At 66.4% G+C, this 112,945-nt stretch carries 118 protein-coding genes and 2 tRNA genes (1 of these 120 cut by a window edge); 63 read left to right on the forward strand and 57 right to left on the reverse strand.

Translation table 11 applies throughout. From position 1 onward, the window contains the following. The 7 genes from ON04_RS16890 to ON04_RS00285 form a co-directional block, all read right to left on the reverse strand. Window positions 1-233 (reverse strand): hypothetical protein (locus tag ON04_RS16890; RefSeq protein WP_238529178.1); only part of this gene is annotated, 233 nt, incomplete at its 3' end. After that, the gene (locus ON04_RS00260) at window positions 214-438 is read right to left on the reverse strand and encodes a hypothetical protein (RefSeq protein ID WP_010539557.1); all 225 of its coding nucleotides are present in this window, start codon (window positions 436-438) and stop codon (window positions 214-216) included. The genes ON04_RS16890 and ON04_RS00260, both read right to left, overlap by 20 nt. Before the next feature lie 5 nt (window positions 439-443). Beyond that, window positions 444-1,295 (reverse strand): carbohydrate ABC transporter permease, encoded by an 852-nt coding sequence (locus tag ON04_RS00265; RefSeq protein ID WP_029457376.1) that lies wholly within the window; start codon window positions 1,293-1,295, stop codon window positions 444-446. An 89-nt stretch (window positions 1,296-1,384) separates the two neighbouring features. Further along, window positions 1,385-2,374: a carbohydrate ABC transporter permease gene (locus ON04_RS00270; RefSeq protein ID WP_010539559.1), complete on the reverse strand. Its 990-nt coding sequence runs from the start codon at window positions 2,372-2,374 to the stop codon at window positions 1,385-1,387. Window positions 2,375-2,507: 133 nt separating this feature from the next. Next, window positions 2,508-3,779 carry an ABC transporter substrate-binding protein gene (locus ON04_RS00275; RefSeq protein ID WP_010539560.1) on the reverse strand — a complete coding sequence of 424 codons (1,272 nt, stop codon included), beginning with the start codon at window positions 3,777-3,779 and terminating at the stop codon, window positions 2,508-2,510. Between the two features lie 265 nt (window positions 3,780-4,044). Beyond that, a complete protein-coding gene (locus ON04_RS00280; RefSeq protein WP_010539561.1) occupies window positions 4,045-5,100 on the reverse strand; it encodes an ABC transporter ATP-binding protein in 1,056 nt (351 codons plus the stop codon). 321 nt (window positions 5,101-5,421) lie between these two features. After that, window positions 5,422-6,258, reverse strand: coding sequence for an alpha/beta fold hydrolase (locus tag ON04_RS00285; protein ID WP_010539562.1), 837 nt, complete (start codon window positions 6,256-6,258; stop codon window positions 5,422-5,424). Between the two features lie 159 nt (window positions 6,259-6,417). Here ON04_RS00285 and ON04_RS00290 point away from each other — a divergent pair, with 159 nt between their 5' ends. From ON04_RS00290 to ON04_RS16900, 4 genes are all read left to right on the forward strand, one after another. Next, window positions 6,418-7,017 carry a MarR family winged helix-turn-helix transcriptional regulator gene (locus ON04_RS00290; RefSeq protein ID WP_010539563.1) on the forward strand — a complete coding sequence of 200 codons (600 nt, stop codon included), beginning with the start codon at window positions 6,418-6,420 and terminating at the stop codon, window positions 7,015-7,017. A 28-nt stretch (window positions 7,018-7,045) separates the two neighbouring features. Next, window positions 7,046-7,720, forward strand: a complete 675-nt coding sequence (locus tag ON04_RS00295; protein WP_010539564.1) for an SDR family oxidoreductase — start codon at window positions 7,046-7,048, stop codon at window positions 7,718-7,720. A gap of 92 nt (window positions 7,721-7,812) precedes the next feature. Continuing rightward, complete coding sequence (locus ON04_RS16895; protein WP_010539565.1) at window positions 7,813-8,199, forward strand: ketopantoate reductase family protein; 387 nt, start codon at window positions 7,813-7,815, stop codon at window positions 8,197-8,199. Continuing rightward, entirely contained in the window at window positions 8,196-8,876 is a 681-nt protein-coding gene (locus ON04_RS16900; protein ID WP_010539566.1) for a ketopantoate reductase C-terminal domain-containing protein, read from the forward strand. The genes ON04_RS16895 and ON04_RS16900 overlap by 4 nt, the downstream gene beginning before the upstream one ends. Window positions 8,877-8,895: 19 nt before the next feature. On the opposite strand, the gene ON04_RS00305 is transcribed toward ON04_RS16900, so the two are convergent. Both ON04_RS00305 and ON04_RS00310 read right to left on the reverse strand, forming a co-directional pair. Further along, the gene (locus tag ON04_RS00305) at window positions 8,896-9,177 is read right to left on the reverse strand and encodes an Lrp/AsnC family transcriptional regulator (RefSeq protein ID WP_010539567.1); all 282 of its coding nucleotides are present in this window, start codon (window positions 9,175-9,177) and stop codon (window positions 8,896-8,898) included. A 50-nt stretch (window positions 9,178-9,227) separates the two neighbouring features. Beyond that, window positions 9,228-9,602, reverse strand: coding sequence for a nuclear transport factor 2 family protein (locus ON04_RS00310; RefSeq protein WP_010539568.1), 375 nt, complete (start codon window positions 9,600-9,602; stop codon window positions 9,228-9,230). Between the two features lie 207 nt (window positions 9,603-9,809). On the opposite strand from ON04_RS00310, the gene ON04_RS00315 reads away from it, so the two are divergent. Continuing rightward, a complete protein-coding gene (locus ON04_RS00315; protein WP_010539569.1) occupies window positions 9,810-11,240 on the forward strand; it encodes a sugar porter family MFS transporter in 1,431 nt (476 codons plus the stop codon). 8 nt (window positions 11,241-11,248) lie between these two features. Here ON04_RS00315 and ON04_RS00320 read toward each other — a convergent pair whose 3' ends face one another. Continuing rightward, the gene (locus ON04_RS00320) at window positions 11,249-11,857 is read right to left on the reverse strand and encodes a GyrI-like domain-containing protein (protein ID WP_010539570.1); all 609 of its coding nucleotides are present in this window, start codon (window positions 11,855-11,857) and stop codon (window positions 11,249-11,251) included. A 182-nt stretch (window positions 11,858-12,039) separates the two neighbouring features. Between ON04_RS00320 and ON04_RS00325 the strand changes: the two genes are divergently transcribed. Continuing rightward, on the forward strand, window positions 12,040-12,900 hold the full coding sequence (locus ON04_RS00325) for an MBL fold metallo-hydrolase (protein WP_010539571.1): 861 nt from the start codon (window positions 12,040-12,042) through the stop codon (window positions 12,898-12,900). Between the two features lie 212 nt (window positions 12,901-13,112). Beyond that, the gene (locus tag ON04_RS00330) at window positions 13,113-13,460 is read left to right on the forward strand and encodes a glutaredoxin family protein (protein ID WP_010539572.1); all 348 of its coding nucleotides are present in this window, start codon (window positions 13,113-13,115) and stop codon (window positions 13,458-13,460) included. Window positions 13,461-13,495: 35 nt separating this feature from the next. Here the strand turns inward: ON04_RS00330 and ON04_RS00335 are convergent, their stop codons facing one another. The 9 genes from ON04_RS00335 to ON04_RS00375 all read right to left on the reverse strand — a co-directional run bounded on the left by ON04_RS00335 (window position 13,496) and on the right by ON04_RS00375 (window position 19,288). Continuing rightward, window positions 13,496-15,466, reverse strand: coding sequence for a heavy metal translocating P-type ATPase (locus ON04_RS00335; RefSeq protein ID WP_010539573.1), 1,971 nt, complete (start codon window positions 15,464-15,466; stop codon window positions 13,496-13,498). Window positions 15,467-15,511: 45 nt separating this feature from the next. After that, on the reverse strand, window positions 15,512-15,832 hold the full coding sequence (locus ON04_RS00340) for a hypothetical protein (protein WP_010539574.1): 321 nt from the start codon (window positions 15,830-15,832) through the stop codon (window positions 15,512-15,514). Next, a complete protein-coding gene (locus ON04_RS00345) occupies window positions 15,822-16,346 on the reverse strand; it encodes a hypothetical protein (RefSeq protein ID WP_010539575.1) in 525 nt (174 codons plus the stop codon). The genes ON04_RS00340 and ON04_RS00345 overlap by 11 nt, the downstream gene beginning before the upstream one ends. After that, window positions 16,337-16,915 carry an RNA polymerase sigma factor gene (locus ON04_RS00350; RefSeq protein ID WP_050815220.1) on the reverse strand — a complete coding sequence of 193 codons (579 nt, stop codon included), beginning with the start codon at window positions 16,913-16,915 and terminating at the stop codon, window positions 16,337-16,339. Before ON04_RS00350 ends, ON04_RS00345 begins: the two co-directional genes overlap by 10 nt. Further along, the gene (locus tag ON04_RS00355) at window positions 16,912-17,586 is read right to left on the reverse strand and encodes a hypothetical protein (RefSeq protein ID WP_010539577.1); all 675 of its coding nucleotides are present in this window, start codon (window positions 17,584-17,586) and stop codon (window positions 16,912-16,914) included. Before ON04_RS00355 ends, ON04_RS00350 begins: the two co-directional genes overlap by 4 nt. Before the next feature lie 12 nt (window positions 17,587-17,598). Then, window positions 17,599-18,153, reverse strand: coding sequence for an alkaline shock response membrane anchor protein AmaP (locus ON04_RS00360; RefSeq protein ID WP_010539578.1), 555 nt, complete (start codon window positions 18,151-18,153; stop codon window positions 17,599-17,601). Continuing rightward, window positions 18,150-18,518 (reverse strand): Asp23/Gls24 family envelope stress response protein, encoded by a 369-nt coding sequence (locus tag ON04_RS00365; RefSeq protein WP_010539579.1) that lies wholly within the window; start codon window positions 18,516-18,518, stop codon window positions 18,150-18,152. Before ON04_RS00365 ends, ON04_RS00360 begins: the two co-directional genes overlap by 4 nt. A 3-nt stretch (window positions 18,519-18,521) precedes the next feature. Continuing rightward, complete coding sequence (locus ON04_RS16805) at window positions 18,522-18,698, reverse strand: hypothetical protein (protein WP_010539580.1); 177 nt, start codon at window positions 18,696-18,698, stop codon at window positions 18,522-18,524. 62 nt (window positions 18,699-18,760) lie between these two features. Continuing rightward, window positions 18,761-19,288 (reverse strand): Asp23/Gls24 family envelope stress response protein, encoded by a 528-nt coding sequence (locus ON04_RS00375; protein WP_010539581.1) that lies wholly within the window; start codon window positions 19,286-19,288, stop codon window positions 18,761-18,763. Between the two features lie 168 nt (window positions 19,289-19,456). Between ON04_RS00375 and ON04_RS00380 the strand changes: the two genes are divergently transcribed. The 5 genes from ON04_RS00380 (at window position 19,457) to ON04_RS00400 (ending at window position 23,489) form a co-directional block, all read left to right on the forward strand. Further along, window positions 19,457-19,903, forward strand: a complete 447-nt coding sequence (locus ON04_RS00380; RefSeq protein WP_010539582.1) for a hypothetical protein — start codon at window positions 19,457-19,459, stop codon at window positions 19,901-19,903. Window positions 19,904-19,971: 68 nt separating this feature from the next. Beyond that, entirely contained in the window at window positions 19,972-20,775 is an 804-nt protein-coding gene (locus ON04_RS00385; protein ID WP_010539583.1) for an acyl-[acyl-carrier-protein] thioesterase, read from the forward strand. 184 nt (window positions 20,776-20,959) lie between these two features. After that, the gene (locus ON04_RS00390) at window positions 20,960-21,661 is read left to right on the forward strand and encodes a TetR/AcrR family transcriptional regulator (protein ID WP_010539584.1); all 702 of its coding nucleotides are present in this window, start codon (window positions 20,960-20,962) and stop codon (window positions 21,659-21,661) included. Beyond that, window positions 21,648-22,505, forward strand: a complete 858-nt coding sequence (locus ON04_RS00395) for a 3-hydroxyacyl-CoA dehydrogenase (protein ID WP_010539585.1) — start codon at window positions 21,648-21,650, stop codon at window positions 22,503-22,505. The genes ON04_RS00390 and ON04_RS00395 overlap by 14 nt, the downstream gene beginning before the upstream one ends. A gap of 39 nt (window positions 22,506-22,544) precedes the next feature. Continuing rightward, window positions 22,545-23,489 carry a zinc-binding dehydrogenase gene (locus ON04_RS00400; protein ID WP_010539586.1) on the forward strand — a complete coding sequence of 315 codons (945 nt, stop codon included), beginning with the start codon at window positions 22,545-22,547 and terminating at the stop codon, window positions 23,487-23,489. Window positions 23,490-23,563: 74 nt separating this feature from the next. On the opposite strand, the gene ON04_RS00405 is transcribed toward ON04_RS00400, so the two are convergent. Beyond that, window positions 23,564-24,016 carry a MarR family winged helix-turn-helix transcriptional regulator gene (locus ON04_RS00405; protein ID WP_010539587.1) on the reverse strand — a complete coding sequence of 151 codons (453 nt, stop codon included), beginning with the start codon at window positions 24,014-24,016 and terminating at the stop codon, window positions 23,564-23,566. A gap of 262 nt (window positions 24,017-24,278) precedes the next feature. On the opposite strand from ON04_RS00405, the gene ON04_RS00410 reads away from it, so the two are divergent. The 4 genes from ON04_RS00410 (at window position 24,279) to ON04_RS00425 (ending at window position 28,598) form a co-directional block, all read left to right on the forward strand. After that, window positions 24,279-25,661: an NAD-dependent succinate-semialdehyde dehydrogenase gene (locus ON04_RS00410; protein ID WP_010539588.1), complete on the forward strand. Its 1,383-nt coding sequence runs from the start codon at window positions 24,279-24,281 to the stop codon at window positions 25,659-25,661. 81 nt (window positions 25,662-25,742) lie between these two features. Beyond that, window positions 25,743-26,390: an SDR family oxidoreductase gene (locus ON04_RS00415; RefSeq protein WP_010539589.1), complete on the forward strand. Its 648-nt coding sequence runs from the start codon at window positions 25,743-25,745 to the stop codon at window positions 26,388-26,390. 78 nt (window positions 26,391-26,468) lie between these two features. After that, entirely contained in the window at window positions 26,469-27,614 is a 1,146-nt protein-coding gene (locus ON04_RS00420; protein ID WP_010539590.1) for a glycerol dehydrogenase, read from the forward strand. A gap of 117 nt (window positions 27,615-27,731) precedes the next feature. Beyond that, window positions 27,732-28,598, forward strand: a complete 867-nt coding sequence (locus tag ON04_RS00425; protein WP_010539591.1) for a patatin-like phospholipase family protein — start codon at window positions 27,732-27,734, stop codon at window positions 28,596-28,598. 493 nt (window positions 28,599-29,091) lie between these two features. Here the strand turns inward: ON04_RS00425 and ON04_RS00430 are convergent, their stop codons facing one another. From ON04_RS00430 to ON04_RS16905, 5 genes are all read right to left on the reverse strand, one after another. Continuing rightward, on the reverse strand, window positions 29,092-31,278 hold the full coding sequence (locus ON04_RS00430) for a YhgE/Pip domain-containing protein (protein WP_010539592.1): 2,187 nt from the start codon (window positions 31,276-31,278) through the stop codon (window positions 29,092-29,094). Continuing rightward, window positions 31,275-33,833: a YhgE/Pip domain-containing protein gene (locus ON04_RS00435; RefSeq protein ID WP_010539593.1), complete on the reverse strand. Its 2,559-nt coding sequence runs from the start codon at window positions 33,831-33,833 to the stop codon at window positions 31,275-31,277. The genes ON04_RS00430 and ON04_RS00435 overlap by 4 nt, the downstream gene beginning before the upstream one ends. Before the next feature lie 522 nt (window positions 33,834-34,355). Continuing rightward, entirely contained in the window at window positions 34,356-34,874 is a 519-nt protein-coding gene (locus ON04_RS00440; RefSeq protein WP_010539594.1) for a DUF421 domain-containing protein, read from the reverse strand. A 33-nt stretch (window positions 34,875-34,907) separates the two neighbouring features. After that, entirely contained in the window at window positions 34,908-35,312 is a 405-nt protein-coding gene (locus ON04_RS17260; RefSeq protein ID WP_337998980.1) for a L,D-transpeptidase, read from the reverse strand. 120 nt (window positions 35,313-35,432) lie between these two features. Then, on the reverse strand, window positions 35,433-35,633 hold the full coding sequence (locus ON04_RS16905; protein WP_238529179.1) for a hypothetical protein: 201 nt from the start codon (window positions 35,631-35,633) through the stop codon (window positions 35,433-35,435). A gap of 224 nt (window positions 35,634-35,857) precedes the next feature. Between ON04_RS16905 and ON04_RS00450 the strand changes: the two genes are divergently transcribed. Continuing rightward, a complete protein-coding gene (locus ON04_RS00450; protein ID WP_010539596.1) occupies window positions 35,858-36,340 on the forward strand; it encodes a hypothetical protein in 483 nt (160 codons plus the stop codon). Between the two features lie 226 nt (window positions 36,341-36,566). Then, window positions 36,567-38,174 (forward strand): phospholipase D-like domain-containing protein, encoded by a 1,608-nt coding sequence (locus ON04_RS00455; protein ID WP_081477090.1) that lies wholly within the window; start codon window positions 36,567-36,569, stop codon window positions 38,172-38,174. A gap of 80 nt (window positions 38,175-38,254) precedes the next feature. Here the strand turns inward: ON04_RS00455 and ON04_RS00460 are convergent, their stop codons facing one another. Beyond that, complete coding sequence (locus ON04_RS00460; protein WP_010539598.1) at window positions 38,255-38,791, reverse strand: hypothetical protein; 537 nt, start codon at window positions 38,789-38,791, stop codon at window positions 38,255-38,257. Window positions 38,792-39,012: 221 nt separating this feature from the next. Between ON04_RS00460 and ON04_RS00465 the strand changes: the two genes are divergently transcribed. The 4 genes from ON04_RS00465 (at window position 39,013) to ON04_RS00480 (ending at window position 40,928) form a co-directional block, all read left to right on the forward strand. Beyond that, window positions 39,013-39,522: an SRPBCC family protein gene (locus tag ON04_RS00465; protein WP_010539599.1), complete on the forward strand. Its 510-nt coding sequence runs from the start codon at window positions 39,013-39,015 to the stop codon at window positions 39,520-39,522. A gap of 78 nt (window positions 39,523-39,600) precedes the next feature. Continuing rightward, a complete protein-coding gene (locus ON04_RS00470) occupies window positions 39,601-40,071 on the forward strand; it encodes an SRPBCC domain-containing protein (protein WP_010539600.1) in 471 nt (156 codons plus the stop codon). Window positions 40,072-40,095: 24 nt separating this feature from the next. Continuing rightward, window positions 40,096-40,587, forward strand: a complete 492-nt coding sequence (locus tag ON04_RS00475) for an SRPBCC family protein (protein ID WP_010539601.1) — start codon at window positions 40,096-40,098, stop codon at window positions 40,585-40,587. Window positions 40,588-40,643: 56 nt separating this feature from the next. Next, a complete protein-coding gene (locus ON04_RS00480; RefSeq protein WP_010539602.1) occupies window positions 40,644-40,928 on the forward strand; it encodes a VOC family protein in 285 nt (94 codons plus the stop codon). 30 nt (window positions 40,929-40,958) lie between these two features. Here ON04_RS00480 and ON04_RS00485 read toward each other — a convergent pair whose 3' ends face one another. The 3 genes from ON04_RS00485 to ON04_RS00495 all read right to left on the reverse strand — a co-directional run bounded on the left by ON04_RS00485 (window position 40,959) and on the right by ON04_RS00495 (window position 43,274). Continuing rightward, a complete protein-coding gene (locus ON04_RS00485; RefSeq protein ID WP_010539603.1) occupies window positions 40,959-41,621 on the reverse strand; it encodes a DUF899 family protein in 663 nt (220 codons plus the stop codon). Further along, window positions 41,621-42,394: a VOC family protein gene (locus ON04_RS00490; protein WP_010539604.1), complete on the reverse strand. Its 774-nt coding sequence runs from the start codon at window positions 42,392-42,394 to the stop codon at window positions 41,621-41,623. Before ON04_RS00490 ends, ON04_RS00485 begins: the two co-directional genes overlap by 1 nt. Window positions 42,395-42,500: 106 nt before the next feature. Next, on the reverse strand, window positions 42,501-43,274 hold the full coding sequence (locus ON04_RS00495; RefSeq protein WP_010539605.1) for a helix-turn-helix transcriptional regulator: 774 nt from the start codon (window positions 43,272-43,274) through the stop codon (window positions 42,501-42,503). Window positions 43,275-43,640: 366 nt separating this feature from the next. Here ON04_RS00495 and ON04_RS00500 point away from each other — a divergent pair, with 366 nt between their 5' ends. Then, a complete protein-coding gene (locus tag ON04_RS00500) occupies window positions 43,641-44,423 on the forward strand; it encodes an alpha/beta fold hydrolase (protein ID WP_010539606.1) in 783 nt (260 codons plus the stop codon). A 26-nt stretch (window positions 44,424-44,449) separates the two neighbouring features. Here ON04_RS00500 and ON04_RS00505 read toward each other — a convergent pair whose 3' ends face one another. Further along, on the reverse strand, window positions 44,450-45,376 hold the full coding sequence (locus ON04_RS00505; RefSeq protein ID WP_010539607.1) for an SDR family NAD(P)-dependent oxidoreductase: 927 nt from the start codon (window positions 45,374-45,376) through the stop codon (window positions 44,450-44,452). A 43-nt stretch (window positions 45,377-45,419) separates the two neighbouring features. Here ON04_RS00505 and ON04_RS00510 point away from each other — a divergent pair, with 43 nt between their 5' ends. From ON04_RS00510 to ON04_RS00545, 8 genes are all read left to right on the forward strand, one after another. Next, complete coding sequence (locus ON04_RS00510; protein WP_010539608.1) at window positions 45,420-46,763, forward strand: sensor histidine kinase; 1,344 nt, start codon at window positions 45,420-45,422, stop codon at window positions 46,761-46,763. Beyond that, complete coding sequence (locus tag ON04_RS00515; RefSeq protein WP_010539609.1) at window positions 46,760-47,506, forward strand: response regulator; 747 nt, start codon at window positions 46,760-46,762, stop codon at window positions 47,504-47,506. Before ON04_RS00510 ends, ON04_RS00515 begins: the two co-directional genes overlap by 4 nt. Window positions 47,507-47,680: 174 nt before the next feature. Beyond that, window positions 47,681-48,562, forward strand: coding sequence for an ABC transporter ATP-binding protein (locus tag ON04_RS00520; RefSeq protein ID WP_010539610.1), 882 nt, complete (start codon window positions 47,681-47,683; stop codon window positions 48,560-48,562). Then, window positions 48,559-49,779, forward strand: a complete 1,221-nt coding sequence (locus ON04_RS00525; RefSeq protein ID WP_010539611.1) for an ABC transporter permease — start codon at window positions 48,559-48,561, stop codon at window positions 49,777-49,779. Before ON04_RS00520 ends, ON04_RS00525 begins: the two co-directional genes overlap by 4 nt. Before the next feature lie 82 nt (window positions 49,780-49,861). Then, on the forward strand, window positions 49,862-50,290 hold the full coding sequence (locus ON04_RS00530) for a universal stress protein (protein WP_010539612.1): 429 nt from the start codon (window positions 49,862-49,864) through the stop codon (window positions 50,288-50,290). A gap of 22 nt (window positions 50,291-50,312) precedes the next feature. Then, the gene (locus tag ON04_RS00535; RefSeq protein ID WP_010539613.1) at window positions 50,313-51,527 is read left to right on the forward strand and encodes a lipase family protein; all 1,215 of its coding nucleotides are present in this window, start codon (window positions 50,313-50,315) and stop codon (window positions 51,525-51,527) included. Window positions 51,528-51,812: 285 nt separating this feature from the next. Next, window positions 51,813-52,682, forward strand: coding sequence for an alpha/beta fold hydrolase (locus tag ON04_RS00540; RefSeq protein WP_010539614.1), 870 nt, complete (start codon window positions 51,813-51,815; stop codon window positions 52,680-52,682). A gap of 45 nt (window positions 52,683-52,727) precedes the next feature. Next, the gene (locus ON04_RS00545) at window positions 52,728-53,606 is read left to right on the forward strand and encodes a hypothetical protein (RefSeq protein WP_010539615.1); all 879 of its coding nucleotides are present in this window, start codon (window positions 52,728-52,730) and stop codon (window positions 53,604-53,606) included. Between the two features lie 19 nt (window positions 53,607-53,625). On the opposite strand, the gene ON04_RS00550 is transcribed toward ON04_RS00545, so the two are convergent. Next, window positions 53,626-54,351 carry a malonyl-ACP O-methyltransferase BioC gene (locus ON04_RS00550; RefSeq protein WP_010539616.1) on the reverse strand — a complete coding sequence of 242 codons (726 nt, stop codon included), beginning with the start codon at window positions 54,349-54,351 and terminating at the stop codon, window positions 53,626-53,628. Window positions 54,352-54,761: 410 nt separating this feature from the next. On the opposite strand from ON04_RS00550, the gene ON04_RS00555 reads away from it, so the two are divergent. Continuing rightward, window positions 54,762-56,120, forward strand: a complete 1,359-nt coding sequence (locus ON04_RS00555; protein ID WP_029457381.1) for a lipase — start codon at window positions 54,762-54,764, stop codon at window positions 56,118-56,120. Window position 56,121: 1 nt separating this feature from the next. On the opposite strand, the gene ON04_RS00560 is transcribed toward ON04_RS00555, so the two are convergent. After that, entirely contained in the window at window positions 56,122-56,556 is a 435-nt protein-coding gene (locus ON04_RS00560) for a nuclear transport factor 2 family protein (RefSeq protein ID WP_010539618.1), read from the reverse strand. 24 nt (window positions 56,557-56,580) lie between these two features. Here ON04_RS00560 and ON04_RS00565 point away from each other — a divergent pair, with 24 nt between their 5' ends. From ON04_RS00565 to ON04_RS00575, 3 genes are read left to right on the forward strand one after another with little or no spacing between them, the layout of a single operon-like run. Then, entirely contained in the window at window positions 56,581-57,111 is a 531-nt protein-coding gene (locus ON04_RS00565) for a nuclear transport factor 2 family protein (protein WP_010539619.1), read from the forward strand. Next, complete coding sequence (locus tag ON04_RS00570; protein WP_010539620.1) at window positions 57,108-58,004, forward strand: SDR family NAD(P)-dependent oxidoreductase; 897 nt, start codon at window positions 57,108-57,110, stop codon at window positions 58,002-58,004. The genes ON04_RS00565 and ON04_RS00570 overlap by 4 nt, the downstream gene beginning before the upstream one ends. A gap of 2 nt (window positions 58,005-58,006) precedes the next feature. Continuing rightward, complete coding sequence (locus ON04_RS00575; RefSeq protein ID WP_010539621.1) at window positions 58,007-58,396, forward strand: hypothetical protein; 390 nt, start codon at window positions 58,007-58,009, stop codon at window positions 58,394-58,396. A gap of 367 nt (window positions 58,397-58,763) precedes the next feature. On the opposite strand, the gene ON04_RS00580 is transcribed toward ON04_RS00575, so the two are convergent. The 3 genes from ON04_RS00580 to ON04_RS00590 all read right to left on the reverse strand — a co-directional run bounded on the left by ON04_RS00580 (window position 58,764) and on the right by ON04_RS00590 (window position 62,814). Then, window positions 58,764-61,742, reverse strand: coding sequence for a leucine--tRNA ligase (locus tag ON04_RS00580; protein WP_010539622.1), 2,979 nt, complete (start codon window positions 61,740-61,742; stop codon window positions 58,764-58,766). Window positions 61,743-61,857: 115 nt separating this feature from the next. Next, entirely contained in the window at window positions 61,858-62,559 is a 702-nt protein-coding gene (locus ON04_RS00585; RefSeq protein WP_033443907.1) for a DUF981 family protein, read from the reverse strand. Between the two features lie 6 nt (window positions 62,560-62,565). Further along, window positions 62,566-62,814: a hypothetical protein gene (locus tag ON04_RS00590; RefSeq protein WP_010539624.1), complete on the reverse strand. Its 249-nt coding sequence runs from the start codon at window positions 62,812-62,814 to the stop codon at window positions 62,566-62,568. A 149-nt stretch (window positions 62,815-62,963) separates the two neighbouring features. On the opposite strand from ON04_RS00590, the gene ON04_RS00595 reads away from it, so the two are divergent. From ON04_RS00595 to ON04_RS00605, 3 genes are all read left to right on the forward strand, one after another. Beyond that, complete coding sequence (locus ON04_RS00595) at window positions 62,964-63,479, forward strand: MarR family winged helix-turn-helix transcriptional regulator (protein ID WP_010539625.1); 516 nt, start codon at window positions 62,964-62,966, stop codon at window positions 63,477-63,479. Next, a complete protein-coding gene (locus ON04_RS00600) occupies window positions 63,476-64,042 on the forward strand; it encodes an SdpI family protein (RefSeq protein ID WP_010539626.1) in 567 nt (188 codons plus the stop codon). The genes ON04_RS00595 and ON04_RS00600 overlap by 4 nt, the downstream gene beginning before the upstream one ends. A 123-nt stretch (window positions 64,043-64,165) precedes the next feature. Continuing rightward, window positions 64,166-64,735, forward strand: coding sequence for a hemerythrin domain-containing protein (locus ON04_RS00605; RefSeq protein ID WP_010539627.1), 570 nt, complete (start codon window positions 64,166-64,168; stop codon window positions 64,733-64,735). Between the two features lie 54 nt (window positions 64,736-64,789). On the opposite strand, the gene ON04_RS00610 is transcribed toward ON04_RS00605, so the two are convergent. Beyond that, window positions 64,790-65,173: a DUF202 domain-containing protein gene (locus ON04_RS00610; RefSeq protein WP_238529180.1), complete on the reverse strand. Its 384-nt coding sequence runs from the start codon at window positions 65,171-65,173 to the stop codon at window positions 64,790-64,792. Window positions 65,174-65,177: 4 nt separating this feature from the next. Then, window positions 65,178-65,558 carry a YidH family protein gene (locus tag ON04_RS00615; RefSeq protein WP_010539629.1) on the reverse strand — a complete coding sequence of 127 codons (381 nt, stop codon included), beginning with the start codon at window positions 65,556-65,558 and terminating at the stop codon, window positions 65,178-65,180. Window positions 65,559-65,659: 101 nt separating this feature from the next. Between ON04_RS00615 and ON04_RS00620 the strand changes: the two genes are divergently transcribed. Next, the gene (locus ON04_RS00620) at window positions 65,660-66,640 is read left to right on the forward strand and encodes a bile acid:sodium symporter family protein (protein WP_010539630.1); all 981 of its coding nucleotides are present in this window, start codon (window positions 65,660-65,662) and stop codon (window positions 66,638-66,640) included. Here ON04_RS00620 and ON04_RS00625 read toward each other — a convergent pair. Beyond that, window positions 66,604-67,197: a VanZ family protein gene (locus ON04_RS00625; protein WP_420795308.1), complete on the reverse strand. Its 594-nt coding sequence runs from the start codon at window positions 67,195-67,197 to the stop codon at window positions 66,604-66,606. The genes ON04_RS00620 and ON04_RS00625 overlap by 37 nt on opposite strands. 936 nt (window positions 67,198-68,133) lie before the next feature. Here ON04_RS00625 and ON04_RS00635 point away from each other — a divergent pair. Beyond that, window positions 68,134-68,463 carry a hypothetical protein gene (locus ON04_RS00635; protein ID WP_010539632.1) on the forward strand — a complete coding sequence of 110 codons (330 nt, stop codon included), beginning with the start codon at window positions 68,134-68,136 and terminating at the stop codon, window positions 68,461-68,463. Between the two features lie 116 nt (window positions 68,464-68,579). Beyond that, window positions 68,580-69,125: a GNAT family N-acetyltransferase gene (locus ON04_RS00640; RefSeq protein WP_010539633.1), complete on the forward strand. Its 546-nt coding sequence runs from the start codon at window positions 68,580-68,582 to the stop codon at window positions 69,123-69,125. A 22-nt stretch (window positions 69,126-69,147) separates the two neighbouring features. Here ON04_RS00640 and ON04_RS00645 read toward each other — a convergent pair whose 3' ends face one another. Beyond that, a complete protein-coding gene (locus ON04_RS00645; protein WP_010539634.1) occupies window positions 69,148-69,600 on the reverse strand; it encodes a MarR family winged helix-turn-helix transcriptional regulator in 453 nt (150 codons plus the stop codon). 72 nt (window positions 69,601-69,672) lie between these two features. Here ON04_RS00645 and ON04_RS00650 point away from each other — a divergent pair, with 72 nt between their 5' ends. After that, entirely contained in the window at window positions 69,673-70,917 is a 1,245-nt protein-coding gene (locus ON04_RS00650) for a cytochrome P450 (RefSeq protein ID WP_010539635.1), read from the forward strand. Between the two features lie 13 nt (window positions 70,918-70,930). On the opposite strand, the gene ON04_RS00655 is transcribed toward ON04_RS00650, so the two are convergent. Together ON04_RS00655 and ON04_RS00660 are read right to left on the reverse strand one after the other, a co-directional pair. Further along, window positions 70,931-71,266 (reverse strand): branched-chain amino acid transporter permease, encoded by a 336-nt coding sequence (locus tag ON04_RS00655; protein WP_010539636.1) that lies wholly within the window; start codon window positions 71,264-71,266, stop codon window positions 70,931-70,933. Continuing rightward, entirely contained in the window at window positions 71,263-71,967 is a 705-nt protein-coding gene (locus ON04_RS00660) for an AzlC family ABC transporter permease (RefSeq protein ID WP_029457384.1), read from the reverse strand. The genes ON04_RS00655 and ON04_RS00660 overlap by 4 nt, the downstream gene beginning before the upstream one ends. Window positions 71,968-72,052: 85 nt before the next feature. Between ON04_RS00660 and ON04_RS00665 the strand changes: the two genes are divergently transcribed. Further along, window positions 72,053-72,472, forward strand: a complete 420-nt coding sequence (locus ON04_RS00665; RefSeq protein ID WP_029457385.1) for a VOC family protein — start codon at window positions 72,053-72,055, stop codon at window positions 72,470-72,472. A gap of 12 nt (window positions 72,473-72,484) precedes the next feature. Here the strand turns inward: ON04_RS00665 and ON04_RS00670 are convergent, their stop codons facing one another. Both ON04_RS00670 and ON04_RS00675 read right to left on the reverse strand, forming a co-directional pair. After that, window positions 72,485-73,756, reverse strand: a complete 1,272-nt coding sequence (locus ON04_RS00670; protein ID WP_010539639.1) for an MFS transporter — start codon at window positions 73,754-73,756, stop codon at window positions 72,485-72,487. A 78-nt stretch (window positions 73,757-73,834) separates the two neighbouring features. Then, window positions 73,835-74,467, reverse strand: coding sequence for a YqgE/AlgH family protein (locus ON04_RS00675; protein WP_010539640.1), 633 nt, complete (start codon window positions 74,465-74,467; stop codon window positions 73,835-73,837). 72 nt (window positions 74,468-74,539) lie between these two features. Between ON04_RS00675 and ON04_RS00680 the strand changes: the two genes are divergently transcribed. Then, window positions 74,540-75,940, forward strand: coding sequence for an MFS transporter (locus ON04_RS00680; RefSeq protein WP_010539641.1), 1,401 nt, complete (start codon window positions 74,540-74,542; stop codon window positions 75,938-75,940). Here ON04_RS00680 and ON04_RS15825 read toward each other — a convergent pair. The 4 genes from ON04_RS15825 to ON04_RS00705 all read right to left on the reverse strand — a co-directional run bounded on the left by ON04_RS15825 (window position 75,875) and on the right by ON04_RS00705 (window position 80,764). After that, window positions 75,875-77,047: a hypothetical protein gene (locus ON04_RS15825; protein WP_010539642.1), complete on the reverse strand. Its 1,173-nt coding sequence runs from the start codon at window positions 77,045-77,047 to the stop codon at window positions 75,875-75,877. The genes ON04_RS00680 and ON04_RS15825 overlap by 66 nt on opposite strands. 110 nt (window positions 77,048-77,157) lie before the next feature. Beyond that, window positions 77,158-78,435, reverse strand: coding sequence for a glycosyltransferase 87 family protein (locus tag ON04_RS00695; RefSeq protein WP_010539643.1), 1,278 nt, complete (start codon window positions 78,433-78,435; stop codon window positions 77,158-77,160). Continuing rightward, window positions 78,432-79,991 (reverse strand): CCA tRNA nucleotidyltransferase, encoded by a 1,560-nt coding sequence (locus tag ON04_RS00700; protein WP_238529190.1) that lies wholly within the window; start codon window positions 79,989-79,991, stop codon window positions 78,432-78,434. The genes ON04_RS00695 and ON04_RS00700 overlap by 4 nt, the downstream gene beginning before the upstream one ends. A 434-nt stretch (window positions 79,992-80,425) precedes the next feature. Continuing rightward, window positions 80,426-80,764: a putative quinol monooxygenase gene (locus ON04_RS00705; RefSeq protein ID WP_010539645.1), complete on the reverse strand. Its 339-nt coding sequence runs from the start codon at window positions 80,762-80,764 to the stop codon at window positions 80,426-80,428. 100 nt (window positions 80,765-80,864) lie between these two features. Between ON04_RS00705 and ON04_RS00710 the strand changes: the two genes are divergently transcribed. From ON04_RS00710 to ON04_RS00750, 9 genes are all read left to right on the forward strand, one after another. Next, window positions 80,865-81,950 carry an alpha/beta hydrolase gene (locus ON04_RS00710; RefSeq protein WP_158217802.1) on the forward strand — a complete coding sequence of 362 codons (1,086 nt, stop codon included), beginning with the start codon at window positions 80,865-80,867 and terminating at the stop codon, window positions 81,948-81,950. Window positions 81,951-82,451: 501 nt separating this feature from the next. Continuing rightward, window positions 82,452-83,372, forward strand: a complete 921-nt coding sequence (locus tag ON04_RS00715) for an NUDIX hydrolase (protein ID WP_010539647.1) — start codon at window positions 82,452-82,454, stop codon at window positions 83,370-83,372. Then, window positions 83,369-85,963 (forward strand): DUF6049 family protein, encoded by a 2,595-nt coding sequence (locus ON04_RS00720; protein WP_238529181.1) that lies wholly within the window; start codon window positions 83,369-83,371, stop codon window positions 85,961-85,963. The genes ON04_RS00715 and ON04_RS00720 overlap by 4 nt, the downstream gene beginning before the upstream one ends. Further along, window positions 85,960-87,831 (forward strand): murein biosynthesis integral membrane protein MurJ, encoded by a 1,872-nt coding sequence (gene murJ, locus ON04_RS00725; protein WP_010539649.1) that lies wholly within the window; start codon window positions 85,960-85,962, stop codon window positions 87,829-87,831. Before ON04_RS00720 ends, murJ begins: the two co-directional genes overlap by 4 nt. A gap of 89 nt (window positions 87,832-87,920) precedes the next feature. Further along, entirely contained in the window at window positions 87,921-89,567 is a 1,647-nt protein-coding gene (locus ON04_RS00730) for a protein kinase family protein (protein ID WP_010539650.1), read from the forward strand. A 75-nt stretch (window positions 89,568-89,642) separates the two neighbouring features. Beyond that, window positions 89,643-90,257 (forward strand): RNA polymerase sigma factor SigM, encoded by a 615-nt coding sequence (sigM, locus tag ON04_RS00735; RefSeq protein WP_010539651.1) that lies wholly within the window; start codon window positions 89,643-89,645, stop codon window positions 90,255-90,257. 117 nt (window positions 90,258-90,374) lie between these two features. Next, window positions 90,375-91,307: a thioredoxin-disulfide reductase gene (gene trxB / locus ON04_RS00740; RefSeq protein ID WP_010539652.1), complete on the forward strand. Its 933-nt coding sequence runs from the start codon at window positions 90,375-90,377 to the stop codon at window positions 91,305-91,307. 41 nt (window positions 91,308-91,348) lie between these two features. Then, window positions 91,349-91,687, forward strand: coding sequence for a thioredoxin (trxA, locus tag ON04_RS00745; protein ID WP_010539653.1), 339 nt, complete (start codon window positions 91,349-91,351; stop codon window positions 91,685-91,687). A gap of 126 nt (window positions 91,688-91,813) precedes the next feature. Then, window positions 91,814-93,004 (forward strand): N-acetylmuramoyl-L-alanine amidase, encoded by a 1,191-nt coding sequence (locus tag ON04_RS00750; RefSeq protein WP_029457393.1) that lies wholly within the window; start codon window positions 91,814-91,816, stop codon window positions 93,002-93,004. Here the strand turns inward: ON04_RS00750 and ON04_RS16910 are convergent. The 9 genes from ON04_RS16910 to rpmH form a co-directional block, all read right to left on the reverse strand. After that, window positions 93,001-93,414 (reverse strand): hypothetical protein, encoded by a 414-nt coding sequence (locus tag ON04_RS16910; protein ID WP_238529183.1) that lies wholly within the window; start codon window positions 93,412-93,414, stop codon window positions 93,001-93,003. The genes ON04_RS00750 and ON04_RS16910 overlap by 4 nt on opposite strands. A gap of 263 nt (window positions 93,415-93,677) precedes the next feature. After that, on the reverse strand, window positions 93,678-94,784 hold the full coding sequence (locus ON04_RS00760) for a ParB/RepB/Spo0J family partition protein (RefSeq protein WP_029457396.1): 1,107 nt from the start codon (window positions 94,782-94,784) through the stop codon (window positions 93,678-93,680). Continuing rightward, a complete protein-coding gene (locus ON04_RS00765) occupies window positions 94,781-95,728 on the reverse strand; it encodes a ParA family protein (RefSeq protein WP_010539657.1) in 948 nt (315 codons plus the stop codon). The genes ON04_RS00760 and ON04_RS00765 overlap by 4 nt, the downstream gene beginning before the upstream one ends. Window positions 95,729-95,832: 104 nt before the next feature. After that, entirely contained in the window at window positions 95,833-96,546 is a 714-nt protein-coding gene (gene rsmG, locus ON04_RS00770) for a 16S rRNA (guanine(527)-N(7))-methyltransferase RsmG (protein WP_238529184.1), read from the reverse strand. Window positions 96,547-96,727: 181 nt separating this feature from the next. Further along, entirely contained in the window at window positions 96,728-97,216 is a 489-nt protein-coding gene (locus ON04_RS00775) for a Jag family protein (protein ID WP_010539659.1), read from the reverse strand. Window positions 97,217-97,345: 129 nt separating this feature from the next. Beyond that, window positions 97,346-98,539 (reverse strand): membrane protein insertase YidC, encoded by a 1,194-nt coding sequence (gene yidC / locus ON04_RS00780; protein ID WP_010539660.1) that lies wholly within the window; start codon window positions 98,537-98,539, stop codon window positions 97,346-97,348. A gap of 17 nt (window positions 98,540-98,556) precedes the next feature. Beyond that, on the reverse strand, window positions 98,557-98,880 hold the full coding sequence (gene yidD / locus ON04_RS16070) for a membrane protein insertion efficiency factor YidD (protein WP_010539661.1): 324 nt from the start codon (window positions 98,878-98,880) through the stop codon (window positions 98,557-98,559). Further along, window positions 98,877-99,242: a ribonuclease P protein component gene (gene rnpA / locus ON04_RS00785; protein WP_029457398.1), complete on the reverse strand. Its 366-nt coding sequence runs from the start codon at window positions 99,240-99,242 to the stop codon at window positions 98,877-98,879. The genes yidD and rnpA overlap by 4 nt, the downstream gene beginning before the upstream one ends. Before the next feature lie 18 nt (window positions 99,243-99,260). Beyond that, complete coding sequence (rpmH, locus tag ON04_RS00790; RefSeq protein ID WP_010539663.1) at window positions 99,261-99,404, reverse strand: 50S ribosomal protein L34; 144 nt, start codon at window positions 99,402-99,404, stop codon at window positions 99,261-99,263. A gap of 521 nt (window positions 99,405-99,925) precedes the next feature. On the opposite strand from rpmH, the gene dnaA reads away from it, so the two are divergent. The 5 genes from dnaA to gyrB all read left to right on the forward strand — a co-directional run bounded on the left by dnaA (window position 99,926) and on the right by gyrB (window position 107,314). Further along, complete coding sequence (gene dnaA, locus ON04_RS00795; RefSeq protein ID WP_010539664.1) at window positions 99,926-101,431, forward strand: chromosomal replication initiator protein DnaA; 1,506 nt, start codon at window positions 99,926-99,928, stop codon at window positions 101,429-101,431. Between the two features lie 633 nt (window positions 101,432-102,064). Further along, window positions 102,065-103,240 (forward strand): DNA polymerase III subunit beta, encoded by a 1,176-nt coding sequence (gene dnaN, locus ON04_RS00800; RefSeq protein WP_010539665.1) that lies wholly within the window; start codon window positions 102,065-102,067, stop codon window positions 103,238-103,240. A gap of 25 nt (window positions 103,241-103,265) precedes the next feature. Next, window positions 103,266-104,534 (forward strand): DNA replication/repair protein RecF, encoded by a 1,269-nt coding sequence (gene recF, locus ON04_RS00805; protein ID WP_010539666.1) that lies wholly within the window; start codon window positions 103,266-103,268, stop codon window positions 104,532-104,534. Beyond that, window positions 104,531-105,082: a DciA family protein gene (locus ON04_RS00810; RefSeq protein WP_050815222.1), complete on the forward strand. Its 552-nt coding sequence runs from the start codon at window positions 104,531-104,533 to the stop codon at window positions 105,080-105,082. The genes recF and ON04_RS00810 overlap by 4 nt, the downstream gene beginning before the upstream one ends. Before the next feature lie 108 nt (window positions 105,083-105,190). Then, window positions 105,191-107,314: a DNA topoisomerase (ATP-hydrolyzing) subunit B gene (gene gyrB, locus ON04_RS00815; RefSeq protein WP_010539668.1), complete on the forward strand. Its 2,124-nt coding sequence runs from the start codon at window positions 105,191-105,193 to the stop codon at window positions 107,312-107,314. Window positions 107,315-107,375: 61 nt separating this feature from the next. Here gyrB and ON04_RS00820 read toward each other — a convergent pair whose 3' ends face one another. Beyond that, window positions 107,376-108,695, reverse strand: coding sequence for an alpha/beta fold hydrolase (locus tag ON04_RS00820; protein ID WP_010539669.1), 1,320 nt, complete (start codon window positions 108,693-108,695; stop codon window positions 107,376-107,378). A gap of 158 nt (window positions 108,696-108,853) precedes the next feature. Between ON04_RS00820 and gyrA the strand changes: the two genes are divergently transcribed. The 5 genes from gyrA to ON04_RS00845 all read left to right on the forward strand — a co-directional run. Then, window positions 108,854-111,382 (forward strand): DNA gyrase subunit A, encoded by a 2,529-nt coding sequence (gene gyrA, locus ON04_RS00825; protein ID WP_010539670.1) that lies wholly within the window; start codon window positions 108,854-108,856, stop codon window positions 111,380-111,382. Window positions 111,383-111,385: 3 nt separating this feature from the next. Next, entirely contained in the window at window positions 111,386-112,033 is a 648-nt protein-coding gene (locus ON04_RS00830; RefSeq protein ID WP_010539671.1) for a DUF3566 domain-containing protein, read from the forward strand. A gap of 77 nt (window positions 112,034-112,110) precedes the next feature. Further along, window positions 112,111-112,184, forward strand: a tRNA-Ile gene (locus ON04_RS00835). An 83-nt stretch (window positions 112,185-112,267) separates the two neighbouring features. Next, a tRNA-Ala gene (locus ON04_RS00840) sits at window positions 112,268-112,340 on the forward strand. A gap of 236 nt (window positions 112,341-112,576) precedes the next feature. After that, window positions 112,577-112,945 carry the 5' end (the start) of an EAL domain-containing protein gene (locus ON04_RS00845; RefSeq protein ID WP_010539672.1) on the forward strand. It continues 852 nt past the right edge of the window, so only the first 369 of its 1,221 coding nucleotides appear in the window; the start codon lies at window positions 112,577-112,579; its stop codon lies off the right edge, out of view.

Raw genomic sequence — 112,945 nt, forward strand, 5'->3', positions numbered from 1 at the left:
CCGCCCGCCGCAGCCCCGGCCGCCGCTCGCCGCAGCCCCCGCCACGCACAGCTGCGACCGTCAATGCACTCGCGCGGCCGCCCCGGCGGTGGCGCGAGTGCATCGATGGCGGCGCCTACGTCCTGGGCGTGCAGGCGCGGGTGCAGATGCCCGGGCTTGGCGGGCTTGGCGGGCTGGGCGGGCTGGGCGGGCTGGGCGAGATCCGAAATTCCGTCAGCCGCGTTTGACTGCACGGTCGGCCCGGCGCCACACGCGGTAGGTGTACCACGACACGGCCAGCATCAGCAGAAGCACCAGCGACGCCCAGATCGAGGGCCGCCCGGTGACGATGAGTCCGACGGCATTGACCAGGGCCAGCACGGTGAAGAATCCGACAAACCCGCCGAGCATCTCGAGTCGCTGCCGGGTCCCGAGCGCGTTCCCGCCGGCCCGTGCCATACCGGTCAGCTCTTGAGTCCGCCGGCGGTGAGGCCGGAGATGATGCGTCGCTGGAAGATCAGCACCATGATCACCAGCGGCACGGTCACCAGCGCACCGGCCGCCATGATCGCGGCGTGCGGCGGCAGGTACGGGTTGACTCCGGAGAACCGGGCGATCGCCACGGTGACGGGTTCGGTGGCCGTGGTGGACAGCTGCTGCGAGAGCAGGAATTCGTTCCACGTGATGATGAACGCGAGGATTGCTGTGGTGAACAGGGCCGGCGCAGCGAGCGGCAGGATGATCTTGATGAACGCTTGACCGCGCGTGGCGCCGTCGACCCGGGCCGCCTCTTCGAGCTCCCACGGCAGGTCGTTGAAGAACGATGTGAGCGTGTAGATGGTCAGCGGCAGCGCGAACGAGATGTTGGGGATGATGAGCGCCTGGTAGGTGCCGATCCAGCCGATGTCGGTGAACAGCTGAAACAGCGGAGTAACTAGGGCGACGCCCGGGAACATCGAGGCCGCCAGGATGATGCCGGTGACCAGGAACTTACCGCGGAAGTCGACCCGGGCGAGCGCGTAGGCGGTAAAGATGCCGAAGGTCAGCGCCAGGGCGGTGGTGATGGAGCTGATGAGGATCGAGTTGATGATCGCGCCGAAGAAGTTGTTGCCGCTACTCGTGGACAGCGCCTCCCGGAAGTTGTCCAGGGTGAGGTGCGAGGGCACCGGGCTGGCGGAGAACACGAACCGGTTGTCGCGGAACGCTGTGACCAGCATCCAGTAGAACGGAGCGAGTCCCCAGACGAGGATCAGGACCGCGCCGAGGTAGGTCCCGACGGTCCGGCCGAGGGGCTTGCGCGGCGGCCTGAGATCCAGGTCGTCGTTGCGACCGGCAATGCCGGAGGTCGACGACGACGAGTTCACCGCCACGGTCGGCGAGGTGCCGGGCTCGGATGCTCGGTTGTTCACCGGATCTCCTCCTTGTTACCGGTGCGGTCCTCGACGACATTCGCTCCGAGGAACTTCACCATGACAAAGGCGACGGCGAAGATCAGGAGGAATACGAGTGTCGACACCGCCGAGGCGCTGTTGAAGTTGCCGGCCCGCATCTCGTTGACCACGAGCATCGACACGGTCGCGGTGGGCGAGGCGGAATTGGCGGACACCAGGATGACGGGGAGGTCGTACATCCGCAGCGCATCCAGGGTGCGGAAGAGGATGGCGACCATCAGCGCGGGCCGGACCAGCGGCAGGGTGATCCTGGTGAACTGCTGCCAGCGGGAGGCACCGTCGACGCGAGCCGCCTCGTAGACGTCACCCGGGATCATCTGCAGACCGGCCAGGATGAGCAACGCCATGAACGGGGCTGTCTTCCACACGTCGGCCACGATGATGGCGAGGCGGGCGTAGGTGGGGTCGGTGGTCCAGGCGATGTCGCGACCCAGAATGGTATTGGCGATGCCGTTGGGGGCGAAGATGAACGCCCAGAGCTTGGCGGTGACCGCGGTCGGGATGGCCCAGGGAACCAATACCGCCGCCCGGAGCAGCGAGCGGCCCCAGATGCTCTTGCCCATGATCACAGCCATGGCGAAGCCGAGCAGGGTCTCGAGGGAGACGGTGGTGACGGTGAAGAACAGCGTGTTGCCCATGGCGGGCCAGAAGTCGACCGCCGACGTCCCGGGCGGGCAGGTGACGGTGCCGTCGCCGCCCCGGGTTGGGCACGCCTGGGTGAGCCAGTAGAGATAGTGCTGGAATCCGGCGAATCCTCCGTCGGAGAACATGCCGGTGGCGGGGTCCAGGCCGCGATCGGCCATGAACGACAGGTAGACCGCGCGAACGATCGGATAGCCGATCACCACCGCGAGGATCGCGAGCGCCGGGCCTACCATCCATATCGGGCGCCAGTCGAACTTCTTTGCGACCAGCGGCGCCCGGGTTTTCTCGGTCGACGTCATCTCGTGCTCCTCGCCGGGTTTCGCCCGCTCCACCAATGAGACCGGTGGGCCCCGGGAACGTTACCCGGGGCCCACCTGCCGCGAATCAGTAACCGGGGGTCACCGACTCGCCTCGATCATCCGACCGGTGCGATCACCCAGCGGCCTGGTTGATCGCGTCGCTCATGTCGGTGAGTGCCTGCTCGACACTCTTCTGGTCCTTCAGTGCGGCGAAGGTGTTGTCCTGGATCGCCTTGGTGACATCCGGGTAGAACGGGGTGACCGGACGCGGCTCCGCGTTCTCAAGTGCAGCCTTCAGCGCGCCCATGTAGGGGAACTCCTGCTGGAGAGCCTCGTCGTCGTAGATCGAGGACAGCACCGGCGGGAAGGACTCCTTGGCGAAGCCCATCTGGACGTCCTCGGAGATGACGAACTCGAGGAACGCCGCGGCCGTGGCCTTGTTCTCCGAGTAGACGTTGATCGCGTTGTTGTAGCCGCCGAGGGTGGACTTGCCCGCCCCCTCCGGACCGACGATCGGTGCGACGTCGAACTTGCCCTGGACCTCGGACGTCGGGTCGCTCTGGCCCGACTCGTACATGTACGGCCAGTTGTAGGCGTACATCGTCCGTCCGCCGAGGAACGCCTGGGCGGTCTCCTCCTCGGTGAAAGCGTCTGACTTCATCGACACGACGTCGTTCTTGTAGGCGTCGACCAGCGCGGCCAGGCCGGCGCGGGCCTCTTCGCTGTCCAGCTCAGGCGTGTCGCCGTCGTCGCCCACGACCTTGCCGCCCCAGCTGTGGATGAACTGGGTCGCGGCGACCGTCAGGCCCTCGTACTGCTTGAGCTGCAGGTTGAGGCAGTCGACGGCGGCTTCCGCGGCGGCGCCACAGGACTCGACGAGCGCGCCCCAGTTGGCGGGAGCCTCCGGCTGCAGGTCGGTGCGGTAGTACAGCAGCTGGGCGTTGGTATTCTGCGGCACGCCGTAGAGGGTGCCGTTGTAGGTGGCCGAATCGACCGCGGCCTCGATCAGGCCGGAGGTGTCGACCTCGGTGTCGCCGTCTATCGGCTGAAGCCAACCGTTGGCCGCGAAGTACGCGGTGTCGGTGACGTCGAGAGCAAACACGTCGTACTCGCCGCTCTCGGTCTGAAGGGACTGGGTGAGCGTGTCGCGCTGACCGTCCTGCTCGGCGGGGAGCTCGTGGAGGGTGACCTCCTGGTCGGGGTTCTCCGCGTTCCACTTCTCGATGACCGGCTGGAGCTTGTCGGTGTCGTTGCTGCCCATCGCAAAGGTGATGGGGCCGACGCCCGAGGTGCCCGCGTCCGCCTCCTCGCTGCTCTCTTCCCCACCCGAGGAACAGGCCGATGCGACCATGGCGACGATGGATGCGGCCGCCGCCGCCTTGAGGAACCTGCCGTGAACGGCCATGCGCTCTCTCCTACTGTTGTGTCTCGACTCCCACCGGCGATTGCCGACGGTCAGTGAACCGGCGCCCGTGTGACACGGGTCTCACTGAGGACACGCTGAGCGTATCGCACGCCGCGCCGCAGGTGGGTGAACCCCGCCGGTCCGGCCCCGCCATCGCCCGAGGGTGTGTCGGAACCAGAAACCACTCCAGACACTTTAGCAACAACAGATGTTGTGGCATGTGCCTTCCCACAACATGTGACTTCGCGTCGGCGCCCGAGGGCACTCAGCGCAGTCGAGCACCGGTCTCGGCATCGAAGAAGCGCACCTCGCCGTCGTCGGCCTCAAGATGGATGGTCTCTCCCTTTCGCGGGTGGTCACCTGACTCCGCGCGGTAGACCACCGGGTCCCCCTCGTCGGTGGAACAGTGCAGGTAGCTGTCCGCTCCCAGCTCCTCCACCAGATCGACGGTCACCCGCAACCCGTGGCCGTCGGCGGCCATCCGCAGGTGCTCTGGTCGAACTCCCACCGTCACCAGGGTGCCGGCCCCGGCCGGGACGGGCTCACCGAATCCCTTGAGGTCCACCCGTCCGTCAGCGACGGGCGCCTCGAACAAATTCATGGACGGCGAGCCGATAAAACCGGCGACAAACGCGTTGACCGGGTTGTGGTACAGCTCGCGCGGGGTGTCGACCTGCTGCAGGATGCCGTCCTTGAGCACCGCCACACGGTCGCCCATCGTCATCGCCTCGACCTGGTCGTGGGTCACGTAGAGCATGGTGGTGTTGAGGTCCCGCTGCAGCTTGGCGATCTGCGCACGCGTGGCGACCCGGAGCTTGGCATCTAGATTGGACAGCGGTTCGTCCATGAGGAATACCTGCGGGTTACGGACGATCGCCCGGCCCATCGCCACGCGCTGACGCTGCCCGCCCGAGAGCTCCTTGGGCTTGCGATCCAGGTAATCGCTCAGGTCCAGCATCTCCGCCGCGCGGTCCACCCGCTCGGCGATCTCCTTCTTGGAGGCCTTGGCCAGCTTGAGCGCGAAGCCCATGTTCTCCCGCACCGTGTAGTGCGGATACAGGGCGTAGTTCTGGAACACCATCGCGATGTCCCTGTCCTTGGGCTCCTTGCCGGTGACGTCTTCGCCGCCGATGAGAATCCGGCCGGCAGCCACGTCCTCGAGCCCGGCGAGCGCGCGGAGAGTGGTGGACTTACCGCAACCCGACGGTCCCACCAGGACGAGGAACTCACCGTCGGCGATCTCCAGGTCGAGGCGGTCCACGCTGCGACGCGCGGCCCCCGGATAGATGATGGACACGTTCTCGAAGGTCACCGAAGCCATGCGAGATCTTTCCCTTCACCGGCAGGAACGTGCCGGACGATCCGAGTTAGAGGGCGAACATGGTGACTGTAGCGGCATGCGCGGTGGTTCATTCGCACTCCGCGCTCGGTGCCGTCAGCCCCGCGGCCGGGAGGACGCCCAGGCACGAGCACCCGCCGCCCTTCCCCGATAGTCGCCGTTTTGACGTGGCTACTGCGAATCTCAAGCCGGATTTTCGCAGTAGCGACGACAAAACTGGATGGTGGTCGAGGTTGGAGGTGGCCGAGGTGGGAGGTGGGCGAGGCGGGAGGTGGGCGAGGCGGGAGGTGGCCGAGCCGGTGCCTAGTGCGCGGACCCAGCCGGGGCGGACGCGGCCGGTCTGTCGCGGTCGTATGCGATGCCGCGTTGTGCGCACGCGGCGATGGAGGCGGCCACGCTCTCCGGGTCGTCGGACATCGGCACGTGCCCGTCAGCGGAGATCTCCACCCGGGCCTGCGGGAAGAGCCTGGAGGCGAGCTTGGACTGCCACACTGGCAGGACCAGGTCGAACCTGCCCCAGCGGATCGTGACGGGGAGGTCCTCATCAACCGGTGCGGAGAAGACGAATGAATGACGGTCCGCGTGCTCCAGCACCGTGTTGGTGACGATCGCACTGCCGTCGATGGCCGCCGCCTCCGCCGGATAGCGCCACGGCCGGACGCAGAACGCGCCCATCATCACGGTGCGACCGGCCGCCCGGGTGGTCAACGCCGGGATGTGGCGTTCCAGCTTACGGGCGAGCGTTCGGAGTCCCGAGAACACGGCGAGCGTGTATCGCCACTCGGTGTCGGAGCCGAAGAAGCCGGCGGGCGAGAGCGCGTTGACACTGCTGGCCAGTCCGCGGGCGCCCATCTCGAGCGCGAGAAAACCTCCCAGTGAGTTTCCGGCGATGTGGGGGCGCTCTCCGGCAGGCACAGTCGCTGCGAGGACCTCCGTGAGTTCGTCGACCATGAAATCCAGCGCCCTACCCTCCTCGGGGATGGGTTTCGATCCGCCGTGGCCGGGCAGGTCCACCACCACGACACGGAACCTGTCAGCGAGCAACGGGACGACCGGATCCCACGCGTGGCCACGGTGACAGACCCCATGGAGCAGCACGATCGTGGGACCTGAACCGGTGACCTGATGATGCAGAACCATGCGCACAGTGTCCTCCAGACCACCGACGTGCTGCCCCACGACTGCAAAAGAACATGTTTATATGTTGAACAGTCCTGCTTCGCGGAGGCGGATCAACTCCGCTCAGCGCTAGCGGGGAATGCCGCTTCGGGGGAAGCGGCTGTCAACGGGCTGGGGGATATGGACACCACGACGAGAAGCGCTGACGAGATCTCCACCGACATCCTCGAATCGCCGGACTCGATATCGGCCGACCCGGAGTGGTCCGACCCGGCCCTCGGGCTGACCACACCGGATCGCGACACCGCAATCGACACGCCGGATCTGGACCTGGCAATCGAAGTCCGACCGATCCTGTTGCGACTGGACCTGCTGGTCCGGCGGCAGAACACGCAGTACGCACTGAGCCGCGCGCAAACGTCGATCCTGCACACCCTGGCCTGCCACGGCCGACTGCGGATGAGCGACCTCGCCCGGCTCGAGAACGTCCGCGTTCCCACCACCAGCAACTCCGTCAGCGTGATCGAAGCCATGGGGTATGTAGTACGCGAGCCCGACGAGACGGACAGGCGTGGTGTGTGCGTCCGCCTGACCGATCTCGGACGCAGCCGGATCGAGCAGGTGCTCCAGAATCGCGACCTGGACTTCGCCCACCGGATGATCCAGCTCTCCTCCGAACACCGCGAACTCCTCGCAGAGGCGGTACCAGCCCTCAACGCCCTACTCGACGCCTTTGACGAGGACCAGGAGTCGACCGGACGGCGAGGGACGAGCGACTGAGCCGGGCCCGCGACTAACCTCGTCAGGCATGAGCACAATTCTGGTCACCGGCGCCTCTCGCGGGATCGGTGCCGCCACCGTCCGGGACCTCTCCGATCGTCACGACCTGATCCTGGTGGGCCGCGACACCGCGGCGCTGGAGGCGGTCGCCCGCGACTGCCGCTCGGCGCGCGTGGTGACGGCGGACCTCACCACCACCGACGGGGTCACGGATGCGGCCGTGGGGATCGACGCACTCGACGGCCTCATCCACTGCGCCGGGATTGCCGAACTCGACACCATCGACGCGTCGAACGCCGAGCAGTGGCGGCGGGCATACGAGGTGAACGTGGTGGCCGTAGTCGAGTTGACCCGCGTCCTGCTCCCAGCGCTGCGCGCGGCAGGCGGCCACGTCGTCGTCGTCAATTCCGGCGCGGGGAAACTCGCCAAGCCCGGGTGGGGCGCCTACAGCGCCTCCAAGTTCGCGCTGCGTGCCGTCACCGACACCCTCCGCGGCGAGGAACCCGACCTGCGCGTCACCTCCGTGTACCCCGGGCGCGTGGACACCGACATGCAGCGGGGCATCGTGGCCGCCGAGGGCAAGGACTACAACCCGTCCACTTTCCTGCGACCCGGGTCGGTGGCCGCGGTGATCCGCCAGGCCCTTGAGTCGACGCCCGACGCACACCCCACCGAGATCGACCTGCGGCCGCGCACCCACTGACCCGGGCCGCGGCGCGCCCCAACCCTTCCGGGTGATTTGCTCGGCCGATCCCGGTGCCACGCCGCCGCGCCTGTCGTACTCTCGTTAACACCATGACCAGCCTGGACGCGCCGCTGCGCATCACCGTGATCGGCGCGGGCGTGGTCGGCAGCTATCTCGGCGGCCGGCTCGCCCGCCACGCCGACGTGACCCTCGTCGGCCGACCCCACGTGCTGGATCCGATCCAGGCCGTGGGCCTGACCGTGGAATCCGTTGATGGCGACCGTCTCCACGTCCCCGCCGACGCCCTTGCGCTCGCCGGAACACCCGACTCGGTGCGCCATGCCGACGTGGTTCTGGTGTGCACCAAGGCCGGCCAGACCAGCGCGGCCACCGCCCAGTTCCTCCCCTTCCTGCGCCCTGAGACGCTGGTCGTGGGCCTGCAGAACGGTCTGCACTCGGCTGACCTTATTCGTGAGGCCGTGGACGACTCCCCGTGATCGCCGGCGTGGTGCCGTTCAACGTGGCACGCACCGGGCCCGCCACATACCGGCGTACCTCCCCTGGCGTGATCATCGTGGCCGAGCATCGGCAGGCGGAGCCCCTCATCGACGTGATGCGGGAGTCCGGGTTACCTACCCGGTCGACCGACGACATCCAGGCCGTCCTCCACGGCAAGGTCCTGCTCAACCTCAACAACGCGGTCCAGGCCCTGTCCGGACTGCCGCTGCGCGCACAACTCCTCGACCGTGATCTACGACGGAGCGTGGCGCTGTGTCAGGCCGAGGCGACTCGCGTGTTCACCGCGGTCGGGGTGGTCCCGCGCGTGCCCATCGCGGTACCTGCAGCTGCGTTGCCGCTGGCCATGCGCCTGCCCACGCCGGCGTTCCGGAGGCTCGCCCATGCGGTGATCCGGGTGGACGCCGACGGGACCTCGTCCATGAACGACGATCTGGTGCACGGCCGGCCCACCGAGGTGGACATCCTGCAGGGCGAGGTGGTGCGGATGGCGCAGTCCGTCGGCATGGAGGCGCCGGCCTGCGAGCGTATGTGCGAGTTGGTGCACGACGCGGAGCGCGCGGGCGACACGCGTCGCCAGTGGACCGGCACGGCGTTGTTGGCCGAACTCCAGCGTGCGCGCCGTCGGGCGCGGCGACTGGCGGCTCAGCGGGACTGAGCGACCGGCCGGTCACACGTCAGTCGTCGTAGCCGATCGAGAACGCGGCCTCGAGGTCGTGCTTGGACTGGGTCCGGAACGCGATGTGGGTTTCCGTATCCATCACGCCGGGAACCTTATTGAGGCGGTCCGAGACGATGTCGGCGATCTGTTCGTTACGGCGACCCCGTACGAGGACGATCAGGTCGATGGTCCCGGTGACCGAGTACACCTCCGACACGCCATCGATCTCGGCGATCGCGGACGCCACCTCGGGGATGCGTGCGGTCTCGGCGTGGACAAAGACGATGGCGGTGATCATGGGCCCAGATTACGTCGTTGCGGGCCCTGACCTCCGCCGACCGGGCAGCGTCAGCTCATGTTCTCGGGTGTCCAGTAGGCGCGCATCGAGGTGACCTTGCCCTGCTCGTCGTGGGTCATGAGGTCCCACACGTTGATCGTGGCCTTGCTGTCGGCGCCGAAGTGAGTGGTGATCTCGAAGTTGAACAGCAGGTCATTGCCGCAGACGCGGGCCTCGAGGACCTTGGCGTCGATCTTCAGCGCGGTGACGGTGGCGTAGAAGCCGCGGATCGCATCCAGGCCCTCGTGGACGGTACCGCCGCCGACCGGGTCCTCGACGGTGGCGTTCTCCGCGTAGAGCGCCATGACGGCGTCCAGGTCGCCGGCGACCAGTGCGGCGGTGTACGAATCGGCGGTGGAGCGGATCTGCTCAGGTGAGGCACTCATGGGTGTAGCCCTTTCGATGACGACGACGAGGTGGACCAAAGCCTAGAACGTGTTCTTATTCCGTGGGTGCGGACCCGGCTAATCGCCCTGACAGCGGGTGTCGTCAATCTTCTTGCGCGCGGTTTTCCGCAGGCCTACGCTGCATGCACCATCTGTCACAGAGGCGGTCGGCTGTCACCGGCACCCGGCCCGGGAGCGGGGTCCGACATGTCCACACTCAAACCGTCACCTCAGACTCCCGAGGAGGAGTCGTTCCACACCGGACGGGTGGTGCTCATCTCGATGGTCGCCGCGCTGGGCGGGTTCCTCTTCGGCTTCGACACCGCGGTGATCAACGGCGCCGTCGACTCCGTCCAGGAGACGTTCGGGATGAACGCCGCACTGACCGGATTCGCCGTCTCGTCGGCCCTCCTTGGGTGCATAGCCGGGGCCTATCTTGCCGGGCGCCTCGCCGACCGGTGGGGGCGCACCCGGGTGATGATTCTGGCCTCGGTGCTGTTCACCGCGAGCGCACTCGGATCCGGGCTCGCCTTCGGACCCGCGGACCTCATCGTCTGGCGGATCATCGGCGGGCTCGGCGTGGGTGCCGCGTCCGTCATCGCTCCGGCCTACATCGCCGAGGTCGCTCCGCCGGCGATCCGCGGGCGACTCGGCTCGTTGCAGCAGTTGGCGATCGTCTCCGGCATCTTTGTGGCCCTCCTCACCGACGCCTGGCTGGCGGGGGTCGCAGGTGGCGCGATCGAGGAGCTGTGGCTGGGGGCCGAGGCCTGGCGGTGGATGTTCTGGGCAGAGGTGATTCCCGCCGTGACCTATGGGGTGCTCGCGCTGACGATCCCCGAATCGCCGCGCTATCTGGTGGGCAAGGGCATGGTCGACCGGGCCCGCGAGGTCCTGCGTTCCATCCAGAAGGGCGGGATCGACAACCGGATCCGCGAGATCCGCGCGACTGTCAGCGAAGACGGTAAGCGGTCGTGGCGCGACCTTGTGAAGCCCGGCGGGATCAACCTGCTGCCCATCGTGTGGATCGGCATCGTCCTGTCGGTCTTCCAACAGGCCGTGGGCATCAACGTGATCTTCTACTACTCCACCTCGCTCTGGCAGTCGGTCGGCTTCACCGAGGAGGACGCGCTCACGCAGACCGTCATCACCTCCGTCACGAACATCGTGGTCACCATCGTGGCGATCGCTCTCATCGACAAGATCGGCCGCCGCAAACTGCTCATCACCGGTTCGGTGGGCATGACGCTCTCCCTGGCCGTGATGTCGCTGATGTTCAGCACCGCCACCATGGGGCCGGGCCCGGACGGCGAACTCGCTCCTCAGCTCGCCGACACCCAGGGACTGATCGCGCTCATCGCCGCCAACGGGTTCGTCGTGTTCTTCGGGATGTCGTGGGGGCCGGCGGTGTGGGTGCTGCTCGGCGAGATGTTCAACAATCGCATCCGCTCCGCGGCCCTGGGGCTCGCGGCGGCCGCGCAGTGGCTCGCAAACTTCGCCGTGTCCACGGCGTTCCCGCCGATGGCCGAGCTCAGCCTGACGTTCACCTACGGTTTCTACGCGGTGTCGGCGCTACTTTCACTGTTGTTCGTCGCCAAGTTCATCCCGGAGACGAACGGCCGGTCTCTCGAAGACATGTAGCAGGCAGGTCAGGCGGCCTCCTCGGGCGTGCGGACCAGGCAGTAGAGGTCCGTGCGAAGGGTCGCCGGATCCATGTCGGGCGACGGTTCGGTCACGTAGCTCTCCCAAAACGGGATGCCGGGTGTCATCCCCTTCGCTCCGATTTCGCCCAGGAACCGGCCCCACGCCTCGCCGAGTCCATCGAACCCACCGACGTGGCTGGTCACGGCCACAACGCCTGCCGGAAGTGCGGAGGCGACCACGCGCAGACCCTCCACCTCGACGGGATCGTCGTCGAGCTGTTCGAGCAGCGGGCCGTCGAGCGGGAACCCGATCTCCACGTCTGCCATCGCGTCGGGGCCGTCGGTAAGTCGGGTGTACAGCGCGAATGCCGGCCCGGCGGGCTGCAGTCCCTGCGCGAACGCGGCGGGGAAGGCTCTACCGAACACCGCGTCGAACAACCCGCTGATGGTGGCCATCGGGACATCGTCGGCACGCACCACCACGGTCGGCACGGTGCGGCCTCGCAGCAGCACGATCTCGCCGAGTGGCTCAGGGCCGAGGTCGGGGTACCCGGGTGGCGGGTCGTTCGGGATCGCCGGGCTCTGGTCGTGAGATGGGAAGGGAGACGACGACATGGGCTGCCCTCTCGGGGTCGTGATGGCTCCTCACAGTGTGCGCTGTGGGCCCGCGCAGCGGAAGGGCCCGCCAATCGGCGAGCGGGGCGGATGCGGCCTGAGTGCGCTGCGAGGACAATCGCAAACATGCACCGCCGTCTCCGCACACCCAACCAGAGAGTCCACCTCGAAGGCGATCTACCGTGAGCGTCGTTGGCGGTCAGGGCGCTGGTTCGGGCGCGGGCTCGGTAACGCAGTGCGCGACCTGCGGCGTCGAGCGGGCCGAACCACTGCCCGAGCTGTGCCCGATCTGCGCTGATGAGCGGCAGTTCGTGCCGTCCACGGGCCAACGATGGACTACACCGGAGGAATCCAGGGCGGGTGGCGCGTCCATCGAGTTCACCGAGCGCGAGACGGATGTCATCTCGCTCGCACAGCGGAACTGCCCCGGAATCGGGCAGAAGCCCGCTCTCATCCGCACCAACCACGGGAACGTGCTGGTCGAGGTGCCTAACTTCATCAGTGATGAGGCGATCGCTGCCATCCGTGTGTGGGGTGGCCTTTCTGCAATCATCGCGTCGCACCCGCACATGTACGGGGTGCAGTCATTGTGGTCGGCGGCCTTCGACGACTGCCCGGTCTACGTCTCGGCACCCGATGAGCGCTGGCTCGGCCTCCGACCGCGCAACACCGTGGTGTGGCGCCGCGAGTCCCAGATCGAGATCGTTCCGGGGGTACACGCCTCGCAGCCCGGCGGCCATTTCCCGGGGAGCGCAGTAGTGCACTGGACCGCGCCCGACGGCCGCGGGGTGCTGTTCACCGGCGACACCATCGGGACGGTCGCCGACCCGGAGTGGGTGACGTTCATGCGCTCGTTCCCCAACTGGATGCCACTGTCCGGGGCGGTCGTGCGCCGGATTGCCGAGCACGTCTCGCGATATGACTTCGATCGTCTCTACGCCAACTTCGGCGGCTGCGTCCCACGGGATGCCCGCGCCGTTGTCCACCGCTCGGCCGAGCGGTATGCAGCCTGGGCCGACGGTGAGTACGACCATCTCACCTGATGTTCCGCCCGGCAGCAGTCGGAGCCGTTGGAGCAGCAACAAACGAGCCAAAGGCGGGTCTCGCGTAACCAACGTCGTGTCTGGTGATCCTCGGACACGTCGGGTCCATTGCATACACTGGCATGACCCACGTCGGTGAGGTCCGCGCGGACGATGTTGACGCGATCTCCGGCGCCGCAGGCAGTATGGGGACACCGACGTCAGGAGCATCAATGAGTTCATCGACATACGTCGACGGGATCCAGGTCATGTGGCGACCCGGTTGCCCGTTCTGCATGACACTTCGCAGTTCGTTGCGGCGCCGCGGAATTGCCACGACGGACGTCGACATCTGGTCGGATCCTGATGCCGCGGCGAGAGTCCGCGCGGCGACAGGCGGCGACGAGACTGTTCCGACCGTCTTCGTGGGCGAGCGCGCAATGGTCAATCCAAGCGTCAACCAGATTGTCGCCGCCGTCAAGAGCGAGCTACCGCATCGAGTAGACGAGTTGGTCCCGCCCACAGCGGAAACCGGGAAGTGGCGCACGATATTTGGCTTAGGTAAGCGGGCAACGTCGTGACCCCGGTGTCAGCGTGACGATCGCGGCCGGGCCGGTCACCTTGTGACCTGAGCAGACCTTTCAGCCCGTCCAGGCCGGACCGCGCGCAGCGCGTTGAGAATCACCACCAGATCCACCACCTCTTGGCTGAGCGCACCGATCACCGCGGGGATCGAGCCCGTCGCCGCCACCAGCATCAACCCGACGGACAGGGCGATCCCGATCCAGATGCTCTGCAGCGCCACGTGCATCGTGCGCTGTCCTACGCGCACCGCGCTGGCCACCCTCCCCAGGTGCTCGGTAAGGATCACGATGTCCGCCGACTCGCTGGCCGCGGTCGACCCTCGGCCTCCCATCGCGATTCCGACATCTGCCACAGCAAGGGCCGGCGCGTCGTTGACGCCGTCGCCCACCATGATCACCGTTCGGTTGGGGAGTTCGCGGACGAGGCGCACCTTGTCCTGCGGCAGCAGCTCGCCCCACGCCTTGTCCAGGCCCGCGGCCGCCGCCACGTGGTCCACCGTGGTCTGCGCGTCACCGCTGAGCACCAGCTGGTCGGTCACTCCCAGCTCGGTGAGCGCCGCGACCGTGTCCCGTGCGTCCTCTCGCAGCTGATCGGCCATGACGACGACGCCGGCGAACCGTCGATCAATCGCGACGTAGACAGCCAGTTCACCGGGTTCGAGATCCGCCTCGGCCACCTGCCCGGCGTGCTCGGCGACGAATCGACGCTTGCCGACCACCACCGCATGTCCGTCCACCGTCGCGGTGACCCCGTTGGTGGCCTCCTCATGTGCGTCTTCGGCGGGAGACAGCTCCAACCCCCGCTCTCGGGCGGCGGTCTGTACCGAGGTGGCCACCACGTGCGAGGAATATTGCTCTGCCGACGCCGTCAGCTGCAGCAACGCCAGCTCCCCCGCGGTGTCGTCCCACTCGGACCCTGGAGCAGGTCGGACGGCCACCAGCTCCGGGCGACCGTAGGTCATCGTCCCGGTCTTGTCGTAGGCAACGGTCCGGACGTTCGCCAGTCGTTCAAGGGTGCCCGCGTCCTTGACGACGACGCCGGTGCGTGCCGCCCGGCCCATGCCACCGAGGAACGCGACGGGCGCGGCGATGAGCAGCGGGCAGGGGGTGGCCACCACCAGTACTTCGGCAAAGACCACCGGGTCGGACCAGTACCACCAGGCAGCGCTCGCGATCGTCAGGGACAGCACGGTGAACGGGACTGCGTAGCGGTCTGCGAGCCGCACCACCGGTGCCCTCGACTCCGCAGCGGTGCGCACCATCTCGACGATCCGCGCGTACTGGCTGTCGGCGGCGGTGCTCGTCGCCCGCACCAGGATGGCTCGGGTGCCGTTGATCGAGCCGGACAGCAGATCCTCCCCCCGCTGCCGGGTGACGGGAAGGCTTTCCCCGGTGATCGAGGACTCGTCCAGCTCGGCCTCGTCGTCTTCAAGGTGGCCGTCGACCGGTAGGACCTCGCTCGGTCGGAGCAACAGCAGCTCCCCCGGCTGCACGTCCTCGGCCGGGACCTCCTGAACCGAGCCGTCGTCGAGCACCCTGCGGGCGGTACGTGGGGTCCGATCCAGGAGCGCGTTCAACTCTCGGCGCGCCCGCCCCGCGGCGTAGTCCTCCAGGGCCTCGCCTCCGGTGAGCATGAGCACCACCACGAGTGCAGCGACGTATTCGCCCACTGCGACGGTCGCGGTCACGGCGGTGACGGCGAGGATGTCGATCCCCCAATGCCCGGCCATCAGATCGCGGACCATCCCCCGGGCGACCCACAACGCCACGGCCCCGGCCCACAGCGAGCCGATCCACTGCGCCAGACCGGCCTGGCCGCCCAGCAGCAACGCTGCCACCACAGCGAGGACAAGCAACGAGGCGACCACCAGCGGATACGCGCGCATGACACTGGCAGCTGTTCTCCCGCCGGCGGGGCCCGAGGCGCCGGCGCGGTCGTCAAGGCCGTCGCCCGGGTTCGGCTCATCCCCGACTACGTGCGCGTCTTCCCGAAAACCAGCCATGCGGTCATCCTCCCCCACGACCGCAGCGGCGCGCCTCGTGTCGCGCTACCCCACGCTGAGGGACTGCACGCGGACGAGGATCGTCGGCTCGGTCGAGTGCGCGCCCTGGAGCGCGGTGCGGACAACTTCCTGGATCTCCCGCACTATCTCACGCGTCTCCCGAGAGTGATCTACGCACACCTCCACCACGACTTCGCCCTTGTCGCTGTCGATGTGGAGACCGAAATGGTTCGCGGCCCCTGGGGCGCGCCGGATACGTGCGTCCAGGGTGCGCAGAGTGGTCCCGATCCCGGGCTCGATGCCCAGAACGCCCGGCACCGAGGTGACCAGGCCGATGATGTCCGCTCCGGCGGGCTCAGCTGTCATGGAGGTCCTCGATGTGGATGTCGACGACGACGTCGGTCAGGTCGAGGTCCTGTGCGCAGGCGGTCTGGACGGAGGTCCGAACCCGATTGGCCAATGCAGGTAGGTCGGGCGCAGCAGCACTGGCTGAGATGCGACAGAAGATCCGCTGTGGGGTTCCTCGCGTGAGCCAGTCCGGAACGGTCGCGTGATCGAACGAGGTTTTCAGCGCAATCGCGCCGGGGACGCGGTCCACGGTCGTGCGGACGAGAGTGCGCAGTGAGAGCTCGGACAGTGTGAACGGGCCGAGACTGGTGGGCGGCATCTGCACCTGAGCGCCATGACGGACGTCCGCTCGGACTGACTCGGAGAGAGAAGCCCGAGCGCGGTGCGACAACTGCACCCCGGTCTCGCCCCGCTCCTCTAACTCGTCCCATTCACTGTGCAGGGCGCGGACCAACTCGAGGTACCGCCGGGTCGCGGCGTTCTCATCCTGCTCTCGGGGGCCGGAAGGGTTGTCCACGGGGCTCACCGCCATTCCTCCATCTGTTGCATGACTCGTACCCGGGCGCGGGCGAGTCGTCCTCGTGCGGCCGCCTCCGTGATCCCTAGGGTCATGGCGACCTCCAGGTAGGTCATTCCCTCGACCTCACGCAGTGCCCAGCATGACCGTAACCCCGGCTCCAGCGACGCCAGTACCCGGGCGAGCGCCTGCAACTGCACGTTGACCTGGGTGGCGTGCGCGGGATCGGAAGCGGGCCGCTCGTCCCCCCGGCGCTCCAGGACCTCGGTCGGTTGCGCCTCCGTGGCCCGCCGCAGACGTCGACGCGCGACATCGGTCGCGCGGCGGGAACTGATGCGGGAGACCCAGCTGCGAAACGCATCGGGGTCGTCCAGCAGATGCAGTTTCCGCCACGCCGTCAATAAGCTCTCCTGGACGATGTCCTCGCTGTCCTGTCGATCTCCCACCATGAGATAGACGATGCGGAACAGCCGCCCCTGGTGCCGGTCGACCAGGCGCTCGAACGCACCGGCGTCTCCGTCCTGAGCACGCAGCACTAGAACCCGGTCATCGACATCCTCGTCGGCGCTGCCCCTTTCCCTCATACGGTCTCGCGCGTACGTGACTCGCTCGGCGACTTATCGCCTCGGTTCCCCCTGGGCACGTAATCGTGCGCGTCGTCCACGCTTACTCGGGACGGCGCGGCGGTCGAGCGTAGCCGGACGAGCAGGTCGACACGTCTCGGCGCCGAACCCAGGGCGGTGCTCACGTCGGCGGCGATGAGGCTGCGGGCCTGCTCGATCGTCCATTCCACCTCAGCGCCCTCGGACACCGCGATCTCCGCCTGGATGCAGAGGTCGACGGTCGAACCCGAGACGTGGACGGATCCGTCCAGGACACCGGGTGAGTCCGCGACGCGTTCGGCGAGCGCTCGCTCGAGGACCGCTGGCTCCACGGAAGCCAGCACCGTGCGGTCCCCGTCGTGAAAGCGGAGGACCGTGTTTCCCGGCTGTGACGGAATCTGCCCGAGGAGCAGCGCGAGGCCTGCCAGCGTGGCGAGCACCGCGACCACCGAAGCTACTGTCACGAGCCACACGCGGTGGGTCTGGACCAGCGCATCGACGGTCTGCTCGCCGGGCACGAGGACACCGCGGAGCGCCCCGACCGAGGAGAAGAGCCCGAAGGCGACCGCGCCGAGCCAGGCCGCGGCCACGAGGGCGAGCACGCCCACCACAAGGAGCACTAGGCGGTTGCGGGTTCCGGAGAGCGAACGCATGATGTGTCCCCTTCAGCTTCGGCGAGTGATTCGGACCCGGGGCGGTGCCGACCGGGCGAGGTGCAGTTCCTCGACTGCCTGATCGACGGCGGCCCTGGCCGAGTGGAGTACCGGTTCGGTGTCGTCGACGACCGTGCGGACGACGACGTCGGTACGACGACGCTTGACCTCCACGCGGGCGCTGTGCACCCCGTCCACTTGCTCGGCGCGACGGCGGATCCGTCTGGCCAGGTCGCGACGGGAGATCGCGGTGTCACCGGGAATGTCGCCGGCCAGGATCCTGGTTCGGGACGGTCGACCCGGGACGAGCGCCGACAAGATCATCAGCAACCCAAGCACGGCCAGAGCAACCGCCACCACTTGTGCGGCGATCGAATCGAGCCGGGTGTCGGCTATCGCGGTAACGGCGCCAGCGGCCTCGGTCGGGACGGTGCCGTGGAGGAAGTACGCGCCCAGTAGCCATAACCCCAGCGCCCCGCCCACCAGTAGGACAATCGAGAGGAGCACTGCGGGGATCGCCCGAGCGGGGTGTCTGACCAGTCTCCGCGGAGTAGCCGGGGCACTCATCGCAACTCTCCTCTCCCCCGGTGGTCGGGATTGAGCCAGGAGATCTCGATATCCATTCGGCCGACCTGCAGCCCGGTCAGGAATTCCACCCGTTCGATTACATGCTGCCGCAGTCGGAGACTCGTCGAGGTGAGATCGACGGGGAAGGCCATACCGACATCGATTCTGAGCACGGCGACCTTTCCGTAGAGATCGCACTCCGCCGAGGGGCGCGAGTCGAAGTTGCGGCGAGCCCCTACGCCCAGGACCCCGCCGGCTGCTCCGCCGACCCGGGGGACCTCGGACGCCGCCTGTTCCGCTATGCGAGCGACTACGGCCGAGGGGATCGTCGTCGAGCCCCGTTGTTCAGGTGGCGCGATCGTCATCGCTCATCGCCCCCGACGATCGGTGACGCCCCTGATGTCGATGCGACCCTCGATGGCCAGTCCGACCACCACTCCGATGACGCCGAACACGGCGACGACTAAGAACTGGGTCACAGACCCGAACGCGGCGACCGCGCCGAGAAACAGCCCCACCAGCAGGGCGAGATGGGTTGTCTTCATGAGTACTCCTCGTTCAGGGGTGCGAGGGCGGGCCGCTGATCCCGCCCCGGCGGTGGGATGAGCTACCTGAGTTCGCCGGTTCGAGGGGGCTGGGACCCACCCCGGGACTCGGCGCCGTCATCTTCTTGGGGCAGGTGGACGTCCGATACATGAATGTTGACCTCGACTACCTCGAGGCCTGTAGTGCCCTCCACCTGCTCGATGATGTTGCGACGGATCGCGTCACCGACTTCCACGAGTGAAGCGCCGTACTCGACCACGACCGTCACATCGACGGCGGCCTGCGTATCGCCCTTCTCCACGCTGATGCCGCCAGAGACGTTCGTCTGCGCGTTGGGGATGCGGTCCGTGACCGCCGAGAACGCCCGGCGGGTCGCGCTACCCATGTCGTAGACCCCAGGAACCTCCCGGGCCGCCATCCCCGCGATCTTGGCGACGACGGTCTCGTCCATGGTTGTCACACCTCGCGAGGTCTGTAGCGGTCCTCTGGGGGTGAACTCCTCGACTTGGTTGTCCTGGGCCTCACGGGCAGCGGCCTGTTCGGCCCGTTCCTTCTGCTGGCCGGTCTGGGGAACCGATGGGTCCGACATAATTCCTCCTCATTTGACGACCGACCTCCGGCCGATCGCGTAGAACACCTACACCCCTAAGACGTCACGAGTATCGGAATCCTCACGCGGAGACGCGCTCCCCGGCTTCCGGGCCGGAAGAGAGTCGGTACGGTCAGAGCAACCCCCATACGAGTCGAAGGTGACGCGGTGCCCCAGAGATACGGCGACTTCGCCACATGGACAGGCTCGATCGGCACGGTGGCCGCATTCGCGGTGGCCTACTACCAGATCCACCAAGAGCGGCGGCACCGCGTGAAGCGGGAGCTCGCTGACCGGATAGCGGCGAGGCGAGAACACGCCGATCGGGTTTCCGCGTGGGTCTCGGGGACAGATCTCGTAATCGCCAACCGCTCGCCCCACCCGATCCACGATGTCGACGTCACGCTCCGCGGTGAGCAACCGGATGACAACGCCGCAGAGGATCGGACGTCGGCCCTCCACGTGTCAGTTGTACCGCCGGGCGAGCACCGCACCGCACTCGCCGAGTCTGGGGAGATCATGCACGTGGCACACATGACGTTCACCGATTCCCGTGCAGACCGGTGGTCAAGGGAAACCGGTGCGCATCCCTTTCGAGTGGACGCCCGCGAATAACAGGGCCCGCGGACTGCGAAGTTCACCTCTCAGGCGTACAGTGACGTAGATCACACCAAGGGGGGTCGATGACGACACCCGACCGAGGACTGCAGCCACTGCCACCGCCACCGGGGCCGGCAACCGGCTTCTCCACTTCCTACCGCGTGCGGACAGCAGACGTCGACCCGCAGAGTCGGCTCCGCCTAGACAGCGTCGCCCGCTATCTCCAGGACATCGCCAACGACGATCTCGAGGCGACCAACCACGCAGACACGGACCCCTATTGGATCGTGCGCCGAACCGTGACCGACGTCATCGAACCGATCACCTGGCCCGCGACAGTGCACCTGCAGCGCTGGTGCTCGGCCGTATCGACCCGATGGGCGAGCATGCGGGTGCGGCTCACCTCCGAGCCCAACCCGAGCGCGCTCAGCCCCCACAGACGACAGGGCGGACTGGTGGAGACCGAGGCATTCTGGATCGCCGTCAACGAGCACGGCATGCCCACGCGGATCAGCCCCTCCGGCTTCGCCATGCTCGCAGCGATGACCGAGACACATCGCCTGCGCTGGCATGGCATGACACCCGCCCTGCCCACACAGGCAGCCGACCCTGACGCACTGCCGGACCGGCCTCATGTCCTCCGCACTACCGACTTCGACCCGCTCCAGCACCTCAACAATGCGGCCTACCTCAGCGCGGTCGAAGACGAACTCTCGGACCATCCGGACCTGCGGCGCCCTCCATACCGCGTGGTGATCGAGTACTTGCGCCCGGTCCCGCCGGGCACCACTGTCACCGTGCGCCGGCGTCGGCACGGGGGCGAGTTGCAGATGTGGATGAACGCAGATGATCGGGTCGCGGCCGCCGTTACAGTCACGAGCTCGTAGTACGTCCACCGGAATCGGCCCTGATCGCTACTTTTGCGATTTCGTTCGCGCGAAGACCGAAAGGCCTCTGTCCGCCTCTGCATCCCGCCAGCGAGGTCGCAGCCCTTGATCGTCAGCCAATTCGGAGTATGGTCATTATTCAGCGTGCTCCGGTACGGTTTTACAGCGAGAGAGGGTGACCACCATGCCAACGGCTCCTCTGGGGCGTCGCGAGCGCAGCAAAGACGCAAAAAGGGCGCGAATTTTCTCCGCAGCGTCCGAACTGTTCGGTGAACGCGGCTTTGAGGCGGTCACTACCCGCGAAATCGCCGACCGCGCAGATGTTGCTGCTGGCACGCTATTTCGCTACGCGGCGACCAAGAGTGAGTTGCTGCTGATGGTGTATAACGACGCTGCGGTGGCCGCTTTGGAACTCGGGGCGGAGAACGCTGCCCGGCCCATTGGCCCCGCAGATAGGGTCCTCGCACTGGTCGAGCCGTTCATCGCCGAGGGGTGGCGCCAGCACGAGAATTCGATCGTCTACCAGCGTGAGTTGTTGTTCGGGTCGCCCACCGACGTCTACCGGGCACAGGGACTCGACATCATTGCGAGAATGGAACGGGCGATTGCCGAATTGCTGCTGGACACTCTTCGGCCGCTCTCAGAATTTACATCCGCGGCCGACCACGAAATAGAGTGCGCCGCCCGCTCGATATTCGCGCTAGTGCATATGACCATTGTGCATCCCATGATTCGCCAGCGCGGTGAAGAGCACCCCATGGATCCGCTGGGCGTGCTTCGGACTCAGGTAAAGATCATCGTGGCCGGACTCAGCGAAATCGGACACTCTCGAGGCGATTTGCATGCTTCAAGACACAACCAAAGGAGAAAGAATGACCAAGATTAATAAGGTTACCGTCCTGGGAACAGGGGTACTCGGTTCACAAATCGCTTTTCAGACAGCGTTCAAGGGGTTCGAGGTAGTTGCCTTCGATATCGACGACTCCGCGTTGACCGCGGCGAATGAGCGACTCGACGCACTGGTGAGCACCTACACGGACGAGGTCTCAGAGGCTTCCGGCGGCAGAGCCGCCGAAGCAATTGAGCGCATCACAATGACATCCGACCTGGAGACAGCCGTGTCCGACGCCGATCTAGTAATCGAGGCGGTCCCTGAAGATCTCTCCATCAAGAACGAGCTCTACGGAAAGCTTGATGCGTTCGCTCCTGATCACACGATCTTCGCGACCAACTCCTCGACACTACTGCCGAGCGACATGGTGCAATCCACCGGCAGGCCGGAGAAGTTCTTGGCGCTGCACTTCGCCAACAGGATCTGGGTGCACAACAGTGCTGAGGTCATGAAGACTGATCGAACTGCCCAGGAGACCTACGAGACAGTCGTGGCTTTCGCCGAGAATATCGGAATGGTACCGATCGAGTTGAAAAAGGAGAAGGCCGGCTATGTCACGGATTCTCTGCTGAAGCCGTTTCTGATCGCGGGCCTCAGCCTCTTTGTCGACGGTTATGCCGAGCCGGAGATGATCGACCGCGCATGGCGCCTCGCCACGGGCGCGCCACTCGGCCCTCTTGAGATCATTGATGAGGTCGGGTTGATGACCCCATACAACGTGGCAAAGCAAAGCGGTCCCGAAGGGGAGCGACTAGCCGACTTCCTTAAGACGAACTACATCGACAAAGGAAAACTCGGACAAGCAAGTGGCGAAGGGATATATAAGTACCCCAAGTAGAAATACGCCATCTTTTCAGGAAAGGACTGTGATTCAGCAATGCTCGCAGCATCAATAAACGCGTTCGGGGGCCCCGACGTCCTGACGGTCGGCGAGGTGGACACGCCGCGCCCCGGACCCGGGGAGGTACTGGTGCGGGTGCACGCCTCGTCCACCAACCCGATCGACGCATTGATCCGTCTGGGAATGGCACGGCCGGACCTGCCGATGCCAGCGGTGTTGGGGAGCGATATCGCGGGTGTCGTGGAGGAGCTCGGGCCAGGTGTCACCGATTTCACTATCGGCGACGAGGTCTACTACACCACGCAGTTGACCCAAGGAGGAGACGGATATGCGCAGTACAACGTCGCCTCGGCCGCGATCGTCGCGCGCAAGCCCTCGGGACTGTCGTTCACCGAGGCGGCGGCGATACCGTTGGCGGGCGGGACGGCGTGGGAGGCCGTCGTCCGTAGGCTAGCGGTCCGTCCCGGGCAGACGGTTCTGGTCCATGGCGGCTCGGGCGGAGTCGGCTCCTTCGCGATCCAGTTCGCTGTTGCAGCCGGCGCGACCGTGCTCTCCACCGCCGGACCTGACAATCAGGAGGTCGTCCGCTCCCTGGGCGCGACACCGATCGACTACAGCAGCGAAGACTTCGTGAAGGTCGTTCTCGACCACACCGCGGGCGCTGGCGCCGACGCCGTGCTCGACACCGTCGGTGGCGACAACGTGCGCCGCAGCCTCACCGCGGCACGCGGAGGCGGCCACATCGCAACCATCGTCCCACCGGACGGGCAGCTCGATGCGCTCTACCAGCGCAACCAAACGCTGCACGGCATCTTCCTGAGCCGCGAACGCGCACGGCTGACCGAGATGACGCCCGTCTTCGAGCAGGGCCTCGCTCGTCCGAGCATCGGCTCGGTCATGCCGCTGGCCGACATCGTCGAAGCACACCGTGTCCTCGATTCCGGGCACTCCCGAGGGAAGACCGTCATAGAAATGCCCTGATCCCGGTGCCTCCCCGGCGCTTTCGCCGGGGAGGTGTGGCCACAGAGAGGATCACCACGGTGCATCCTCTGGAATCACTGCGAAGATCGGTCAGCATCCAGCGCGTGCGTCATGTGACGAAGAGCGCCCCGGAGCTGCTCCTGCTCGGCGGGGTCGAGCCCCAGGCGTGGTGCGATCTGATGAGGTACCGCGACGGCGCTGTCACGCAGTGCCCGCCCCTGCTCGGTCAGGGCGACAAGGACACGCCGCTCGTCGGCCGGATCTCGGGTGCGACTCACGAGACCGACAGTCTGCAGGCGCTTGAGGAGCGGGGTCAGTGTGCTGCTGTCGAGGCGTAGCCGGTTTCCGATGACGCCGACCGGGACCGCGTCCGGCGACTCCCAGAGAACCAACATCGTGACGTATTGCGGGTAGGTGAGGCCGAGTTCGCTCAGTAACGGACCATACGCCCTGGTCATGGCCCGGCTGGCGTCGTAAAGCGCAAAGCAGAGCTGGTTGTCGAGTTCGAGTTCAGGGGCGGAGTGCATGGCCCCAGGGTACGTCAGCCCCCTTGCACGATTCAATCGTGCGCGATATGGTCGGAGACCCGCATGAGGGCAGCGCACTTGTCGGGGCCGCACCTCGACTTGACGGCCTGATGAGTACGCGAGCGACGTTTCCAGTGGCTGAAAACCGCTGGCCCGCGTACCGATTACAGCCCCTCTGCGACATACAGAGCAGGGGCGTCACCCCTCCGACTTAACGATCCCGAGACGCGACGCCCACCCCATCGATCACGAGGAGAACACGATGTCGAAGTACTCCACCGCTAACCCCGCCACCGGAAAGGTCGAGCGCGAGTTCGATGAACTCCCAGACGCCGAGGTTCCCCGCGTCCTCGCCCGGTCGGCCGAGGCCTTCACTTCATGGCGGGAGACGTCGGCTGCCGACCGCGCAGAGATGCTCAGCCGGATCGCTGACGGCTACGAAGCCCGCAGCGACGAGCTCGCCACGGTGATTTCCACCGAGATGGGCAAACCCCTGGCCGAATCCCAGGGCGAGGTCGCACTCGCCGGGGCGATCTACCGCTGGTACGCCGACCACGGACCTCAGTTGCTCGAGTCCGAGGTCCTCGATCCGCAGGGGTCCGACGAATCGCTCATCGAGACCAAGCCGATCGGTCCGCTCGTCGGCGTGATGCCGTGGAACTTCCCGTACTACCAGGTGGCCCGTTTCGCGGCACCCAACCTGATGGCCGGCAACACCATCATTCTCAAGCACGCACGGATCTGTGCGGCATCGTCCGAGCTCATGGCAGAGATCATCCACGATGCCGGTGTGCCTGCGGACGCGTACATCAACGTCTTCGCGACCAATGAGCAGATCGCGGATATGATCGCCGATCCCCGCGTTCAGGGCGTCTCCCTCACCGGCAGCGAGCGCGCAGGCGCGTCCGTCGCCGAAACCGCCGCCAAGAACCTGACCAAATCGGTACTCGAGCTCGGTGGTTCGGACGCCCTCATCGCACTTGACGACGGCGACCTGCAGACGACCGCCGAGACGGCCGCGAAGGCCCGACTCTCGAACGCGGGTCAGGCCTGCAACTCGCCCAAGCGGATGATCGTTCCCAACGATCAGGTCGACGACTTCGTCGCGACCGTGGTCAAGGTATTCGAGTCCGCGAAGGTCGGCGACCCCACCGACCTCTCCACGACCATGGGCCCGCTGTCCTCGATCTCGGCCCGCGACACCGCGGTGGACCAGGTCAAGCGCGCGGTGGAGCAGGGCGCGACCCTGCACACCGGGGGCGAGGCACTGCCCGGCGACGGCGCCTTCATGAGCCCGGCCGTACTGACCGGTGTCACCAAGGACATGGATGCGTACGAGGAGGAGATCTTCGGCCCGGTCGCCGTCGTCTACGGCGTCGACTCGACCGACGACGCGGTCGCGCTCGCCAACGACGTCAGCTTCGGCCTCTCCGGCTCCGTATGGGGCAAGGATATCGACCGTGCCCAGGAGATCGCCGACCGACTCGAGGTCGGGATGGCGTACGTCAACGAGCACGGCACCACGCTTCCCGGGCTGCCCTTCGGCGGCGTCAAGCGGTCCGGATACGGCCGCGAGCTGGGCCGCTGGGGAATGGGCGAGTTCGTCAACACCCGCCTGCGCCGTACCTCGTCGGCCAAGAAGTAGCAGCTGACCGACGCGGGCCCCGGGAATGTACGGGGTCTGCGTCGTCGACACCGCACCACATCATCAACGCAGGGAGTCACTATGTCGCGCATCGCCATCGTCGGAGGACACGGCAAGATCGCACTGCAAGCCGCAAAGATACTCAGTACCGAGGGGCACGAGGTCACCTCGCTCATCCGCAAGCCCGAGCAACGCGCTGAGATCGAGGGCGCCGGCGCTTCTGCGAGCATCATCGACCTGGAGTCGGCCTCGCAGGACGAGCTCGCCGCGGTCTTCCGGGGCCACGACGCAGTGGTGTTCTCCGCGGGCGCGGGCGGCGGCAGCCCCGAGCGGACCTACGCGGTCGACCGCGATGCCGCCATCAAGACCATGGATGCCGCATCGGCGGCCGGCGTCGAGCGTTACGTCATGGTGTCCTACATGGGCGCCGGGCCCGACCACGGCGTTCCGGAGGACGATTCCTTCTACCCGTACGCCGAGTCGAAGGCCGAGGCGGACACCCACCTGAAGGGCACAGACCTGGCCTGGACGATCCTCGGGCCGAGCATGCTGAGCGACGATCCCGCCACAGGCGCGATCGAGGTCGGCCAATCGGGTTCCGGGTCCGCCGCACGCGGCAACGTCGCCCAGGTGATCGCGGCGGTTCTGACGGATGAGTCCACGATCCGACGGACCATCGAGTTCGTCGACGGCCCCACCCCGATCCGGGATGCCGTCAGCGCTGAGTGAGTACTCGCGCCGACGGTCTTCGGTTCTCGCTAACCACGATTCCGGACGAACGCGATTGACAGAGAAAGAGGTTTCACGATGAACAGCAAGACTCTCCAGGTATTTGCCAGTCCCAGCAGGTATGTGCAAGGCAAGGGCGCTATTAAGCAGTTGGGCGCCTACCTTGCTCAGCTCGGCTCCTCTCCGCTGCTCGTCGCCGACGACGTCGTCTGGGGAATAGTTCAGGAATCCGTCGAATCCAGCCTTACGTCCGCGGAACTCACCGTCACGAGGAAGTCTTTCGGAACGTTCGCCACCCCTGACTCGGTTGACGAACTGGTGGCTGGCATCAACGAAAACGGACATGACGTCATCGTCGGCATCGGCGGCGGATCGGCCATCGACGCGGCCAAGGCCGCTGGACATCTCGCAGGTATCCGATGGGCCAGTGTGCCGACCGCCGCCTCCTCGGATGCACCGACCTCATCACTGGCGGTCATCTACAGCGAGGAGGGCGAGTTCCTAGAGTACCGCTTTTTCGAGCGCAATCCCGACCTCATCCTCATCGACACCCAGGTCGTGGCCAACGCGCCGGATCACCTACTCGTCAGCGGGATCGGCGACGCTCTCGCCACGTGGGTAGAGGCGCGCGCTACCGCTCGGGGTTCAGGCTCCACCATGGCCGGGGGGCGTACCACTCAGGCGGGCACAGCACTGGCCGAGCGGTCCTGGACGTTGCTCTGGGACAACGCGTTCTTGGCCCTGGAATCGGTCCGTTCGCACGTGGTCACGCCCGCCTTGGACAAGGTGGTCGAAGCCAATACGCTGCTCTCCGGACTCGGCTTCGAGTCCGGAGGGTTAGCTGCAGCGCACGCTATCCACAACGCCCTTACAGCGGCACCGCAAACCCATGGGCTGAGCCACGGCCAGAAGGTCAACTTCGGCACCATGACCCAGCTCGTCCTCGAAGGTGCGCCAACCGAGGAGATAGAAGCATTCGTGAAATTCACCACCAAGCTAGGCCTTCCCAACTCCCTCGCCGAGATCGGCCTCACCCCGGAGAATGAAAACGAACTGCGCGCCGTCGCGGAGGGAGCGACCGTGGAGGATGAAACCATTCACAATATGCCGTTCCGGGTCACAGCAGGCCAGGTCATCGACGCCATGAAAGCAGTGGAAGGAATCTCCCGAGCCGTCCGATCGGCCAATGACCTGCCCGCGCCCGCTCTCCACGTCGCGGAATGACGTCCGGCTGCACCGACATCTCCCTGCCGGTGGATCCAGTCGAGCGTCACTCCGCACGTCCCCCGCGGAGACCGCCGCTCACGCACATCTGACGGCCCACGTAGGTACCTTCGGCCCATGAAGGAATCACAGAGCCTCGCGGATTGGCTGCCCCACCCGATCGGGTTCGTGCTCGGCGGTGGGGGCAGCCTGGGTGCGGCCCAGGTCGGGATGCTCGAAGCCCTCGCGGAGGTTCCGATACGCGCCGACGTCGTGGCCGGCACCTCCATCGGAGCACTGAACGGGGCCGTGGTCGCGTCGGATCCAGCCGGAGCCGCTCATCGCCTGTCGCATATCTGGCACGGCCTCCAGACCGACACGATCATGCCGGGGGGCCTATGGGCGCGTCTGAAGACAGTACTGCGGAGTCGCACCAATCTCTACGACAGCCCGAGCATCGGTCGTCTGGTCGCCGAGGAGATCACCGAGGGCCAGATCGACGAGCTCGCACTGCCCTATCTCGCGATGGCGGTCGACGCGGACACCGCCGAGCCGGTCCAACTCACGGGCGGGCCTTTGCTCAGCGCGATGCTCGCGAGCTCGGCCATCCCGGGAGTCTTCCCGGTGGTCCGTCGTGACGGCCGTGACCTGTACGACGGAGGACTCGTAGCTAACACCCCGGTACTTGAGGCATTGGCGATGGGCGCCGGCTCCTTGGTGGTGCTCGACTGCAACTATCCCGATCGGCGGATCACGCGCCCGACCACTGTTCCCGAGGCGGTCCTGTACGCGGCCACGATCGCGGCCCGTCAGCAGCTGGAGCGTGACCTCCCCGTGGCTGCGGGGGAGGTCCCGGTACTCGTGCTCCCCGGGCCCAAGTACCTCCCGGGCCTGTCGCCCCTGGACTTCACCGGGTCCACTCCGTTGATAGCCTCTGCGTATCAGGCCGGTCGCGACTTCCTGTCCACGGTGAAGGTGAATGGCCCGGGTCTGTACCGTCGGTGATCATGTGGAGGCACGCTCACATAGCTCGCCGAGGACCCGCACGCGTGCCGGTCAGGAGTTGGTGACGACACCTACCTTCAGTGTGCAAGGCCCGTGCACTCCCACGGTGTAGGACGGACCATCGCCAAGTCCTGCGGCACGTCGGTAGCGATGTCCTCCTCACGGACCACGCACACGTGGACGTCTGGAACGAGCCTCACCACGCGCCGCCCGGACGCCCCCTGTCCAGAACGAGCGTGCCGTTCTCCGCAATCGCAGCCGCACACCCGGTCACCGCCGCGCGGAGGACGGGTTGAAGAGTTCCCCATGCGGTGGCCCCCGCGTTCTACTGGCCCCTGCGCACGATGATCGACACCGTCCAACACGCTGGATTCACCGTTACCTGTTCACGCCGACGCCACGATCCTGGCCGGCAACCCCACGCCGCGCTCTTCGCTCGGCGAGAACAACGCTACCGGCGTCAGTCGCAGGATGAGCGGACCTGATCGGCCCGTTACATCAGCTTGGTCGACTCGAGTTCGCGGAGCAGGTTCGCATTGAAGTCCATCAACGGCCGACGCAGCACGTATCCCAGCAGCAGCATCGGCACGACAAACAGGGCGAGCCATCCCAGCGAAAACCAGTAGTCGCCGTCGTAGACCCCGGCGATCGCCGACCGGACCGCGTCGACGGCGTGAGTCCCCGGCAGGAACGAGCTGATGTTCTGCAACCATTGCGGGAGCACCTGCAATGGGTACGCGCCGCCGGAGCCTGCTATCTGAATAACCAACAGAAGGACTGAGAGTGCCTTGCCCGCGTTCCCGAAGGACACCACGAACGTGTAGGTGATCAGCGTAAAGACGAGGGACATGACCCAGCCGGCGAGCAGCAGTAGCCACGGGTGCGCAGCCTCCACCTGAACGAACAAGATCAAGCCGGCGCTGACGAGCGTGCTCTGCGCGAGACCGACCAGGGCGAACATCCCGTACCGCCCGAGGTATATCTGGTTGGGAGTCAGCGGCTCGGCTCCCGGCGCTACGCTCGTAGGAACGTCGACGCGGATCGCCACCGACGCCAGCACCGCGCCCACCCACAGCCCCAACATCATGTACAGCGGGGCTATCGCACTGCCGAAGCTGGCGACGGAGAACACCGGCATGCGCTCGAGTTCGACAGGCCGGGACAATGAGGCGGCCAACATCCCGGGGTCGCTACCGACCACTTTGGTTAGGGTATTGAGATCTCCCGTGTCAGCGGCCTCGGCCAGCCCCGCGGACAGCTCGTCGAAGCGGCCTGCCGCCTCCAGCAGCGAATCCGACACAGACGCCGTCGTCGCCTCCGCCTGTGCGAGACGATCGAGCAGCGAACCGGTGCCGCCGGAGAGCGTGGCAGTCGCGGCGGACACGTCATCGCCGACTGTCGATACACCGGAATTAATCGAGGACAGCGTGGTACCGAGGGCGTCCAGCTGCGGTCTCAGGCTGGTCTCATAGGCATTCCTGGCGCCCTGGATCGCCTCCCGCGCACCGGCCACCAGGTCGAGCGCCTCCTCGCGGGCCGCTCCCGTATTGGCGCTGGTAGTGCGCACTCGCAGCGCCGCGCTCTCGAGGCCGTCCTGCAGCGCCTGCTGCCGCGCGATCGCGTTATCGAGTCGGGAGACGACCAGGTCGAAACCGCCCCTCGCGACGTCGGGGAGCAGCGGGGAGACTGTGGCCACGGCACTGTCGCGAAGCTCGCGGTATTGATCAACCTGAGTTTGCACCCGCACGGCCAACGCCTCGAGGGCATCGGCGGTACCGGCCGACTGGTCGTCGAGTGCGGCATATGCCTCGTCGATGCGGTCCGATACCGCCTGATAACTGTCGTCGCTCGCCGACAGGGCACCACCGAGCGCACCCGCTGCCGAGGTGAGGGTCGAGGCCAGCGATTCCGCGGCGTCCGCTCCGCCGTCGATCGCGTCAGAGGCACGGCCGAGAGCACGGTCGGACGAGGAGGCCAGATCCGATGCGCTCGCCACCAACGGGACGCTCGAAGATATCAACGTGGTGAAAATGCTTGCGGTATCCGCTCCCGAGCGCAGCTGCGCAGCGACCTCACCGACGCGCGCCTCGAGGCGGGACAGGGCCACCTGGGTGTCGGGGTCGTCCAACTCGTCGGAGAGCGACGAGAGGATGTTCAGACCGACCTCGCCGAGCGTGGCGGAGAACTGCTCGTTGATCCTCGTCGACACCTGGGTCGCACCCTGCCCGGTAATGTTGGGAGCTATCGGGTTCTTCTTCTCGTTGGTGTAATACTCGATCGCTGTCCGCTCGCCACCGTCGGCGTAGAACGTCATCATGTCGGCGCTGAACTCGGGGGGCAGCACGATGGCCGCGTAGTACTCCCCCGACTTCGTCCCTTCGATCGCGTCATCCCGCGAGGTGATCTCCCAGTCGAGGTCATCGTTGGCCCGCAGCGCGGAGAGCGCCTGCTCGCCGATGTTGATCCGCAGCGGGATGAGGTCACTCTGGTACCCCTCGTCGGTGTTCGCCACGGCAATGGTGAGGTTCTCGGTCTCACCGAACGGGTCCCAGGTGGCGATGACGTTGAACCATGTGAATATCGAGGGGATCAGGATCAGCCCCGACAGGACGATGATCGCCATCACGTTGGTGGTGCTGCGGCGAAGGTCGCGGCGAAGGAGCCTCCATGCTGTCCTCACTCGCGGCCACCCCCTTCGCGTCCGGTGCCTGTGTCCACGAGCTCGCGGCGTAGTTCGTCCTCGGACATTCCCCCTAGTTCTCTCGCGAATCCAATGCTTTGCCTGATGTATTCGAGTGTCACGAGGAACCCGACGACCAAGAGAGAGAAAAGCACCCACAGCCCGAGGATGACGGCCTTGCCGGATGGGCTCAGCGACCCGAGAAATCCGAGGGACAGCGTGGCCACGACGGCGACGGCAAAGATGGCGCGCAGCAGCTTCGGATAGTGACGAGTGAATCGTTGTGCCCTGGCGGTGACGTCGCGCCGGAATTCTCCCCCGTTCGTCAGCGCGTGGATGATCTGCGGGAGGCGGTAGCGGCGGCCGGTGACGTGCACGTCCTCGGTCACGAGTAACTGGGTAGCCGCGAGCCTGCGGTTGAACAGCAGAACGAAGTTGCCGAGCCGGTCGCGGAGGACGAGGCCGAGAAGGAACGAGAGGACGACGAACACCGCCAGGGCGCCCATGTTCTTCCAGTAATGGTCTCCGTAAAAGCCACTTATCGTCTCACGCAGTGCGTCGATCCCGTAGGTGAACGGCAGGAACGGATACAGCGCGCGGAAGAACCCCGGCATCAGTTCGATCGGGTACAGGCCGGCCGCGCCGGGGATCTGCACGATGATGAGCAGAACGCACAGGCCCTTACCCACGTATCCGAGGGCGACCGAGAGTGCGTAGACGATGCTCAGATACGCCTGCCCGATCAGCACACTGGTCGCCACAAAAGCGGGCGCACTGGCGGTCTCCACACCGATCAGAAGGATGCCGATGGCCAGGACCAGCGCCTGAACAACACTCATAGCTGCGAGCAGCATCCATCGCCCGAGGTAGGCCTGCGCCGTCGTCAGCCCGGTGATGCCCTCCCTGTCCACTTCGAGCTTGAAGATCACCACGAGGACGAACGCAGCGATCCACAGGGACAGGTTCGAGAAGAGCGGCGCCATCGCGGAGCCGTACGCGTTGACTGGGAACACCGCGCGTTCCTCAACCTCGACGGGAGAGGCCATGAACTGCGCGATCTCCTCGGCGTCGAGTCCAGTCAGCGTGCCGAGGGCGTCCCAGACGTCCGCCGTGCCGAGTGCGACCACGTCGGTACGCACCCGTTCGAGTCCGGTTTGCGCTCCGGCAAGGTTGTCGTCGAGAGCGGTGAGCGCCGTCGATGTCTCAGAGAGTTGCTCATCCAGGCCCCCGAGGAGGTTCTGCGCCTGCCTGAGCTGCGCTCGTTGCGAGTCGATAGTCGACGACAGCAGCCCCGCGCTCGCCGACAGGCGCGACATCGCCCCGTTGAGGTCGGGCCCCGTCCGGACCAGGACGTCGCGGACGGACCGCGCTGAGGCCGACGCGGCGTCTGCGGCCGTGTCGATCGCGTCCGCCGAACTCCGGATGGCAGCCGTGGACTCTGCCACGTCGGCGCCGAGCTGCCGCACTCGGTCGAGGACGTTCTGGTCCTCAGGGACACGGCTCTGCAGCAAGGCTGCAGCCTGATCCAACTGAGCGAACAGCTCGGAGTCAGGGGGTGCCACGGCCAGTAGTGCCCGGACCTCGCTGAGTGCTTCGCCGGTTCTGGCGGCAACGACGTCGGCGTCGTCGAGGCCTGAGCCGAGGGCGACGTTGGCGCGATCCAAATCCGACGTGGCCCTCGCGACAGAACTGTTCAGTGTCGACGCGGCGTCGGCCAGAAGCGTCGCGCCCGAGACGTAGTTGTTTGTCAATGAGCCGGTGAGAGCGGCCAGTTCCTGTTGCGCCTCGTCCGCGATCTGTCGCGCCTGACCGACGGCGGTCTGAACGTCGCCCAGCGTGGTGTCGACCGTATCGAGCGTGTCTCCCGCCGAGTCGAGGCCGTCGCGAGCGCCGGACAGCCCCTCCTGCAGTTCACCGATCCGCCCACGCGCGGATCCGACAGTGCCGACAGCGCCGTCGAGAGCGTCGACGGTGCTGTTCTGCGCGTCGAGCAATCGGCGTTCGACATCGTCGCCGGCGTCGGTTAACTCCGCGGTCACTGCCTCGGCGACGGCCGAGACGAACGTACTGTTGATCTGCGTGTCAAGTGTGGACGCACCGACATCGGTGATCTTCGGCGAGACCGCGTTCGTCTTCTCGTTGACGTAGTAGGCCAGGGACGGGGGCGTGAAGTCGCCGGTGCTGAAGCTCAGCAGGTCTCGACTGAAGTCCGGTGGGACGATGATCGTCGCGTAGCTAGAACCGCTCCGGACCGCCTCCATCGCGGCATCCTCGTCGAGGAACTGCCAGCCGAGCTGATCATTCTCCTTGAGCTGGTCGACCAGCTGACTGCCGACGTCGACATCGCCCGTCAACGTCGAGGTGCCACCCTCGTCCTGGTTCACGATCGCGACGCTGATGTTCTCGGTTTGCGAGTACGGGTCCCAGAAAGCCACGATGTTGACCCAGGCGTACAGCGACGGGGTGATCATGACGCCCAAGATGACAATCCATGCTTTGCGCACGAGCGCGAGCCGCCTGGCATCTCGCGAAAAGACGCGAAAGACGTTGCTCATTCACATCTCCCTGCCGGTTGATCCTTTCGAACGGTACACGTCTGACGTCCGCGGAGACCTCACCGCGAGTCCACAGACCAGCTGACCACCAGACCGATGTCCACCCACAGACGTCAGCCGGCGAGTGGCTACTGGTAGTAGACGAACTAGGTCCGCGGTTGGATGGCCATCGACTGCTCGGGCGTGTACGGGAGGTGTCTTCGTCGTAGTAGTTCTTCCCCGCTATCCATATGTCCGGGGACAAGCCGGTCCACAGGGACTCCACCGTATCCATCTTCATCCCCGAGGTGCCGTGGCCGTCCTGAGAGACCCGGTGGATTTCCTCGGCGCCGCGCTTCCGATCTGCGCACCCGGGCTCTGCCCCGGCGAGAACGCGTGATATTCGTCGACCAGTCGCTGCAGACGGTCCGCGGTGTCCCGCACGGCGGACCTCCTTCTCGGTCACCCGGTCGGTGCCGGGCACCGATCCCGCCAGAGCCTGCCAGGGCCGGTCGCATTCCGTTCCCGCGGCGTGATGCGGTTTCAGCTACCTGTCCATCCGGGCAACGGCACCAGCGCCTTCCCGTCCCCGGCGGTCGAGGTGCCGATCACAGAGAGGGTGCCGTCCGATTCGAGGCAGACCGCGGCCACCTGGTCCAGGCCTCCGAAACCACTCGAGCGCATGGCCTGGAATACCTCGTCGTGGGTCAGTCTGCTCGAGGCGATCGCCTCCTCCAGCAGGGCTCCCCGGTGCGCCAATAGGACGGGCCGGGCGCGCACGACGGTGCGGCCCTTGACCAGTCTCGAGGTGAACAGGCTCACGAGTACCTGGAGGCCGAGCAGGAGAATGATCCCGACCAGGCCGGTCACCAGCGCCAGATCCGACGAGGTGAGAATCGTGGCCAGAAGCGACCCCAGCGCCACTGTGACCACCATGTCGAAGGCGTTGAGCTTGGATAGCACCCGCTTGCCGCTCAAGCGGATCGCGGCGACCATCGCCACATACGCGACCGGGCCGATGAGCAGTACGCGGACGATGGGGTCGAGCGACGAAAACCACATGGGGACCTCCGGTATCGGTGACGCGAGGTCCGGTTACGCTACTCGGCCCTCTGGAGACAAAGGGCAGAGGGTTGTCAGTAGATCCAGTCGCCCTGGCCGTCGAAGGCGCCGAACGGGCGGCCCGGGCCAGTTTTGACGATGACCGGGTCGCCGTTGCGTGAGTTGTCGTAGTACTAGCGTGCATCCTCCGGCACTGATGTTGATGCAGCCGTGCGAGACGTTGCGTACCCCTTGATCGGCCACTGACCAGGGTGCGAAGTGGATGTAGATGCCGTCGTAACTCAACCGGACGGCGTCGTGCACGATCGAGTCGTAGCCGCCCTCCTCGATCCGCAGGCCGGAAGTCTCCGAGTTCATCCGCACGTTCCGCCCGCGCTCACCGGTGCAATAGACACCGTTGTATGCGTCCCACCCGGGCCGTCCGGCGGGGGCACGCATGATGCGCAGGTGCGGCCGCCAACGGACCTCACGGTCGTTGATTCAGTAGTACTTGCCGGCCACGTCGGGCGCGGTGCGCACCCCGAAAGTGGCCTCAGCGCGGGCCCGATCGCGGATAGGTCAGTCGAAGAAGACCATGATCGGCTGCGCGACTCCGACGACCTCGTTGGCGGTGGGAAACACGTCGACATCGTCATACTCGGGGGTCGGGCGTTCCGGACCCACCACCGGGACAGTCAGCACAGGCATCGCCGGCACGCCCGGGATCAGCGGGGTCGGCACCGGCGAGTTCTCCAGTTGGGGCATTCCGGGGGGACTCATCGGCATCTCCGCCACTTTTTGAAGCCGACCGGTGGTGAACCAACCGCCTCACTGTTGCCGTCCCTAACTAGCGGCACTTTGATTTGTGCCCCTAAGTACCGCGTCACTTCAGTTGGCGTAGTGCAGGTTTCGTCGGGGCATCCCCCGCGTAACGCAAGAAGACGTGCTGAAAGATCAAGTCTCGCGTCTTGCCAGATGTTCCCCACAATTAAGGAGACGCACCTATGTCCTCCAAGATCACCCGCATCGCCGCGATCGCGGCGACCTCAGCTCTCGCGCTGTCCGGCGCCACCGGCGTGGCTTCTGCCACCGAGCCCGACACGACGACCGAGATGGGATCGCTGTCCTCCAGCAGCCTCGGCGACATGACCGGCAGCAGCAAAAGCAGCAGCAGCACCGGCAGCAACAGCAGCAACGGCGACGATGACGATGACGACGGCTCGATGTCGCTCGACACCGGCAGCCTCTCCGGCAGCAACGGCGATGACGACGATGACGGTTCGGGTTCGCTCGGCTCCGGCAGCTCGTCAATGGGCATGTTGCTGCCCGTCATCGCCATCGGTGGCTCCATCGCCGCAGGCGTCGCCGCAGCAACGCTACTGCCGCCGCTCCCGCCGATGCCAGCCGGCTCCTCGATGCCGGGCATGGCACCGGCACCACAGGGACCCGCCGCCCCCGGACCGGGAGTCGACAAGGGTAGGGGCTAATTCTCCACGACGAACTCGATGAGAACTACGCGCAGATCCCTACCACGCGAGTCCGTCGCGAGGCTTGCCGCATAGGACCTGCACAATCGTCGGCCGGCGCGTTCTCCACTATGGCTGTACGAGAATCGTCTGGGCCGGCTCCTTCGCGATGCCGTCATCGCTACTCACCTGACCCGACCGGCCACGCCATAGCCCGTTCTGTCGATCCAGGCGACACAATGAATCCATGGCGTCTACCGCGTTGAATACGGCTACCCGTCCCGCGGTGCAGCGGGCCCACAAGCACTCCCGGCTGCGCCGGTGGGTGTCGACGTGGGGGCGTGCGGGCATCATTTTTGTCGCGTTCGCGTTCCAGTTGCTGCTCCTGGTGGCCGTCGTGACGTTCCTCGATGACCAGTCGTCCCTCATCTTTGCGCTTCAAGGAGTACTCGCCGTCATCGTCGCGCTCGTCATCCTCAACGGCCACCGCGCGACCACGTACAAGCTGGCGTGGATCGTGCCGGTCCTGACCCTTCCGCTCCTGGGATCGGCGTTCTATCTGCTGTACGGATCGTCGGCGATGACGAAAGTCCAGCGGGAGCGCCTGAGCGCCTCCACCGATCGCGCGCGGGACGCGCTGACCCTGTTGCCCCGCGCCGAACTCCACCCAGGGGCGGTCACCGCATCCGTGCGTCGGCAGTACACGTTCCTCAAGAACACCAGCCGCTACCGCCTCTTCGACGACACCGACACCACCTACTACCCCCTGGGCGAGTTGGGCTTCGACGCCATGATTGAGGCCATCGGCCGGGCCGACCGCTACGTCTTCGCGGAATATTTCATCGTGGACGAGGGCAAGATGCTCGACCGACTCATGGACGCTCTGGCGGCCAAAGCCGCAGAAGGGGTGGACGTCCGCTTTCTCTACGACGACCTCGGGAGCTTCTTCACGCTCCCGACCGGTTTCCGGGCCCGGTGTGAGGAGGCCGGCATCGCCGTCATCCCCGTCAACCCCGTGGGCCTGGGCTTCACCATCACCTTCCAGAACCGCGACCACCGCAAGATCCTCAGCGTCGACGGCATCGTCGGGTTCACCGGTGGTATCAACATCGCCGACGAGTACATCAACGAGATCGACCGGTTCGGCCACTGGAAGGACACCGTTCTTCGACTGGAGGGTCCCGGTGCCTGGGGCTTGACCGTCATGTTCTTACAGATGTGGGAATTGGCCAGCCGCTCACCCGTCGACTACGCCAGCTTTCTCCCCCCTGCCGAGGATCGCACCGTTGGTCTGGACCGGGACGACGCTGGTCTGGTGGCCCCGTTCGACGACTCCCCGTTCGACACCTCGTCGCTGGGTTGGGACTGTTACCAACACCTGATGCAGTCGGCCACCCACAGCGTCGACATCTTCACCCCGTACTTGGTCCTCAGCGACGTCATGGTCGGCCAGCTCTGTGACACCGCGCAATCGGGCATACGGGTACGCATCGTGGTGCCCGGCATCCCGGACAAGTGGTACGTCAGCCTGGCGACACACTCTTATTACCGCCCGCTCATGGACGCCGGAGTCGAGATCTACGAGTACACCCCCGGCTTCATCCACGCAAAATCAATGCTGGTGGACGACCACCTCGGCATGGTTGGGACTATCAACTTCGACTTCCGCAGTTTCTACCTCCACCAGGAATGCGCGGTCTGGATGCACCAGACCTCGGCCCTGGCCGCCCTACGACAGGACGTCGAGGAGACCATCGCCGTGTCGAGCAGGGTCGAGATGGCCGACCTCACGGACACCACCATGATCAGACGACTCGCCCAGGCCGTCCTTCGGGTGTTCGCCCCGCTCATGTAAATCGGTATCGCACTTCCCACAGCGTCTCGTCCGTCCAGAACGCAGTGGCCGGGCGGGAATCGCGCGGAACGTCGCGCTGATCAGGACCCGAAAATTCCGTCTGGGAGACTACCGCCGAGCAGTGACCCAGTGGACCCTGTGGACGGCGGTTCCGGCTCCGGTTCGGGTTCGGGGAAGCCCGTGGGACTCCGCCATTCCACAGCCGGGCAACCGTTGGCGTCCGCGCTGACCCGGTAGTGCCAGACCGTGCCGTCTGCGAAGTCCAGACGAACAGTGGCGTTGTTCTCAATTGACCGCGGCGTCACGTACCAGTTCTGCCAGTTGGGATGGTCGACCGGATCCATGTACGCGGGCACCGGACCACCGTTGTACTGGGTGACCCCGCCGTAGGAGGAAGCCTTGAAGATCGCGGTTCCCGACGTGTCGTCGTACTGACGCCCCCAGGTGATCTCCCACATCGGGCCACCCTTACCTGGCTGGAAGTAGTTCACATTGCAGGGGTGGTCGGGCGGCAGTGTGCCCGGAAGCGGCTCGTCGGCAGCGGCCGGGCCAGCAATTATGTTGGCGAAGAGTCCAGCGCTCGCAATACCGGCGAGCATCCCTTTAGCGATCTTCATGGGTTCTCCGATCAGTAACCAGTTTTTTCGTGTGACGACGGTAACACCATGTGGGCGGGGCTGGACGCTGCTGAGGATGCCCGCGGGGCGTGCAGATTCCGCACGTTTGGACAATCACGCGCGGTCACAGCCCTATAAAGTTGAGTCTGTCACCGTCGTTCGCTTCCCTTGGCCGACCCATAACGGTCCGACCGACCACACTTGTTCGAAGGAACACTCCCATGACCGTCACACCCTCCGGTAGACGCGTTGTTCGCAGCGGCAACGATCTCCTCGTACTCACTCGGACCTTCCGCGCGCCGATCGAGGACGTGTGGGCGGCGGTGACTGTTCCTGTCCGGCTTGCCCGATGGTTCGGGACGTGGAGCGGGGACCCGAAGTCGGGGACCGTACAGGTTCGTATGCAGGCCGAGGGCGATGTTCCTGAGCAGTCCTGGACCATCCTGGAATGTAGCCCCAAGACACGATTATCAGTGCGCGCAGGCGAGAGCAGCGAAACGTGGGACTTCGCAGTCGAGCTCTCCAAACAGGCGGGCACGACGATCCTGGAATTCACCCAGGCGATAGATGACCCTTCCGGCTGGGAGAGCATTGGCCCCGGCTGGGAGTACTACCTCGACCGCCTGGTAGTCGCGGAATCCGGCGGCGACCCCTCTACCGTCGACTTCGAACGCGACTACTACCCGGCGCTGGGCCCCTACTACGCGAACCTGACCGCGGCCCCCAAGTAGCGCGAGCCAGCCGGTGACTCACTGGCCCCACGACGCCCACCACGGCCCGGCTCCACACCACCCACGAGAGGTAGGAAAATGTCCAGCGATCTGCTCTTGAGCGCAGCCCCGACCGTGCGGGCAGCGATGGGGATACGCCGACCAGCCGCCGAGGTATTCGACGCATTCATCGATCCGGAGACGATCACGCGATTCTGGATCTTCGGCAGCACCGGCCCACTCGTAGCTGGGGACACCGTCGCGTGGACCATGAACGACGCCGGTGCGCAGGCCACCGTCGTCGTGCGCGAGGTGGACCCGACCAGCCGTCTGGTGTTCGACTGGGGCGACGACGAGGCGATGAGCCAGGTGGAATTCCAGTTCTCCGCCACCGAGGATGGCTTCTGTTCGGTCGAGGTCACCGAAACCGGCCTCACCGGAACCGGTGACGAACTCGCCGCCCGCGCATCCGACTCCACGGGGGGTTTCACCATGGTGCTCTGCTCGCTCAAAGCGCTTCTCGAACACGGCATCGAGCTCGGCGCCGTGTCCGACAGGTTTCTCGAATAGCTACCCGCCCGGGAGACTCACACCGTGAAGTACGTCAACTCGATCGAGATCGCACAGCCTCGGGAAAAGGTCGCGCAGCTGCTCGCTGACCCGGAACACCTACCGAAATGGCTACGGGGCCTGGTGCTGCACGAGCCCGTGGCTGGGATACACGGGCACTCCGGCACCACGTCGCGGGTGGTGTTGAAGTCGGGCAAGAGGACGTTCGAGTGCACCGAAACGATCACCCGCCGGGATCCGGCGGTCCTCCATCGGATCCCCACTGGTTCCGTCGTGCACTTCGACCGGGAAATCGTCGGCGAGGGGATGTCGAGCGCGGTTCGCGATCGACTGACCGAGACCGGCCCGGAGACGACACTCTGGGAGAGCGAGAGCGAATACCGGTTCGCCAGTGTAACCATGCGTCTGGCGGGATTGCTCATGACCAGCGCTTTCCGCAAGCAGTCGCAACAGCATATGGACTATTTCAAGGAATTCGCCGAGCACGGCGAGGATGTCCGCGAGGGGCAAAGCTGACCTACATCTGGTAAGAACCCGGCCCGACTCCCCCGTGATCGGGCTAGCGTCGAAGCATGATCACGGACGAAGAGAGGGCGGAGGTCTCGCGCTGGCTCGAGGTCAAACCCTCGGGGGCTCAGAGCTCCATAGTGCTGGCCTCCGCCCGGGGATTCAACAAGCAGCCAGGCGAAGGGGCATTCCTCACGTTCGCGGCCGACGATGTCGCCGCGACAGTCAAGCTGCTTCGCGAGCGGGGCGCGACGACGTCCGATGTCACGGACGAACCATGGGGGACTTATGCGACCGTCGATGCCCCCGACGGGCACAAGCTCCAGTTCAACGAGCGCCCCCAGAACTGATCCGATGCCCGATGATCCGGGGTGAGCTCGCTAGCCGTAGGTCGGTTCTTGGGGCCAACCGGCGGGACTGTCTTCAAAATCCTGCTGGCGCCCGTAGACCGTACGATCCCAGATCGCGACCGTGGGAAGAATCGCTTCGGTGCCACGGCGGAAGGTCCGGTAGGTGAGATAGACCCCGTCCCGGGTGCGGAGAAGATACGAATAGCCGGGTTGATCCTGCCCATCGACGGTCCACCCCCAATCGGTGTTGAAACTGTTGCTCGCCGAAGAGACCCACCTGAGGTGATCCCACCCTTGTTTGGCACTCCACGACTGCAGTCTGTCGAGCGGCGCACGTGAGACCATCGCGAACGCCACGTTGTTCGGGACGAGCAGATTGTTGATCTCGCGCGGCATGTTGGTTGCCGCCCACGTACAGCTCGGACACCCCTCTTCCCATTCGGGATGGAACATGAACGTCTGCAGAACAAGCTGATCGCACTCCCCGAACAGCTCGCTAAGCCGAACATCCCCCTCATCGCCGGAGAAGACGTAGTCCTCGATCTGGGTCATCGGAAGCCGTCGACGCCGAGCCGCCACACGATCTCCCCACCGTGTGAGTTCCTTCTCGACTTCGATCTGCAGAGCGAGTTCTCGCTCGTACTCGTCGCGATCCACCACCGGAGGTATCGCGCGTCCGGGCACCGTTGTCATCAGGTCTCCACAGAACACAGCTGGAACGTCGCACCCTCACGATCCAGGACCGTGACAATACGACCAAAGGGAGAATCTTCAGGGCCGTCTGTGACCTTTCCCCCGAGCGCGATCACCTGCTCGGCGGCGGCATCGGCCCCATCAACAGCGAGATAGATGCGCCAATAGGAACTTTCCCCCTCCGACAACCACGGAGCGTCGCAAATGCCGGAGGTCGCGGCGTCACCGGCACCGTTTGTCGCGTATCGCATCGTGTCGTCGGTGGCCATCGGCTGCACGTCGAAGTCGAACACCTCGCGATAGAACGCGGTCGCGGCCACGTAGTCCTTGGTCACCAACTCGAACCACACCGGAGTTCCGGCCGTTCCGGTGAAGTCGAACGACTCAATATCCTGCGCTTCCCACAGCGACACCACCGCACCAGTCGGGTCGACGGCTATTGCGAAGCGCCCCGCAGTGCCGACCGTCGTGGCTGCCATCATCACTTCACCGCCGGCGGCCTCGACCTTGGCGCAGCGGGCTTCGAGATCGTCCACCGCGAGAAATACTCCCCATTCCGAGGGAATCGGTCCCCCGGCAGGGCATCGCATCTCGTGCACGTCCATCAGACCGCCTACCAGCGAGCCGTCAGATCGAACCATGTGATAGTCGTTGAAATCCGGGCCCAGCCCCTCGAACTGCCAGCCGAACAATTCGCTATAGAAAGTGCGGCACGCCGCAATGTCGTTGGAGCCGTAGTCCAGCCATACCGGAGTTCCCACCTTGGTGGTCATGTTTCTCTCCCCACGTCGTATCGCGCCAGCCAGCCGGGTAGCTGATCGGCTGGTGTCAATGTTAGGGAGTCGCCTGCGGCCACGATTGTCCAAACGTGCGCATAAATCACCTGCGGGAGGCTGCGATATGGCGTAACTGAGGTAGCGCTGGCAGCAGCGGAATCGCAAAGGGATCAGCGGCCTCGAACCGTAAAAGGACCTCCTGCGGCGCCACGATCGGCTGGTCGTTGCGAGCAACGAGCGGCGCAGTCGGAACGAGTAACTCCACCACGTCCACGCTCGTGGCGACTGTGTACGCGAGCAGCCACGGGTTGCCCGGACACAGAGGCAAGGAGAGCTCGTCGGCCCAGGTCAACTCACCCTGCGCGGGCAGCCCCATCGGATACGGCTGAGGGAACCAGCCCACCCACGTCGCCTGCGGGACGCCCGGCTCGCGACGCGCGGAGGAGTCCGGGGGGAACTCGAGACGGACCCGCACATCCCGATGCCCGTTCTCGATCAAGGTGAACGGGGACAAGGTCGTGGCGGCGACATCATCCGCGAGATGCCGCAACTTCGCGGGCGGTAGGCCAACGACGTCTCGAAATCGGCGGGTGAAACTCGACAGGGAAGCGAAACCGACGGCAGTGGCGATGTCGATAACCGGATCCGACCGGGACAACAACGCCCGCTTGGCCGCATCAATCCGGAGCGCCGAGACATACTGCGCTGGCGAAATACCCATCGACGCCAAGAACAAGCGACTGAAATGGTGTGGGCTGTATCCGGCGGCGTCGGCGAGGTCAGCCACTCGCAGACCGACAACGGCATCAGTCCGGGCCAGCTCGAGCGCCCTCAACAACTCCGCTTCGGGCAAGCGTGGTATCTGGCCGCGCGACATAACCACAGGTTAACGGCCAGAATTTGACTTGTATACCAAAACCTCGTGGCCCTCTAGCATCGCCGACTATGAGCAAATCCTCGCGGCGCGTGACTTTTGCAGACATTGCCGCAGCGGCGCTGCGAAACCATCACGTGGCACGCGCTCCCCTGTGGATGCACGAACATGGCCTGGGCTGGCTCTCGAAAGACGCTTCGCCATAATCGAACATCAAGGCGGCACCACCGGCCGCACCCGAAGGGTCTGGGTCCACGGTGGGCTGGTGAAGGCGCGTTCTCACAAGAACTACCCGATGCGCCGCGAGGTGCGGGCAGGTCCCATGTGCGTTTCACGCGCGCGTGCCAGACTCCGCCGTACAGTGAGGCGATGAGTCTCGATCATGTTCGGACAGGGCACGGGAGCCCACTGCTGCTGGTCCACGGACTCGGGGCTGGTCTGCGTTCCTGGGATCCGATCATCGACGCGTTAGCCGCGCACCGCGAGGTCATCGCGGTCGACCTTCCCGGATTCGGCCAGTCTGCGCCGCTCCCCGGCGAGGTATCGATCGCCGCGCTCGCCGATTCGGTGGCACAGTTCATCACCGACCAGGGCCTGGACGGCGTTGCCACCGCCGGGCAGTCGATGGGTGGACGGATCGTGCTCGAGCTCGCCAGACGGGGGGTCGGTGGGGATACCGTGGCGCTGGACCCTGGTGGTTTCTGGAACGAGAGGGAACTCGCGGCCTTCAGCTACACCCTGCGACCCTCCATCGCGCTGGTGCGTACTCTTCGTGGCGCCCTGCCGGTACTACTGGACAATCCGGTCAGCCGAACCGCGCTGCTCGCGCAGCTTTCGGCCCACCCGTGGTCGCTGACGCAACAGGTTGTGCTGCCTGACCTACTCGGGCTGGCCGACGCTGCCGCAACGGATGCGGCGATGGACGCGCTCACCAAGGGCCCCACACAGCAGGGCGCCCCGGCGGGAACGGCTCCCGGCCGCGTCACCATCGGGTGGGGACGCCGAGACCTCGTCACCGTGCCAAGGCAAGCTCACCGGGCTGTCGAGGCGTTCCCGGGCGCGACGCTGCACTGGTTCCCCCGGTGCGGACACTTCCCGCAATGGGACGCACCCGAAGAGACCGTCGAACTCATCTTGGCTGGCACTCGCTGAGCACGCACCCGCAGCACGACCTCCGACTACGACCCGGACTCCCCGGTCTCCCTCTCCGCGAACTTCCAAAGACGTTCCGCGGCCGCGCGGTCCGAGGCCTCCGGGCTGCGGCCGATCAGCGTGGGCATTCCGCGCATATGACTCATCGCGTCCGGGCCGGTGTAACTGCAGGGCGGCAGATCGCGGGTTGCGGCGAACAGCGTGGTCAGCGCGGCTTGCTCCGCCGGCTGAGCGAACACCGAGCTCACGCCCGTAATCACGCGGTTGAGCGCCGCGGAGGCGGTGGCGTTGGAGAGATTGGTGGCCGCCCAACCGGGGTGCGTGAGCTGGACGTCCACTCCCGCGGCCCCGGCTTCGGCCCGCCCATCCCGCAGGCGCGCGTCGAGGGCGAAACCCCACAACATGTCTCCGAGCTTCGAGCGCGCGTAGGCACCTGCGGGATTCCACCGTCGACCACCGTGCGCGGGGTCGCGGCGAAAGTGGGGATCGTCGAAGTCGAAGGTGGCGGCCTTGTGCGCATTGGATCCCACGATCACCACGCGCCGTCGCACCAGCGGCAGCAGGAAGTTCGTGAATAGGAACGGGCCCAAGACGTTGACGCCGAGCAGCATCTCGAACCCGTCGGCCGTCTCGCGGCGCCGCGGGGTGATGGTGCCGGCGTTATTGATCAGCACATCAATTTGTTCCGGGCCGGCCTCGCCGTCGTCGCAAAGCTCGCCCGCCGCACGTCGCACGCTCGTCAGCGACGCCAGGTCCAGCTCCACCACGCGTGTCGCGCCGGGCAGCTCGGAGGCCACCTCTAGGCCGCGCGCCGTGTCTCGAACAGCCAGGATCACGCGCGCACCGTGACGCGACGCCGCCCGCACCGTCTCCAGTCCGACGCCGTTGGTCGTACCCGTGACCAGCCAGGTCTGGCCGGTGAGGTCGGGCAGGTCAATGCTCTTGGAGGTCACTGGGCCAGCGTACGGACGAGGTCCAACGGTTAGGCTCGTTTCCGTGTCGTCCCGCCTGAGCCGTCTATTCGACGCCGAGGACCCGTGGGTGCGCCCACTGCCGCCTGGGTACCTCCGCGCGGACGCGACGCTTGCGATGGCGATGTTCGCGGTCTCGGCGCTGGGCCTGGAGATCGTGCGGAGTATGGGCGTGCTCGGCGAGGACACCACACCGATATGGGCGCAATACCTCTTCATGGCCTCGGCGGCCGCGCTGCTTGGGATTCGCCGCCGTTTCCCGCTGACTACGGGAATCGCGATGACCCTACATCTGCTGATTCTGGGCAGCATCATGCCGCTCATCATGGGCCAGCTGTCTCAACAGGTGTTGTACTTCATCGGCGTGTACTCGGCGGTCGCCTGGGCCAGGGACCGTCGGGCGCTGATCGGGGTGGCGGCGGGGATCTTTGCCGCGTTGGTCGTGTGGATGATCTGGTACCTGGCCCTGGGCAGCGGCATTCAACAGATCCTCGACGCGGTCGATTCGCCCGGGCGCTCGACCGGCCTCTTCCCTGCGGTGCCCTCCTATCTCGTCTACACCGCGCTCATCAACATCGCGTACTTCGGCGGTGCTGCCGCGCTCGGTATCAGCGCCTGGCGATCGGCGCGCCGCCAGGCCGCGCTGCAAGAGCAGGCCCAGACCATCGAGACGCAGGCCGAAGCGTTGCGCGACGCCGCCGTGACCGAGGAGCGGCTCCGCATCGCCCGCGAGCTGCACGACGTGGTGGCGCATCACATCGCCGCGATCGGCGTACAGGCCGCCGCCGCACGCCGCGTGCTGCATCGGGATGCCGATTCCGCCTCGGAGGCGCTGCGCACCATCGAGGGCTCGTCACGATCGGCGGTCGGAGAGATGCGGGCACTGCTCGGGGCGTTGCGATCCTCCGGACGCTACGGTGACGCCGCGAGCGCAGGTACCCGCAGTGGCGGGCATGGCCTCGCGGACCTGCGGGCGCTGGTCGCCTCTCACGACACCGCCGGCTTCGCGACCAGCTACGACGTCGCCACCGACCCCGATCACCCCATCAACGAGGTCCCCGCGCTGGTCAGCTCGTCGCTATACCGCACCGTGCAAGAGGCCCTGGCCAATGTGCGCCGCCATTCCACCGCGGCGGGCGCGAGCGTCGTGCTGCGCACAGGCACCCGAACCGACCGCACTCCGTACGCCGAGGTCGAGGTCCTGGACGAGGGCCGCCCCCGCCCCGGCACCTCGGGTAGCGGCCTGGGCCTGCTGGGGATGCGCGAACGCGTCCGCTCCCACCACGGCGAATGCCAGATCGGACCCCGTGTTACCGGCGGGTATCGCGTCCGCGTCCGGTTGCCGTACGACCGGGAGGAGAAGGAATGACGACGACGACACCGCAGTCCCCCCACTCCGCAGGCTCCGGCGACGCCAGCGGAACCGGCCCCGAGGTCCTGCGAGTGCTGGTGGTGGACGACCAACCGCTCATGCGTTCCGGGTTCTCGATGATGCTGGGTGCCGAGGACGACATCGAGGTGGTGGGAGACGCCTCCGACGGCGCGGCGGCGATCGGGGCGTGCCGGAGACTGCGGCCGGACGTTGTGCTGATGGACGTACAGATGCCCGGGATGGACGGCATCGAAGCGACCTCCCAGATCGTCGCCGAGGGGCTGGCCAACGTGCTGATTCTGACCACCTTCGACCGCGACGACTACCTCTTCGACGCCCTCCGCGCCGGTGCGGGCGGCTTCCTGCTCAAGAACTCCGATCCCGACGACCTCATCGACGGGATCCGGGCCGTGGCTCACGGCCATGCCCTGCTCTCTCCGGAGGTGACCAGGCGCGTCATCGAGCGGATGGCGGCGTCGAGCGAGCGCGACCTCGTCGTCGTCGACCCCGTGACCACCAGCCCCTCCCCCGCGCTCGACGTGCTCACCGCGCGTGAACGCGAGGTCCTGCGACTCGTCGCGCGAGGTCTGTCCAACTCGGAGATCGCCGCCGAACTCGTGGTGGGCGAAGCCACCGTCAAGTCCCACGTCTCGGCGTGCCTGTCCAAGCTGCACCTACGCGATCGCGTGCAGGCCGTGGTGCTGGCGTACGAGGCCGGTCTCGTCCACCCGGGCGACTGAGCCCTCGCGATTCCTACCCGCGCCTCCCCCTCAAGGCGGAGTCGAGAGTGCGATTCCGTTTCGGATTTCCGCCTCACGGCTGATTCGCTGCGCGTCGTTGCGACATAACGTCTGAGGTGTCATCAGCACACATCCCGCCGACCCCACCAGAGACGGCGGAACAGGGAGGACACCATGCTCCGAATCGACGGACTGACCAGACGCTTCGGCGACACCGTGGCGGTGGACGACATCACCTTCGATGTTCCACGTGGAACCATGACCGGATTCGTCGGCGCCAACGGGGCCGGCAAGACCACCACCATGCGCATGATCATGGGCGTCCTGCAGCCCACCGCCGGCCGCGTGCTGTGGCGCGGCAACGAGGCCGGCGTCGCCGATCGCCGCACTTTTGGCTACATGCCCGAGGAACGTGGCCTCTATCCCAAACAGCCGGTGCTCGATCAGCTCGTCTACCTGGGACGCCTCCAGGGTCGCTCCCCTGCCGACGCCCGCCGGACCGCCACCGAGCTGCTTGATCGCTTCGGGCTGGGCGGGCGCCTGTCCGACAAACTTGAGGCGCTCTCGCTGGGCAACCAGCAGCGCGTGCAGATCGCCGCGGCCGTGATCGGCGGACCCGAACTCCTGGTCCTGGACGAGCCGTTCTCCGGCCTCGACCCGGTGGCCGTGGACTCGATGGTCGACCTGCTGCGCGAGCACACCACTCGCGGCGTGCCCGTCCTGTTCTCCTCCCACCAGCTCGACCTGGTGGAGCGACTCTGCGACCAACTGGTGGTGCTGTCCGGCGGCGCGATCGTCGCCCGGGGCACCGTCGACGAACTCCGGCGACGCGGCCGCACCCTGCATCGCCTCGTGGTCAGCGGCGACGCCGGCTGGGTACGCGACGTGCCCGGAATCCACGTGGTGGACGTCGACGGCCCCACGGCCCTGCTCGACATCCCTGCCCTCGACGGCGCCGACGCCCTGCTGCGCGAGGCCATGGCCCGCGGCAGCGTCCGCGAACTCGCCGAGGTCGTCCCCACCCTGTCCGACATCTACCGCGAGGTGACGGTATGACCACCACAACCCCCACCCAGGACTCCACCGAGACCCAGGCCGCCTGGCGCATCGTGGCAGGTCGCGAGATCATGGTGAAGCTCCGGGACAAGAACTTCATCATCTCCACCCTCACCACGCTCGGCATCATGGTGATCGCCTTTGCACTGTCCTTCTTCCTCGGCGGCCAGACCGAGTCCAAGACCCTCGCGGTGGTCTCCCCCGAGGCCGCTGCGATCGCGCAGCAGGCCGCATCAGGAGACGAGGAGATGACCGGCCCGTTCGCGCCGGGCGAACTCGAACTGGAGATCACGGAGTTCGCCGACACCGCTGCCGCCGAACAGGCCGTCTCCGACGGTGACGCCGACGCCGCCCTGATCGGCGCGCCCGGAGCCTGGATGCTGGTCGGCACCGACTCCGTGGACGGTTCTATCGCGGGCCCCATCGGCGCGGTGGTCGCCGCGGGCGCCCTGGAGCAGAACGCCGCCGACGCCGGCACCACCGTCGACGAGCTCACCGCCGGGTCAGTGGTGGACGAGCGCCTGCTCGACCCCGAGGGAGCCACCGACGAGGGCGTTCAGCTCATTGCGGGGTTCGTGTTCGCGTTCCTGTTCTACCTGGCCGCCATCCTCTTCGGGTACGCGATCGCCAACAGTGTGGTGGAGGAGAAACAGTCGCGGATCGTAGAGATCCTCGCCGCAGCCATCCCCCTGCGACAGCTGCTCGTGGGCAAAGTCGTGGGCGCTACCGTCCTGGCGCTGGGACAGATGGTGCTGTTCGTGGCGATCGGGCTCATCGGCCTGACCTTCACTGACTACACCGCATTGTTGCCTGCTGTCGCCGGTGCGGCAGGCTGGTACCTGCTGCTCTTCGTGATCGGATTCGTCGCTCTGGCCTGTCTGTTCGCGGTCGCCGGGGCACTGGCCACCCGCGCCGAGGACGTGCAGTCCACCTCCTCGCCGGTCCTCACGCTCATCATGATCGCCACCTTCGGCGGGCTGTTCGTCTCCGGCACCTGGCAGGTCGTGGCCTCCTACGTCCCTGTCATGTCGACCGTGGCAATGCCGATCCGCCTGGTCGAGGGCACGGCCGCCTGGTGGGAGCCACTGGTGGCGATGGTGATCGCCCTGGTCGCCGCGGCGCTGGTGATCCGCGTAGCCGAACGCATCTACTGCCGATCGATCATGCAGACCGGCCGCAAGCTCACCTACCGCGAGGCGCTAAAACTCGCGGACTGAGCCGAACCGGTGAAGTAAGGTTCGACTCCATAGCTGAAATAACTAGGCGCGATTCGTCACGCAGAACACGGGAGTCCAGACAGTGCTCAGCAAAATCATCGTTGGTGTGGACGAGACGGAATCCGCCTATGCAGCCGCCTCGCGTGCCGCCGAACTGGCGGTCGCATTGGACGCCGACCTCTGGCTGGTGAGTGCCTACGGAAAATTCGAGGCCGAAAAGCTCGAACTGGGCGGAGAAAAATACTTCTTCTCCAATGAGCAGAGCGCCTCCGATCTGCTGGATTCCGTGAAGCAGCGGCTCCGAGAAGAATCAGCCGGAGTCCGGGTGAGCACGTCCGCAGAGGAAGGCCGACCGGCTGACGCGTTGGTAAATCTGGAGAAGCGCATCGGAGCGGACCTCATCGTCGTCGGGAATCGTCGCGTCCAGGGACCGATGCGGGTCTTCGGCAGCATCGCACGCGATGTAGCGGCACGAACCTCGTGCGATCTCTACGTGGTCCACACCACCTAGCTCGCGTATTACACTCCGGCGTATGACACCCCTCACACGCCGCCGTAAGACCCGGTCCGCGCAGTTCCTCGGGTCTGCCGCTGCTGCCGTTGTCGTCGTCGTCTCTCTCGCCGCTCCCGCGGGCGCCGCACCCAACCCGGCGCCTGCCTGGTCCGGACTCGACACCCGCGCGTGGGCCCAGCCGATCCCCTCCCCCGGCGCGGTGGCCGCCTCGACTCCGCTGGACCCAAACCTCTCGCTGCGGCAGGCGGGCCGGGCAGTGCGACAGGTCTACGGCACCATCGACCAACACGGCGCCCCCGCCATCGCCACGTCAGCAGTGTTCCTCCCGCGCGGCGAGGCACCCGACGGCGGCTGGCCCGTGATCGCCTGGGCGCACGGCACCACCGGGTTGGGCGATGACTGTGCGCCCTCCACCCAGCCGCGCTCCGAGCGCGATGCCGAATACCTCGGCCACTGGCTGGACCAGGGGTATGCGGTGGTGGCCTCCGACTACGTGGGGCTGGGCACCCCGGGACTGCTCAGCTACCTCAACGGACCGTCCACGGCGCAAGGAATCGTCGACTCGGTGATCGCAGCGCGATCCGCTGACCTGTCGCTCTCCCCCACGTGGGCGCTCGTGGGGCAGTCGCAGGGCGCGGGCGCGGCACTGAACACCGCCGTCCGTGCGACCGACCTAGGAGCACCGGCGGGGCTCGACTACCGCGGCGTCGTGGCTACCGGTGCGCCCGCCAACATCGAGCACATCTTCCAGTGGGGCGGGCCCGGATTCCCGCCCGTCAACCTGCCCACCGGACTCAACCTCTACGCGTTCTACATCCTCGCCGGGTTCCGGGAGCAACATCCGGAGTTGAATGTGAACTCGCTGCTCACCCCGGCGGGACGCGAGATGGTCGACGCCGCCGAAACCCACTGCTACCAGGCCATGCGCGAGAAGGTGGGCGACTTCCAGGTCTCGCAGGCGTTGACCCGGCCGCTCAAGGACCTGCCTGACGTGTTCGGGCACCTGCAGCGCTACATGGGCACGCCCGCGATCGGATACGACCGGCCGGTGTTCCTGGGGCAGGGCCTGCTGGACCTCGACGTGCCAGCTCCGTCCGCCCTGTCACTGGCCGCCGAGATGACCCTCAACCAGCAGCCGCTCGAGCTGCATGTCTATCCGGACCGGGATCACAGCGGGACCGTGTACGCCGCGATCCCGGACGCCACGGCGTTCCTCACACGCGTAATGAAGTGATGAAGAAATCCAGCGTCCCGGACAGGCGTCCGCTTGGCACCGCGCGCGGTCCAGCGGAGTAGTTTCGCCAGGCCATTTATCGAGTGTGACGAGACTCATAATCGTTACACACTTGTCACATGAACCGTCGCGGGTTAGAGTCCTCTTCATCGCCGCGCGGGGATGCATCAGGGACTCCCCGCGCGGCTGACTTAATTTCGGGGACACACACCCGCAAGCGTGACCCCGGGTGCCAGTTTCCCGCGACGGCTCAACACCTAGAACGTGTTCTAGTATCGTGAGGGCATGAGCGCCCTCGACTTCGAGTCCACCAGCAAGACCATCACCGCCGGCCGCTTCGAGCTGCACTATCACGAAGCCGGAGAGCAGAGCATCGCCGAGCCGGAGAGCGAGGTTCCCGTACTCTTCCTCCACGGCTCCGGGCCGGGCGTGACCGCGTGGTCCAATTTCGCCGGCAACTTCCCCGTATTCGCGGAGCGGTTCCACACCATCCTTCTGGACATGCCCGGCTTCGGAAAGAGCTCCGACCTGGAATGGGAGAAGGCCTACCCGATGATCGCCGCCGAGGCGATTGACGCGTTCTGTGAAGCCAAGGGCATCGACAAGGTCGACATCGTGGGCAACTCGATGGGCGGCAACGTGGCCTGCGAGACCGCGCTCGCCTACCCGCACCGCGTCCGCAAAATGGCGCTCATGGGCCCGGGCGGGCTCGCGGCGCCGCTGTTCACGCCCGAGCCGAGCGAGGGCTCGCGTCGTCTGTTCGAGTTCTTGGCCGAGCCCACCGACGAGAAGATGTCCGCCTGGGTCGACACCATGGTCGGCAACAAGAAGGTCGTCTCCCCCGAGCTGATCCGCGCGCGTACCGAGGCCGCCACCGCGCCGGGCGCCGTCGAGCGGATGTACGCCATCTTCGGCTCCATCCTCAAGCCCGAGAACGCGCACACCCCGCTGTACGCCCGCGCCGCCGGCATACGCCAGGAGACGCTGCTCATCTGGGGCCGTGACGACCGCATGCTTCCCTACGAACAGGCCCACTTCGCGTTCCGCCAGCTCCCGCGGGCCGAGCTCCATGCCTTCTCACGCTGCGGACACTGGGCCATGATCGAGCAGAAGGACAAGTTCGAGCGCCTGGTGACGGACTTCTTCCTCAACTGACACGCACAGGCCGGCCGGGCGACCACAGGCGATAACCTCAAGAGCATGAGCGACTCGCCCCAGCCCGGCCAGCCCCCGACCGTGGACCCGCAGACGGGCGAGGACCTGTCATGGAAACAGACCCCGGTCGCGATCGTCCTACTGGACAGGCCGGCAGCGGGCCACGGCGAGATCGGGGAGCTCCTGGCGGAGATCTTCGAGGGCTCGTTCGAGGTCGAGCGCGGCTCGGATGACGACCCCGCAACCGCGGTCCACGTCGAGGACGCCACGGTGCTCGTCTCCGCGATCGACGCACCACTGCCCGAAGCCGCCGAGTACACCCGCGACCTGGTCTCGTGGAGCGGGGGCGAGGCCGTGGTGGAGACGCACCGTTCGCAGGTCGTGGTGGCCGCGTTCCGGTGGGGCCCGATCGGGGATGACGGCGAGCCGACGGAAGCCGAATACCTCGACCCCCGGCTCGAGACTCTTCGCTGCGAGCTCGCGGTAGCCAACGTGACCGCCGCGCTGACTGCACTCCCGGGCGCGGTCGCGGTGAGCGTGGGCGGAGCCGCGATGACCCTCCCAGCAGGCTCGTACCGCGATCTGGTCACCGGCAACGCGGTTCCCGCCCCGGCGCTCATCGGCGTGCGGGCCGGGATGCAGTCGGAGACCACCTCGTGCGTCTACACCACAGGAATGGGCAGGTTCGGCCGGATGGATCTCGAACGACTGGACGTGGACGCCCCGCCGGCCGCTGTCTACGGCCAGATGTGTGACCTGGTGGCGTACTCGCTGGCAACGGGCACCCTGTTCCAGCCCGGTCAGGCCCTCGAGGTGGGTGCGCCGCGCCCACTGCTTACATCTATAGAGGTCTCGCCGTTCACCGGCCAGGAGACGCTGCGCCTCTCCCCCACACCGGACGACTGGGGCTCAGCGGGCGCCTGAGGGACAACACCAACGGCGTCTAGGGACGCCGGCGGTTGGCGCGCTCCACGACAAGTCGCGTGGTGGCGGCAAGCTGGAACGGCCGGACCACCGGTTCGATCCGGCTGGTCAGCCGTTCTTTCTTCAGCTTGGCGATCACGCTGCGGACCAGCTCCGGCAGCGGGTTACCAGCATGGTCAACCAGCGGATAGATCCGCACCTCGGGCGCCACCCGGGCCATCTCGACGATCGCGTCTACGTGGTCGGACAGATCCATCCGGTCCGAGTAGGTGAACAGCAGATGGGAGCACAGAGCCAGATCCGCGGAGTCGTCGGCGAGCGGCAGCGAGGGCAGCGCCCCGGCCACGTAGCGCGCCGGTGCAGCGATGAGATCCTCCAGCATGCGCTCCGCGGCGGTGCGACGGGCGGCTTCGTGCCCCACCAGACTGCCGCGGACGTCCCAGTCGTAGTCGCCTTCCCGCTTCTGCAGGTGTGCCACCGCCCGGTCCACGTCCGCCAGGATGCGTGTGCGCAGGTCATCGGACCCTCGGGCATATTGCGGGTCCACGGCGACCGCCCGGCCACCGGCAGCGCTGATCTCGGCCACCGCGCTCGCCGCGCCGCCGGGGCAATCGAGGATCCGACCCTCCAGGTGAGCCCGGTCCAGACCAAACATATCCACGTACTCACTCAGCGAGCGCGCACTCACCAGGACGTCCCGCTGGCGGAGCGTGCGGTGATCAAGGGTTTCGGGACTTGCGGTCACTCGGAACTTCTCCTCGTCGAGGCCCGGTGTCGATCCGGGCGTTGGGGGTCGCGGGGCGTGAACCCGGGATCCGGCGCGGGCCGTCCCTCCAGAGGAGTGCTTGGCCCACCTGTACCCGGCGGGCCCGTGACGTCCGTACTACGCCGTGACGGCGCGGGCGGCGCGGAACCACTCGGGGTCGCGACACCAACACATCAGCACGTCTTTCGGCATGGCACCCACGTTAACAGTGACCTACGACACTGGCTACCACTATGTTCACGGCGGTTCGATCGGCAGCGTCGCACCCGTCGCGAGGTAGAAACTGGGATGACACAGGCAACCGATTGGAGCCGACACGCGTTAGGGTCATATCCACCCGAAGGAGCATCACGCAGCCGGTCGCACCATCGCACGGAATCGGAGCCCACGTGAGAACACCATTCATCCACCGGGTGGAATCGCCCGGCCTGCCCACCATCGCCGGAACCCTGGCGTTCGGGCTGGTCTTAGCACTCGCGCCAGCTCTATTCCCCTCCGCCGTCCCGGTGGCCGCCGCACAGGGATCGACCAACGTCCCTGCCCGCACGGAGTTCTACATCCCGCCCACCGAACTACCCGACGAAGTCGGTGCGGTGATCAGGTCGGAACCAATGAGCTTCACCCCCAGCGTCCCCGACCTGGCAGGCGGCGGCGCACTGCCCGCCGATGCGCGACGGATCATGTACCGATCCACGGGTGCCACAGGCGGGCCTATCGCGGTCACCGGCACCTACCTTCAGCCCAAGGCTCCTTGGCGCGGACCCGGCGCGCGCCCGCTGGCCGTGATAGCCCCCGGCACGCAGGGCCAGGGTGACCAATGCGCACCCTCCCGTTCGATGGAGGTGGGGTTGGGGATCGCTACCGCGCCGCCGTCCATGGGAGCCGGGTACACGGTGATCGATGCGCTGCCGATGATCGAGCAGGGCTTCGCCGTCGTCGTCACCGACTACGAGGGCCTGGGCACTCCCGGCCACCACCCGTACATCAACCGGGACTCACAGGGCCACGCCACACTCGACGCGGCACGCGCGGCCCTGCGCCTGCCCCACACCGATCTGGAGCCAGATTCGAAGGTCGTCGTGAGCGGCTACTCCCAGGGCGGCGGCGCCGCGGCTGCCGCCGGTGAACTCCAGCCCGCTTATGCCCCCGACGTCAATCTGGTCGGCATCACTGCGGGAGCCCCGCCGTCGGACATGCTCGGCACTCTCGACCGAGTGGATGGGGGAGTGCTCACCGGCGCCGTGGGATACGCGATCAACGGCATTCTGCAGGTCTACCCCGAGACCCGCCCCGCGTTCGACCGAATACTCAACGATGAGGGACGCCGCATGCTCAAGGTGACGGCGGGTCAGTGCGTGGTCGACACCGCGCTGGCCTACGGGCTGCGTTCTACCAGCGATTTCACCGTCGGCGGCCGGTCCCTGGCCGATGCCGCCCGGTCCGAACCGGAGATCGTCCGGGTTCTGGAGGGTTACAACCTGGGCACCGCGGCGCCCCGGGTGCCAGCGTTGGTCATGATCGGTCGCCACGACGACGTCGTGCCGCACCACACCGCCGTGAACCTCACCCGGTCATGGTGCGAACAGGGCGCTGTCGTGGAACTGCGGACAGCCGAACTGCCCCGGACGGCGCCCGGGTTCGTCGTCGACCACGCACTTCCGATGCTCACCGAGTGGGCGACCAGCGCCCGCTACCTCAAGGACCGGGTTCTGGACCGACCGGCCCCCACCAGCTGCGGGGCCGTCTGAGTCACGGCAGGTTGTGGTGGAACGCCTGCTGCTGCGTGAGGCGGGCGATCCGCCACCCGTCGTCCGTGCGGACGAACTCCAGCACGTACCAGAGGCCGTAGAAGAAGACCTGCTGATCTTTTTCCTCCACGGGCTTGAGCGCCATAGGGTTGAAGCACATGCACCGGCCCGTGGCGGTGTCGCCGGAGAGGGTCACCTCGAGATTGCCCATAAGGTGCTGGGTGGCGGCGAAGATCGGCAGCACCTCGGCCAGCCACGCGCGAATCGTGGGGTAATCGCTGTCCGGCCCGCCGGAGGCTGCGAAGCTCAGTTGCGCGTCCGGGGTGAACACCCGGTCCAGACCGTCGAAGTCACGCGAATCGATGCAGGTCGCGTACCGCGTCATGATGTCCTGCAGGTCCCAGCGGTCGGAAAGTTCGACCAGTGTTCGGCTCATGCTCCCTACGCTAACGTGGTCGGCATGCAGTACGAGGTGGAAACCCGCGCCCGCGAGGCGATTCAGCAGCTCAAGTACCGGTATTGGCGGGCGTGCGACGCCAAGGATCCCGAAGGTTTTCGCTCGTGCTTCGTCGCCGAGGGCGGCGTCCTGGACTTCGGCCCGCTCGGACGCACCGACCCCGACACGATGGTGGGGATCTTCCGGCAGATCGCACTGGCGACGGCTAAAGACGGCGGCCCGCGGATCCTCGACATGCACCACGGCTTCATGCCTTCCATCTCTGTACAGAAGCCGACCGACGGCGACACGCCCTCCCGTGCCACCGGCACCTGGACGCTGCAGTTCCGCCAGGTCGACCGCGACAAGGGCACCGAGACGATCTCGACCGGCGAATACTCGGACATCTACGTACTCGAGAACGGCCGCTGGGTGATGGCCGAGTGCCTGTTCACCCCGGGCTGGGCCGTGACCCGTGAACTCACCGGCGCCACCGTCACCTATCCCGAGGTGGGCCACACCGCGGGCGCAGCGACCGCAGGAGCAAACTCATGACCGAACGCGTAGCACTGGTGACCGGCGGCAGTCGCGGCGTCGGAAAGGGTGTGGCCACCGCGCTCGCCGACGCCGGCTGGACCGTGTACGTCACCGGAAGGTCCACTGAGCGCCTGCAGGAAACCGTCGACGCCGCGGCTGATGCGCCGGGCCAGGTCCGTCCACTCGAGTGCGACCACGGCCGGGATGAGGAGATCGTCGCCGTCGTCAAGAAAATCGCCGCCGACACAGGACGGCTGGACCTGCTGGTCAACAACGTGTGGACCAACCCCAAGGGGTTCATGGGTTTCGACGGGAAGTTCTGGGAGCGGCCCGCCGACGACTGGGACGCCCTCATGGGCATCGGGCTGCGCGCGCACTACGTCGCCAGCTGTGAGGCGGCCAAGGTGATGGTGCCGCAAGGGTCGGGGCTGATGGTCAATATCTCGTCGTTCGGCTCACGTGCGCCGTTCCACACCGTCCTCTACGGCATGAGCAAGACCGCCCTCGACAAGATGGCCTCCGACATGGCGCACGATCTGGCCGGAACCGGCGTATCGACGCTCTCACTGTGGTTGGGGCTTATCCGGACCGACCTGATCCTGTCGTTCGGTATGGACGACTTCAACGGCTTTCCACTCGACCGCGCCGAGGACCCGACGTTTGTCGGCCGCGTGATCGCCGCGCTTACCGAGGACCCTGACCTCGCATCGATGAGCGGATCCACCGTGATCACCGCCGAGTACGGGCGTGAGAAGGGCGTGAAGAACGACGACGGCAACGAGCCCCTCTCCCACCGGGGTGCCTTTGGCGGTGGCCCGCTGTTCCCGCCCGTGACGGACGAGCAGCTGGGGATCGCGACTGTCGATGAAGTCGCTGAAGCCGGCGGGCACAACGGATTCGCAGGGGCTTAGCCGTGGCCGCCGAGAGTTTCGATGAGCTGGACGACCCGCTGGAACGTCTGGAACGTAACGAGAAGCAAGGGCTCCAAGCTTTCCGTTATCTACTGTTCTCCATCGCGGTGATGATCGCGGCCGGCATGGCCATTGTCGTGCTCGCCCGGTTGACCGGAGACGGCCGCGCGGACAGCGACGAGGCGTGTTCGATGGCCGGGCGGGCGGAATTCGTGATTGTGCCCACGCTGCTGGGCTTCCTGTTGTCGGTGTTCTCCATGTGGACGACTTATCAGCGCTGGCGGGATCACATCCGCTGGCGCCCGTGGCTGTTCACCACCTATGCGATGTGGATGGCCACCACGGCGTGCCTGCTGCTCACCTCGTCGGTCGCATTGGTCGAGATCGGCTGACGCTGCCAGCTGAGCGTGCACTGCGCCAGCGCCACCGGCCTCGGATGCGCTGCGACCCTGACCTACGCTGCCGGACTGGTCCATTTGCCCAGCGTAACCGGGTGACCGGCGTACAGACAGCCAGCGCGGGCCGAAGGGGCAGCATATCCGGAGCCAGCTACGCTGCCCCTCTGCTCGACCGGCCAACCGGGACCCGCGCCACAAGCACCAGGCCCGCCGGGACCCGCATCACTGGCACCCGGCCTGCCGTGGAGCCGCGAATCCGGAGCGAGCCGCCCGTCGCGGCACGACATGGCTACGGCTACGGGCGGGGGCACAGGCACAGGCACAGGCACAGGCACCGGCACCGGCACCGGCACCGGCACAGCTACGGCACGATATTGACCATCTTCCCGGGCACGACGATGACCTTTTTTGGTGCCGCGCCCCCCAAGTTCTCCTGAACCTTCGGGTCTGCCAAGGCGGCCGCCTCGACATCGGCGGGTGCGGCGTCGGCGGGAACGGTGATGCGCGAACGTACCTTGCCCTTGATCTGCACCGGGTATTCCACCGAGTCCTCGACCAGGTACGACTCGTCGTGCTCGGGGAACGGGCCGTGGGCCAGCGACGCGGAATGCCCGAGACGGGACCACAGTTCCTCGGCGAGGTGGGGGGCAACGGGTGCGGACATCAGCACCAGCGGTTCCACCACGGAGCGCGGGGCGCCGGGTCCGGCCGTCGGGTAAGCCTTGGTGAGGGTATTGACGTACTCGATCAACTTGGCGATCGCGGTGTTGTCGCGCAGGCCGGCGTAGTCGTCGCGGACTCCCGCGATGGTCTTGTGCAGGGCTTTGAGCACGTCCTCGGTGGGTTCGGCGTCGGTGACGCGGGCCTCGCCTGTGGCCTCCTCGATCGCCACCCGCCACAGCCGCTGCAGGAAGCGGTGCGCTCCCACCACGTCCTTGGTGGCCCAGGGGCGCGAGGTGTCGAGCGGACCCATGGACATCTCGTATACGCGGAGTGTATCGGCGCCGTAGGTATCGCAGATCTCGTCCGGAGACACGGCATTCTTGAGCGACTTGCCCATCTTGCCGTACTCCTGGAACACCTCCTGGTCGCCGAGGTAGAACTTGCCGTCACGCTCCTCTACATCTGCTGCGGCTACGTAGACGCCGCGCGCATCGGTGTAGGCAAAGGCCTGGATGTAGCCCTGGTTGAACAGGCGACGGTACGGCTCCTCACTGGTCACGTGGCCGAGGTCGAACAGGACCTTATGCCAGAAACGCGAGTAGAGAAGGTGCAGCACCGCGTGCTCGACTCCACCGACGTAGAGATCTACACCGCCGGGGTCGTCAGGACCGTGGATCTCGGGACGCGGCCCGGTCCAGTAGCGCTCGTTCTCGATAGCGCAGAGCTGCTCGGCGTTGGTGGGGTCGATGTAGCGCAGCTGGTACCAGCTGGAGCCGGCCCAGTTGGGCATGACGTTGGCGTCACGCGTGTAGGTCTGCACGCCGTCGCCAAGGTCCAGCTCCACGGTTAGCCAGTCCGTGGCCTTGGCCAGCGGAGGCGACGGCACGGAGTCGGCGTCGTCGGGGTCGAACGAGACAGGCTGGTAGTCCTCGACCTCAGGGAGCTCGACCGGCAACATCTCGTCCGGTAGGGCGTGGGGGACCCCGTCCGAGTCGTAGACCACCGGGAACGGCTCACCCCAGTAGCGCTGACGGGCGAACAGCCAGTCGCGCAGCTTGTACTGGATGGTGCCCTCGCCGCTACCCTGCCCCTCGAGCCAGTCGATGGTGGCGACCTTGGCCTCGTCCACGCCCAAGCCGTCCAGGACAAGCCCGCCGTCGTTGTTCGAGTTCACGGCCACGCCATCGCCGGAGTACGCCTCGGCCTGAACGTCGAGAGCGGAGCCGTCGGCCGGAGCGACGACCTGGGTGATCGGCAGCCCGAAAGCGGTGGCGAATTCGTGGTCACGGCTGTCGTGGGCGGGCACGGCCATTATCGCCCCGGTGCCATAGCCCATGAGCACGTAGTCAGCCACGAACACCGGGACCTGCTGGCCGTTGACGGGGTTCACGGCGTAGGAGCCGGTGAAGACGCCGGTCTTGTCCTTATTCTCCTGCCGCTCGAGGTCTGACTTATGGGCCGCGCGGCGCCGGTAGTCCAGGACCGCCTCGGCCGGGGAGGAGTGTCCGCCGGTCCAGCGCTCATCGAGCGTGCTGCCGCCGAGACCCTCAGGCCAGAACGGGCCGGCCAACTCGTCGACCAGCGGGTGCTCGGGAGACAGGACCATGTACGTGGCGCCGAAGAGCGTGTCCGGTCGGGTGGTGAACACCTCGATGGACTGGTCGGCCACGGCAAAGCGGACGCGGGCGCCCTGCGAGCGACCGATCCAGTTGCGCTGCATGGACTTGACCTTGTCGGTCCAGTCGAGCCTGTCGAGGTCGTCGACCAGACGGTCAGCGTAGGAGGTGATCCGCATCATCCACTGCGAGAGGTTCTTGCGGAAGACGGGGAAATTACCGCGCTCGGAGCGTCCCTCGGCGGTCACCTCCTCGTTGGCCAGCACGGTGCCGAGTCCGGGGCACCAGTTGACGGTGGAGTCGGACAGGTACACCAGCCGGTGAGCGTCGAGGACTTTCTCCTGCTCGGCGCGGTCCAGCTCATCCCAGTCGCGCCCGGCGTATGCGGCGGGCAGCGGGCGGACGCCCGAGGCAAACTGGTCGACCAGCTCGACGATGGGCCTCGCGCGGCCGGTACGAGTGGGGTGCTCGCCCCCGTCGGTGGTGCGGGCGGGCGCCTCCGGGTCGTACCAGGAGGCGTGGATCTGGAGGAAAATCCACTGGGTCCAGCGGTAGAAGTCAGTGTCCGTGGTGGCGAACACCCGGCGACGGTCGTGGCCCAGGCCGAGACGGCCGAGCTGGCGCTCCATGTTGGCGATGTTGGACTCGGTCGTCACGCGCGGGTGCTGACCGGTCTGGACGGCGTACTGCTCGGCCGGCAGCCCGAAGGCGTCGTAGCCGAGCGTGTGCAGAACGTTGGTGCCCAGCATCCGGTTGTAGCGGGCGAACACGTCGGTGGCGATATACCCGAGTGGGTGGCCGACGTGCAGTCCGGCGCCCGAGGGGTACGGGAACATGTCCTGGACGAACAGCTTGTCCTCGGGCGGGGCGGAACCGTCAGGGGCGGCGAGGGACCCGACCGGATTCGGGGCTTCGAACGTGCCCCGCGCGGACCATTCGGTCTGCCACCGCGACTCGATCTGGCCGGCCAGGGCGGCTCCGTAGCGGTGGGCCGGTCCGGTGTCGGACTGCGATCCGTTGTCGGAATGCGCTCCGGTGACGGTCTGGTCGCTGCTGCTCACGGTTGTCTGCTCTCCCTGGTATCGCCGGTGCCCACACGCAGGCGGAGTCCAGCCTAAACCCTGGGCGGGCTCGAGCCACGTCAGCGTGTGGGCAGCGGTCGATTCGTGCGTATTCCTACGGGTGCATGACGTCCGGGTTGTTGAAGGGGTACGGGAAGAAGCCGACGTGACTGTAGAACAGCGAAAGTCCGAGCAACACCCATCCCATGCCGAACAACCAGGTCATCGCAACGAACACGCGGCCGACTGTCTTATTGGTCAACGCGAACGGCGCCAATATCGCCACGATGCCCGTGAAGACATAAAGGGCAAAGACGATCAGCGGTTCGATCAACGAACCGGCAAGAAGTCGGGCGATGGGCTCGATCTCCGGCGGACGCCACTGGCCGAAGTGCAGACCGGCGATACCGAACATGATCAGACCGAAACCGCCGATAGCCGAGACGTACAAGATCGGGCGAAGAGTGCCGACCAGGTCCAGGGCCCGAATACCGCGGTCAGCACGGTCCTCCGCGCGCAGAATGGCAAAGCCGGCGATCAGTGTCAGCAAGCCGTAGAACGCAGCGGGCTCGCCGAAGGTCACATTGTCTACCGCACAACAGAACACGCCCTCGATCTGCTCGAGCGGCCAGGTGAGGGTCATGTGCAGCCCGGTGATCCCCAAGAACGCACCGGAGAAGATGAACCCCCAGCCGAAGCCTGCCAAGGAGCGACCGTTATTCGCCTGGACAGCGCGCATGAACAGCGCGACGAGAAGAAGGATGATGCCTACTACGAGGCCCATCGCGGTGTTATAGGTTATTCCTTGCATCAACATTGTGCGCTACTGCCTCTCTGCCAGAATCATCTGACGAATTGACATCGCGGCAATGGCAGCGGCGAAACTCATGACCCAGGCGAGCGCGCCGAGATCTTCTCCGGTCGAACCGTCAACGGTCACCCAGAGAATGCCGCCCACGATTATGCCCACGGCGATAATCGCCCAGCTCACTTTGACCAGAAGAGAAGACCACCGAGTGGACCTCTCGTCGATTTCGGCGATAAACGCACCGCCGTGAATTCGATCGGACATAAAACTCCTTTGAACCGCAGAAAACGTGGTACCTCAACCTATCAACAATAAAGTTGACAAGACAGCGTCTCCCGGCTCCCGACCGCAGCCCGATCGGGCCCGAACACCACTTAAAGATGTCGTGTCAACTATTCCGGTACAGTGGGGTCATGTATGAACAGGTTCTGGACAAGGAAGTGCGATGGTTGAATAGCCAGGAGAAGATCCTCTGGCGTAACTACCTCGCCATCCAGGGCCGCCTGCATCTGGAGATCCAGCGCGACCTCAAGTCGTCGTCAAGCTTGACCGAGCCCGAGTTCGAAGTACTGGTGCATCTCAGCGAGGCCGAAGGTCCACTGCGGATGACCGCACTCGCGGACGCCCTGTTGTGGGAGCGAAGCCGCCTGTCCCACCAGGTCACGAGGATGGTCAAGCGCGGCCTCGTGCAACGCACCAGCTGCCCGGAGGACGGCCGGGGTGCGTTTGTGACCGCCACGGACCAGGGTGTCCGCGAGATCGAGCAGGCTGCGCCCAACCATGTAGAGACTGTCCGGCGAGTCTTCCTGGATCGTTTGGGCGAACGTGACAAGCGCGAGTTCGCCCGGCTGCTCGCCCTGGTCCGCGGACCCTCCGGGGCTGAGACGAATCGGAATTACGCCGACGCGGGCGTAGCCTCGGGGGCGTGAACGCAGTGCTCGTGGTGGTCCTCGTGCTCCTCGTGGGGCTCGCCCTGGTGGTCGGCGGAACCGGTCTGCTCGCGCTGATCGGCAAGCTGCCCGGAAACGGTTTCCTCGGTGTCCGCACTCCCGAGACCCGACGCTCACCTGAAGCCTGGCACCTCGCCAATCGGGCCGCCGGGCCAGCCTTCCTCGCCTCTGGCCTCGCGCTAGGGCTCGGGGCGCTCGCCCTGGGACTGATCGGCGGCTGGGTGGGTGGCCTCGTCGTCGTCGTCTCGGTTCTCGGCGCGCTCGCGCTGCTCAACGTGGCCGGCCTCGCCGGATCCCGCAGGGCGGCCATGTGGGACGCCACCCAGGACGATGACCAGGGCGGGTGTGGCTGCGGACCCGATGGCTGCGGCGGGCACTCCGGCGACGCCGAGTCCACCGGCTCGGCCAGCTCGTGCTCCTCCTCCGACCGCCCCACGGATGCGGGCGGCTCAGCGGACCCTGCCGAAGACTGCGGCGTCAGCGGCGGCTGCGGATCCTGCGCACTCCAGGGCATGTGCGAGTCAGAGACCACCACCCCCTGAACTGTCTCGCCTCATCCTGCCCGGCGTCCGCACCAGCAGCAGAAGCCGGATCGGTGGCCGGCGCGGGCCGTGGCCCCTACCGTCGGAAGCTCCGGCCACCACACGCAGCGCAAGGAGCATTTCATGACCAACACTCCCACTACCGGCGACGTCGTCGACATCCTCACCGCTGACCACCGAGAGATGGTTGGATTGCTCGAGTTGATCGAAGAGACAGCCGATCCGGCCGAGCGCCGCGCTTTGGCTGATTCCGCTACCGCCGAGGTCGTGCGCCACTCCGTAGCCGAAGAGCTGTTCGTCTACCCCGCCTACGAACGTGAGGTGCCCAACGGCGCCGACGAGGTCGAACACGACAAGGAAGAGCATCAGGAACTCGAAGAGGTGATGAAAACTCTCGAGGACCAGGACGCCGGCAGTGCCGAGTTCATCGCCACCGTAAAGAGGTTCAAAGAACTCCTCGATCACCACGCTGACGACGAGGAGTCGGACCAGTTTCCTAAGATGCGGCAATACTTCTCTTCCGAGGATCTGCTGGATATGGGCCGTAAGGTCGAGGCCGCCAAGAAGATCGCCCCCACGCGCCCGCACCCCGGATCGCCCCACTCCGAGCTGTTCCACATGACCGTGGGGCCGGGTGTCGGAATGGTGGACCGGCTCCGCGATGCGCTCAGTGGGCGCATCAAGAACACCTGATCGCACTGCCCCGCGGGCGCTGAAAGCACTCGGCCGTGCGGCCGCCTCTGCGCACTAGGTCAGGGCCTGGACCAGCACCGCAGCGAGGCCACAGCAGGCCAGTAGCACCACCATCGCAACGAGCCCCACGTTGTAGAGCGCCTGGGTCTGCTGTACCTCGCTGCCTCGCACAAATCGGTTCACGCGGTTCTCGTGCCGGCGTTGCACCCTGAGCAACGCGAGGAGCGGCACCACCGCGAGCAGCGAGAACACGGCGGCCCAGAGCCAGGAGAACTCGCCGACAAGCTTGGCCATGAGGATGATGTTGGCCGCCACCACGGCCCATGTCCGTGCCCACGAGAGGCTGGTCCGCTCGGCCTGCAGTCCGGCGTCGGGCGGGATCGCCGACGGGTGCACACCGATCCGGCGCGGTCGGGGCTCGCTCGGTCTCAGGCTCACAGGCTCATCCGAACGTCCCGGCGAGTATCGCCACGATCAACACCACCGCGCCGATCGCGATCCCCAGCACCAGCAGGATCGACGCCTGCGGCATGGGCAGCGGCTGTTTGTGCCGCATGGCGAACTCGATACGGATCCATCGCCTGAACGCCACTATCGCGAGTAGTGCCGCCAGCACCAGCAGAATGCAGGCCAGCGGCGTGCGGATGATCTCGGGAATCTCGTCCCCGGCGAACGCCTCGAGCGCCACCGCGCCTGCCGACAGCCCCACGCTCGTGCGGATCCAGGCGAGGAACGTGCGTTCATTGGCGAGCGTGAATCTGGGGTCCGGCTCTTTGCCGTCCCGCAGGGCTTTGGGCCGCCAGCCTCTCGCACTGTCCGTCATGACTGCGAGCCTATCGGGCGGGGCCGGCTCGGTCCGCCGGTCGGATCGTCATTCGGTCGGTCGGTAGCAGCCACATTCTGCCGGAGTGGTGCAATGTAGCGATGGGCTTGCTGCAGCGACTCCGGATTGATCCGTTCGTCATGTCGATCATGCTGGCCGTGGTGGTTGCCGCCCTGCTGCCCGCCGCGGGAACGTCGGCCGAGGTGCTGCGCTGGGTGACGATCATCGGGATCGCCGTCCTGTTCTTCCTCTACGGTGCCCGGCTGGAACGCCGCGAGTTACTGATGGGGCTCAAGCACTGGCGGCTGCATTCCGTGGTGCTGGCTTTCACATTCGTGGTGTTCCCACTGCTAGGACTGCTCGGCAAATGGGCGCTCACCCCGCTGCTCGGGGCGTCACTGGCGGCCGGGTTCCTGTACATGACGCTGGTGCCGTCGACCGTGCAGTCATCCATCACGTTCGTCTCGATCGCCCGTGGCCACGTGGGTGCGGCGGTGGTGTCGGCGTCGGTGTCCAATTTGCTGGGCGTGGCCATCACTCCCCTGCTGGTGGTCGCGCTCATGACAACCAGCGGGTCCGTACACATCTCCGGCGGCTCGATTGTGGAGATCGTCCTCATGTTGCTGTTGCCATTCGTGGTCGGGCAACTCCTCCGCAACCGCGTCATACCCATCACTTCGCGGATCAAGCGCATCGACCTGTTCGACAAGACGGTGATCGTGTTGGTGGTCTACGCGGCGTTCTCCGAGGGCGTGGTGGACGGCGTCTGGTCGAAGATCGGCGTCTCGGAGTTGGTGTGGCTGACGGTCGCGTGTTGCATCCTGCTGGCCCTGGTCCTCTTGTTGACCGAGTTCACTGCCCGAGCTCTCGGCTTCGACGTTCGCGACAAGCGGGTCGTCCAGTTCTGTGGATCCAAGAAGTCGCTGGCGACGGGTCTGCCCATGGCAGCGGTGTTGTTCGTCGGCCAGCCCGTGGGCCTGCTGGTTCTGCCGTTGATGTTGTTCCACCAGATCCAGCTGATCGTGTGTGCGTGGCTGTCCGCTCGTTATGGCCGTGCTGCGGAGGCGGCGGCCGCAGCCTGACCCGTCGCGCCTCGTGTCGCCGCGAATTCCACCACCGCTTCGGGGTCGCCCAGCCGCGGGCCGAGAATGACCAGGATCGCGAACACGGCGGCAGTCGCCAGCCCGAGCCCGATCCACAGTGGGTAGAACCGCCGACCGCACACGCGCGCGATCAGCCCGCCGACCAGCGCTCCGCTGGCATTGAAGATCAGGTCCGTGACGTCGGAATGTCCCAGGGCGAACGCGTACTGAAGGGTCTCCACCGCCGCGCTGGTCACTGCTCCGGTGATGACGACGACGACGAGCGCATGCTCCCGGCCTTCCAGCAGGATGTACAGAAGCACCCCGAGGGGGATGAAAAAGGCCAGGTTGCCGGCGCCGTCGAACAGAGGGCCGAACCAGGTGTCGGAGTCCCGGATCAGCGCGAACGGGATCCATTCCACCGAGCGACCGCGTTGGACTTCCGGTCGCCACAGTTGGCCAATCACGAAGAAGGCCTTGAGCATGGTCAGGGCTATCAACACTGCGCTGTAGGCCAGTAGCGCCAAGAGCGCCCACGCCCTGCTTTGCCGTGTCACCAGTCCCCCGCCACGTATTCGAACCCAGATTGTGCAAGGCACTCTGTGTGCTGAGTCATAAACATCCCTAAATAAGTTGACTCTAATTACGGGGTTGATGTAACAACCATTCACTTGCTCCACTGCGGTGATCTGCTCAAATATCCGGTTTCTTATCCGTACCGGCCACTGGGCAGATCCCCGACGGCCATGCGCCCGATTTTCTTAGGGGTCAAACATGTTGAGTAGGCCTTGTCGGAACCTTAATGTTTCCGCCGCACGAGATAAGAAGTTACGAGCGATGCTAACGGCACCGGCTGCAGAACCTGCAGTCGAGAGCGCGGAAAGGGGGCCGATATGACTAGTTCCGAGCACCACAGGGTCAGCAGGCCCATGGTGATCGGGTCGGCCGTTGTTGCCCTATCCCTGATCGGCCTCTCGGGCGGGGCGGTCGTGGCCCTGCTCACGGGCGGGAGTTCCACACTCGCAACACGCGAGCCCGCGATCACACCGTCGTCCTCGCAGGCTGGCCTCCTCACACCAACCGAGGCCGCCCAGTCCGTCGGCACACCCACCTCGACGGCCAAAACCGAGACCTCCACGGCTCGAGTCTCGAGCAAAGCGCTTCCAACGTCGGAAATCGAGCGCCCTGGTGACGCAGATCTGCCGGAGCGCCGGGCAGTGCAGGCTCCGGCCCCAGCACCGGTACCGGCACCGGCACCGGCACCGGCACCTCGAGTTCAGGCGCCGTCGCCGGCTCCCTTTCGTCCGGCACCGGCGCCCGCCCCGTACCGACCGGCACCGGCGCCCGCGCCGCCACCCCCACCGGCACCGGGCATCACGATTGACCTCGGTGGCCGCGGAAACATCGTTCCTCAAGCTCCTATTGCACCGAAGGAACTCCGTATCGGCTGAGGGCATCAGCCTTCAGCAAACCAACAGAGAAAGAAGTACGTAATGCTCGCAGCAGCCAGCGCAATCACCGCCTTCATCGTCGGCGTCCTCGCTCCCCTGGGCGCAGTCGCCGCCCCCGTGCTCGGGGCTATCGGGGTGGCTGGCCCGATCGCCACGGCCGGCACCGCTCTCACGGGCCTCGCGGCCACCGGCAGCGCCGCAGGCGGCTCGGCCGCGCTCGGCGGCGGCGCCGCGGCCGTCGCAGGCAACCCCCACGCTGCGCAGGGTGTGCAGAATGGCGTCATCGATTCTTTCAACAACGCCAAGGACGCCGCGGCCGGATCGATCAACGACCTGAACCTCCCGGGCGTGCCGCCGATCGTGATCAACTGACACCGTCGGTGAATCCGCCCCGCCCGACCACGCGTCCTGGGCTGGGATCACCCCGAAGCCCTCTCCTTTCCCGCCGCAATGGGGGAGCGAGAGGGCTTCGGTGATTCAATTACGCGATGAGCAGTGTGACGTACCTACAGCAGACCGCCGCTGACCAGCTGCGGCCCGCTGATGCGGCCGACCTGACGATCCGCCGCGTCTTTCCCGCGGAGCCGGCCTTCAACGCCCGTATGTACAGGGGAATCGGCGGCGACTGGAACTGGGCCGATCGCCTCGAATGGTCAGAGGGTCGCTGGGCGTCCTACGCCTCGGACCCTTGCGTCAGCACACTCCGAGCCACGCTCGGCGGTGAGATCGTGGGCTTCGCTGAACTCCGCATGAGCCCCTGCGACCCCGAGATCGATTCCGTGGCCACGGGATCCGACGACGGCGTCGACGTAGAGCTCGTCTACTTCGGACTACTCCCCCAGTTCGCCGGCCAAGGCCTCGGCGGATGGTTCCTCTCCGAGGTCACCCGCATCGCCTGGAACGTCCCCGGAGTCCGCCGCGTGTGGCTGCACACCTGCACCGACGACTCCCCCGCCGCGATCCCTAACTACGTTGCCCGCGGGTTCGTCGAATACGCCCGCGCGGACACGGGTTGCCCCGCCTGCACCGCTTGAACGGACGCGAACCGCGGCCGTGCTACTGCTCCATCAATCGGGTCAGCGCGCGGCCTGTCATCCTGGAAATCAGTCGTTCGGAAAGTGCTCCGAAGGTCTGCAGGTCGTCGTCGTCGAGCCCCTCGAACAGCCACTCCGCCAAGGCCACGCGCGCCGACACCACTTCATCCACTATCCGACGCGACTCGTCGGTCAGGTCCACCAGGCGGACCCTCCGATCCTCCGGCGACATCTTCCGCTCCACGTGCCCGCTGGCCTCCAGCCCGTCGACCAGCGCGGTGACCTGGCGCGGGGAACAATCGAGGTACGTGGCCAACTCGACCTGCTTGCACTGCCCCTGTAGGCCCAGGACGAACAACAACTCCAATCGCGGCACAGAGAGCCCGTAATTGGCCGCGGCGCGTTCGATCGAGCCGGACATCTGTTCCGACAACATCAAAGCCCGGTCGAGAATCTCGCTCGAAGATAGTGCCACGTGTATATGGTTACCACTATTCACGGTTTCAGTCCCGCCGGACCCGGCGGACCACGAGGCGTAGGAGACACCATGAATGTGACCATCCCCGCAGGCTTCGACTTCACCGACCCGGACCTGTTCGAGAAGCGACTGCCGCACGACGAGTGGCGTCAGCTGCGCCGCGCAGAGCCCATCCGGCGGGTCGAGAAGAGCCCCGGGGTCGACGGATTCGACGACGACCACTACTGGCTGGTCACCAAGCACGCCGACGTCAAGGAGATCTCCCGCATCACGGGAGAAAAGTTCTCCGCCGGCGAGAACACAGTGATCCCCCGGTTCGCGGAGGGCACCGATCGCTCGATCATCGAGGCCCAGCGAGAGATGCTCATCAACGAGGACGGCGAGATCCACAAGAAGCACCGCCGCATCATTTCCCGCGGCTTCACCCCGCGCGGCGTGGCCGGAATGCGCGACGAGCTCGCCGATCGTGCCCGGAAGATCGTCACCGAGGCGGCCGACGGCAAGGCGGATGACTTCGTCACCTCCGTCGCCTCCGAGCTTCCGCTCCAGGCGATCGCCGAACTGCTGGGCGTGCCCCAGGAGGACCGTCACAAGATCTTCGAGTGGTCCAACACCATGACCAGCTACGACACGGACGGCGGCATGGAGTCCGCCGCCCTGGCGTCGATGCAGCTCATCGAGTACACCAACGCGATGGCCGAGGACCGGACCAAGAATCCGCAGGACGACATCGTGTCCAAGCTCGTCCACGCGGACATCGACGGAGAGCACCTCTCACCAGAGGAATTCGGCTGGTTCGTCACGCTGCTCGCCGTGGCCGGCAACGAGACGACCCGCAACGCCACCACCCACGGCATGGTCGCGATGCTCGAGAACCCCGACCAGTGGGAGCTGTTCAAGGCCGAGCGTCCCGAAACCGCCTACGACGAGATCCTGCGGTGGGCGACGCCGGTCAGCCAGTTCCAGCGCACCGCGATCGAGGACGTGGAGATCGGTGGCGTGACCATCCGCAAGGGCGAGCGCGCCGTGATCTGTTACGGCTCGGCGAACTTTGACGAGGACGTCTTCGAAGACCCCTTCACTTTCAATATCCTGCGGAACCCCAACCCGCACGTGACGTTCGGTGGACAGGGTCCGCACTACTGCATCGGCGCCAACCTGGCGATGATGCAGCTGGAGCTGATCTTCAACGCGATCGCCGACCACCTGCCCGACCTCACCTCGCTCGGCGATCCCACGCGTCTGCGCTCCGGGTGGCTCAACGGCCTCACCGAGTGGAAGGTCGACCTGGGCACCTGCCCCGTCGCGCGCTGAACCGGGCCGGGCGTCAGCCCAACCACGCCTGCAGCACCATGTAGGTCGCGGTGCCCAGGACGATGCTCGCCGCAGCTCGCCGAAAGGCAAGGTGCACAGCCAAAGTGAGCGTCAATGCTGCCAGTGCCGGGATCCACGAACCGATCTCCATGGTGGTGTCCCGCAGGGTGTAGACCACCAGCACGACCATCACCCCGGCGGGCATCGCACGACCGAGATAGCGGACGACCTCCGAGTCCCGTAGTCGTGTCAGCGCGATAAACGGCGCGGCCCGCAGCGCGACCGTCACCAGAAACATCACACCGAGCCCGGCCAGTAGGTAGCCGGCGGGCGGGATAGCCGGGTTCACGCGGCATCCCGCCCGGCCCGCGCAGTCCAGACATACCGCGCCAGGAGCACCGCCACGTACGCGCTCAGTCCGACCAACATCATCTGCCCGGGGGCCACCCACGCCGCCACGAGCCCGCAGACCAGGCCGATCACCGGCGACGGCAGGTCGCCGGAGGCACGCCAGGCGTCCACCGCGAGCACCGCGAACAGTGCGGTCAGCGCGAACTGCAATCCGTCCAGACCCGGCGGCAGGGCGGTCCCGATCAGTGCTCCCACGATCCCCGGGAGAACCCAGAGGGACTGACAGGTGATCGCGATGGTCATGGTCCGCGGGCCCGTCATGTCGCTCCGCCGCTTGGTGGCGGTGATCGCGTACACCTCGTCGGTGAGGGCGTACACCGCGTAGATGCGGGCGACCTTCGACCTGATCGACCCGATGGGGAAGCTGAGCCCGTAGAAGACGTGCCGGAAGTTCACCAGGAATGCGGCCGCGGCCAGTGAATACAGGGGAGTGACCGCCGTCAGCAGCCCGATCGCCAGGAACTCCATGGACCCCGCGTAGATCACGATCGAGAAGACGGGCGCCCACCACCAGTCGAATCCCGCCTGCGTGATGAGCACCCCGAACGCCAGCCCGAGTGGGATCAGCCCCACGCCCACAGGCGCAGCATCCACGAGACCCTTGCGGATCTCTGCGCTGGTGGAGGAGGCGGACGACACGCCGGGCAGTCTATCCAGCAACAATTCGACATCACCCCCGCGCGAACCCTTCCGCATGCGTGCTGCGCGGCGCACACTCGGATCCATGAATGCCCAACCCCACCGGTCACCGCCCGCACCCACCGTCTGGCACTGCCTGCAGTGCACGGACGCCCGCTCGGTCATAGACTGGCTGGTCAACTCACTCGGCTTTGTCGAATCGTTCTCACACGCCGAGGAAGGCCGTGTAGCCCACGCCGAACTGCTTTGGCCCGAGGGCGGTGGCGTCATGTTGGGCGATCGCCAGCGGGATGCCCACGATCCGCATGCCACTCCGGTGGGTTCCGCGCTGGCGTACATCGTGACCGCCGACTCCGACATGGTCTACGAGCGCGCGAAGGCAGCTGGCGCCGAGATCGTGATGGAAATGCACGACACCGACTACGGCGACCACGGTTTCTCAACGCGGGATCCGGAGGGCAACGTGTGGTCCGTCGGGCAGTACCGGGGCCAGCCCTCCCCGTGATCCGCAGACGGGTCAACGCTCCTGATCGACCGCCGGCACCAGTGGGATAGCCACCGCCGCGACCACGGCGGCTCCGGCAAAGACGGGCCAGTAGCCGAGCACGTCGATCACCGCGGCTATCAGGGGGGTGGCCAGGGAGATCGTGATGAACTGCGAGGTGTTCTGCACGCCCAGGGCGCGTCCGGACCAGCGTGGCCCGGCGTATTCGGCCACGGCGGTGAAGGCCAGCCCGTTGTCAGATACCGAGAGCACGGTGGCCACCACGGCCAGAGTCACCGCCACCGCGCCCGGGGCGCCCATAGCCTCGGTCACCGCCACCGCGCCCGGGGCGCCCATAGCCTCGGTCACCGCCAACGCGGCGAGGCCCGCGGTCACGGCGATCGCCACGCCGCGAATGGGCGTCATGCGAGATCCGACGCGGTCGGAGACGGCGCCGGCGACGATCCGGGCGATCGCTCCGAGCACCTGACTCACGGTCACCACCGCGCCCGCCGACACCGCCGACCACCCGTGACCCAGCACGAGCCAGGCCAACAGGAATGACTGCAACATGCCCTGCGGAAACACCAGGAGAACCGACACGCCGTGGATGCGCTGCAGGTAGCGGGCCCCACGGTACGGCGAACCGGAGGTCCGGGGCGCCGGCGCCGCGTCGGTCGGCGCCTGTCCGGCCGGGACCGGTGGAGCCGCGGGCAGGGGAGGTTCGGTGACGACGACGAGGGCCGCCACCGCCGACACCGTTGCCATCGCCAAGGGCACCGCGAACGCCGCAGATAGGTCGTGCGACTGCGCCAGCAGTGGCATGGTCATGGCCGCGATAGCAGCTCCCACGGGTTGGGACATCTGCCGGACCCCCATGGCCAGTCCGCGCCTGTGGGGCGGGAACCAGCCCACCACCAGGCGCCCGCTGGCGGAGTTCCCGGAGGCAGTCGCCGCTCCCGCGAGCAGCAAGAACAGGGCCATGGCCCCGTAGGAGTCGGTGAACAGGAGCGCGGTGAGCGCGAGTGCGGCCGACGCGGATCCGGAGACCAACACGAGTTTCTCGCTGGTGCGATCGACCAGCCAGCCCCACGCGATGAGCGCGCAGGCCATGCCCACGGACGGCATCGCGACCAAGACGCCGGCCTTCGAGAGCGACATCCCCATCGAAGTGCTCATGTGAGGCAGCAGAAAGCCCACACCCACCACGAAGGCGGACCCGGAGGCGGCGACGAATGTCGCCACGGCGAGTACCAGCCAGTGCCGGGCCGTCACCTGCTGCTCGTCACCCTGCGCCGTCTCCACCTGGCTAAGCGTAGACTCGTTCCCAAATAGTAGACAACTTGTCCCACATAGCGAGACGCAACGTGGGCCCGGCGAGCGTCAGTTCACGTCGCCGTCGCTCACGTAGGTTGCGTACAAGGGCAGCGGCATCTCCTGTCGACGCAGCACCTCGCCCCACACGTCGACTCGGGCCGGGGCGAGCAGATCCGTGGGCAGGCTGGGCGCGACGTACCAGTCCCCGCGGTCGAGTTCGTCCTGGAGCTGCCCGGGTGCCCAACCGGTGTAGCCCACAAAGACGCGCATGCCCTCCACATCGTCACGGAGTTGGTCCGGGTCGCTGTCCAGGTCCACCACGTGCACACGGCCCTCGATCTGCTGGAGGCCCACCTGCCCCGAGCCGTCGACGCCGGACCGGAGCACCACCAGCGCGATGCCGGTGTCGGGTTTGACGGGGCCGCCGATGTGGAAGACCGGGGGAGAGGAGCACAGGTCGGACCACGCCGGCAGAATCTCTTCCACGTCGGTCTCGCTGCGGCGAGTGATCACCACGCCGAGGGACCCGGAGAAATCGTGTTCGATCATGTAGATGATCGACCGTCGGAAGTTGGGGTCGGGCATGTCCGGCGCGGAGAGGAGCAGGGAACCGGCCACGGGGTCTCGTTTGTCCATCGCGTTAAACAGGCGGTCCCCGAAGAGGCCGCCGCCGCTCAGATCGTCGGGTCCCGTGTCCATCACTCCATGATGCCCGCGCCGACGCCCCGCCACATCCGTGTCCCCTCGATCGGGTCTCGCTACGGTGGCGGGGTGACCTCACTGTCCGCCGGCCCGCCCGGCCACGCTGGCGGACGACTCGCCGCCGCCCTTAGCGAATCCCACGGCCTGGGCCGCCTGTCCACGGCGCGGCTCGCGGCCCTGCTCAGCGAGGGTATCCACCAGGCCGCGCTCGGCGGGATCGTGCTTTTCAGCCCCGAGGCCGCCACCACGCCCGCAGCGATCGCAGGCGGGTTCGCCGTGATGCTGTTGCCGTATTCGATCGTCGGCCCGTTCGCCGCGGCCGCACTCGACCGCTGGGATCGGCGGGTCGTGGTGGCTGCCGCGGCGCTGGTCAGGACGCTGGCCATTCTCGTGACGATCGTTCTGGTCGCGGCCGGCGGTGTCCACTCCGGAGCCGGGCTCGCCGCACTGTTCGGCCTGTCGCTGGTCGCGATCGGCCTGGGCCGTCTCATCAACACCGGCATGACCGCCTCGATGCCCAAGGTCGTGCCCGACCGGATCCTCGCCGCCACCAACTCCGTGTTGGTGACCGTGGGCTCGGTGGTCACCGCGGTGGGCGCAGTGGCGGCCTTCGCCGTGCTCGCACTCCTGGGTGCGGGTGACGCGGCCGTGTCGTGGACGCTGGTCCCGGCTGTGGTCACCGCGGTGGTGGGGGTGTGGGCGGTCCTGGCTCTGCCACGCCGGCATCTCGGACCCGACGACGACGAGGGCGTCTCCCACCCGCAGCGCGCCATTGCCGGAGAAGCATTCCGGCTCTTCGCCGGGGGATTGGCCGAGGGCTTTCGGGCCGCTCGGTCAACGCCGCTGGTCTGGGTGTCGTTGACCAGCGTGACACTGGGGCGGGCCGCGTTCGGCATCACCACCATGCTCGCGATCCTGCTGCTGCGGGAGGCTGAGACCGCGGGAACAGGCGGCCCGATCGTGGCCGGGATGGGCGGGTTCGGCCTGCTCTCTGCCGCGATCGCCGGGGGCATGGGCCTCGCGGCGGTGGTGGCCCCCTGGGCGATGTCGCGGGCCCGGCGAATCCTGGTGGTGGCGGCGGGGTCGGCCCTGTCCGGCGTGGCTCAGGCCGCCGTGGGCCCGACCCTCGATCCGACCGCGCTGGTCGTAGGCGCCATCGCGATCGGCCTGGGCGCCCAGGTGGTCAAACTGGTCGCCGACAACGCGATGCAAACGGATGTCCCCGACTCCCGCCGTGGCGGGGTGTTCGCACTGCAGGACGCCCTGTTCAACTCGGGTTTCGTGGTGGGCATGGCGGCAGTATTGCCAATGGTTCCCGCGGACGGCCGGTCCGTAACTCTGATGCTGGTCCCGGCCGCCCTCTACGCGGTCGCTGCGGCGATGGCCCTGGTCGTGAGCTCGAGATCACGACCCCAGGCCGAGCGAGCCGGCCGCGACGGAGCCACCGCCGATCGAACCGCCACCAACTGACCCTCCAGCCACAGACCCACCTGCCACCGAGCCGCCACCGATCGACCCGCCGCCGACCGAACCCGCGCCAGCCGAGCCAGCTCCCGCGGAGCCTGCGGCGACTGAACCCGCGGCGGCCGAACCCGCCGCGATCGAGCCGGCGTCGGCCGAGCCCGCGCCGAGAACACTGGCATCAACCGAGCCCAGGGCCTCGGCGTGGATCGCGCCCATCTCCGCCGAGCCGGCGGCAACGGCGCCCGCGTCAATGTGCGGAGGCTCGAACGGAAGCGCCGCGTCGAGCAGGCCGTCGCCGTTGACATCGGAGACCGAGAGCCAGCCGCCCCCGCTCTCCACGGTGATGGAACCGTCGTCCTCGACCACCGGGGGAGCCGGCTCGGCAGCAGTGCCGCCCTGCACCGGCCCGGGCGTCGGTGTATGTGGGGGCGGTGGCACGGGCTCAGGCTCCACCACCGGGGGAGTCGACCAGCGTGCCGACTCCGACGCCGCGAGTGACCCGTTCTCGAGCGCCCCCGCGGCATCCGCGAGCAGTGCCCCCCAGTCCGGCAACGAGCCGAGGGCTTCCGAGCCGGCAGCCACCGCGCCCTGCACCAGCCCGCCCACACCGTCAGCGCCGGTCAGAGCTGATCCCGCTGCCAACGACCCGGCCGCGGCCGAGCCCAGACCCAGGGACCCGACGTCAACCGACCCGCCGCCGATAGAGCCGACACCCACGGATCCCACACCCACAGATCCTGCACCGACCGAGCCGCCACCTACCGAGCCCGCGCCAACCGAGCCCCCGCCGACGGAGCCGGCACCCACTGACCCGGCGCCCGCGGAACCAGCGCCCGCCGAACCAGCGGCGATCGACCCTGCTCCACCGGCGTAGGCGTTCCACACGCCGCGCCCGCCGTCATCCGCGTACACGGCCTCGACGGTCGCCCCGACATCCGTCACCACCCGATCGGCAACACCGTCGAAGTCCGAATCCCAGAGGGCGTCGTCGGCGTATCCGTCGCCGTCGAAATCAAGCCACAGTGCGTCCGCCGCACCGGTTCCGAGGGTGAGGTCGGGCTCGCCCTGCCATTGCGTCGGCTCACCGACGCCGTCTCCGAAGAAGTAATCCATGCCCGCAATCCTGTCGCGGACCGTGCATCGGGAACAGGCCCGATCGAGGATCTGTGGACAACCACACAGTTATCCACAGATCGGCCAGAGTCCTTGACAGTTCTCGGACTTCAGCTGGCGGACCCAACGAAGAGCGCGGGCTTGCGGTCGTCCCCTCCCAGGTCAGGACGCCCGAGACGGAACGCCCGCAGCCCGAGCAGCACCAGGAATACCGCTGCCCAGATCAGGTACGCATTACCCACCAGGTGCGCGACGGGACCCCAGCCGAGCTCGCGGTCCTCGTGATTGGGGAACCACCACTGCGGGGTGCCCAGGAAGATCACCACTCCGGCGCAGGCCATGATCAGCCAGGTGCGGTCGTTGTCGTCGTCGTTCCTCGACTCCCGATCGGCCCACACCAGGGCGAGCACCACCGCCGGCACCGCCCACACCCAGTGGTGGCCCCACGTCACCGGCGAACAGAACAGCGCCACATGGCCCACGGCCACGGCGGCGGCGACCTCGTGGCCGCCGCGCAGCAGTCGCCATGCGACCCACGCGATACCCAGGCCCACCACCGCCGACACCACGAACCACACCACGGAGGCCGTACCGCCCTCGAGCCCGAGCCGGTGCACCACGCCGTTGACCGACTGGTTTGACGTGAACGCCAGGCCACCGATTCGGCCCGGGTCGCGTATCGCGAACGTCCAGTATCGGACCGAATCGTCCGGGGCCAGGAGGTGCCCGATCCCGGTGAACGCCAGCGCCGAGACGACCGCGGTGGCCAGCCCTCGCCAGTCGCGACGGAGGAAGAAGTACAGCAGGAACACGGCCGGGGTGAGCTTGATGGCCATGGCCAGACCGACCAGCACGCCACCCCACCAGCGACCTCGTCCACGGATCACGTCCACCAGCACCAACGCCATGAGGAACACGTTGACCTGACCGAACCCGATTGTCTCGCGAATCGGACCGGACCACAGCGCCACCGCGGTCACAGCCAGGGTCAGCCACCACAGTTCTCGCTGCGGCCGGTCACACGTGCGGGTGAGGACCAACTGGACCACGTACGCGAGCACCGCGATGGTGGCCACCGTGATGAGGATCGACGCCACCGCCAGCGGAACCAGCGTGAGCAGCGAGAACAGCTGCGCGGACAGCGGGGGATAGGTGAACGGCAGACTGGCGCCCTCGGCGAGCTGCGGCAGTTCGCCGTACAGGTCACCACCGTCGCGGAACACCTGACCTCCGACGCGGTAGACGTCCAGGTCGATCCGGTACGGCGGGATCTTCTGCAGGAACGGAATGCCGATGGTGTGCACCAGCGTGCCGATCACGGTCAGTACGACGACGACGACCCTGCCCGTCGTCGACGCGAGATAGCGGTCGACAGCGCGGCCGATCATGCCGGGTCACCCTTCCGCCCGGACGTATCCGATCCCCCGGTCCGCTGTTCGGCGTCGTTCCCGGAGTTCATCTCGCCCCACCAGCGGAGGAGTTCGGCCTCGGCCTCGTCCCGGTCGAGCGGGCCGCGGTCCAGGCGCAGTTCCTTGAGATGCGCCCAGGCACGCCCCACGTCCGGGCCGGGTTTGAGGTCGAGAAGTTTCATGATTTCGTTCCCGTCGAGATCGGGACGGACCCGCGCGAGATCCTCCTTCTCCTCGATCTCGGCGATCCGGTTCTCGAGCGAGTCGTAGGTCGCCTGCAACTTGGCGGCGCGACGCTTGTTCCGGGTCGTGCAGTCGGCGCGCACGAGCCGGTGGAGGCGGGGCAGGAGATCCCCGGCGTCCGAGACGTAGCGTCGCACAGCGGAGTCCGTCCACTGGCCTTCTCCGTAACCGTGGAAGCGTAGGTGGAGAAACACCAGTCCGGAGACGTCCTCGATCATCTGGCGCGAATACTTGAGCGTCCGCATCCGTTTGCGGACCATCTTGGCGCCCACCACCTCGTGGTGATGGAAGGTCACACCGCCGCCAGGCTTGGCCGCGCGGGTGGCGGGCTTACCGATGTCGTGCAGAAGCGCCGCCCAACGCAAAACCAGGTCCGGGCCGTCGGGCTCCAGGTCGATGGCCTGTTTGAGCACTGTCAGCGAATGCCAGTAGACGTCCTTGTGCTGCATGTGCTCGTCGCGCTCGAGCTTCATGCCCGGCACCTCGGGGAGTACATGCTCGGCCAGGCCCGTCTCGCACAGCATGTTGATGCCGTCGATGGGGTAGTCGCCGAGGATCATCTTGTCGAGCTCGGCGCGGACCCGCTCCACCGTGATCCTGTTGATCTCGTCCGTCATCTCGGTCATGGCACGGAAGACGCGGGGTGCCAGCGTGAAGCCCAGCTGGGAGACGAACCTGCAGGCCCGGAGCATCCGCAGCGGGTCGTCGGCGAACGACAGCTCGGGGGCGGCCGGGGTGTCCAGCACACCGGCGAGCAGCGCGTCCATGCCGTTCAGCGGATCCACGAACTCGCGACGGCCGTCGGGATGCAGTCGCACGGCCATGGCGTTGACCGTGAAATCGCGCCGCACCAGGTCTCCGTCGAGGCTGTCGCCAAAGACCACCTCGGGGTTGCGGGTGACCCCGTCGTATGAGTCGGCGCGATAGGTGGTGATCTCGATCTGCTGCTCGATGCCCGACGCGTCGTGCTTGACGGCCGAGAGGGTTCCGAACTCGATCCCGGTGTCCCAGACCGCGTCGGCGTAGGCGTCGAGAATTGCCCGCACGGTCTCGGGGCGAGCATCGGTGGTGAAATCCAGATCCGTGCCGAGCCGGCCGAGCACCGCGTCGCGGACACTGCCGCCAACCAGGTAGAGCTCGTGACCGGCGTCGTCGAAGGCGGTCGCGAGCGGCGCCAGGACATCAGCCAGTTCGTTGATGGTGGTCTGCGCACCCGCCAGTAGACGGACACGGCGGGCCTCTAACTCCGCGGCGTCAGCCGGGTCCGGCCTCGCGCCCGGCCCGTCTTGCAGCCCCGAAAACACCGCAGCGTCGTGCCGGTCGGAGGAGGCGCGGCGGTCAGGGGTGGGGTTTCGGGCTGTCACGGGCCAGACTTTACCGAGTCGGTCCGACTATCCCGCCCTCGTGCGCTCTGCCCGTCCAGTCGGCCCATGTACTCGGCCCGCCCGGCACCGGGCCGCACACCGAGTCCCGGCCTCTCTGTGCCACGTGCCAGCGCCACCCGCGCCGGATGCGCTGCCGCCCCGGCCTACGCTGGCCGCACGCCCGCAAAAACCCCGGATGCGCTGGGCGAACGGACCACCCAGCCAGCGCAGGTCAGAGGGCCAGCGCGACCCCCGTCGGATGCGCTGGCTCGGTGCCCAGAGCCCGCGTCGCACCGGGTCACACCGGCTCACACGCCCCCTGCCGGCCGTCGGGCCGGCCGGGGCGCGCGCCGTCTCGGACTTCAGGTGTCCGAATCGGGGCTGACCGCCTTCGACCAGAGCGGCTCCACGGCCTCGACCTCGGGCGGACCGCTCAACAGGCCGCTCGACTCCTCCAGATAACGCAGATAGTCGGGATTTCCGAGGAACTCCTGCGCGGCGGCGGCATCGCGATACTCCTGGAAGACGAGCAGCACGTCGGGGTCGGCATGGGAGGCGAACAGAACATAGGCCCGGTGCCCGTCGTTGGCCTGGACGGCCTCGGGCATGTTCCGCAGCCACACCTCGACCAGCTGATCGCGACGACCCGGCTTCGCGCGATGTCTCAGGACCAGGGCGTGGGCGGGGGGACCGGAACTCATGCAGCGGACTCTAGCCGCGCCCGGCCGTCGCTGGTCGCGGCCGGTCGATGCCGCGGGACCTTCCTGTCACCTGCCAAGGGAGTTAATTAGAGTGAGTGGTGTGACTCGTCGTCGTCTTACCTTTTCTCTCCCCTCGCACACCTTCCGCGCCGCCCCCCTCGCGGTCGCAGCAACCCTCGCGGCAACCCTCGCCGTGACCGGTGCAGTCGGCATTAACGCGGCAGCACAGTCAGCACAGGGCGTCGACACCTCCACCGCCCTCGGTTTCACCACCACCCCACGACCAACCGCACCACCGCCCGCCGATACCTCGCGGCCGCAGGTCCTGCGCGTTCAGCCCGTCGACGGCCGCAAGATTCTCGCCGACGTGTGGTCACCGGCCATGCAGAAGGCCGTCCCCACCTTCGTCTTGCTGCCCGCGTCCCCCGCACCGGCACCCCTGCTGCTTCTACTCAACGGCGTCGGCGGAGGAGAGGACCACGTCGGCTGGGCCTACAACACGGACTACCAGGACTTCTTCGCCGACAAACACGTCATGGTGGCCAGCCCCGAAGGCGGAAGGTTCAGCCTCTACACGGACTGGCAGCAGCCCGATCCGGCCCTCGGTGTCAACCGCTGGCACACCTTCCTCGACTCCGAACTACCCGCCGCGCTCGCCAACTCATACGCACTCAACGGCACCCGTGGCGTGATCGGGGTGTCCATGTCCGGCGGACCCGCGCTGACCCTCGCAGCCACCGGGCGGCACCACTACGCCGCGGCCGCATCACTCTCCGGTTTCCCCGAGGTCTCCACACCGTTCGGACGCGCCGCCATGACCGCGATGGTGGCCCGCGGCGGCGGCAACGTCCATAACGCCTGGGGTCCACCCGGACACCCGGCGTGGGTCGTCAACGACCCCTCATGGAACGTGGACCGCCTCCGCGGCACCGCCCTCTACCTCGCGTCCGCACCCGGCAACCCGGGCCCCAACGATGTGCCGGACACGGGATCACTGACCTTCGTCCAGGGCGCCCCCACCGAACTGGCCGCCGACCTCGGAACCCGCCACATGGCAGACGCACTGCGGACTGCCGGCCTCCCGTTCACTTACGACCGATACGCCAATGGCGCCCACACCTTCGCACTCTTCAGCCGCGAACTGCGGGACTCCTGGCGGGTCGTCGGACCGGCACTCGGCGCCTGATCCCGACCCGACTAGTGACGGCGCGCCGTCGATTCCGGCAGAGTCACCCCCGGCCGGTAGCATCGATGGGTGTCCGAAGCTGATCGTCCCGACGAACCGCGCGCAAACGCGTCGCGGCGTCGTCGTGCCCGGCGGCCCGCCGGACCCGGCAGCGATGGTCATCCAATCGCAGGTCAGAGACGCGATCGCGGTAGCGGGAAGAATGCGGGCGGCCAGCGGTCCGCCCAAGGCGAGAAAAAGGCCCGGAAGCCGCAGAGCGCCTCCGGCGGTTCAGGCCAGAAGTCCGGGCAATCCTCCCACTCCGGCCAGTCAGACACCGGAGCACAACCCGGCCCCAGAACACAGTCGGGAACCGGCGCGTCGCAAGGCCAGCCCGGCGACGGTCAAACCCGGCAGGGGCGCCGTCGGCGCCGCGGAGGTCGCGGCCGCCGTGGTGGTCGGAACCAGAACCGCGCTCCCGAGGTACAGCAGAAGCAGAGCAGCGCGGACCCCACGCTCACCGTGAAGACCGGCGACGGGACCGCCGGCTCCACCTCGCGCCAGAAACCGCGTTCGCAACGGACTTCCCCACGACCCAAGTCGGGCGGCGGTCAGGCAGCGTCGACCAACACAACGCGCACCTCCTCGCCCGGCAAGGCCGGATCAAAGGCCACCAAGTCGGGCGGCAAGTCCGGCACCCAGCCGCAGGGCGGTAAAGCGCAGGGTGGCAAGAACGCCCGCGGTGGTCGTCCCGGCGGTCGGCACCCGCGCAGCGGCCAGCGACTGCGCACGGTGCTGGAAACCTCTGCCGGCGGCCTCGTCGTACGTGGTCTCGCGCAGGCCGCGGCGGCCGGTGGGCGTCCGGACCTGTCGCGGCTGGAGGTGGCGTTGATCGGCCGCCTCGACAGACGTAATCGCATGCTGTGGTCCATGCCCAAGGGCCACATCGAGCCGGGGGAGACCATCGAGGAGACAGCGCGCCGCGAGGTCCTCGAGGAGACGGGCCTCGACGGCACGATCCTGGCCCCACTCGGCGCGATCGACTACTGGTTCGTCGCCGAGGGACGTCGCATCCACAAGACGGTCCATCATCACCTGATCCGCTTCGACCACGGCGAACTGTGCGACGAGGACCCCGAGATCACCGAGGTCGCATGGGTGGCGTTCGAGGACCTACCCCGACGACTGGCGTACCCGGACGAGCGTCGGTTGGTCGAGTCGGCGCGGGCCATACTTCCTGATCTGGCAAAGGCGGAGTTGGCGGGCCAGAACCCGGCCCCGGCGACCGCGCAGGTCGTCGACCCGTCCCGGCGGTCAGACGGCCCCGAACCGGTTCGGCGTAGCGGTCGTGGTGCCGAGCCGGGCAACGACAAGGGCGGCTCCGGCACCTCGGACCACCGGCGGAGCGGCGTGTCCCGCGACGGGGCGGCGGAGGGGTCGTGATCGGGCGGCCGGTTGGGCGTGGAGTCCGGGCGGTCGTCCCGATGGCCGTCTGCGCCGCACTTGTGGGCGGTCCGCTGTGGGGGATCCAGAGCGCTCCGCTCGCGCACGCGATCACCCCGGATCAGGCTGCGGCCGCCGGGTACGTGCCCAATCCCGCTCCAGCCCTGGCCCGGATCGCGATCGATGAGCTCACGCCAGAGGTCCTGGACGGTCCGTCCGCGGGCGGCGGCGTGGCGGTGGGCACGGAGGCCGGCGTACCCACGGTGACCGTGTCCGGAACCATCACCAACGTCGGCTCCACGCCTCTTGAGGCGGTAGATGTGCGGCTACAACGCGGTCCCCGGGCAGCGGGCACCGAGGCGGTACGCGACCCATTGGTCTGGTCAGAGCCGTCCTTCCCGGTGGGCGGCGAGTTCGTACGGGTGACCGAGTCGCTGGGGCCGGGGGAGTCGACGCGGTACAGCGTGTCGATGCCCGCGCGCGAGATCCCCGGCAACCCCGCCGCAGACCTGCAACTCGATGAGCCCGGCGTGTACCCGCTCCTCGTGAACGTCAACGGCACCCCCGAGGGAGGTATACCGGCTCGGCTCGATGACGCGCGCATCCTGTTGCCCGTGCTGGCGGCGCCGCCGGGCGCGTCACCGCCCGGGGTCGACGACGACAACGTGGGCCCCACCCCGCCGGCGGACGAAGCGGCCCGGGCGTCGGTGCCGCTGACCGTTCTGTGGCCGCTGGCCTCCGCACCGACGCGGATCGCGGCGGTGCCCGGAGCCGACGGCACCGATCCCGTGGTGGCGCTGACGGATGACTCCCTGCCTGGCGAGTTGTCGGAGGGCGGCAGGCTCACCGGATTGGTCCGGGCGGCGGAAGAGGCGTTCAACGGCCCCGGAGGGGAAGCGCTGCGCAGGTCGACGTGCCTGGCGATGGACCCGGACCTGCTGGGCACTGTCTCGGAGATCGCGGACGGTCGCCATGTGGTGATTGATTCCGGCATCGGCGTGGGCGACTCCGACGGTGGCCGGGGTGACAAGCGCGGTGGCAGACGGGGTGACAAAAATGATGCCGGGCAGGTCGATGCTGAAGCCGTGGCCGCGGACGCCTCGCGCTGGATGGACGAACTACGCGCCCTGGCGGACAGCGGCTGTGTGGTGGCGCTTCCGACTGCTCAGGCGGACCTCGACGTGGTGGCTGAAGTCGGCTCAGCAGAGTTGACGAAGGCCGCTCTGGACCGCTCAGAGGGGGTCCGGCGGATCCTGGGCGTGGCCCCGCTACCGGACGTCCTGGTGCCCGCGACCGGCACTCTCAGCCCGGAGACCGCGGAGGCGCTGCCGGGGACGGGAACCACGGCGATCATCGCGGCGTCCTCCACCCGCACGGATACCGGTCTTGTGCCGCCGCCGGGCCTCATGGGATCCACGACCGACGTCGGCAGTCGCGCCCTGACCTTTTCCCCCGCCGTGGGGTCGGCGCTCGCCGCCACCGGCTCAGTCCCCGAGAACCCACTCTATTCGGACCCCGATTCGCGCTATTGGCTCACAGCCGATTCCCCGGCGGCCCGCCTGCAGGATGCACGGGCCGCGATGATCGCTCCGATCATCGACGCGGAGGACGCGGTCGCCGCCGCCGGCCCGGATGCGCCGCCCCCAGCACCCGGGACCGCTGGCGCCACCGCCCTGGACCAGGGCATCCTGGCGGTCCCCCCGCCGGTGTGGACTGTCGACGGCGCCTCCGCCTCCTCCCTGCTGGAGACCCTGCGGGTCCAGCTGGAGTCCGGACGACTGCGCGCGATGCCGTTGTCCGATCGACTGTCCCGCCCCGTCACCGTTCCCGGCGGCCAGCTGGCCACGTACCCGACGGGAGCGGTGGACCCGGGTGCCGCGGATCCGTTCGGCCCCCGGGGAGGCACCGCCCGACGACTGAAGGTGGCACTCGACGGCATCGGCACACTTCGGTCCCTCGTCGACACCTCCGATCCCACCTCCGTTGGTGCCGAGAACCATCTCGATCCGATGGTCGGAGACGCACTGCGGGCGATCTCCGAGACCGGCCGACGGGCCGAGGGCGACGGGCTCACCCCGGAATCCGGCACCGGCGCCGCGGCGCGAGCGCGGTCACTGCGCAGGTTGGATCGCCTGTCCTCGACGGTCACAGAGTCGCTCGGACGTGTGGACCTGCTCCCTCCCGGCAGTGTGTTCACCATGGCCAGCCCTAACAGCCCGCTGCTGCTGGTGATCCGCAACGGTCTCCCGTTCCCGGTACGGGTGGACGTGGCCGTGTCCACGCCACCCGAGATCCACGTGGACCCGGTGGGGATGGTCCAGATTCCGGCAGCAGGGTCCCGGACGCTGCAGGTGCCTACCCAGTCCGACTCCGGTGGCGGCGATCGCCACACGGTGACGTTCGCACTCAACGGACCCGACGGTAGGTCGCTGTCTGATCCGGTCGAACTGTCCGTGCAGACCGGCGGGTATCCCGTCGCCCAGGCGTTCGCTTTCGCGGCGGCGGCCCTCGCCCTCATCCTGGGGGGTCGCCGGTACCTGCGCTACCGTCGGGGAATCCTCGATCCCGCGGACGAAGGGCACCGACCTTGAACCACGAGCAGGGCTCTGACGGCCTCCGCAGACCCGATCCCGGGCTCCGTGCCCGGCGTCGCGAGTCGGGCAGTTCCGTGCTCCCCCGGCCGGTGTCACCGCCGCCCGTCGCCGACTCGTTCGCCCCGGATTCAGTGCCGGTCGAGCGACTCGCCGCCGCCCGTGCCGCGTCCCATGCTGCCGCGGGTGGCCCGCCCCCCGATCACGGTGCCGCTCCCACCACTGGCGGAGGCACCGGCGGCCGGACCCGGGACTCCTCCGATTCCTCGGTCATGCGCTCCACCGGCTCCATGGCGGTGGCCAACCTCGCGAGCCGCGTCACGGGGTTCGTGCGGATGATCCTCATTCTCACGGTTCTCGGCCCGGCGGTCGCCTCGGCGTTCAACACTGCCAACACGCTCCCCAACATGATCACCGAGCTCGTCCTGGGTTCGGTCCTCACGGCGATGTTCATGCCGCTGCTGGCCAGGTCCGCGCAGGAGGACGAGGACGGGGGAGTGTCGTTCATCCGACGACTCCTCACGGTCACCTCGGTCCTCGCACTGGGCGCGGCGGTCGTGGCGGTGGCGTGTGCGCCCTTGCTCACCGAGCTCAACCTGGGCGACGGCGAGGTCAACACCGATCTGGCCACCGCCTTCGCATTCCTGTTGCTGCCGCAGATCTTCTTCTACGGCGTCTTCTCGGTGATGCTGGCGGTGCTCAATTACAACGGCGTCTTCCGCCCCGGCGCGTGGGCACCGGTGTGGAACAACGTGGTGGCCATTGCCACGCTGGCGCTGTTCGCGGTGGTGGGTAGTGGAATCGACCCGGCCGCTCCGGTCAACCTGCTCAGCGGTCCCATCCTTCTACTGGGGCTGGGCACCACGCTCGGCGTGGTGGTCCAGGCCGCTGTTCTGGTGCCGGCACTGCGCCGCGCGGGTGTGGACCTGCGTCCGCAGTGGGGACTCGACCCGCGTATCAAGCAGTTCGGTGGGCACGCCCTCGCCGGGGTGACCTACGTTCTCATCTCCCAGGTCGGACTGGTGATGACCAACCGGATCGGCGCGGCCGCGGACGAGGCCGCCATCGCGATCTACCAGACCTACTGGCTGCTCCTGCAGGTCCCGTACGGGATCATCGGCGTCACCCTGCTCACGGCCATCAACCCGCGTTTGGCCGACAACGGTGTGGCCGGCCGCAACGACGCGGTGGTTCGCGACATCTCGCTGGGTACCCGTCTGTCGCTGTTCGGTCTCCTCCCGATCATCGCGTTCATGACCGCGTTCGGTCCCTCTATCGCCACCGGTCTGTTCCGCTACGGCAACTTCGACGCCCAGAACGCCGACATCCTGGGCCTGACCCTCGCGTTCGGCGCGTTCACACTCATCCCGTACGCGGTGGTCCTGCTCCAGCAGCGCGTGTTCTACGCCCGCGAGGACTACTGGACCCCCACGGTCGTGATCCTGGCCATTACCGTGGTCCGCGTCGTCCTGTCCCTCATCGTCCCGGCGATCGCGCAGGAGCGATCTCACGTGGTGATCGGTCTGGCGTTGGCCAACGGCATCGGTTGGGTGGTGGGAGCCGTGGCCGGTTACATCCTCCTTCGCGCGAAGCTCGGGTCCCTGCGCGGCCGCGAGACCGCGCGGTCCGCTGTATGGACGCTGGGGGCGTCGGTCGTCGGTGCGCTGGTGGCTCTCGGCGTGGACACCGTCCTGCCGATGGACGCCCTCACCAATGCGGTGGGCAGCATCGGTTTTATCCTCCGGGTGGGTGTAGCTGCGGTGATCGCGCTCGGTGTGACCGGCCTGATCATCTCGCGGTCCAAGCTGCCGGAGCTGGAGGCCATCGCCCCCGTACTCCGCGGACTCGTGGGACGTCTGAGGCGATAGTCGATTGGCAAGGTGGGCGGAACGTACACTCTCCACTGTCACGAGCGGCCGACCCGGGTGGGCGCCGCGTTAGGTGAGGAGGTCACCGGGTGGGCGAGAGCGCAGGAGACTCGACGCCGCGGGCCACCCCGCTACCGCCCCGACTGGCCGTGGGCGGCCTGGTCTCCGGTGGCCGTTACGAGCTACTCGAGCCGCACGGTGGCGTAGCCGGTCAGGCTTTCTGGAAGGCCCGGGACAAGCGTCTCGGCCGCGATGTGGCGTTGACGTTCGTCGATCCGTTGCCCGGTGAGCAGCCACCCGGGTCGGCGACCGGAGTCCTCGACCGCACCGTCGCCCTCACCGCCGTGTACTCCGACGGTCTCGCGCGCGTGTTGGACGTGATCCGTGGGCGTGCCGGAGGGATCGTGGTGGCCGAGTGGATCCCCGGCCGCAGCCTGGCCGCCACAGTGGAGAGTCCGGATCCGGATCCGGCGGTGGGTGCGGTGTGGGGTCTGTCCGATGCCGCGACGCGCGCCCACGAGAAGGGTCTGGTCCTGGGCCTCGACTCCCCGGATCGTCTCCGCCTGACCGAAGACGGACGCGCGATACTGGCCTTCCCCGGCGTCGGGTCGCCCGCCGACGTCACCTCAGACATCCGCGGTCTGGGCGCCGTGATGTATGCCCTACTCACCGGAAAGTGGCCACTGCCCCTACCCGAGGGCTCCGACCTGCACGTACCGGCCGACGGTCGGCCGGGGGCCGCCCCACGGGACGACGACGAGGTCCGCGATCCCACCGTCGTCGGCTCCGGCGTCGATGCCGAATCGGCCGTACTGGCCATGCGTTCCCTCGACGGCTCGTCCGTCAGCTCCGCCGCCACCGTCCGATCGATGATCTCTGACCGCGTCGGCTCCGGAACGGCGAACGCGGCCGGGTGGGACATTCCCGAGAGCGGGTACCCCGGATCCGCCGTCGAAGCCGGTGCCCGCACCCGGCCCCGCGCCGATACGTTCGCCTATCCCTACAGCGAGCCCTACGCGGAGCCTGACCAGGGCACGTACAAGCGCCGGTGGCAGATCATGGCGGGAACCGGCGCGGTGGCCGTGCTGGTGATCGCGATATTGGGTGCCTGGATGCTGGGGGGACTCAGCAGTAGCAACAACGACACGCCGTTGTCCCAACAACTCGACGCCATCGAGCGGGCCGCCCGGGACAGCCGCGCCGCACAGACCACCGAGGCCACGGAATCCGAGGACTCCGAGGACGACTCGGGGGAGACCACCGCTGCCTCCCCGTCGACGCCGGTCGAGGTGAGCACCGTCACCGCATGGCAGCCCGCTGATTCGGCGGGGACCGCGGAGAATTCAGCGTCCGCACCCAACGTGGCGGACGGCGACAGGTCTACCGCCTGGGCGACGGACACCTACCGCAGCCAGGTGGGGGACGGCCCCTCCGCCTATAAGCCCGGAATCGGATTGATGCTGACGCTCGACGGAAAGCAGATGACCAGGGAGGTGATGGTCTACGCGGAGGACGATGACGTGCAGTTCGAGATCCGCTCCGCCAGCAGTGCCACCCCGAGCTCCCTCGACGAGACGACTTTGCTGGGTACGGGCACGGTCAGTGGAGGTACTGGCACCGTGTCCATCGACGAGGCGTCCGAATCCGAGTACCTCCTGGTCTGGTTCACCCGCCTCGGCACCACTGGACCCCAGGCTTACAGCGCGTCGATCACCGAGGTCGAACTCTCCCGCTGAGCGCACCACCTCGGGGACACCTTCGTCGGTGATCGCCGGAGATGACCTCCCCGCCCGGGCTCGCGGCGGGTTACCGTGATCGGCGTGAACACCAGTGCCACCGCCACCCCCGCGGACACTGCGCGGACGCGCCCCGCAGCGGAGGTCCCGCTGACGGACGGCGAACTGCTCGACGCCCACGTCGCGGGCGACCCTGACGCCTTTTCCGCACTGGTCCGCCGCCACTACGACTACCTCTGGCGGCTGGCGATCCGCACCTCGTTCAACCGTGATGACGCCGCCGAAGCCCTGCAGGAAGCCCTGGTCTCCGCGTACCAGAAGGCCGGCACGTTCCGGCACTCGTGCCCGGTGCAGGGATGGCTCTATCGCATCGTGGTCAACGCCTGCCTGGACAAGATGCGTTCCCAGCGCGTCCGCCGGCACGCGACGCTCACCCCGAAGCTGCACGAGCAGGTAACCCTGCGGGACCACTTCCATCAGGATCCGGCCTACGCGATAATCGTGGCCGAGTCGCTGGCGGAACTACCCCATGACCAGAGGGACGCCGTCGTCGTCGTCGACATGTTGCGCTGTTCCGTGGCGGAGGCCGCACACCTGCTCAACGTCCCCCCGGGGACGGTCAAGAGTCGCTGTTCCCGGGGACGCGCCAAGCTGAGCGTTCTCCTCGCGGGGGTGAACGTCACCGACTGAGTGCCCACCCCGCGGGAACATCCGCTCGGCCCGGGATGTTGGAGTCTTCAGAAGGCCTGACAGTGTCGTGTCGGCCCGGTACACCATCAGTCCCCCGTTAAGGAGCTCGGAGAACCCATGAGCGAGACCATCCACGACGTGATCATCGTCGGATCCGGCCCGGCCGGTTACACCGCTGCAATCTACTCCGCCCGTGCCGAGCTCAAGCCGCTGGTATTCGAGGGATCGCAGTTCGGTGGCGCGCTCATGACCACCACCGACGTGGAGAACTTCCCCGGCTTCGCCGAAGGCATGATGGGCCCGGACCTGATGATGCAGATGCGCGAACAGTCCGAGCGGTTCGGAGCGGATCTGCGCATGGAGGACGTGTCGTCGATGGACCTGGCCGGCGACGTCAAGATCGTCCGCGTGGGTGAGGACGAATACCGCGCGCGTGCCGTCATCCTGGCGATGGGCGCCGCCGCGCGCTACCTCGGCATCCCGGGCGAGCAGGAGTTCCTTGGCCGGGGCGTCAGTTCCTGCGCCACCTGTGACGGCTTCTTCTTCCGCGACAAGCCGATCGTCGTGGTGGGCGGGGGCGACTCCGCCATGGAGGAGGCCACCTTCCTCACCAAGTTCGGCTCCTCCGTGACCATCGTGCACCGCCGCGAGGAGTTCCGGGCCTCAAAGATCATGCTTGAGCGGGCGCGGGAGAACGACAAGATCTCGTTCGTGCTCAACACCGCCGTCGACGAGGTTCTGGCCGGCCAGAACGGATCCGTCGAGAAGTTGCGCCTGCGCAATACAGTCACAGGCGAGACCAGTGAGCTCGAGACCGCCGCGATGTTCGTCGCGATCGGTCACGATCCGAGGTCCGAGTTGGTCCGCGACCAGGTCGAGGTTGATGAGGACGGCTACGTTCTCACCGGTCAGACCACCGCAACGTCCATTCCCGGCGTTTTTGCGTGTGGCGACCTCGTCGACCACCGCTACCGCCAGGCCATCACCGCTGCCGGTTCCGGCTGCGCCGCCTCGATCGACGCCGAGCGGTGGCTCGCCGAGCAGGCCTGACGCCACCGCACAATTCCCGCCTCTCGAAAGGACCGGTCGTCATGGCCAACACCCCCAACATCATCGACGTGACCGAGGCCGACTTCGCCGAGTCCGTGCTCGCTGCCAGTGGTTCCAAACCCGTACTGGTGGACTTCTGGGCCACCTGGTGCCGCCCGTGCACCATGATGGCGCCCGTTCTCGACGAGCTCGCCGGCGCCGAGTCGGACAAGCTCACGGTGGCCAAGGTGGACGTCGAAGCCAACCAGGAACTCGCCGCGGAATACCAGATCACCGCCATCCCGGCGCTGCTGCTGTTCTCAGAGGGCCAGCCGGTCAAGCGGATCACGGGCGCCAAGTCCAAGTCCGCGCTACGCACGGAGCTCAGCGACGTCCTCTGAGCTTTGTCCACCCCCGGCGGACCCCGGGTCGTAACCGGCGCCTCGTCCGGTGCGGCCCGGGCATCCATACGCCCGAGACGGTAAGTTCATCCCGGTACCTATCAGCAGAACAGAGGGAGGGCACCCATGGCGTGGCGACGTGGTGACCGAGGGCCTGAAGTGGCCTCGATCCGCGCGACGCTCGCGGGAATGGGGCTTTTGCACCACATCGATTCCGTGGGCGTCACCGAGCCCGAGACGGGTTCGATCCTCGCTCGGACCGACGCGGTATTCGATGCGGATCTGGAAACGGCCGTTCTGGCCTTCCAGCAGGCCCGTGGGTTGATGACCGACGGTGTCGTTGGTGCCTCTACCCAAGCGGCCCTGAAAGATGCCAGCCACGTTCTCGGCACCCGCGATCTGAGCTACCTCGTCTCCAAGCCGATGGCCGGCGACGACATCGCCCAGCTTCAACGTCGGCTCGGCGAACTCGGCTTCTACGCGGGACTCGTCGACGGGACCTTCGCAGCTCTCACCCACGCGGCCGTGACCGACTTCCAGCGAGACTGCGGCCTACCAGCGGACGGCGTGGTGGGGGTGGAGACCCTGGACACTCTCAGTCGCTTCTCCACGCTGTTCAAGGGCGGCGACGTCTCCTCGCTAGTCGAGCGCGAGCGGGCCCGCACATCCGGTCCTATGCTCGCCGGTAAGCGCATAGTCCTGGACCCCGGGCCGGGCGGCTCCGAGAACCCCATCCGTATAGAGACGCAGTACGGCACCATCACAGACGCTGAGCTTCTCTGGGATATCACCAGGCGGCTGTCCGAGCGGATGCACCAGGCCGGGGTGGAGGTGTTCCTCTCGCGTCCCGAGGCAATGATCCCCACCGACCCCGAGCGTGCGGAGATCGCCAACGCGTTCAACGCGGATCTGATCATCTCGCTGCGTCTGGACCGTCACCCCAATCCGGTCGGCAACGGCGTAGCCACCTTTTACTTCGGGAACTCGCTCGGTGCCGAGTCGATGCTCGGCGAGGCTCTGTCCGGGTTCGTCCAGCGTGAAATCGTCAGCCGTACCGAATTACGCGACTGCCGCACCCATGGACGCAGCTGGCCCCTCCTGCGGATGACGCGGATGCCGTCGGTTCAGATCTACCTCGGTTACGCCTACAACCCAGACGATCTGGCGATCCTGGGTAACCGCGATTCCCAGGACACGATCATCGACTCGATTCTCGTGGGCGTGAAGCGCCTCTATCTGCTCGACGACGACGTTCATCCCACCGGAACGATGTCCGTCGACGCACTCATCGATTACGAACAGCGGCAACTCGACTAAATCCCGCCAGGGCGATCGAATTTGGCGGTCACTCCTGACAATTCGGCCAACCGGCGCGTGGGGAAACCCCGCTCGGCGAAGAGCTGATCGAGGGCATGCTCCACGTCTGCCTTCCACATGTGCTCGCTGTCTATGTCCAGACGCAGGCGCGGATGGGTCTCGTGGTCAGCCACCACAGTGAACCCGTGTTCCACCAGGAAGTCCTTGCCTGGAACGCAGGAGTCCGCACCACAGCCGTCACGTGACAAAACATCACCCGTGTCCCCGGACACCTGCCCGAAGGCCTCAATTGCCCTGATTCCGCGGCTCCGAAGGTCAACAACGACCGCGTCCAACAAAGCCGTCAGCACTCCAGCCGGCGCCCCGTTCTCCACATTCATTCCGGCTAGCAGGATCGCGTCAGCACCCACAGGCGAAGTGGGAAAGCAGACGGATCGCGGCGCCATCCCAGGGGGAGCGTAGAACGCGGCTCCGGCCGAGTCGTTCCCGTTTCTGGCGACCTGCCCGCAGACTCCCCACTCGAGGGAGACATGGGAAATCCACGCTTCCTTCTCGAACCCAGGATCCCCCGGGATGGTGTCCCCGTCGCGGTCGTCTGTCTGCCAGTACGCGCACCGCCGTGCCCGTGGACCGAGTTGGTCCACGGCAGACAAATCCAGCGACCGGATAGTTATCATTTCGCGCTACCGGACGACCCGTCCTCGAGTAACGAGAGGACCCGGGCGAGATCATCCGCGTCACCCACGTCGATCGTGATGCGTCCCTTTCGCCTGCCCATCGTCACCGACACCGAGGTCTCGAATCTGTCGGATAGCCGACCCGCCACGGCTTCGAGCTCAGGATTTCGCTCACGACCGCGCGTGCTGGCCTTGGGTTTAGTATCAGCGTTACTCGGCTCCCTGTTGGCCAGCGTGACGATCTCCTCGGTCGCGCGGACTGATAGTCCCTCCGCGACGATCCGGGCGGCGAGCTCGTCCTGGGCGGTTTCGCCTGCCTCCAGACCCAGCAGTGCGCGTGCATGTCCGGCGGACAACACGCCTGCGGCTACACGGCGCTGCACGGCGGTCGGAAGCTGGAGAAGACGGATGCTATTGGTGATGGCCGGGCGTGATCGACCGATTCTGGTGGCGAGCTCGGATTGCGTCACGTTGAACTCTTCGAGGAGTTGTTGGTACGCGGCTGCCTCTTCCAATGGGTTGAGCTGGACCCGGTGGATATTCTCCAGCAGAGCATCACGGAGCAGGTCTTCGTCGTCGGTCTGACGCACGATCGCAGGGACTGTTTTGAGCTCCGCCCGCTGACTTGCTCGCCAACGCCGCTCACCCATGATGAGCTGATAGCGGCCGTCGGGCATCTCACGGACGACAATCGGTTGGAGGAGGCCGAACTCTTTGACCGAGTGCGCCAATTCGGCCAGCGCCTCTTCGTCAAAGTAGGTGCGGGGCTGTTTCGGGTTGGGATCGATGTCCGCAGGGAAGATCTCCCGATACACCGCTCCGGGGTCCACCAGGTCCCCGGTTTCACGTGAAACATCTGTGTTGGAGCGCGCGCCTGTTGCCGACCCTCCATGTCCGCCTGAACTAGTCTTACCTTCCGCCTCCGGAGCGTTCTCGACCCCGGTCCGCGAACGAGGACGTGGGGGACTGGTCCGTGGCCCTCCGCCCCGTGGACCAAGAATGAGGTCTGCGGCTTCGTCACCAAGTCGCGGGCCGTCCTCCGGCCCCGTCGGGATGAGAGCGGCAAGTCCCCGTCCGAGACCGCCCCTACGCTGCTGACTCATCGCTTCTCCTTTGACGCTTTCGTACCCTGGTCGACGGACGGTATCGCGTCCCCATCATCGTCGTCATTCATCGAACTGGGAGCGCCACGGAGGTTGATTTCTTTAGCCGCGTCCAGATACGCGAGTGCTCCACGTGACCCGGCGTCGTACTGCAGTATTGTCATCCCGTATCCGGGCGCCTCCGACACCTTCACGCTGCGGGGGATGACCGTTCGCAGAACTGTGTCACCGAAATGCCGACGAACTTCGCCCGCTACCTGCTCCGCTAGCTTGGTCCGACCGTCATACATCGTGAGCATTATGGTGGAAATCTCGAGCGACGTATTGAGATGCTGCTGCACGAGTTCGACGTTACGAAGTAGCTGGCCCACGCCTTCAAGAGCGTAGTACTCACACTGGATCGGAATCAGGACCTCACTTGCCGCGACCATCGCGTTGACAGTGAGGAGTCCCAAGGAGGGCGGACAGTCCAAAAAAACGTAATCGATCCCGAGCGACTTCAAATCCTCCGGAACAAGGACTTCGGCAAGACGGCGTTCTCGATGAGGAAGTCCCACCAGCTCGATTTCCGAGCCGGCCAGGTCAATGGTCGCAGGGACACAGAACAACTTGTCCGCGTGCGGGCTCTTCTGCATGAGATCCTCGATGGATTGCTCCCACATCAAGAGCTCGTAACTCGAGGGCGTACCTTCCCGATGATCTACACCAAGAGCAGTACTCGCATTGCCCTGTGGATCCATATCGATCACCAGAACACCTAGACCGCCTAGCGCAAGAGATGCGGCAAGGTTCACCGTGGATGTGGTCTTGCCGACTCCACCCTTTTGGTTGGCGATCGTAATGATTCGCGGCTCAGTCGGCCGGGGGAGATCTCGAGAGTCTCCGTGGAGCACCTCGTTCGCCTGCCGTGCAGCGGCGAAGATCGGGGTCTCGTCGTCGGACATCCATTACCTTTCACAAACATAGTAGGCAAGCCCGTACGCCTCAATAGCTTTGACAGTGTCAGTGTTTCACGTGAAACCGACATTGTCGGACAACGGGCACCCTCTCAGGCGCGTGGCCGCGAGCCTCCTCGTGCACGTGCACCACGGCCTCCCATCCTAGTCGCGAGAGTGGCGATCACGAGCCTCGTGTCCTCCGCATCTGGAGCTGATACGGTTTCCACGTGAACGTTCTCAAAACCGAGCCTATTCAGTGTTGAACGGTCGCGTTCCACCTCGTCCTGAGCGGAAGATCCCTTCAGAGCGATCATCCGACCACCTCCCCGGAGTAGTGGAGCGGACCATCGCGCCAACTTGGCCAACGGAGCAACAGCTCGCGAGGTCACGACGTCTGCGTTACCGGCGGCCTCGATCACGTGCTTGTCCTCCGCGCGACCACGGACAACACAGATATCTACCCCTAGAGCGGCGACGGCCTCCTCCAAGAAGATCGACCGACGCAGCAAGGGTTCAACCAGTGTGACCTGAAGATCGGGTCGAGCAAGCGCCAGCGGAATGCCGGGCAGGCCCGCGCCACTGCCGATGTCGACTACGACCTCGCCGTTCCCGAGAGGACTGGCGGCGGCAGCACTATTGAGGATATGGCGATCCCACAGTCGGGGCCCTTCACGCGGACCCATCAGCCCCCGCTCGAGCCCCGCAGTCGCCAGGAACACAGCGTACTGTTCGGCCAACTTGGTTCGGGCACCGAACACCTTGATCGCCCCTTCTGGGGTTGGGGGCAGGTCTGAGCCAGCGATCGGCGCCGGATCCCCAAGCATGTCACGTGACGTTTCCGAACCAGGGTCCTCGGACATAGATAAAATTGGCCTTTCATGTTCGGTGTGCCGACGGTTTCACGTGAAACACCACGACTACTTACATCGATGTAATTAGTTCAAAGCGAGGTTCGTAGGGGAGCGAACACCACTTCTCGCACCCCAACGAAATCCAAAAGGTAAATCACTCCGGGAGAACCACCACACGACGATGTGGCTCGACCCCGGTCGAATCCGACCCCACACCATCGATCCCGGCAATAGCATCGTGAATCACTTTCCGCTCGAACGGAGTCATCGGATTCATCTCTTCCGGGTTGCCTGACTCCAGCACTCGCTGCGCCACCACCCGCCCGGCTTCTGTCAGTGCTTCACGTTTAGCGGCACGCCAACCGGCGATATCCAACATCAAACGACTGCGATCGCCGAGCTCCTGTTGGACAGCCAGACGGGTCAATTCCTGGACTGCGTCCAAGACTCCACCATCGGCACCCACCAGACGATCGAGATCCTCGCCGCCGTCGATGCTCACCACAGCGCGGTCGCCCTCGACATCGAGATCGATGTCGCCGTCAAAATCGAGAATGTCGAGCAACTGCTCAAGATAGTCGCCGGCCACCTCGCCCTCTTCGACTAAACGCTCCTCCGACACCTCGATGTTCTTCTTCGACATGGACCTGCCTCCATCGTGACCGCCGATCGTCGAACCCCCCAGGGCCCACGAATATCTCCTCCAAGTATGGGACAAGGTCCCCGGCGCCGGAGCATCGGGGACCTTGTCCATCGCTAGACTTCTGGAGCGTCAGCGCTTTTTCTTTTTCTTCTTGTTTTTCGGGTGCGATCCGGAACCTTTCTGGGCCGGGCGGCTGCGCTGACTGCCCGGTGGCTGTGGACGCTGTCCCGGCTTCGGCTTCGCCCCCGGAATCGGAGCAGACGCGGGACGGTCCGCGTCTGCCCCGCCGTCGTCGTCGATCGTCTTGGTCACCGTGTCGGTAGCCGAGGCGGTCGAAATAGCGCTTCCCGACTCCGCGTTGGCGCCCTTCTTGACCTTGCTCGGTTTGACGCCAACCTTAGGCGCCAACGACTTCTGCTCTTCTCGCCGCTGGAGGGCGGCGGCGTCGTCCTCCTTGGCCATCTTCTCGAACAGGTAGTACTGCTGGCCCAGGGTCCACAGGTTATTGGTCACCATGTAGACAAGAATCGCCATGGGCCAGAACGCGCCTGTCACCAGGATGCCGATGGGGAACGCCCACAACATCAGTTGATTCATGATCTTGGCCTGCGGATTGGCCGCGGCCTCGGGCGACTGGCGGGAGAGCGAGATCCGCGCATTCAGGTGCGTGGTCACGGCCGAAACGATCATGAGCGGGATCGCCACCAAGATGATGTTCCACCGCTCGAAGTCGAGCATCGCGCCCGGTTCGACGAACGCCTGGAACTGTTCGATCGGCTGTGAAATGAACGACGAAAGTGGAGCGCCGAAGAGCCGCGCATCCAGGAAGCTCTGCACCTCCGCGGCATTGAAGACGTAGTTTCCCGTGTTGCGGGTCTCCTCGGCCGTCATGCCGAGGGCGTTGAAGTTCGTCCCCATCCTGTTGAAGGAACGGAGCACATGGAACAGACCCAGGAAAACCGGAATTTGGATGAACATCGGAAGACATCCGACAACCGGGTTGAAGCCCTCCGATTTCTGCAGCTTTCGCGTCTCCACAGCGAGCTTCTCGCGGTCGTTCTTGTAGCGCTTCTGCAGCTCCTTCATCCGGGGCTGCATCTCCTGCATCTTGCGAGAGAACCGAATCTGCTTTGCCGCCGGCCAAAACAGCATGATTCGCAGGGTCACCACGAGGAAGATCACCGACAGCGCCCAGATCACACCGTTAGAGTCCGGCGACTGAACCCAGGGCAACAGACCGCCGACAAACGCGAAGATCTTGTGCCAGAACCAGAGGATGCCCGAGATCGGGTAATAGACCAGCGGGTTGGTAATGAACGACATGGGTTGTTTCGTCCTCGCTACGTTCGGGAAATGTCGGGCTGCTCGGCTTGATCGCCCGGCGGATCGGGGGCTCGAGGTTCTGTGACTTCGTGGTGGGGGACTCGGCGTTCAGGCACCGGGTCCCAACCACCGGGGGTCCACGGCCCGCACCGGAGCACCCGCCAGACCGAAAGCCACGTTCCATTCCAAGCGCCGTGAACCCTGACTGCTTCCACCGCGTAACCACTACAGCTCGGTTCAAAGCGACAACTGGGCGGAGTCAGGGGAGAGATACCCTTTTGATAGAAATCAAGCATCCACAGCAGGATGCGGGCGACCGGGCCCGGATTGGCTTCCGTCATGTCAGTGACCTGCGGGCACGAGCGGACGCCGCTTCGAGCCCGCTGCGCAGATCGCGCACCAGGTCCTCATGCGACGCGGACGCGGACGCTGGATTCGCTCGGATAACCACCATCAGGTCATGATCCACTTCCGCCAGCAACTTCCCGGCGATATGACGAAGCCGCCGACTGACACGGTGACGGGTCACCGAATCGCCGACGGCTTTACTTACGATCAGCCCGAAACGCGGACCGCCCACGAGGACGTCCGAAGAGTCCACGTGGGCGTGTACGACCATCGTGCGGCGGCCCTTCCTCGCACCCTGACGCACCACCGTCGCAAAGTCTGCGGACCGGTGGAGCCGGTACGACCTGGGAAGCATCCGCCACCCCGGCCCGGATCAGGCCGTCAGAGCGGAACGGCCCTTGCGACGACGGGCGGCAACGATGCCACGGCCGGCGCGGGTGCGCATGCGCAGACGGAAGCCGTGCACACGGGCACGACGACGGTTGTTCGGCTGGAAAGTCCGCTTGCCCTTGGCCATGGTTGGCTCCTCACGTGAAGTCGGCGCCGTCTCCAGCGCTCGATTGAGTTCGAGACGTCGTCGGACCACTGACGGCGGCACCACGACGCGCCGCGCACCACAAGAGCGCGCGACAGACTGCTCAAGATTACTCGCATGATGGGCCAGCGGCCAAACTGTGTAATCTCATTCGTCCCACAGGTACCACATCGCAGGCCATCGCGACACGCCACCGGCCGCGGTGCTTGACATCTGCCCTCTAGTTGATCTTGAGGGTTGCTCATGCGTTCACACAGTTGTTACGGTCATTCATCATCGTGACCAACCCGGGCAGCATAAGTTAACCCCGAAACCAGCACCGTCGACCTTCCCACCATCAACCCGCACCCTGCACCCGTGGCAGTGGTTTATTTACCCACAGCTGTGGACAACCATGTGGATACCTCGATGGGACAGGCTTGAGGCCTGTGGATAGAGTGTTGGTCCCGGCCACCCGGTCGTAACAGTTTTCCCAATTCGCTGACGAGAGGAGACCGCCCACCGTGTCTCCTGAACTCGAGCACGTGTGGAGTGCGGTACTCGACCGACTCACCGATCCGGCACTAGCGAGCGACGACAACCCGGTTCTCTCCCGCCAGCAACAGGCATGGTTGAGGCTGGTCCAGCCCATTGCTGTGGTCAACGGCTTCGCCATGCTGGCCGCTCCCTCTGCCATCGCCCGGGACAACATCGAATCCATCCTTCGCGGGCCCATCACTCGTGCTCTCAGCACGCAGCTCGGTGAGCCCATCGACCTGGCGGTCAAGGTCGACACGTCGCTCGCTGGAGGCCAGCCGCCGATCGAGGACGACGACGACGTCGGCATTACCAACGACCGGATTCACAGATCCGACACCGCGTCGGAGCACCCGCCGGTCACGACCCGACCTCCACGGCTGACCGAGGAGCAGATCGCCGCCGAGCGCCTCCTCCATGGAAGTGATCGTGACGAAGCACTGTCCGCGGCCACCGCTCCCGGGCTGAATGAGCGATATACGTTCAGCGCTTTTGTGCAAGGCAACTCCAACCGCTTCGCGCGCGCCGCAGCGCTCGCCGTAGCCGAAGCGCCGGCCCGCGCGTACAACCCGCTGTTCATCTGGGGCGAATCCGGGTTGGGCAAGACCCACCTGCTGCACGCCATCGGTCACTACTCGCTGCGGATGTATTCCGAACAAAACGTGAAGTACGTGTCGACCGAGGAATTCACCAACGACTTCATCAACTCCGTCCGTGACGGTCGTCAGAACATGTTCAAGAAGCGCTACCGGGAAGCGGACATCCTCCTGGTGGACGACATCCAGTTCCTGATCGGCAAAGAGCAGGTGCAGGAGGAGTTCTTCCACACCTTCAACACGATCCACAACGCCCAGAAACAGATCGTGATCTCCTCGGACCGGCCGCCCAAGCAGCTGCAACCGCTCGAAGACCGCCTTCGCACACGCTTCGAGTGGGGTCTGATCACCGACATCCAGCCACCGGAACTCGAGACGCGTATCGCGATTCTCGACAAGAAGGCCAAGTCGGAGGGTTACGTCGTTCCCCGGGATGTTCTCGAACTCATCGCGACGCGGGTCCAGCGAAATATCCGTGAGCTGGAGGGTGCGCTGATTCGTGTGGTCGCGTTCGCCTCGCTGAACGGACATGAGATTGACGTGCCCCTCGCCGAGGTCGTGCTGCGCGACGTGGTGTCCGACGACGATTCACTGCAGATCTCAGCCGCCACGATCATGGCGGTGACCGCGGAGTTCTTCTCCACAAGCATCGACGAACTGTGCGGTACATCCAAGACCCGCTCGCTCTCGCGCGCCCGGCAGATCGCCATGTACCTGTGTCGAGAGCTGACCGATCTCTCGCTACCGAAGATCGGCGTGACATTCGGCGGCAAGGACCACACGACGGTCATGTACGCCCAGCGCAAGATCCTCAAAGAGATCAAGGACGATCGGCGCACGTACGACCAGATCCAGGAGCTCACAGCCAGGATCAAGGAGCGTTCCCGCTCGCTCTGACGCGCGCCAGCAGCTCGACCCCTCTTTCCGTTCCCCTGCACGCGTTCCCACGCCCTATTCCCGCCCCGGGTGCCGCTCTGTGCGTCCCCGTGCGTCCTCGATCGCACCCGCGCATCCATTCCATCGCACGAATTCGCCCGCATGATCGGCTCCGCGAGCGACGTATGGGCCGCAAACGCGCGACTCAACTTCGCCTCAATCGCCACTCTTTCTCACCCTTGGTCACACCCTTCACAGCTGTGGATTAACCTGTGGAGTCCTGTGGACGAACGGTGTACAAGTGGTGGAGGCGTGGTGGTGATTCCACCGAGCCCTCATGTAAATCACAAGATGGAGCGCATCGCTCCACAACCCAAAATCACCTGGGACCTGTGATTACAGGCGTTGGCTAACAATTTCACAGGACCTACTACTACTTCTTATCTCTTTAGATAGTTCTTGTTAGAAGTAGGGATGTGGAACGGCGAGCCTGCTTGACCGGGTTGCAGGACTCCATGTGCCCCCTGTCGGTCCGAGCGGTTACTCTCATGGAGATGCGCTGCCACCCGGCGGCGAACGCAGCGCAAGACCTAAAGCCACTCAATCGTCCAGATGCCGGGACCGGCATCGGCACCAGCCTGAAAGAGGTCATCGATGGAGATCACGGATCCGACGTTCCGCGTCACTCGCGAGGACTTCGCAGATTCCGTGGCCTGGGTTGCTCGCACGCTGCCGTCCCGACCCTCGGTCCCGATCCTCGGCGGCGTCCTGCTCGAGGCGGATTCGGGTCTGACGATCTCGGGATTCGACTACGAGACCTCGGCTCAGGTCTCCGTCCCGGCGGAGGTCTCCGAGCCCGGAAGCACATTGGTCTCCGGTCGTCTGCTGGCCGACATCGCCCGGGCTCTGCCGGACCGCCCCGTCGAGGTGACGGTGACCGCGCAAAAGATGTACATCACCTGCGGTTCGGCCAAGTTCACGTTGCCAACGATGCCGGTCGAGGACTACCCGCAGCTGCCCGAGATGCCGGGTGTGACCGGTTCGGCCAACGTCGATGCGTTCTCTGAGGCGGTGTCGCAGGTCGCGGTAGCCGCGGGCAAGGACGACACTTTGCCGATGCTCACCGGCATCCGGATGGAGATCGAGGGATCTCGCGTCACGCTTATCGCGACTGACCGGTTCCGCTTGGCGATCCGTGACTTCGAGTGGGAGCCGGCGCGCGATGACGTGGCTGTGGAGGTTCTCATTCCGGCCAAAGCGATGATCGAGGTCAGCCGGTCATCCGGCGGCGGCGGGCGTGTCGATCTGAGCCTTGGTGCTGGCGCAGATGTGGGCGCCGAGGGGATTCTCGGTGTGTTGGTCTCCGGTCAACGCACCACGACCCGGCTGCTCGACGCGGAGTTCCCCAAGGTCCGCCAGCTTCTCCCACCGCAGCACACCTCGGTGGCTGTGGTCGAGGTGGAACCGCTGGTCCAGGCGATCAAGCGTGCGGCGTTGGTCGCTGACCGCGGTGTCCAGGTTCGCCTGGCATTCTCCGAGGGTGAAGTCGCACTGTCGGCTGGCGGAGACGACGCGGCCCAGGCCAACGAGACTCTGCCGGTTGAGTTCGTGGGCGTTCCCCTGACCATCGCGTTCAATCCGGGTTACCTGCTCGACGGCCTCGGTAGCGTGCACTCTTCGCGCGTGGCCTTCGGGTTCACGCAGGCCAGTCGTCCCGCGGTACTGCGCCCGGCGCCGGAGGCGCTCCCGGAGATGGATGCCGACGGCTCCATCGCTCCGATCGATTCCGACCACACCTACCTGCTCATGCCCGTGCGTTTGCCGGGCTGAGCCCACAGCACCTAGCCGGACCGGCATGCACCTGCGTCATCTCAGGCTTCTCGATTTCCGCTCCTGGCCACTGCTGGAGCTGGATCTCGACCCGGGCGTGACCACCTTGGTCGGGCGGAACGGTCACGGTAAGACCAACGTCCTCGAGGCGATCGGTGTCCTGGCCACGCTCAGATCCCATCGTGTGGCCGGTGACGCGCCGATGATCCGCACCGGTGCGGAGACCGCTCTTATCGGGGCACTCGCGCACAACGCAGGGCGTGAGCTCACGATCGAGATGGCCCTGAACTCCGGGAAAGCCAACCGCGCACGACTCAACACCTCGCCCTGCCGGCGTCTCGGGGACATCCTCGGCGTAGTGCAGTCCGTCCTCTTCGCACCCGAGGACTTGTCTCTTGTCCGGGGCGAACCCGCGGAGCGCCGGCGCTTGCTCGACGAGCTGATGGTGCAAAGGCGGCCTGCTCTCGGTGGGGACCTGAGTGAGTATTCCTCGGTGTTGCGTCAGCGTTCGGCGCTCCTGAAGTCGGCGTCCGCCGCTATGCGGCGCGGCAGATCCGAGGAATCGGCCGGTGTTCTGGACACGCTCGACGTGTGGGACGGCCGTCTGGCCGAATTGGGGGCGCGTATTGTTGCCGGGCGCATTGCCCTGTTGCGAGAACTGCGGCCCCTCGTCGTCGAGGCCTATCGCGGCCTGGCACCGGAGTCCCGCCCGGCGGGGCTCGCCTACCGGTTCCGAGTTGACGGCGCGCCCGACGAGTCACTACTGACCGACCCCGAACTCGTCGAAGCCGTCCTCCTGGCCGAGCTTGGGCGTCGCCGGCCCGATGAGATCGACCGCGGCATGTCGCTTGTCGGACCTCATCGGGATGATCTGACCCTGACGCTCGGTGACGAGCCCGCAAAGGGCTACGCGAGCCACGGTGAAACATGGTCGTTCGCGCTCGCCCTCCGTCTCGGATCGCTCGAGTTGTTCCGCGCCGACGGCATCGAACCGGTGCTCCTCCTCGACGACGTGTTCGCCGAACTCGACCGGCATCGTCGTGCTGCACTGGCCGATGTTGCGGCAGGCGTGGAGCAGGTTCTCATCACCGCGGCGGTGGGGGAGGACGTCCCGTCGAGCCTTCGAGGTGTCCGTCATGACGTCGTGATGACGGGCGAAGACGCTGATCGTTATTCGGAGATCACATTGTCACCGCGACGCTACGACGCTGACGTGGAACCAGCCGGCGACGCGAGCGATGACGACGACAACGACGAGAACACTGATACTGGAAGGGGGTACCAGCCGATATGAGCGGACCCGGTGGGGATTCGGTAACACCGTCAGGCCAGCCGCAACGTGGTTATGACATCGCCAAACAAGCTCTCGAAGAGGCCCGGGCGAGAGCGCGTGCGGAGGGCAAGCAGGTCGGTCGCGGTCGAAGTGGGCCGGTGGGCACGGGGCGTCGACTGCGCAAGCGTGGCTGGACGGGCTCGGGCGCGGACCACTGGGACCCGCAGCCGCTAGGGCGACTGGTCGGGCAGGTGGCGAAGAAGCGCGGATGGGACGACAAGGTCACCACGGGTCGACTGTTCGCGGAGTGGGATCGGATAGTCGGGGAGGACGTGTCGACCCACGCCTCCCCGGAGCGGCTCGAAGAGGGGATCCTCTATGTGCGGGCGTCGAGCACGGCGTGGGCAACCCAGCTGCGGTTGATTTCGGCGGACATCTTGCGCAAGATCGCTGCGGCGATGGGACCGGGCCACGTCCGCCGGTTGAAGGTCGAGGGACCTGAGAAGCCGAGTTGGCGGAAGGGCCCACTGCACGTGTCCGGGCGCGGTCCGCGGGACACCTACGGGTAGGGCGGGCGGCTCATCGGGTCGGAGCGGGCGTGCCCGTGTCCCACCGGACGGTTCTCGCAGGTAGACTGGGCCGGTCCCACAGATCCCCGAGACGCGAGGAGTTCGCACGTGGCGGACGCCAAGAGCAAGGCCAGCAAGAAGGGCTCGACCGATTACGGTGCATCGTCGATCACCGTCCTCGAAGGGCTCGAGGCCGTCCGGATGCGTCCGGGTATGTACATCGGCTCCACCGGACCCCGCGGTCTGCACCACCTAATCTGGGAGGTCGTGGACAACTCGATCGACGAGGCGATGGCGGGCCACGCCACGGGCGTCAAGGTCACCCTTCTCGAAGACGGTGGTGTCGAGGTCATCGACGACGGGCGCGGAATCCCCGTCGAGATGCACGAGCAGGGCATACCCACCGTCCAGGTGGTCATGACGCAGTTGCACGCCGGCGGTAAATTCGACTCGGACTCGTATGCGGTCTCCGGCGGCCTGCACGGTGTCGGTATCTCCGTGGTCAATGCGCTGTCGACGCGCGTCGAGGTGGAGATCAAGCGTGACAATCGCCTCTGGAATCAGAATTTCAACACGGCCGTCCCGGAAGATCTGGTCGATGCCGGCCCCGCCGAGGGCACGGGGACCCGGGTTCGTTTCTGGGCGGACGGCTCGATCTTCGAGACGACCAATTACGACTTCGATATCGTCGCCCGTCGTCTGCAGGAGATGGCGTTCCTCAACAAGGGACTGACCATCACGCTGACGGATCGGCGCTCCCGTGCCGAGGAGGCGGCGGAGCTCGAAGCGATCGCGGACAGTGAAGGTGGCGGGGCCGATTCGGCGCCCGGTTCCGATGAGGGTTCGGATGTTGACGGAGCGGTGGATCCAGAGGCCGCGTTCGTCGAGGGTTCGGTGGAGACGGAACCCGAGCCCAAGGCTGAGCCGGTCAAGGTCCGCGAGCGTAAGCGCACCTTCCATTACCCGGACGGACTCAAGGACTACGTCACGGCGATCAACAAGTCCAAGACCTCCATCCATCCCACGATCCTGTACTTCGAGGGCAAGGGCACCGGCCACGAGGTCGAGGTGGCCATGCAGTGGAACTCCGGCTATTCGGAGTCTGTCCACACCTTCGCCAACACCATCAACACCCACGAGGGTGGTACGCACGAGGAGGGCTTCCGTGCGGCGCTGACCTCACTGGTCAACAAGTACGCGCGCGAGAAGAAGCTTCTCAAAGAGAAGGACCCCAACCTCACCGGCGACGACATTCGTGAGGGATTGGCCGCGGTGCTCTCCGCAAAGATCGCGGACCCACAGTTCGAAGGTCAGACCAAGACCAAGCTGGGCAACACCGAGGTCAAGGGGTTCATCCAGCGTCAGGTGTCCGAACACGTGGGGCACTGGTTCGAGGCCAACCCGGCCGAGGCCAGGGTCATCATCAACAAGGCCATCGCCTCAAGCCAGGCCCGGGTGGCCGCCCGTAAGGCCCGTGAGATGGTTCGCCGTAAGTCGGCCACCGACATTGGCGGTCTGCCGGGCAAGCTCGCGGACTGCCGGTCCAAGGACCCGTCCAAGTCCGAGCTGTACATCGTGGAGGGCGACTCCGCCGGCGGCTCCGCCAAATCGGGTCGCGACTCGATGTTCCAGGCGATCCTGCCGCTGCGCGGAAAGATCATCAACGTGGAGAAGTCGCGGATCGACAAGGTCCTCAAGAACGCCGAGGTCCAGGCCATCATCACGGCTCTGGGTACCGGCATTCATGAGGAATTTGACATCGAAAAGCTGCGCTACCACAAGATCGTGCTGATGGCCGACGCCGACGTCGACGGTCAGCACATCTCGACGCTGCTGCTCACGCTGATCTTCCGGTTCATGAAGCCGCTGGTCGAGAACGGGTACGTCTACCTCGCGCAGCCACCCCTTTACAAGCTCAAGTGGGGCAAGGGCGAGCCCGACTTCGCGTACTCAGACCGGGAGCGTGACGAGCTGCTCAGGATCGGCCTGGAGAAGAAGCGCAGGATCAACGTTGACGACGGTATCCAGCGCTACAAGGGCCTCGGCGAGATGAACCCGAAGGAGCTGTGGGAGACCACGATGGATCCCTCGGTCCGTACGCTCCGCCAGGTGACGCTCGACGACGCGGCCGCCGCCGACGAGCTGTTCTCCATCCTGATGGGCGAGGACGTCGAAGCGCGACGCAACTTCATCACCCGCAATGCGCGTGATGTGAGGTTCCTCGACGTTTGATGCCACCGGCGCCCAGGTGTCGGAACCCGCCGCTCAACCAGCTGGTTGAGCGGCGGGTTCTCTAGAATGTGCCGCAGTCGTCTGGTGCTGGAAGGCCCGCCAGTCGGTCGCGGACGAAGTCCACAGCCGGCGCGAAGTTGGTCACCGCCGCCGCCGCGTGGGTGACACCGGCGACCGGGGGTGTGGTTTCGTACCGGAAGTGCACGGGAGTGCCCTGACCACACCAGTCGCGGCCGAGCTGCTCCACTTGCCCGAGCGGGATAATGTCGTCATGGACGCCGCCGGCCAGCATCACCGGTACAGCCGGGGCGCGGTTTCCGATTCGCTGATGATCGAGCACGGACATCGCGTCGGGTTCTTCGCGGATGATCTCCCCGAGACGACGACCAGAAACGGTCCACTCGTTGGTCGTGTGACCGCCGTACGCGGACCGCAGGTCGAGGGTGCAGAGCCCGGCGACATCTGCGAGTGCGGCCCGCCCGGCATCGCTGACGTTCCGGTCCACTACCTCCCGGATGACTGGATATCGTTCAACCATTCCGTTGATCGCGAACCCGATTGCACCGGTCAGTGTGGAGCCGTCGATGTGATCCAGCACCGCCAGCAGGTCAGCAGGCGGAGCTGAGGCGTACGCGGCGCGCACATCGACGTCCGGAGCGTATTCGGGTGCCAGCTCGGCCGCCGCGGCGGAAGCGCCGCCGCCCTGCGAGTGACCCCAGAACACAACGGGTGCGTCGCCGCTGAGAGATCGGGCGGCCCTGGCCCCGTCGAGCATGGCGTGCGCCTGCTCGACCCGGTCCGAATACGTATGAACGCCTGGGGTGCCCAGCCCGATGTAGTCCACCACCATCACCCGGAACCCCTGCGCCGCCAGCATGAGAGCGAACCCCTCCTCATACGACGGCACGAGGCCGTTGGTCTGCGGGTTGACGCCGAGGCCCGACTCGAGGTTCCGCGACGGAGCACACGCATCCCCTTGGCCCTGCGTACCCGGGCCGAGCACGATGGTCGGTCGAGGGCCGGGGCCGGACCACGGCGCGGTTGAGTCGTAGAACGCGCCGGAGGTGGCCACCGGGCGCCCGTCGACGTTGGTCGTCTGATAGATCAAGCGCTGAGCCGTGGCCGGGAGCGGCGAGGCCAGGGGAGCGAGACCGGGCACAGCGATTGTCAGCGGAAGGTCGGCGGCCTCGTCCCGAAGAACCACCCCGGGGGAGCCCGTCGGGAGAGATCGCGTGTCATAAAAGCTGCCCGGCTGGTCGAACTGCTCCACTGGTTCAGCTGAGACCGTCGTCGTCATCGTCGTCATCCACACGGTGAGTGACGCGACGGCGGCGACCGAGGCGAGGAAACGGTGGCGGACTGGAGACCTGTGCGAGCCCATGACCAGATGCTATGACCGTCAACACGTAGAGGGAGCGAATCGAGGATATAGAGGACGGGTCCGCATGCCCGTACGTGCCGTTTCCGCTGGACCTATAGACTGGACCGGTCGGAGCGACGCCTGCTTGTGCTGCTTCGAGCGCGATAGAAGAGGAGCCCATGACGGACACGACGTTGCCGCCTGAAGCCGGTGGACACGACCGGATCGAGCCGGTCGATATCCAGGCCGAGATGCAGAGAAGCTACATCGACTATTCGATGAGCGTCATCGTCGGGCGTGCACTGCCGGACGTCCGCGACGGCCTGAAGCCCGTACACCGCCGCATCCTCTACGCGATGTGGGACAACGGGTACCGCCCCGAGCGCAGCTACGTGAAGTCGGCCAAACCCGTCGCCGACACCATGGGTAACTTCCACCCGCACGGCGACTCGGCGATCTACGACACGCTGGTGCGTCTGGCCCAGCCGTGGGCGATGCGGTATCCGATGGTCGACGGCCAGGGCAACTTCGGTTCGCGCGGCAACGACGGCGCGGCCGCTATGCGTTACACCGAGTGCAAGATGACCCCGCTCGCCATGGAAATGGTGCGGGACATCGAGAAGAACACGGTCGACTTCCAGCCGAACTACGACGGCAAGACGTCGGAGCCGGTGGTCCTGCCGTCGCGGGTGCCGAATCTGCTGATCAACGGCTCCAGCGGCATCGCGGTGGGGATGGCCACCAAGATGCCGCCGCATAACCTCCGCGAGGTCGCCGAGGCTGTCTACTGGATGCTCGAGCACCCCGAGGCGACCGACGAGGAAGCCCTCGCCGCCTGCATGGAGCGCATCAAGGGCCCGGACTTCCCCACGCACGGTTTCATCGTGGGCGACCAGGGCATCAAGGACGCCTACACCACCGGTCGCGGCTCGGTCCGCATGCGCGGCAAGACCTCCATCGAGGAGGAGGGCAACCGTACGGTCATCGTGATCACCGAACTGCCGTACGAGGTCAACCCGGACAACATGATCCTGTCGATCGCCGAGCAGCTGCGTGACGGCAAGATCGCCGGCATCTCCAAGATCGACGACGAGTCCTCCGACCGCGTCGGCCTGCGCATCGTGATCACGCTCAAGCGTGACGCCGTGGCGAAGGTCGTGCTCAACAACCTCTACAAGCACTCGCAGCTTCAGACGTCATTCGGTGCGAACATGCTGTCGATCGTCGACGGGGTGCCCCGCACCCTGCCGCTCGATCAGCTGGTGCGGCTGTACGTGACGCACCAGATCGAAGTGATCGTCCGCCGCACCCAGTACCTGCTGGACGAGGCGGAGAAGCGCGCCCACATCCTCCGCGGCCTGGTCAAGGCGCTCGACGCGCTCGACGAGGTCATCGCCCTGATCCGCCGTTCCGAAACGGTCGATATCGCTCGTCAGGGCCTCAAGGACCTCCTGGACATCGACGACGACCAGGCGCAGGCCATCCTCGACATGCAGCTCCGCCGCCTCGCGGCACTCGAGCGACAGAAGATCGTCGACCAGCTCGCGCAGATCGAGCTGGAGATCGCCGAGTACAAGGACATCCTCGCCAAGCCGGAGCGGCAACGAGCGATCGTGGGCGACGAGCTGCGCGAGATCGTGGAGAAGTACGGCGACGACCGCCGGACCGTCATCATCCCGGCCGACGGCGACGTCACCGACGAGGATCTCATCGCCCGTGAGGACGTGGTGGTCACCATCACCGAGACCGGCTACGCCAAGCGGACCCGCACCGACCTGTACCGCGCTCAGAAGCGCGGCGGCAAGGGCGTTCGCGGGGCCGAACTCAAGCAGGACGACATCGTCCGGCACTTCTTCGTCTCCTCCACCCATGACTGGCTCCTGTTCTTCACCACCAAGGGCCGCGTCTACCGGATCAAGGCGTACGAACTGCCCGAGGCCAACCGAACCGCGCGCGGTCAGCACGTCGCCAACCTCCTGGCGTTCCAGCCGGAGGAGCGCATCGCCAGCGTGATCCGCATCAAGGGCTACCAGGACGCTCCCTACCTGGTGTTGTCCACGCGCAACGGCCTGGTCAAGAAGTCGCGTCTCGAGGACTACGACTCCCCGCGCTCCGGCGGCCTCATCGCCGTCAACCTGCGCGACGGTGACGAGCTCGTGGGCGCCGCACTCGCCAGTCCCGACGACGACCTGCTGCTGGTGTCCGAGAAGGGGCAGTCGATCCGCTTCCACGCCAACGACGACACGCTGCGTCCGATGGGACGCGCGACGTCCGGTGTCATGGGCATGCGGTTCAACGACGGCGACGCGCTGCTGAGCATGTCCGTGATCCGCGCCGACGCCTCCGACCAGGAGAAGTACTTCCTCCTGGTGGCCACCGAGCGCGGCTACTCCAAGCGCACCGCCCTCAGCGAGTACACGGCGCAGGGACGAGGTGGCAAGGGCGTTCTCACGCTGATGTTCGATCCCAAGCGTGGCAAGCTCGTCGGTGCGACGATCGTGGAGTTGCAGGACGAGTTGTACGCCATCACCTCCAGCGGTGGCGTCATCCGCACCTTCGCCAAGCAGGTGCGTAAGGCCGGCCGCCAGACCAAGGGCGTGCGACTGATGAACCTGGCTGAGGGCGACGCGCTGTTGGCGATCGCCCGCAACGCTGATGAGCCCGACGACGAGGACCGGTCCGAGGCCGAGTCCATCGAGGAGGCGTAGGTCATGACCGAGCCGACCGAACCGGCCCCAGAAGGCCGGGTCCCTGACGGCCCCGCACCCAAGGGGTCTGCCCCGGCACCGGGCTTCGGCACCCCCGCCGGCGACGCTTCGGGTGAAGACGAGTCGGGCAGGGATGAATCGGGCAGGGATGAATCGGGCAAAGCCCGCACCACCGCGTTTCCGACCGCCCCCCAGCATCGTGCCGAAGGCATGACCGGGGGGGTGGCCAGGGCGCACTCCGGTGGGGCCGCCGGCCGAGCCGCACCGATCATCTCGCCCACCGAACGCCGCGGGCCTATGGAGTCGGTCCTCGTGCTGCGCCGCATCGACCCGTGGTCGGCGTTCACCACCGTGCTCGGTCTGATGTTCGCGCTCTACCTCGTGTGGATGGTCGCGATCGGCGTGACCTATCTACTGCTGTCCGGCATGGGGGTCTGGGATCGACTGGGCGGCCTGCTCACCGGCGTCGCGGGCGACGAGTCCGCATCGGTGATCGGCCCCTCCACGATCTTCCTCTACAGCGGAGGGGTGGGCCTGCTCAATGTTCTCCTGCTGTCAATCCTCGTCACGCTGGCGGTGTTCATCTACAACCTCGCGGCCGGTCTGACCGGTGGGGGAGTGCAGGTCACGCTCGCCGACAGACGGAACTGACCGCGTGCGACGCCCCTCCCGGGCGCTCCGATTTGGGCAACGGCGAGGGCGTCGGGTAGATTAACGCTTCGGTACGAGGGCCTATAGCTCAGGTGGTTAGAGCGCCAAACTGATAATTTGGAGGTCGGAGGTTCAAGTCCTCCTAGGCCCACTCCGCCAGGTTGACGCCGGATTCGCTCGACGCGGTCCGGCGTTTATCCTTGGAGGTATGCGACGGATGTGTAGCTGTCGCACGGGGCCTTAGCTCAGTTGGTAGAGCGCTGCCTTTGCAAGGCAGATGTCAGGGGTTCGAATCCCCTAGGCTCCACTTACAGAACACGGCGAGGCCAGTTCGAGAGGCCCACGCGTAAGACACCTCGGTCGACTGACTCACTGGTATCGTCTTTTTGGGCGATCTGCGTTCGTCGGACCTGACTTCGTGAGCTGGATTCAGCCTCAGCATTCCGCTCGTGGAGGAGCGGCCGTCCGTCTCGGCTCCAAGAGTCATGAGGCTTCAACCTGCAGGGTGAGCGTGTCCGCAAAGAGAACTGACGGGAGTTTTTGATGGACCACCTTACCGCCGCCGCGGGTACTGGCGGGCGATCGCGTCCCACCGAGCCGGGTGTGATCGCCATAGCGCTGGATTATTCGGGAGTACTGATTCCCTCCGTCGGCTTCGACATGGCCCGAGCCGTCTACTCGGCCGCGCTGGACGCGGTGCGAAACGAACTCGGGGACAGAGCCAGCGTGTCTTCCGGTCCGCTCGACCAGATTCTGTTCCTGCTGTTCGATGTCGCCGTTGTTGCCGTCGAAGATATCGTCGCGGCGACGATCCACCACCTCGGTCGCCCGGTCAGGGTCGATGGCCGAGACTTCTTCGTCCAATCTCGGGTGGGGCTCGCCACCGCAGACGGAATCTGTGAGGCAGAACCG

It is taken from the genome of Dietzia alimentaria 72, from assembly GCF_000226215.1.
GTDB lineage: Bacteria > Actinomycetota > Actinomycetes > Mycobacteriales > Mycobacteriaceae > Dietzia > Dietzia alimentaria.

Excerpts from the sequence above, each read along its gene's own strand:
- ON04_RS00440 (WP_010539594.1), bottom strand. The coding sequence starts at position 34,874 with ATGTGGTTTTCGTCGCTCGACCCCATCGTCCGCGTACTGCTCATCGGC.
- ON04_RS00485 (WP_010539603.1), bottom strand. The coding sequence starts at position 41,621 with ATGACAACGGTGCCCGGACGCGCGATACCTCCGGTGGTGGATCGCGAC.
- ON04_RS00675 (WP_010539640.1), bottom strand. The coding sequence starts at position 74,467 with ATGGACACGGGACCCGACGATCTGAGCGGCGGCGGCCTCTTCGGGGAC.
- ON04_RS00525 (WP_010539611.1), top strand. The coding sequence starts at position 48,559 with ATGACCACCACAACCCCCACCCAGGACTCCACCGAGACCCAGGCCGCC.
- ON04_RS00590 (WP_010539624.1), bottom strand. The coding sequence starts at position 62,814 with ATGTCCGATCGAATTCACGGCGGTGCGTTTATCGCCGAAATCGACGAG.
- ON04_RS00315 (WP_010539569.1), top strand. The coding sequence starts at position 9,810 with ATGTCCACACTCAAACCGTCACCTCAGACTCCCGAGGAGGAGTCGTTC.
- ON04_RS00545 (WP_010539615.1), top strand. The coding sequence starts at position 52,728 with ATGAGCGACTCGCCCCAGCCCGGCCAGCCCCCGACCGTGGACCCGCAG.
- rsmG (WP_238529184.1), bottom strand. The coding sequence starts at position 96,546 with ATGCTTGGGGATCCGGCGCCGATCGCTGGCTCAGACCTGCCCCCAACC.
- ON04_RS00375 (WP_010539581.1), bottom strand. The coding sequence starts at position 19,288 with ATGTCGGACCCATCGGTTCCCCAGACCGGCCAGCAGAAGGAACGGGCC.
- ON04_RS00335 (WP_010539573.1), bottom strand. The coding sequence starts at position 15,466 with ATGGCTGGTTTTCGGGAAGACGCGCACGTAGTCGGGGATGAGCCGAAC.
- ON04_RS00465 (WP_010539599.1), top strand. The coding sequence starts at position 39,013 with ATGACCGTCACACCCTCCGGTAGACGCGTTGTTCGCAGCGGCAACGAT.
- ON04_RS00435 (WP_010539593.1), bottom strand. The coding sequence starts at position 33,833 with ATGAGCAACGTCTTTCGCGTCTTTTCGCGAGATGCCAGGCGGCTCGCG.
- ON04_RS15825 (WP_010539642.1), bottom strand. The coding sequence starts at position 77,047 with ATGGATTACTTCTTCGGAGACGGCGTCGGTGAGCCGACGCAATGGCAG.
- ON04_RS00270 (WP_010539559.1), bottom strand. The coding sequence starts at position 2,374 with ATGACGTCGACCGAGAAAACCCGGGCGCCGCTGGTCGCAAAGAAGTTC.
- ON04_RS00340 (WP_010539574.1), bottom strand. The coding sequence starts at position 15,832 with ATGACAGCTGAGCCCGCCGGAGCGGACATCATCGGCCTGGTCACCTCG.
- ON04_RS00455 (WP_081477090.1), top strand. The coding sequence starts at position 36,567 with ATGGCGTCTACCGCGTTGAATACGGCTACCCGTCCCGCGGTGCAGCGG.
- ON04_RS00665 (WP_029457385.1), top strand. The coding sequence starts at position 72,053 with ATGAATGCCCAACCCCACCGGTCACCGCCCGCACCCACCGTCTGGCAC.
- ON04_RS00605 (WP_010539627.1), top strand. The coding sequence starts at position 64,166 with ATGACCAACACTCCCACTACCGGCGACGTCGTCGACATCCTCACCGCT.
- ON04_RS00560 (WP_010539618.1), bottom strand. The coding sequence starts at position 56,556 with ATGAGCCGAACACTGGTCGAACTTTCCGACCGCTGGGACCTGCAGGAC.
- ON04_RS00405 (WP_010539587.1), bottom strand. The coding sequence starts at position 24,016 with ATGCACTCCGCCCCTGAACTCGAACTCGACAACCAGCTCTGCTTTGCG.
- ON04_RS00635 (WP_010539632.1), top strand. The coding sequence starts at position 68,134 with ATGCTCGCAGCAGCCAGCGCAATCACCGCCTTCATCGTCGGCGTCCTC.
- dnaN (WP_010539665.1), top strand. The coding sequence starts at position 102,065 with ATGGAGATCACGGATCCGACGTTCCGCGTCACTCGCGAGGACTTCGCA.
- ON04_RS00305 (WP_010539567.1), bottom strand. The coding sequence starts at position 9,177 with ATGATCACCGCCATCGTCTTTGTCCACGCCGAGACCGCACGCATCCCC.
- ON04_RS00695 (WP_010539643.1), bottom strand. The coding sequence starts at position 78,435 with ATGATCGGCCGCGCTGTCGACCGCTATCTCGCGTCGACGACGGGCAGG.
- ON04_RS00355 (WP_010539577.1), bottom strand. The coding sequence starts at position 17,586 with ATGCGTTCGCTCTCCGGAACCCGCAACCGCCTAGTGCTCCTTGTGGTG.
- ON04_RS00650 (WP_010539635.1), top strand. The coding sequence starts at position 69,673 with ATGAATGTGACCATCCCCGCAGGCTTCGACTTCACCGACCCGGACCTG.
- ON04_RS00420 (WP_010539590.1), top strand. The coding sequence starts at position 26,469 with ATGAACAGCAAGACTCTCCAGGTATTTGCCAGTCCCAGCAGGTATGTG.
- ON04_RS00535 (WP_010539613.1), top strand. The coding sequence starts at position 50,313 with ATGACACCCCTCACACGCCGCCGTAAGACCCGGTCCGCGCAGTTCCTC.
- rpmH (WP_010539663.1), bottom strand. The coding sequence starts at position 99,404 with ATGGCCAAGGGCAAGCGGACTTTCCAGCCGAACAACCGTCGTCGTGCC.
- ON04_RS00320 (WP_010539570.1), bottom strand. The coding sequence starts at position 11,857 with ATGTCGTCGTCTCCCTTCCCATCTCACGACCAGAGCCCGGCGATCCCG.
- ON04_RS00415 (WP_010539589.1), top strand. The coding sequence starts at position 25,743 with ATGTCGCGCATCGCCATCGTCGGAGGACACGGCAAGATCGCACTGCAA.
- ON04_RS00310 (WP_010539568.1), bottom strand. The coding sequence starts at position 9,602 with ATGAGTGCCTCACCTGAGCAGATCCGCTCCACCGCCGATTCGTACACC.
- ON04_RS00350 (WP_050815220.1), bottom strand. The coding sequence starts at position 16,915 with ATGAGGGAAAGGGGCAGCGCCGACGAGGATGTCGATGACCGGGTTCTA.
- ON04_RS00565 (WP_010539619.1), top strand. The coding sequence starts at position 56,581 with ATGCAGTACGAGGTGGAAACCCGCGCCCGCGAGGCGATTCAGCAGCTC.
- ON04_RS16805 (WP_010539580.1), bottom strand. The coding sequence starts at position 18,698 with ATGAAGACAACCCATCTCGCCCTGCTGGTGGGGCTGTTTCTCGGCGCG.
- ON04_RS00490 (WP_010539604.1), bottom strand. The coding sequence starts at position 42,394 with ATGACCACCAAGGTGGGAACTCCGGTATGGCTGGACTACGGCTCCAAC.
- ON04_RS00345 (WP_010539575.1), bottom strand. The coding sequence starts at position 16,346 with ATGGCGGTGAGCCCCGTGGACAACCCTTCCGGCCCCCGAGAGCAGGAT.
- ON04_RS00620 (WP_010539630.1), top strand. The coding sequence starts at position 65,660 with ATGGGCTTGCTGCAGCGACTCCGGATTGATCCGTTCGTCATGTCGATC.
- ON04_RS00385 (WP_010539583.1), top strand. The coding sequence starts at position 19,972 with ATGACGACACCCGACCGAGGACTGCAGCCACTGCCACCGCCACCGGGG.
- ON04_RS00450 (WP_010539596.1), top strand. The coding sequence starts at position 35,858 with ATGTCCTCCAAGATCACCCGCATCGCCGCGATCGCGGCGACCTCAGCT.
- ON04_RS00640 (WP_010539633.1), top strand. The coding sequence starts at position 68,580 with ATGAGCAGTGTGACGTACCTACAGCAGACCGCCGCTGACCAGCTGCGG.
- ON04_RS00285 (WP_010539562.1), bottom strand. The coding sequence starts at position 6,258 with ATGGTTCTGCATCATCAGGTCACCGGTTCAGGTCCCACGATCGTGCTG.
- ON04_RS16905 (WP_238529179.1), bottom strand. The coding sequence starts at position 35,633 with ATGAGTCCCCCCGGAATGCCCCAACTGGAGAACTCGCCGGTGCCGACC.
- ON04_RS00395 (WP_010539585.1), top strand. The coding sequence starts at position 21,648 with ATGACCAAGATTAATAAGGTTACCGTCCTGGGAACAGGGGTACTCGGT.
- ON04_RS00275 (WP_010539560.1), bottom strand. The coding sequence starts at position 3,779 with ATGGCCGTTCACGGCAGGTTCCTCAAGGCGGCGGCGGCCGCATCCATC.
- trxB (WP_010539652.1), top strand. The coding sequence starts at position 90,375 with ATGAGCGAGACCATCCACGACGTGATCATCGTCGGATCCGGCCCGGCC.
- ON04_RS00260 (WP_010539557.1), bottom strand. The coding sequence starts at position 438 with ATGGCACGGGCCGGCGGGAACGCGCTCGGGACCCGGCAGCGACTCGAG.
- ON04_RS00760 (WP_029457396.1), bottom strand. The coding sequence starts at position 94,784 with ATGAGTCAGCAGCGTAGGGGCGGTCTCGGACGGGGACTTGCCGCTCTC.
- ON04_RS00585 (WP_033443907.1), bottom strand. The coding sequence starts at position 62,559 with ATGTTGATGCAAGGAATAACCTATAACACCGCGATGGGCCTCGTAGTA.
- rnpA (WP_029457398.1), bottom strand. The coding sequence starts at position 99,242 with ATGCTTCCCAGGTCGTACCGGCTCCACCGGTCCGCAGACTTTGCGACG.
- yidC (WP_010539660.1), bottom strand. The coding sequence starts at position 98,539 with ATGTCGTTCATTACCAACCCGCTGGTCTATTACCCGATCTCGGGCATC.
- ON04_RS00365 (WP_010539579.1), bottom strand. The coding sequence starts at position 18,518 with ATGACGATCGCGCCACCTGAACAACGGGGCTCGACGACGATCCCCTCG.
- ON04_RS00830 (WP_010539671.1), top strand. The coding sequence starts at position 111,386 with ATGACCGAGCCGACCGAACCGGCCCCAGAAGGCCGGGTCCCTGACGGC.
- ON04_RS00520 (WP_010539610.1), top strand. The coding sequence starts at position 47,681 with ATGCTCCGAATCGACGGACTGACCAGACGCTTCGGCGACACCGTGGCG.
- ON04_RS00540 (WP_010539614.1), top strand. The coding sequence starts at position 51,813 with ATGAGCGCCCTCGACTTCGAGTCCACCAGCAAGACCATCACCGCCGGC.
- gyrA (WP_010539670.1), top strand. The coding sequence starts at position 108,854 with ATGACGGACACGACGTTGCCGCCTGAAGCCGGTGGACACGACCGGATC.
- ON04_RS00295 (WP_010539564.1), top strand. The coding sequence starts at position 7,046 with ATGAGCACAATTCTGGTCACCGGCGCCTCTCGCGGGATCGGTGCCGCC.
- yidD (WP_010539661.1), bottom strand. The coding sequence starts at position 98,880 with ATGACGGAAGCCAATCCGGGCCCGGTCGCCCGCATCCTGCTGTGGATG.
- ON04_RS00360 (WP_010539578.1), bottom strand. The coding sequence starts at position 18,153 with ATGAGTGCCCCGGCTACTCCGCGGAGACTGGTCAGACACCCCGCTCGG.
- ON04_RS00705 (WP_010539645.1), bottom strand. The coding sequence starts at position 80,764 with ATGAGTTCCGGTCCCCCCGCCCACGCCCTGGTCCTGAGACATCGCGCG.
- ON04_RS00400 (WP_010539586.1), top strand. The coding sequence starts at position 22,545 with ATGCTCGCAGCATCAATAAACGCGTTCGGGGGCCCCGACGTCCTGACG.
- ON04_RS00595 (WP_010539625.1), top strand. The coding sequence starts at position 62,964 with ATGTATGAACAGGTTCTGGACAAGGAAGTGCGATGGTTGAATAGCCAG.
- ON04_RS00750 (WP_029457393.1), top strand. The coding sequence starts at position 91,814 with ATGGCGTGGCGACGTGGTGACCGAGGGCCTGAAGTGGCCTCGATCCGC.
- ON04_RS00470 (WP_010539600.1), top strand. The coding sequence starts at position 39,601 with ATGTCCAGCGATCTGCTCTTGAGCGCAGCCCCGACCGTGCGGGCAGCG.
- ON04_RS00820 (WP_010539669.1), bottom strand. The coding sequence starts at position 108,695 with ATGGGCTCGCACAGGTCTCCAGTCCGCCACCGTTTCCTCGCCTCGGTC.
- ON04_RS17260 (WP_337998980.1), bottom strand. The coding sequence starts at position 35,312 with ATGCGTGCCCCCGCCGGACGGCCCGGGTGGGACGCATACAACGGTGTC.
- ON04_RS00570 (WP_010539620.1), top strand. The coding sequence starts at position 57,108 with ATGACCGAACGCGTAGCACTGGTGACCGGCGGCAGTCGCGGCGTCGGA.
- ON04_RS00515 (WP_010539609.1), top strand. The coding sequence starts at position 46,760 with ATGACGACGACGACACCGCAGTCCCCCCACTCCGCAGGCTCCGGCGAC.
- ON04_RS00290 (WP_010539563.1), top strand. The coding sequence starts at position 6,418 with ATGGACACCACGACGAGAAGCGCTGACGAGATCTCCACCGACATCCTC.
- ON04_RS00500 (WP_010539606.1), top strand. The coding sequence starts at position 43,641 with ATGAGTCTCGATCATGTTCGGACAGGGCACGGGAGCCCACTGCTGCTG.
- trxA (WP_010539653.1), top strand. The coding sequence starts at position 91,349 with ATGGCCAACACCCCCAACATCATCGACGTGACCGAGGCCGACTTCGCC.
- ON04_RS00495 (WP_010539605.1), bottom strand. The coding sequence starts at position 43,274 with ATGTCGCGCGGCCAGATACCACGCTTGCCCGAAGCGGAGTTGTTGAGG.
- ON04_RS00765 (WP_010539657.1), bottom strand. The coding sequence starts at position 95,728 with ATGTCCGACGACGAGACCCCGATCTTCGCCGCTGCACGGCAGGCGAAC.
- ON04_RS00390 (WP_010539584.1), top strand. The coding sequence starts at position 20,960 with ATGCCAACGGCTCCTCTGGGGCGTCGCGAGCGCAGCAAAGACGCAAAA.
- ON04_RS00810 (WP_050815222.1), top strand. The coding sequence starts at position 104,531 with ATGAGCGGACCCGGTGGGGATTCGGTAACACCGTCAGGCCAGCCGCAA.
- ON04_RS16895 (WP_010539565.1), top strand. The coding sequence starts at position 7,813 with ATGACCAGCCTGGACGCGCCGCTGCGCATCACCGTGATCGGCGCGGGC.
- ON04_RS00775 (WP_010539659.1), bottom strand. The coding sequence starts at position 97,216 with ATGTCGAAGAAGAACATCGAGGTGTCGGAGGAGCGTTTAGTCGAAGAG.
- ON04_RS00280 (WP_010539561.1), bottom strand. The coding sequence starts at position 5,100 with ATGGCTTCGGTGACCTTCGAGAACGTGTCCATCATCTATCCGGGGGCC.
- ON04_RS00460 (WP_010539598.1), bottom strand. The coding sequence starts at position 38,791 with ATGAAGATCGCTAAAGGGATGCTCGCCGGTATTGCGAGCGCTGGACTC.
- ON04_RS00480 (WP_010539602.1), top strand. The coding sequence starts at position 40,644 with ATGATCACGGACGAAGAGAGGGCGGAGGTCTCGCGCTGGCTCGAGGTC.
- ON04_RS00330 (WP_010539572.1), top strand. The coding sequence starts at position 13,113 with ATGAGTTCATCGACATACGTCGACGGGATCCAGGTCATGTGGCGACCC.
- ON04_RS00615 (WP_010539629.1), bottom strand. The coding sequence starts at position 65,558 with ATGACGGACAGTGCGAGAGGCTGGCGGCCCAAAGCCCTGCGGGACGGC.
- ON04_RS00410 (WP_010539588.1), top strand. The coding sequence starts at position 24,279 with ATGTCGAAGTACTCCACCGCTAACCCCGCCACCGGAAAGGTCGAGCGC.
- ON04_RS00425 (WP_010539591.1), top strand. The coding sequence starts at position 27,732 with ATGAAGGAATCACAGAGCCTCGCGGATTGGCTGCCCCACCCGATCGGG.
- recF (WP_010539666.1), top strand. The coding sequence starts at position 103,266 with ATGCACCTGCGTCATCTCAGGCTTCTCGATTTCCGCTCCTGGCCACTG.